At 55.3% G+C, this 113,522-nt stretch carries 109 protein-coding genes, 2 pseudogenes and 1 riboswitch (2 of these 112 cut by a window edge); of the genes and pseudogenes, 62 read left to right on the top strand and 49 right to left on the bottom strand.

Annotated features, from left to right (window positions below; genetic code table 11):
* Together AC6I8N_RS22810 and AC6I8N_RS22805 are read left to right on the top strand one after the other, a co-directional pair.
* Positions 1-21: the final stretch of an NAD(P)/FAD-dependent oxidoreductase gene (locus AC6I8N_RS22810; RefSeq protein ID WP_497830868.1), read on the top strand. The gene continues 1,158 nt to the left of window position 1, outside the view; only the last 21 of its 1,179 coding nucleotides appear in the window; its start codon lies beyond the left edge, outside the window; it ends in the stop codon at positions 19-21.
* Positions 22-124: 103 nt separating this feature from the next.
* On the top strand, positions 125-1,147 hold the full coding sequence (locus AC6I8N_RS22805; RefSeq protein ID WP_208726165.1) for a Gfo/Idh/MocA family protein: 1,023 nt from the start codon (positions 125-127) through the stop codon (positions 1,145-1,147).
* A 32-nt stretch (positions 1,148-1,179) separates the two neighbouring features.
* On the opposite strand, the gene AC6I8N_RS22800 is transcribed toward AC6I8N_RS22805, so the two are convergent.
* The 7 genes from AC6I8N_RS22800 to AC6I8N_RS22770 are packed head-to-tail and all read right to left on the bottom strand — an operon-like array spanning position 1,180 to position 8,073.
* Entirely contained in the window at positions 1,180-2,115 is a 936-nt protein-coding gene (locus tag AC6I8N_RS22800) for an ABC transporter ATP-binding protein (protein WP_497830867.1), read from the bottom strand.
* Positions 2,108-3,088: an ABC transporter ATP-binding protein gene (locus AC6I8N_RS22795; RefSeq protein WP_497830866.1), complete on the bottom strand. Its 981-nt coding sequence runs from the start codon at positions 3,086-3,088 to the stop codon at positions 2,108-2,110. The genes AC6I8N_RS22800 and AC6I8N_RS22795 overlap by 8 nt, the downstream gene beginning before the upstream one ends.
* Positions 3,088-3,981 carry a D,D-dipeptide ABC transporter permease gene (ddpC, locus tag AC6I8N_RS22790; protein WP_208726171.1) on the bottom strand — a complete coding sequence of 298 codons (894 nt, stop codon included), beginning with the start codon at positions 3,979-3,981 and terminating at the stop codon, positions 3,088-3,090. The genes AC6I8N_RS22795 and ddpC overlap by 1 nt, the downstream gene beginning before the upstream one ends.
* Positions 3,978-5,000 carry an ABC transporter permease gene (locus AC6I8N_RS22785; protein WP_208726173.1) on the bottom strand — a complete coding sequence of 341 codons (1,023 nt, stop codon included), beginning with the start codon at positions 4,998-5,000 and terminating at the stop codon, positions 3,978-3,980. Before AC6I8N_RS22785 ends, ddpC begins: the two co-directional genes overlap by 4 nt.
* 46 nt (positions 5,001-5,046) lie before the next feature.
* Positions 5,047-6,609 carry an ABC transporter substrate-binding protein gene (locus AC6I8N_RS22780; protein ID WP_497830865.1) on the bottom strand — a complete coding sequence of 521 codons (1,563 nt, stop codon included), beginning with the start codon at positions 6,607-6,609 and terminating at the stop codon, positions 5,047-5,049.
* Positions 6,610-6,622: 13 nt separating this feature from the next.
* Positions 6,623-7,198: a D-alanyl-D-alanine dipeptidase gene (gene ddpX / locus AC6I8N_RS22775; protein ID WP_497830864.1), complete on the bottom strand. Its 576-nt coding sequence runs from the start codon at positions 7,196-7,198 to the stop codon at positions 6,623-6,625.
* A gap of 8 nt (positions 7,199-7,206) precedes the next feature.
* Positions 7,207-8,073, bottom strand: coding sequence for a MurR/RpiR family transcriptional regulator (locus AC6I8N_RS22770; RefSeq protein ID WP_497830863.1), 867 nt, complete (start codon positions 8,071-8,073; stop codon positions 7,207-7,209).
* 341 nt (positions 8,074-8,414) lie between these two features.
* On the opposite strand from AC6I8N_RS22770, the gene AC6I8N_RS22765 reads away from it, so the two are divergent.
* Together AC6I8N_RS22765 and AC6I8N_RS22760 are read left to right on the top strand one after the other, a co-directional pair.
* The gene (locus AC6I8N_RS22765) at positions 8,415-8,633 is read left to right on the top strand and encodes a hypothetical protein (protein ID WP_497830862.1); all 219 of its coding nucleotides are present in this window, start codon (positions 8,415-8,417) and stop codon (positions 8,631-8,633) included.
* Positions 8,634-8,877: 244 nt separating this feature from the next.
* Positions 8,878-10,048 (top strand): annotated as a pseudogene (locus tag AC6I8N_RS22760) (MFS transporter).
* A 35-nt stretch (positions 10,049-10,083) separates the two neighbouring features.
* Here the strand turns inward: AC6I8N_RS22760 and AC6I8N_RS22755 are convergent.
* Complete coding sequence (locus tag AC6I8N_RS22755; protein ID WP_497830861.1) at positions 10,084-10,941, bottom strand: helix-turn-helix transcriptional regulator; 858 nt, start codon at positions 10,939-10,941, stop codon at positions 10,084-10,086.
* 116 nt (positions 10,942-11,057) lie between these two features.
* Here AC6I8N_RS22755 and AC6I8N_RS22750 point away from each other — a divergent pair, with 116 nt between their 5' ends.
* Positions 11,058-12,467, top strand: coding sequence for an MFS transporter (locus AC6I8N_RS22750; protein ID WP_497830860.1), 1,410 nt, complete (start codon positions 11,058-11,060; stop codon positions 12,465-12,467).
* 231 nt (positions 12,468-12,698) lie between these two features.
* Entirely contained in the window at positions 12,699-15,137 is a 2,439-nt protein-coding gene (bamA, locus tag AC6I8N_RS22745) for an outer membrane protein assembly factor BamA (protein ID WP_208726199.1), read from the top strand.
* Positions 15,138-15,378: 241 nt separating this feature from the next.
* On the opposite strand, the gene AC6I8N_RS22740 is transcribed toward bamA, so the two are convergent.
* The 5 genes from AC6I8N_RS22740 to AC6I8N_RS22720 are packed head-to-tail and all read right to left on the bottom strand — an operon-like array spanning position 15,379 to position 20,408.
* Complete coding sequence (locus tag AC6I8N_RS22740) at positions 15,379-16,467, bottom strand: ABC transporter ATP-binding protein (protein WP_497830859.1); 1,089 nt, start codon at positions 16,465-16,467, stop codon at positions 15,379-15,381.
* A gap of 2 nt (positions 16,468-16,469) precedes the next feature.
* Entirely contained in the window at positions 16,470-17,417 is a 948-nt protein-coding gene (locus AC6I8N_RS22735; protein WP_497830858.1) for a carbohydrate kinase family protein, read from the bottom strand.
* A complete protein-coding gene (locus AC6I8N_RS22730; protein ID WP_415175596.1) occupies positions 17,414-18,253 on the bottom strand; it encodes a carbohydrate ABC transporter permease in 840 nt (279 codons plus the stop codon). Before AC6I8N_RS22730 ends, AC6I8N_RS22735 begins: the two co-directional genes overlap by 4 nt.
* Positions 18,243-19,151 carry a carbohydrate ABC transporter permease gene (locus AC6I8N_RS22725; RefSeq protein ID WP_497830857.1) on the bottom strand — a complete coding sequence of 303 codons (909 nt, stop codon included), beginning with the start codon at positions 19,149-19,151 and terminating at the stop codon, positions 18,243-18,245. Before AC6I8N_RS22725 ends, AC6I8N_RS22730 begins: the two co-directional genes overlap by 11 nt.
* A gap of 9 nt (positions 19,152-19,160) precedes the next feature.
* On the bottom strand, positions 19,161-20,408 hold the full coding sequence (locus AC6I8N_RS22720; protein WP_415175594.1) for an extracellular solute-binding protein: 1,248 nt from the start codon (positions 20,406-20,408) through the stop codon (positions 19,161-19,163).
* A 253-nt stretch (positions 20,409-20,661) separates the two neighbouring features.
* Here AC6I8N_RS22720 and AC6I8N_RS22715 point away from each other — a divergent pair, with 253 nt between their 5' ends.
* Positions 20,662-21,831, top strand: a complete 1,170-nt coding sequence (locus AC6I8N_RS22715) for an ROK family protein (RefSeq protein ID WP_208726216.1) — start codon at positions 20,662-20,664, stop codon at positions 21,829-21,831.
* Between the two features lie 3 nt (positions 21,832-21,834).
* On the opposite strand, the gene AC6I8N_RS22710 is transcribed toward AC6I8N_RS22715, so the two are convergent.
* The gene (locus AC6I8N_RS22710; protein WP_497830856.1) at positions 21,835-22,554 is read right to left on the bottom strand and encodes a dienelactone hydrolase family protein; all 720 of its coding nucleotides are present in this window, start codon (positions 22,552-22,554) and stop codon (positions 21,835-21,837) included.
* 215 nt (positions 22,555-22,769) lie between these two features.
* Here AC6I8N_RS22710 and AC6I8N_RS22705 point away from each other — a divergent pair, with 215 nt between their 5' ends.
* The 6 genes from AC6I8N_RS22705 to AC6I8N_RS22680 all read left to right on the top strand — a co-directional run bounded on the left by AC6I8N_RS22705 (position 22,770) and on the right by AC6I8N_RS22680 (position 27,275).
* Complete coding sequence (locus AC6I8N_RS22705; protein WP_497830855.1) at positions 22,770-23,183, top strand: VOC family protein; 414 nt, start codon at positions 22,770-22,772, stop codon at positions 23,181-23,183.
* A 163-nt stretch (positions 23,184-23,346) separates the two neighbouring features.
* Positions 23,347-23,775, top strand: coding sequence for a TOBE domain-containing protein (locus AC6I8N_RS22700; protein ID WP_497830854.1), 429 nt, complete (start codon positions 23,347-23,349; stop codon positions 23,773-23,775).
* A gap of 351 nt (positions 23,776-24,126) precedes the next feature.
* Positions 24,127-25,347 carry an oligosaccharide flippase family protein gene (locus AC6I8N_RS22695; protein ID WP_497830853.1) on the top strand — a complete coding sequence of 407 codons (1,221 nt, stop codon included), beginning with the start codon at positions 24,127-24,129 and terminating at the stop codon, positions 25,345-25,347.
* Positions 25,344-26,213, top strand: a complete 870-nt coding sequence (locus AC6I8N_RS22690) for an ATP-grasp fold amidoligase family protein (RefSeq protein WP_497830852.1) — start codon at positions 25,344-25,346, stop codon at positions 26,211-26,213. Before AC6I8N_RS22695 ends, AC6I8N_RS22690 begins: the two co-directional genes overlap by 4 nt.
* A gap of 222 nt (positions 26,214-26,435) precedes the next feature.
* A complete protein-coding gene (locus tag AC6I8N_RS22685; RefSeq protein WP_208726229.1) occupies positions 26,436-26,681 on the top strand; it encodes a YmjA family protein in 246 nt (81 codons plus the stop codon).
* 54 nt (positions 26,682-26,735) lie between these two features.
* On the top strand, positions 26,736-27,275 hold the full coding sequence (locus AC6I8N_RS22680) for a DUF2058 domain-containing protein (RefSeq protein WP_208726231.1): 540 nt from the start codon (positions 26,736-26,738) through the stop codon (positions 27,273-27,275).
* A 16-nt stretch (positions 27,276-27,291) separates the two neighbouring features.
* Here the strand turns inward: AC6I8N_RS22680 and AC6I8N_RS22675 are convergent, their stop codons facing one another.
* Positions 27,292-27,990 carry an RluA family pseudouridine synthase gene (locus AC6I8N_RS22675; RefSeq protein WP_497830851.1) on the bottom strand — a complete coding sequence of 233 codons (699 nt, stop codon included), beginning with the start codon at positions 27,988-27,990 and terminating at the stop codon, positions 27,292-27,294.
* 63 nt (positions 27,991-28,053) lie between these two features.
* Positions 28,054-28,650 (bottom strand): carbapenem self-resistance protein CarG family protein, encoded by a 597-nt coding sequence (locus tag AC6I8N_RS22670; RefSeq protein ID WP_497830850.1) that lies wholly within the window; start codon positions 28,648-28,650, stop codon positions 28,054-28,056.
* Between the two features lie 113 nt (positions 28,651-28,763).
* Between AC6I8N_RS22670 and AC6I8N_RS22665 the strand changes: the two genes are divergently transcribed.
* Positions 28,764-29,231 carry a DUF1203 domain-containing protein gene (locus tag AC6I8N_RS22665; RefSeq protein WP_497830849.1) on the top strand — a complete coding sequence of 156 codons (468 nt, stop codon included), beginning with the start codon at positions 28,764-28,766 and terminating at the stop codon, positions 29,229-29,231.
* 42 nt (positions 29,232-29,273) lie between these two features.
* Here AC6I8N_RS22665 and mqo read toward each other — a convergent pair whose 3' ends face one another.
* The 3 genes from mqo to AC6I8N_RS22650 all read right to left on the bottom strand — a co-directional run bounded on the left by mqo (position 29,274) and on the right by AC6I8N_RS22650 (position 32,806).
* The gene (gene mqo, locus AC6I8N_RS22660) at positions 29,274-30,926 is read right to left on the bottom strand and encodes a malate dehydrogenase (quinone) (protein ID WP_497830848.1); all 1,653 of its coding nucleotides are present in this window, start codon (positions 30,924-30,926) and stop codon (positions 29,274-29,276) included.
* A gap of 227 nt (positions 30,927-31,153) precedes the next feature.
* Positions 31,154-31,858: a GNAT family N-acetyltransferase gene (locus AC6I8N_RS22655; RefSeq protein ID WP_497830847.1), complete on the bottom strand. Its 705-nt coding sequence runs from the start codon at positions 31,856-31,858 to the stop codon at positions 31,154-31,156.
* 66 nt (positions 31,859-31,924) lie between these two features.
* Positions 31,925-32,806, bottom strand: coding sequence for a LysR substrate-binding domain-containing protein (locus AC6I8N_RS22650; protein ID WP_497830846.1), 882 nt, complete (start codon positions 32,804-32,806; stop codon positions 31,925-31,927).
* Between the two features lie 100 nt (positions 32,807-32,906).
* Here AC6I8N_RS22650 and AC6I8N_RS22645 point away from each other — a divergent pair, with 100 nt between their 5' ends.
* Complete coding sequence (locus AC6I8N_RS22645; RefSeq protein WP_497830845.1) at positions 32,907-33,215, top strand: carboxymuconolactone decarboxylase family protein; 309 nt, start codon at positions 32,907-32,909, stop codon at positions 33,213-33,215.
* On the top strand, positions 33,215-33,607 hold the full coding sequence (locus AC6I8N_RS22640; protein ID WP_497830844.1) for a tautomerase family protein: 393 nt from the start codon (positions 33,215-33,217) through the stop codon (positions 33,605-33,607). Before AC6I8N_RS22645 ends, AC6I8N_RS22640 begins: the two co-directional genes overlap by 1 nt.
* Before the next feature lie 9 nt (positions 33,608-33,616).
* Here the strand turns inward: AC6I8N_RS22640 and AC6I8N_RS22635 are convergent, their stop codons facing one another.
* Genes AC6I8N_RS22635 through AC6I8N_RS22625 form a run of 3 tightly spaced genes read right to left on the bottom strand, consistent with a single transcriptional unit; the run spans position 33,617 to position 37,979 of the window.
* A complete protein-coding gene (locus tag AC6I8N_RS22635) occupies positions 33,617-35,389 on the bottom strand; it encodes an ABC transporter ATP-binding protein (RefSeq protein WP_497830843.1) in 1,773 nt (590 codons plus the stop codon).
* Positions 35,386-36,834, bottom strand: a complete 1,449-nt coding sequence (locus AC6I8N_RS22630; RefSeq protein ID WP_497830842.1) for a M81 family metallopeptidase — start codon at positions 36,832-36,834, stop codon at positions 35,386-35,388. Before AC6I8N_RS22630 ends, AC6I8N_RS22635 begins: the two co-directional genes overlap by 4 nt.
* Positions 36,835-36,845: 11 nt before the next feature.
* Positions 36,846-37,979, bottom strand: coding sequence for an ROK family protein (locus tag AC6I8N_RS22625; protein ID WP_497830841.1), 1,134 nt, complete (start codon positions 37,977-37,979; stop codon positions 36,846-36,848).
* Between the two features lie 191 nt (positions 37,980-38,170).
* Between AC6I8N_RS22625 and AC6I8N_RS22620 the strand changes: the two genes are divergently transcribed.
* The 4 genes from AC6I8N_RS22620 (at position 38,171) to AC6I8N_RS22605 (ending at position 42,505) form a co-directional block, all read left to right on the top strand.
* Positions 38,171-39,706 carry an ABC transporter substrate-binding protein gene (locus AC6I8N_RS22620; RefSeq protein WP_497830840.1) on the top strand — a complete coding sequence of 512 codons (1,536 nt, stop codon included), beginning with the start codon at positions 38,171-38,173 and terminating at the stop codon, positions 39,704-39,706.
* Between the two features lie 92 nt (positions 39,707-39,798).
* Positions 39,799-40,719, top strand: a complete 921-nt coding sequence (locus tag AC6I8N_RS22615; RefSeq protein ID WP_497830839.1) for an ABC transporter permease — start codon at positions 39,799-39,801, stop codon at positions 40,717-40,719.
* Complete coding sequence (locus AC6I8N_RS22610; RefSeq protein ID WP_208726256.1) at positions 40,719-41,585, top strand: ABC transporter permease; 867 nt, start codon at positions 40,719-40,721, stop codon at positions 41,583-41,585. The genes AC6I8N_RS22615 and AC6I8N_RS22610 overlap by 1 nt, the downstream gene beginning before the upstream one ends.
* Positions 41,582-42,505 carry an ROK family protein gene (locus tag AC6I8N_RS22605; protein WP_497830838.1) on the top strand — a complete coding sequence of 308 codons (924 nt, stop codon included), beginning with the start codon at positions 41,582-41,584 and terminating at the stop codon, positions 42,503-42,505. The genes AC6I8N_RS22610 and AC6I8N_RS22605 overlap by 4 nt, the downstream gene beginning before the upstream one ends.
* Positions 42,506-42,601: 96 nt before the next feature.
* On the opposite strand, the gene AC6I8N_RS22600 is transcribed toward AC6I8N_RS22605, so the two are convergent.
* Positions 42,602-43,477, bottom strand: a complete 876-nt coding sequence (locus tag AC6I8N_RS22600) for a LysR family transcriptional regulator (RefSeq protein WP_208726260.1) — start codon at positions 43,475-43,477, stop codon at positions 42,602-42,604.
* A 123-nt stretch (positions 43,478-43,600) separates the two neighbouring features.
* Between AC6I8N_RS22600 and AC6I8N_RS22595 the strand changes: the two genes are divergently transcribed.
* The gene (locus AC6I8N_RS22595; protein WP_415174366.1) at positions 43,601-44,326 is read left to right on the top strand and encodes a pirin family protein; all 726 of its coding nucleotides are present in this window, start codon (positions 43,601-43,603) and stop codon (positions 44,324-44,326) included.
* An 84-nt stretch (positions 44,327-44,410) separates the two neighbouring features.
* Here the strand turns inward: AC6I8N_RS22595 and iolG are convergent, their stop codons facing one another.
* Positions 44,411-45,409, bottom strand: coding sequence for an inositol 2-dehydrogenase (gene iolG, locus AC6I8N_RS22590; protein ID WP_497830837.1), 999 nt, complete (start codon positions 45,407-45,409; stop codon positions 44,411-44,413).
* Between the two features lie 236 nt (positions 45,410-45,645).
* Between iolG and AC6I8N_RS22585 the strand changes: the two genes are divergently transcribed.
* From AC6I8N_RS22585 to AC6I8N_RS22545, 9 genes are all read left to right on the top strand, one after another.
* Positions 45,646-46,671, top strand: a complete 1,026-nt coding sequence (locus tag AC6I8N_RS22585; RefSeq protein WP_497830836.1) for a LacI family DNA-binding transcriptional regulator — start codon at positions 45,646-45,648, stop codon at positions 46,669-46,671.
* A gap of 231 nt (positions 46,672-46,902) precedes the next feature.
* Positions 46,903-47,022, top strand: a riboswitch (TPP riboswitch).
* A 128-nt stretch (positions 47,023-47,150) separates the two neighbouring features.
* Entirely contained in the window at positions 47,151-48,095 is a 945-nt protein-coding gene (locus AC6I8N_RS22580) for an FAD-dependent oxidoreductase (RefSeq protein WP_497830835.1), read from the top strand.
* Complete coding sequence (thiS, locus tag AC6I8N_RS22575; RefSeq protein ID WP_208726275.1) at positions 48,079-48,276, top strand: sulfur carrier protein ThiS; 198 nt, start codon at positions 48,079-48,081, stop codon at positions 48,274-48,276. Before AC6I8N_RS22580 ends, thiS begins: the two co-directional genes overlap by 17 nt.
* A 2-nt stretch (positions 48,277-48,278) precedes the next feature.
* Entirely contained in the window at positions 48,279-49,046 is a 768-nt protein-coding gene (locus AC6I8N_RS22570; protein WP_497831171.1) for a thiazole synthase, read from the top strand.
* 2 nt (positions 49,047-49,048) lie between these two features.
* Positions 49,049-50,017, top strand: coding sequence for a ThiF family adenylyltransferase (locus AC6I8N_RS22565; protein WP_497830834.1), 969 nt, complete (start codon positions 49,049-49,051; stop codon positions 50,015-50,017).
* Positions 50,014-50,733 (top strand): ABC transporter ATP-binding protein, encoded by a 720-nt coding sequence (locus AC6I8N_RS22560; protein ID WP_497830833.1) that lies wholly within the window; start codon positions 50,014-50,016, stop codon positions 50,731-50,733. Before AC6I8N_RS22565 ends, AC6I8N_RS22560 begins: the two co-directional genes overlap by 4 nt.
* Positions 50,714-51,451, top strand: a complete 738-nt coding sequence (locus AC6I8N_RS22555; protein ID WP_497830832.1) for an ABC transporter permease — start codon at positions 50,714-50,716, stop codon at positions 51,449-51,451. Before AC6I8N_RS22560 ends, AC6I8N_RS22555 begins: the two co-directional genes overlap by 20 nt.
* 9 nt (positions 51,452-51,460) lie before the next feature.
* A complete protein-coding gene (locus AC6I8N_RS22550) occupies positions 51,461-52,396 on the top strand; it encodes an ABC transporter substrate-binding protein (RefSeq protein ID WP_497830831.1) in 936 nt (311 codons plus the stop codon).
* A gap of 189 nt (positions 52,397-52,585) precedes the next feature.
* Positions 52,586-53,032 (top strand): hypothetical protein, encoded by a 447-nt coding sequence (locus AC6I8N_RS22545; protein ID WP_208726290.1) that lies wholly within the window; start codon positions 52,586-52,588, stop codon positions 53,030-53,032.
* A gap of 85 nt (positions 53,033-53,117) precedes the next feature.
* Here the strand turns inward: AC6I8N_RS22545 and AC6I8N_RS22540 are convergent, their stop codons facing one another.
* On the bottom strand, positions 53,118-53,750 hold the full coding sequence (locus tag AC6I8N_RS22540) for a LysE family translocator (RefSeq protein WP_497830830.1): 633 nt from the start codon (positions 53,748-53,750) through the stop codon (positions 53,118-53,120).
* A 141-nt stretch (positions 53,751-53,891) separates the two neighbouring features.
* Here AC6I8N_RS22540 and AC6I8N_RS22535 point away from each other — a divergent pair, with 141 nt between their 5' ends.
* Positions 53,892-55,742, top strand: a complete 1,851-nt coding sequence (locus tag AC6I8N_RS22535; RefSeq protein WP_497830829.1) for a sigma-54-dependent Fis family transcriptional regulator — start codon at positions 53,892-53,894, stop codon at positions 55,740-55,742.
* A gap of 31 nt (positions 55,743-55,773) precedes the next feature.
* Here AC6I8N_RS22535 and AC6I8N_RS22530 read toward each other — a convergent pair whose 3' ends face one another.
* Positions 55,774-56,829, bottom strand: coding sequence for a 2,3-butanediol dehydrogenase (locus AC6I8N_RS22530; protein ID WP_415174357.1), 1,056 nt, complete (start codon positions 56,827-56,829; stop codon positions 55,774-55,776).
* Between the two features lie 279 nt (positions 56,830-57,108).
* Positions 57,109-58,020 (bottom strand): LysR family transcriptional regulator, encoded by a 912-nt coding sequence (locus AC6I8N_RS22525; RefSeq protein WP_208726296.1) that lies wholly within the window; start codon positions 58,018-58,020, stop codon positions 57,109-57,111.
* Positions 58,021-58,155: 135 nt separating this feature from the next.
* Between AC6I8N_RS22525 and AC6I8N_RS22520 the strand changes: the two genes are divergently transcribed.
* The 4 genes from AC6I8N_RS22520 (at position 58,156) to AC6I8N_RS22505 (ending at position 62,004) form a co-directional block, all read left to right on the top strand.
* A complete protein-coding gene (locus tag AC6I8N_RS22520; protein ID WP_415174352.1) occupies positions 58,156-59,157 on the top strand; it encodes a zinc-binding alcohol dehydrogenase family protein in 1,002 nt (333 codons plus the stop codon).
* An 86-nt stretch (positions 59,158-59,243) separates the two neighbouring features.
* The gene (nfsB, locus tag AC6I8N_RS22515) at positions 59,244-59,897 is read left to right on the top strand and encodes an oxygen-insensitive NAD(P)H nitroreductase (RefSeq protein WP_415174351.1); all 654 of its coding nucleotides are present in this window, start codon (positions 59,244-59,246) and stop codon (positions 59,895-59,897) included.
* A 187-nt stretch (positions 59,898-60,084) separates the two neighbouring features.
* Complete coding sequence (locus AC6I8N_RS22510; RefSeq protein WP_497830828.1) at positions 60,085-60,855, top strand: ABC transporter substrate-binding protein; 771 nt, start codon at positions 60,085-60,087, stop codon at positions 60,853-60,855.
* A 72-nt stretch (positions 60,856-60,927) separates the two neighbouring features.
* A complete protein-coding gene (locus tag AC6I8N_RS22505) occupies positions 60,928-62,004 on the top strand; it encodes a DUF2817 domain-containing protein (RefSeq protein WP_497830827.1) in 1,077 nt (358 codons plus the stop codon).
* A 97-nt stretch (positions 62,005-62,101) separates the two neighbouring features.
* Here AC6I8N_RS22505 and AC6I8N_RS22500 read toward each other — a convergent pair whose 3' ends face one another.
* Positions 62,102-62,875, bottom strand: coding sequence for a HalD/BesD family halogenase (locus tag AC6I8N_RS22500; protein WP_415174347.1), 774 nt, complete (start codon positions 62,873-62,875; stop codon positions 62,102-62,104).
* Positions 62,876-62,974: 99 nt separating this feature from the next.
* Here AC6I8N_RS22500 and AC6I8N_RS22495 point away from each other — a divergent pair, with 99 nt between their 5' ends.
* On the top strand, positions 62,975-63,886 hold the full coding sequence (locus AC6I8N_RS22495) for a LysR substrate-binding domain-containing protein (protein WP_497830826.1): 912 nt from the start codon (positions 62,975-62,977) through the stop codon (positions 63,884-63,886).
* 22 nt (positions 63,887-63,908) lie between these two features.
* On the opposite strand, the pseudogene AC6I8N_RS22490 reads toward AC6I8N_RS22495, so the two are convergent.
* The 6 genes and pseudogenes from AC6I8N_RS22490 to AC6I8N_RS22465 all read right to left on the bottom strand — a co-directional run.
* Positions 63,909-63,977: pseudogene (locus AC6I8N_RS22490) on the bottom strand (hypothetical protein); the annotation flags it as partial.
* 11 nt (positions 63,978-63,988) lie between these two features.
* Positions 63,989-64,876 (bottom strand): arginase family protein, encoded by an 888-nt coding sequence (locus AC6I8N_RS22485; protein ID WP_497830825.1) that lies wholly within the window; start codon positions 64,874-64,876, stop codon positions 63,989-63,991.
* Between the two features lie 17 nt (positions 64,877-64,893).
* The gene (locus tag AC6I8N_RS22480; RefSeq protein ID WP_497830824.1) at positions 64,894-65,586 is read right to left on the bottom strand and encodes an ABC transporter permease; all 693 of its coding nucleotides are present in this window, start codon (positions 65,584-65,586) and stop codon (positions 64,894-64,896) included.
* A complete protein-coding gene (locus AC6I8N_RS22475; protein ID WP_497830823.1) occupies positions 65,583-66,272 on the bottom strand; it encodes an ABC transporter permease in 690 nt (229 codons plus the stop codon). Before AC6I8N_RS22475 ends, AC6I8N_RS22480 begins: the two co-directional genes overlap by 4 nt.
* Positions 66,273-66,277: 5 nt before the next feature.
* The gene (locus tag AC6I8N_RS22470; RefSeq protein WP_497830822.1) at positions 66,278-67,045 is read right to left on the bottom strand and encodes a transporter substrate-binding domain-containing protein; all 768 of its coding nucleotides are present in this window, start codon (positions 67,043-67,045) and stop codon (positions 66,278-66,280) included.
* A 58-nt stretch (positions 67,046-67,103) separates the two neighbouring features.
* On the bottom strand, positions 67,104-67,703 hold the full coding sequence (locus AC6I8N_RS22465; RefSeq protein ID WP_208726318.1) for a helix-turn-helix domain-containing protein: 600 nt from the start codon (positions 67,701-67,703) through the stop codon (positions 67,104-67,106).
* 314 nt (positions 67,704-68,017) lie between these two features.
* Between AC6I8N_RS22465 and AC6I8N_RS22460 the strand changes: the two genes are divergently transcribed.
* Together AC6I8N_RS22460 and AC6I8N_RS22455 are read left to right on the top strand one after the other, a co-directional pair.
* A complete protein-coding gene (locus AC6I8N_RS22460; protein ID WP_497830821.1) occupies positions 68,018-68,887 on the top strand; it encodes a helix-turn-helix domain-containing protein in 870 nt (289 codons plus the stop codon).
* Between the two features lie 39 nt (positions 68,888-68,926).
* A complete protein-coding gene (locus AC6I8N_RS22455) occupies positions 68,927-69,334 on the top strand; it encodes a DUF2000 domain-containing protein (RefSeq protein WP_208726322.1) in 408 nt (135 codons plus the stop codon).
* Positions 69,335-69,433: 99 nt separating this feature from the next.
* On the opposite strand, the gene AC6I8N_RS22450 is transcribed toward AC6I8N_RS22455, so the two are convergent.
* A complete protein-coding gene (locus AC6I8N_RS22450; protein ID WP_497830820.1) occupies positions 69,434-70,789 on the bottom strand; it encodes an amidase in 1,356 nt (451 codons plus the stop codon).
* Positions 70,776-71,627: an MBL fold metallo-hydrolase gene (locus tag AC6I8N_RS22445; protein ID WP_497830819.1), complete on the bottom strand. Its 852-nt coding sequence runs from the start codon at positions 71,625-71,627 to the stop codon at positions 70,776-70,778. Before AC6I8N_RS22445 ends, AC6I8N_RS22450 begins: the two co-directional genes overlap by 14 nt.
* Positions 71,628-71,697: 70 nt before the next feature.
* Here AC6I8N_RS22445 and AC6I8N_RS22440 point away from each other — a divergent pair, with 70 nt between their 5' ends.
* Complete coding sequence (locus AC6I8N_RS22440; protein WP_497830818.1) at positions 71,698-72,627, top strand: LysR family transcriptional regulator; 930 nt, start codon at positions 71,698-71,700, stop codon at positions 72,625-72,627.
* A 5-nt stretch (positions 72,628-72,632) separates the two neighbouring features.
* On the opposite strand, the gene AC6I8N_RS22435 is transcribed toward AC6I8N_RS22440, so the two are convergent.
* Positions 72,633-73,334, bottom strand: coding sequence for an SDR family NAD(P)-dependent oxidoreductase (locus tag AC6I8N_RS22435; RefSeq protein ID WP_497830817.1), 702 nt, complete (start codon positions 73,332-73,334; stop codon positions 72,633-72,635).
* 134 nt (positions 73,335-73,468) lie between these two features.
* Between AC6I8N_RS22435 and AC6I8N_RS22430 the strand changes: the two genes are divergently transcribed.
* Positions 73,469-74,383 (top strand): LysR family transcriptional regulator, encoded by a 915-nt coding sequence (locus AC6I8N_RS22430; RefSeq protein WP_497830816.1) that lies wholly within the window; start codon positions 73,469-73,471, stop codon positions 74,381-74,383.
* Positions 74,384-74,460: 77 nt separating this feature from the next.
* Here the strand turns inward: AC6I8N_RS22430 and AC6I8N_RS22425 are convergent, their stop codons facing one another.
* The 4 genes from AC6I8N_RS22425 to AC6I8N_RS22410 form a co-directional block, all read right to left on the bottom strand.
* Positions 74,461-75,498 (bottom strand): ABC transporter ATP-binding protein, encoded by a 1,038-nt coding sequence (locus AC6I8N_RS22425; protein ID WP_497830815.1) that lies wholly within the window; start codon positions 75,496-75,498, stop codon positions 74,461-74,463.
* A 10-nt stretch (positions 75,499-75,508) separates the two neighbouring features.
* Positions 75,509-77,272: an ABC transporter permease subunit gene (locus AC6I8N_RS22420; RefSeq protein ID WP_208726342.1), complete on the bottom strand. Its 1,764-nt coding sequence runs from the start codon at positions 77,270-77,272 to the stop codon at positions 75,509-75,511.
* Positions 77,273-77,316: 44 nt separating this feature from the next.
* Positions 77,317-78,402 carry an ABC transporter substrate-binding protein gene (locus AC6I8N_RS22415; protein ID WP_497831170.1) on the bottom strand — a complete coding sequence of 362 codons (1,086 nt, stop codon included), beginning with the start codon at positions 78,400-78,402 and terminating at the stop codon, positions 77,317-77,319.
* Between the two features lie 82 nt (positions 78,403-78,484).
* The gene (locus AC6I8N_RS22410; protein WP_497830814.1) at positions 78,485-80,854 is read right to left on the bottom strand and encodes a glycoside hydrolase family 3 C-terminal domain-containing protein; all 2,370 of its coding nucleotides are present in this window, start codon (positions 80,852-80,854) and stop codon (positions 78,485-78,487) included.
* A 421-nt stretch (positions 80,855-81,275) separates the two neighbouring features.
* Between AC6I8N_RS22410 and AC6I8N_RS22405 the strand changes: the two genes are divergently transcribed.
* Complete coding sequence (locus AC6I8N_RS22405; RefSeq protein ID WP_208726348.1) at positions 81,276-82,196, top strand: LysR substrate-binding domain-containing protein; 921 nt, start codon at positions 81,276-81,278, stop codon at positions 82,194-82,196.
* Between the two features lie 49 nt (positions 82,197-82,245).
* Here the strand turns inward: AC6I8N_RS22405 and AC6I8N_RS22400 are convergent, their stop codons facing one another.
* Genes AC6I8N_RS22400 through AC6I8N_RS22390 form a run of 3 tightly spaced genes read right to left on the bottom strand, consistent with a single transcriptional unit; the run spans position 82,246 to position 86,786 of the window.
* The gene (locus AC6I8N_RS22400) at positions 82,246-83,736 is read right to left on the bottom strand and encodes an aldehyde dehydrogenase (protein WP_497830813.1); all 1,491 of its coding nucleotides are present in this window, start codon (positions 83,734-83,736) and stop codon (positions 82,246-82,248) included.
* Entirely contained in the window at positions 83,729-85,375 is a 1,647-nt protein-coding gene (locus AC6I8N_RS22395; protein WP_497830812.1) for a GMC family oxidoreductase, read from the bottom strand. The genes AC6I8N_RS22400 and AC6I8N_RS22395 overlap by 8 nt, the downstream gene beginning before the upstream one ends.
* A gap of 7 nt (positions 85,376-85,382) precedes the next feature.
* Positions 85,383-86,786 (bottom strand): purine-cytosine permease family protein, encoded by a 1,404-nt coding sequence (locus AC6I8N_RS22390; RefSeq protein WP_208726354.1) that lies wholly within the window; start codon positions 86,784-86,786, stop codon positions 85,383-85,385.
* Positions 86,787-87,276: 490 nt separating this feature from the next.
* Here AC6I8N_RS22390 and AC6I8N_RS22385 point away from each other — a divergent pair, with 490 nt between their 5' ends.
* Genes AC6I8N_RS22385 through argE form a run of 4 tightly spaced genes read left to right on the top strand, consistent with a single transcriptional unit; the run spans position 87,277 to position 90,797 of the window.
* Positions 87,277-88,545, top strand: a complete 1,269-nt coding sequence (locus AC6I8N_RS22385) for a flavin-containing monooxygenase (RefSeq protein ID WP_208726356.1) — start codon at positions 87,277-87,279, stop codon at positions 88,543-88,545.
* Positions 88,546-88,562: 17 nt separating this feature from the next.
* Positions 88,563-88,988: a RidA family protein gene (locus tag AC6I8N_RS22380; RefSeq protein WP_013511436.1), complete on the top strand. Its 426-nt coding sequence runs from the start codon at positions 88,563-88,565 to the stop codon at positions 88,986-88,988.
* Positions 88,985-89,659 carry a DUF1028 domain-containing protein gene (locus AC6I8N_RS22375; protein WP_208726357.1) on the top strand — a complete coding sequence of 225 codons (675 nt, stop codon included), beginning with the start codon at positions 88,985-88,987 and terminating at the stop codon, positions 89,657-89,659. The genes AC6I8N_RS22380 and AC6I8N_RS22375 overlap by 4 nt, the downstream gene beginning before the upstream one ends.
* A complete protein-coding gene (gene argE / locus AC6I8N_RS22370; protein ID WP_208726359.1) occupies positions 89,652-90,797 on the top strand; it encodes an acetylornithine deacetylase in 1,146 nt (381 codons plus the stop codon). The genes AC6I8N_RS22375 and argE overlap by 8 nt, the downstream gene beginning before the upstream one ends.
* Positions 90,798-90,906: 109 nt before the next feature.
* Here argE and AC6I8N_RS22365 read toward each other — a convergent pair whose 3' ends face one another.
* Complete coding sequence (locus tag AC6I8N_RS22365) at positions 90,907-91,929, bottom strand: LacI family DNA-binding transcriptional regulator (RefSeq protein ID WP_208726361.1); 1,023 nt, start codon at positions 91,927-91,929, stop codon at positions 90,907-90,909.
* Between the two features lie 219 nt (positions 91,930-92,148).
* Between AC6I8N_RS22365 and AC6I8N_RS22360 the strand changes: the two genes are divergently transcribed.
* From AC6I8N_RS22360 to AC6I8N_RS22335, 6 genes are all read left to right on the top strand, one after another.
* Positions 92,149-93,177 (top strand): ABC transporter substrate-binding protein, encoded by a 1,029-nt coding sequence (locus AC6I8N_RS22360; protein WP_415174329.1) that lies wholly within the window; start codon positions 92,149-92,151, stop codon positions 93,175-93,177.
* A 71-nt stretch (positions 93,178-93,248) separates the two neighbouring features.
* The gene (locus AC6I8N_RS22355; protein ID WP_497830811.1) at positions 93,249-95,480 is read left to right on the top strand and encodes an ABC transporter permease; all 2,232 of its coding nucleotides are present in this window, start codon (positions 93,249-93,251) and stop codon (positions 95,478-95,480) included.
* Entirely contained in the window at positions 95,477-96,529 is a 1,053-nt protein-coding gene (locus tag AC6I8N_RS22350) for an ABC transporter ATP-binding protein (protein ID WP_497830810.1), read from the top strand. Before AC6I8N_RS22355 ends, AC6I8N_RS22350 begins: the two co-directional genes overlap by 4 nt.
* A 12-nt stretch (positions 96,530-96,541) precedes the next feature.
* Positions 96,542-97,342: an inositol monophosphatase family protein gene (locus AC6I8N_RS22345; protein ID WP_497830809.1), complete on the top strand. Its 801-nt coding sequence runs from the start codon at positions 96,542-96,544 to the stop codon at positions 97,340-97,342.
* A 160-nt stretch (positions 97,343-97,502) separates the two neighbouring features.
* Positions 97,503-97,730, top strand: coding sequence for a hypothetical protein (locus AC6I8N_RS22340; protein ID WP_497830808.1), 228 nt, complete (start codon positions 97,503-97,505; stop codon positions 97,728-97,730).
* Positions 97,731-98,389: 659 nt separating this feature from the next.
* Positions 98,390-99,166, top strand: coding sequence for a helix-turn-helix transcriptional regulator (locus AC6I8N_RS22335; RefSeq protein ID WP_497831169.1), 777 nt, complete (start codon positions 98,390-98,392; stop codon positions 99,164-99,166).
* On the opposite strand, the gene AC6I8N_RS22330 is transcribed toward AC6I8N_RS22335, so the two are convergent.
* The gene (locus AC6I8N_RS22330; protein ID WP_415174325.1) at positions 99,142-99,780 is read right to left on the bottom strand and encodes a LysE family translocator; all 639 of its coding nucleotides are present in this window, start codon (positions 99,778-99,780) and stop codon (positions 99,142-99,144) included. The two genes, AC6I8N_RS22335 and AC6I8N_RS22330, sit on opposite strands and share 25 nt — an antisense overlap.
* A gap of 361 nt (positions 99,781-100,141) precedes the next feature.
* Between AC6I8N_RS22330 and AC6I8N_RS22325 the strand changes: the two genes are divergently transcribed.
* From AC6I8N_RS22325 to AC6I8N_RS22300, 6 genes are all read left to right on the top strand, one after another.
* Positions 100,142-101,383, top strand: coding sequence for an urea ABC transporter substrate-binding protein (locus tag AC6I8N_RS22325; RefSeq protein ID WP_208726383.1), 1,242 nt, complete (start codon positions 100,142-100,144; stop codon positions 101,381-101,383).
* 11 nt (positions 101,384-101,394) lie between these two features.
* On the top strand, positions 101,395-102,264 hold the full coding sequence (locus AC6I8N_RS22320) for a branched-chain amino acid ABC transporter permease (protein WP_497830807.1): 870 nt from the start codon (positions 101,395-101,397) through the stop codon (positions 102,262-102,264).
* Entirely contained in the window at positions 102,264-103,295 is a 1,032-nt protein-coding gene (locus tag AC6I8N_RS22315; RefSeq protein WP_208726386.1) for a branched-chain amino acid ABC transporter permease, read from the top strand. Before AC6I8N_RS22320 ends, AC6I8N_RS22315 begins: the two co-directional genes overlap by 1 nt.
* Positions 103,292-104,023, top strand: a complete 732-nt coding sequence (locus tag AC6I8N_RS22310) for an ATP-binding cassette domain-containing protein (RefSeq protein WP_208726388.1) — start codon at positions 103,292-103,294, stop codon at positions 104,021-104,023. Before AC6I8N_RS22315 ends, AC6I8N_RS22310 begins: the two co-directional genes overlap by 4 nt.
* Positions 104,016-104,720, top strand: coding sequence for an ABC transporter ATP-binding protein (locus AC6I8N_RS22305; RefSeq protein WP_497830806.1), 705 nt, complete (start codon positions 104,016-104,018; stop codon positions 104,718-104,720). Before AC6I8N_RS22310 ends, AC6I8N_RS22305 begins: the two co-directional genes overlap by 8 nt.
* 176 nt (positions 104,721-104,896) lie before the next feature.
* Positions 104,897-105,460 (top strand): ANTAR domain-containing response regulator, encoded by a 564-nt coding sequence (locus AC6I8N_RS22300; RefSeq protein WP_497830805.1) that lies wholly within the window; start codon positions 104,897-104,899, stop codon positions 105,458-105,460.
* Here AC6I8N_RS22300 and AC6I8N_RS22295 read toward each other — a convergent pair whose 3' ends face one another.
* From AC6I8N_RS22295 to AC6I8N_RS22285, 3 genes are all read right to left on the bottom strand, one after another.
* Entirely contained in the window at positions 105,461-106,396 is a 936-nt protein-coding gene (locus tag AC6I8N_RS22295; protein ID WP_497830804.1) for a helix-turn-helix domain-containing protein, read from the bottom strand.
* 104 nt (positions 106,397-106,500) lie between these two features.
* On the bottom strand, positions 106,501-107,895 hold the full coding sequence (locus tag AC6I8N_RS22290; protein WP_497830803.1) for an amidase: 1,395 nt from the start codon (positions 107,893-107,895) through the stop codon (positions 106,501-106,503).
* A 106-nt stretch (positions 107,896-108,001) separates the two neighbouring features.
* The gene (locus AC6I8N_RS22285; RefSeq protein WP_415174318.1) at positions 108,002-108,403 is read right to left on the bottom strand and encodes a tautomerase family protein; all 402 of its coding nucleotides are present in this window, start codon (positions 108,401-108,403) and stop codon (positions 108,002-108,004) included.
* 104 nt (positions 108,404-108,507) lie between these two features.
* Here AC6I8N_RS22285 and AC6I8N_RS22280 point away from each other — a divergent pair, with 104 nt between their 5' ends.
* From AC6I8N_RS22280 to AC6I8N_RS22260, 5 genes are all read left to right on the top strand, one after another.
* Entirely contained in the window at positions 108,508-109,380 is an 873-nt protein-coding gene (locus AC6I8N_RS22280; protein ID WP_497830802.1) for a LysR family transcriptional regulator, read from the top strand.
* A gap of 262 nt (positions 109,381-109,642) precedes the next feature.
* On the top strand, positions 109,643-110,851 hold the full coding sequence (locus AC6I8N_RS22275) for an SfnB family sulfur acquisition oxidoreductase (RefSeq protein ID WP_497830801.1): 1,209 nt from the start codon (positions 109,643-109,645) through the stop codon (positions 110,849-110,851).
* Positions 110,852-110,860: 9 nt separating this feature from the next.
* Complete coding sequence (locus AC6I8N_RS22270; protein WP_497830800.1) at positions 110,861-112,051, top strand: SfnB family sulfur acquisition oxidoreductase; 1,191 nt, start codon at positions 110,861-110,863, stop codon at positions 112,049-112,051.
* Positions 112,048-113,409: an LLM class flavin-dependent oxidoreductase gene (locus AC6I8N_RS22265; RefSeq protein WP_497830799.1), complete on the top strand. Its 1,362-nt coding sequence runs from the start codon at positions 112,048-112,050 to the stop codon at positions 113,407-113,409. The genes AC6I8N_RS22270 and AC6I8N_RS22265 overlap by 4 nt, the downstream gene beginning before the upstream one ends.
* A gap of 23 nt (positions 113,410-113,432) precedes the next feature.
* A protein-coding gene (locus AC6I8N_RS22260) for a MetQ/NlpA family ABC transporter substrate-binding protein (RefSeq protein WP_208726408.1) crosses the window boundary here: on the top strand, positions 113,433-113,522 show its start. 708 nt of this gene lie beyond the right edge of the window; 90 of the gene's 798 nt are visible here — the first part of the coding sequence; it begins with the start codon at positions 113,433-113,435; the stop codon falls past the right edge of the window.

Here is a 113,522-nt window from a genome sequence, read left to right as displayed (position 1 = left end):
TATTTTCCGGCGGTGCAGTAAAAATATTCCGAAATCACACTTTGTGAAATTTCCGTGTTGTTTGCCAGTGGATTTTTGCTATCGTTGGCAAAGGGTACATCACCCGTCATCACACGGAGGGAGTATGAAAGTCGGATTAGTGGGTTATGGCACTGGCGGGCAGAATTTTCACGCCCCATTTATTACCGCCGCGGAGGGACTGGAGCTGGCAGGGATTGTGGCGCGCGCCCCCGCCACCATAGCAAAGGCGCAGGCTGATTTTCCCGATGTGCCGATTTATGCCAGTCTGACCGAGTTGCTGGCGGCGGGGGTGGATATGGTCACCATCACCACCCCGCCACAAACGCGACGTGAGCTGGTGCTGGAGGCGATTGCGGCCGGTGTTGCCGTGGTGGCGGATAAACCCTTCGCGCCAGACGCCAAAACCGGACGCGAGCTGGCCGCAGCGGCACAGGCGAAAGGGGTGGTGCTGGGCGTGTACCATAACCGACGTTTTGATTCCGACATGCAGACCCTGCATCAGTTGATTGAACAACAGCGCCTTGGCAAGCTGTGGCGCTTGCATAACCGTATGGATCTTGACGAACCTCATACCCTTGAAGGGGGCGCAACCGGCGGTTTATTGCGTGATATGGGTAGCCATCTGGTGGATCAGGCGCTGTGGCTGATGGGGCCGGTCACCTCGGTGCTGGCGCATCTGGATATTGTCGATCGTCCAGAAGGGGCGACCGATGCCAGTTTTGTCCTGACGCTGACCCACAGCAGTGGCGCGCACTCGTACATCTCCTCCAGTAAGATCAATTATCTTTCTTGCCGTGAACTGCGTCTGTATGGCGAGGCCGGTAGCTACGTTGCGCAAGGCTCGGACGTCCAGGCGCGCGATATCTTTGCCGGTAAACGTCCGGCTAACGATCGGGCGGGCTGGGGCTTTGAACCGCCAGAACACTGGGGCACGCTGCATACCGCTGCAGGTTATGAACGTATCCCGGCAGCGCAGGGCGCATACCATGATTACTACCAGGCCTTTGCTGCCGCGGTGAAAAATGGCAGCGCACCTCCGGTCACAACCGAACAGGCGATTCGCGTGCTGGAAGTGCTGGATGCCGCGTTTATCAGTGCGCGTGAAGGGCGGATTGTCGCTCTCTGATTCCCTCCGTAACGGCGCGATAAATCGCGCCGTTACGGGCTATTTACCTGCCAGCAACGCACCGCACGGTCCCCTTCCACCCCCCGTAATTGCTGCGGTGTACCACAGGCCTCCTCAGCCAGCGGGCAGCGATCGCGAAAATAGCAGCCGCCGGGTAACACGCGATTGCCCGGCAAATCGGTTTTACGTAACGCGATATGTTCTGCCAGCGGTTGATGGATGTCCGGCACTGAGGCCAGCAGCAGTTGCGTATAAGGATGCTGCGGCTGCGTCAGAACGTCGGCGGCCTTGCCCAGCTCAACTATCTGCCCGAGATACATCACCGCCACACGATCGCTCATATGTCGTACCACCGAGACGTTGTGCGAAATCAGCACATAGGTCAGATTGCGCTGCTGCTGGAGCGTGACCAGCAGGTTGAGGATCTGTGCCTGTACCGATATATCCAGTGCCGAGGTGGGCTCATCCAGCACGATGATCTGCGGGTTGGAGGAGAGGGCGCGGGCAATGGCGATACGCTGGCGCTGACCACCGGAGAAGGCATGCGGCAGGCGATCAAGGTATTCAGGGCGAATGCCCACCAACTGAGCCAGTTCAACGGCGAGCTGGCGACGCGCCGCCTCCTTCATGCGCTGCTGAATCCACACCGGTTCCGTGATGATGCGCCACACCGGTAACCGGGGATCGAGAGACGACAAGGGGTCCTGGAATACCATCTGCATGGTGCCCGAGGCGGGTGCAGCGCGCTGGCACTGGCCCTGCTGCGGTTGCAACATCCCCATCAACAGTTGGGCGAGGGTACTTTTGCCACAACCCGATTCGCCCACAATGCCCAGGGTTTCGCCGCGGTTAAGCTGTAAATCAAGACCATTCAGCGCATGGGCCTGTTCGGTGATGCGGCCCAGCCAGTTGCGACGCAGCGGAAAATTCACATGCACATCGCGCAGTTCCAACAGCGTCTCAGACATAAGCGTTCTCCCGTTGCGGATACCAGCAGGCGGCACACTGGCTACCACAAGGTTGCAGCGTTGGCGTTTCGCTACAGCGCGGCCCGGCGGCAAAGCAGCGTTCACGGAAAGCGCACCCGGTGGGGAGATGCGCCAGATTTGGCACGGTGCCAGGGATTGCGGGTAGCGTTGAACGGGGTTCACGTTGTTCCGGCGCGCACTGCAACAACCCCTGGGTATAGGGATGCACCGGGTGGCGAATCAAATCCTGTGTGGCCCCCTGTTCAATCACGCTACCGGCGTACATCACGTATAAACGATCACACAGCTGCGATACCACGGCCATGTCGTGGCTGATAAATAACACCGAAGTACCGCTGGTGCGGGCTTTCTGTTTCAGCAGGCGTAGCACCTGGAGTTGAACCGTGACGTCCAGCGCGGTGGTGGGTTCATCGGCGATAATCAGCGTGGGATCGCAGGAAAAGGCCAGTGCGATCATCACGCGCTGGCGCATGCCGCCTGACAGTTCAAACGGATAACGTTTCATCACTTGGGCGGCATCGGGAATTTGCATCTCCTCCAGCAGGCCGATGGCTTTTTGCTGTGCCGCTTTGCGCGTCAGCGCCTGGTGATGGCGGATCACCTCCACGATTTGCCGCCCGATGCGGCGTGTCGGATTGAGCGCCGTCATCGGCTCCTGAAAGATCATCGCCACGCGCGAACCACGCCACTGTCGCAATTGTTTCTCACTGGCGCGCAGCACATCTTCTCCGAGCAACGTGACTTCACCCTGCGGCACGCGGTAACGTCCCTCTGGCAGCAGGCGCATTGCCAGCATGGCAGTGACCGATTTACCGGAGCCGGATTCACCCACCACGCCAACAATCTCGCCGCGCCCGACCTCCAGTGACACATGATTGAGCGCATGGACTTCACCCTGGTAGATCGGGAAGTTCAACTGCACATCGCGCATGGAGAGTACCTGAGTCACCATCAGTGTTGTCCTCCGGTTTTCGGGTCGAGCAGATCACGCAGACCATCGCCAAACAGGTTAAAACCAACCGCAGTGATCAGAATGGCTCCACCCGGGAATGTGCAGTACCACCACTGATCCAGCACATAATTACGCCCTACCGCCACCATCGCGCCCCATTCGGCCGTGGGTTGCTGCGCGCCAAGGCCGATGAATCCCAGCGTTGCCGCCATCAGAATCGCGCTGCCAATATCCAGTGACGCCTGCACAATCAGCGGTGGCAAAGCGTTACGCAGGATATGCCAGCTGATGAGATGCCAGCGTGAAGCGCCAAAGGTACGGGCGGCCTGAACATAGGTGAACTGGCGCACAATCAGCGTCTGGCCGCGTGCCAGCCGCACATAAAACGGAATACGCACGATGGCAATGGCCAGCATGGCGTTGACCAGGCTTGGTCCGAGTGCCGCCGCCAACGCCATCGTCAGCACCAGCGAGGGAATCGACAGCATGATATCCATCAGCCGCATGATCAATGCATCACCGCGCCCACCGATCACCCCGGAGAAGCAGCCGAGCAGTGAGCCGATGCCGCCCGCAATCACCACCACCATCAAACCCGCCACCATCGATTGCTGGCTACCGACCAGCACGCGACTAAACAGATCACGGCCCACTTCATCGGTGCCAAACCAGTGCAGTGCGGAAGGGGCTTGCAGACGTGCGGTGAGGTCCAGCGCGTTGGGATCATAGGGGGCCAGCCACGGCGACAGGATCAGCAGCAGCAACATCAGCAGCATGATCACGCCGCCCACAAGGGTGAGCGGGCTTTGCCGCAACAGCCAGAAGGTGCGTTTCAGGCTGGACTGCCAGCGGCGGTGGTTGCGTGTACGCGGTTCGACTTCCGTCATCATCATGCGTCACCTCCGCGACCGATGCGCGGGTCGATCCACAGGTAGATCAGGTCCACCGCCAGATTGACCAGCACATAAACAAAGGACACCACCACGGCAAACCCCATCACTGCCGGGAAATCAAGCGCCTGGATCGAAGCCACCACCCACGCCCCCATCCCCGGCCAGGCAAAAACCGTTTCGGTCAGAACCGCGCCGTACAACAGATCCCCCAACGCCAGGCCCAGCACGGTGACGGACGGGATCAGCGCATTCGGCAGCGCATAGCGCAGGATAATTACCCGATTTGGCAAGCCGCTGGCGCGGGCGGTACGAATGTAATCTTCGCTGAGTTGCTCCAGCATCGCGCCGCGTATCTGGCGTGCCACAATGCCGAGATGGACAAACGCCAGCGTCAGCGACGGCAATATCAGATGCTGTAAGGCGTTGAAAAACACCTCGCTGTCACCCGCCAGCAGCGCATCGATGGTGTAAAACCCGGTGATACGCGCCGGGGGATCAAGCCAGTCATCCAGCCGTCCACCACCGGGCAACAGTTGCAGATGACCGTAAAACAGCACAATCACCCCCAGCCCGAGCCAGAAGGCCGGGGTGGAGATGCCGGTGATCGCCAGCAAACGTACCAGATGGTCGAGCCAGCGATTGCGATACACGGCCGACAACACGCCGAGCGGGATACCGATCAACAACGCCAACAGCAGGGCGCAGCAGGCCAGCTCCAGCGTCGCGGGGAAAAAGGTACGCATCTCCTCCAGCACCGGTCGCCCGGTGCGGATTGAGGTTCCCAGATCGCCATGCAACAACGCCATCACATAGCGTCCAAACTGCACCCATAGCGGCTGGTCCAGCCCGAGTTGCTGGCGAATATGTTGCACAATCGCCTCGCTGGCGCGATCCCCGGCCAGCATCCGCGCCGGATCGCCCGGTATCAGATGCGAGATAATAAAGGTGATCACGCAGACCCCAGCCACCACGAGGAGAAGTCCCCAGCAGCGCTGGCGTAAAATTTGCCAGAGTGTCATCGGCGCTCCCTGACGGCGTCGTTGTCGACGCCTTACGTTGAGTTGCTTACTTACTCATGTTGGCGATGTTGAACACCTGTTCCAGCATCGGATTAAACACAAAGCCTTTGACCTGTTTGTTCATCGCCAGCTGATAGTTTTTCTGGAAGAGATAAACGTAGGCTGCCTCGTCGATGACGATTTTTTCTGCCTGTTGATAATCTTTGGTGCGCGCCTGTTGATCGGTGGTTGCCAGCGCGTTTTTCAGCAGCTTGTCGACGTCGGCGTTTTCATAGAAGGAACGGTTGCCCGGCAGCCCTTTCTTGTCCGACTCAAACCAGTAATTCATAAACATGTAGGGATCGGCAAAGTCCGGGCTCCAGTTGCCGATCGCGATGTCGTAATCGCCTTTACCGACGCGTTCACGCATGGTGGCGTTGGCAAGTTTTTCCAGCTTCACATTGATACCGATTTTGCCGAGGCTGGCCTGAGTGGAAAGGGCGATAGGCTCCCAGTTGGGATCGTTATCTGAGTAGAGGAACGTCAGGCTGGCCGGTTTTTGTGGCACTTTGTCCAGCGCGGCTTTGGCTTTGGCCTCATCCATGTTGTATTGCATTGCGGAGGCATCATAACCCCACATGCCTTCGGGAATCGGCCCGCGCATCTGCTTGCCGTAGCCGCTCAGAATGCCTTTCACCATACCCTGATAATCGGTGGCCCAGGAGACGGCACGACGCAGATCCACCTGGTTCATCGGTGCCTTGCTGTTGTTGAGATAAAGATAAGTAACGCGCAGCGACGGGTATTCCGCCACCTCGACTTTACCTTCCTGTTTCAGCGCGGTGAGTTGGTCAATCGGTAGCGAATCAGCGATATCGATATCACCGCGCGACAGTTGCAGACGGCGTGAGGCGCTTTCCCCGATAATCTTCACCGACACGCGTTTAAACGCCGGCTTATCCCCGGCGTAATGCGGATTAGGCACCAGCACCAGCTGCTGACCTTTCTGCCAACTTTTCAGCATAAAGGGGCCGGAACCGGCGGTGTGTTCTGCCAGATAACCGCGTGCATCGTCAGCGGCATGTGCCTTCAACACCGCCGGATTAATGATCGATGCGCCATCGTTCGCCAGGGTGTAGAGAAAGGGAGCAAAAGGCTGGCTGAGGGTGAATTTCACCGTATGTGGGTCAACCACATCGATTTTCAAATCGGCCGGATAGGCTTCTGCCGGACCTTGTTTGATTTTCAGCAAACGTTCGAATGAGGCTTTTACCGCATCGGCAGTCACGGCGCTGCCGTCGTCAAATTTTTCATTATCTTTCAGTTTGAAGGTCCAGGTTTTCTGATCTTCCGAAGCCTGCCAGCTGGCGGCCAGATCCCCTTCCACTTCGGTAGAACCTTTGCCATCGACCGTTTTATAGCGCACCAGACGTTGATAAGCCGGGTAAGTGACGGTCCAGTCGTTATTATCAATGGTGACCGCCGGGTCAAGGGTTTGCGGATCGGCGGCTTTGCCGATCACCAGCATATCTTTCGGCACCGCCGCCTGTACGCCAGGGACAGCGAGCGCCAGCGCGCTGGTCAAAAGGGCCGGACGTAACAGCGAACGTAACAGGTGTGTCGTCTTCATCGCAAAGCTCCAGTTAACAGGAAAATAAGGTGTCGTCGTAACAGGAAAAACGATCGTCAAGCAGCGGATAGCGCAGCGCATCGGGCAACTCGAAGTGCCACCATTCGCTGCTCATGCCAACAAAGCCGCCGCCAAACATAATCGCGTTGAGCAACAGGCGATTACGCTGTGAGGCGACCGGCACGGAAGGGTGATATTGATGGGAACGTTCATGCATCTCATCGAAGCCGGCGCCCATATCAAGGATGTGTCCGTCCTGGTCCATCAGGGTCACATCAATGGCGACGCCCCGGCTGTGATTGGAACCCAGGGTAAGATCGGCGACATATTGCGGGTCGGGGCAGGCTTGCCACAGCAACGCCTGCGCCTGGCGGGGGCGATACGCGTCGTAAACGCGCAACTGAAAACCAGCCAGTGCCGCAATAGCGAGACTTTTTTCCAGCGCAGGTACGGCATCAGGATGCAGCAGGCAGCGCGCTTCGCGATAAATCGGACGGCCGGTCAGGTTATCCGCCGTGGCGTATTTCAGATCGATAGTTAATTGCGGGAAACGCGCAGTGAGATCGACCAGTTCACAATTGTCAGACATAGCAACCCTTAACGTTCAAATTGACCAAATTCCTGCTGTAACTGACGATTCGCCGCCAAACGGGTGGCAAGGTTGTCACCCAGTTGATCGACGACGCCTGACAACAGCAGGTTAAACAGGCAGGTGATGGGTGCCAGCGAATCCCAGAAATGGCCGGTATCGGTTTTCACCTGTAATAAATCCAGCGGGTAGTCACGCGCCCACGGACACCAGATATCGGTGATTAACGCCAGCTGCACCTGTTGTTCGCACGCTACGCGGCAATACTGGCGGGCAATGGCGGAGTAGGCGCGGGTATCGGTGATCACCACATAGGGACGTTCAAAGCCAGAATTCAGGGATTCCACCCAACTGCCCGAAAGCCCCTCGGCATAGCTGACGCGCGGTCGCAGGTATTCGAGATGGCTAAAAAAGGCATTAGCGATACCTCGGGTGGATTGGATGCCGAGCACAAATACCGCATCGGCGTGCGTCAGTTGCTGCACCACGCGCTGAAACACCTCGCTTTGCGCCAGTTGATAGACATGCTGGATGGCGTCCAGCTCCAGTTCCAGCGACTGCTGCGAGCGGCGCGGCAGCCGATTCTGTTGCTGCCAGGCATCAAGACGTTCATTCATTCCCCAGGCCTGATAAGGGCTGGCGGGTATATCCCGCAGGCTTTGCTTGACGTCGTCCAGGTTGCGATAACCGAGCTTACGTAGATAGCGACCGACGGTAATTCCGGTAGTACCCGTGGCCTGCGCGATGCTGTCTGCCGTTTCAAACGGGATCTGCGCACTGTGCGTCAGCAACCAACTGGCGATGCGCTTCGCACTCGGCGTTTGCTGGTTGAAACTGGCTTCAATGCGAGCAATCAATTCGGGTTTAGCAGTCATCGCGGCCTCAATGTTAGCAAGCTGTCATTGGTTGGCATTTTGTTAGCCGAGTAACAATGCAGAACGCGTGCCAACGCGGCAGAGCGCGTCACACCTGCGGAAACGGTGGCGAGTGAATTAACAACAGATCAACATTTGTGCAGCGTAGTTCACTTTTGGTGCAACACGGCAGGGGATTAGGACGATTCTGTGCTGCGGCTCGGATATTTTTGATTTCACTGAAGTGGAAGCGTGAGTTGGTTATTTTTTGTTCCGAATTAAATTCTAAACTGACCAAAATCAATAAAACTTACTACTGGCGTCTCAAGATGGAGATCGAAACACAGGAGATATAGGAGGCTATGATGCGCACTTCAGTTATGACATTACCGGAAATGGCGCGCTATCTGGGCGTCCCCCCTGCGACCCTGGCTCGAGCAATCTGTAATCGGGGTACGCTGGAAAAATTACCGCTGCCGGAAGCGGTTGATGAGGATGTTCCCCTGTCACGTCGCTGTTGGTACCCGCACGACGTTAGTCAGTTCCGTCATGCGCTACAGCGGGTAAGGCATGGTGGCTAGCCCTCATTCTTACCCTCTCCCGCTTGCGGGAGAGGGTATCAAATGTAAGGAGCGAGGCAGCTCTTAACTCCCCTGATTCACCATGATGAATATCTGATTTTTCTAAACGTCAAAGGAGATCGATAATCATGGAACAGATGAGATCAGACCTTGCCATGAAGATTCAGCACGACAGCATTTCGCCCATCTTTTACCCACACAAGTTAAGGTCAATGGCTCCCATTCCGCAGAAAGAGGGTAAATGATGCGCTGCTTATCTATGTCTTACCTTCTGTTGGGCACGCTGCTCACTGCCGGGGGATACGGAAGTACTTTCCTGATTTCGGCCTGGTTCCGTTTACATGGGGGGAGTGACATTGAAACCGGCCATGCTCTCAGCATGGCTTTAGTGGGGACGCTGATCGGGGTACCTTTAGTGGGCTGGGGGGGCGGGTAAGATGGATGCCGCTCGTCTTGCGGCGATTGCTGCTCTGGTCATTGCTTGTGGCTACACTGTGCTGGGTAATTTGCATGGGCTGGAGCCGGGATATCTCCCCCGTCTCGCAGTTTTACTGTGGGGGATGTTTTACCTTGGTGCACCATTAGCGTTGTCGGAGCGTCTGAATGATGCTGAACGCGGCAGTGGTTTCACGTTGTTCAGCGCTTTTCAAATGACCGGAATTTGTGGCATTCCGGTGATGCAGAGCATTTTGATTGCTCAGGCCAACTTATCACTGCAAATCACCTTTCTCGTTGTCGCAGCGATGTTGGCCGTCGCCTCATTCCTGTTGCTACTTTTTGGCCGCAGAGAACCACGTCCTGTGTACGAACGCGTTTTTCGCGCTTGGGTACGTAAACTACCGATATTGTTGGCTGGGCCAGCACGACGCCCGGTGATAATGGTTGGCCTGGGTGGGGCGGTATTTTCAGGCATGATGGCGTTCCAGGTCTCTCTGACGGAAGGTACGGATGCCAGTGCCGGGGTCTTTTTCTTCGTGCATGCCGCCACCGCTGTCACCACCCGCCTGATGCTGTTCCGGTACCTTGCCAGTTGGCCGCGCCAGCCGCTTATTATTGGGCTGCTTGGGTGCCTGATCATTGGTCTGGTCTGTCTGTCCGGGGTGGCGCTACACCCGGCATTCCATATTGTAGCGGCTATGTTGACCGGCGCGGGATATGGCCTGTTATATCCGGTCATTCAGACCTGGGCGGTGAACGATTCACAGCCCCAGCATCGGCATGCCGTTTTGACCTGGTTTGTGGTGTCCTACTTTGTGGGGATATTTGGTTTTCTCGCACTGGGTGGCTGGCTGTTGGTGGTTGCAGGAAAAACTTGGCTTATTGGCTCACTGGTCATCCTGGCGATGATTGAACTGGGAGTGGGGGTTATCAGGCGCCCACGGACAGCAAAAGTTGTAGCCTCAACCTTGGAATGAGTTAATCCGGGTCACCACTTTTCAGCGGATTGCAGTTATGCGCGGGTAATCAACTGCTGCAATGCCGCTGTGCTGGCCGCATCGTCTGGCACATACACCAATAAACGATCGCCATTACGTGATGCTGACCACCAGTTATTCTGCCGCAGTGTCATTTCACTCACCCCAGGACGCCGGAAACGTTTCACACGGTTTTCCACCTTGCCCAGCTCGTAGCGCTGCCAGGTGCGGCCAAATTCATCGGAACTGGCGAGCAGCCGCGCGAGATAACTTTCCCAATGTGGGTCGCCAAGGTGTTCCCCCATCTGACCCCGAAACATCGCCACCATCTGAGGCATCACTTCATCCCAGTCGGCCATCGCGGCACGCCAGCCGGGATGATTGAACGCCAGCCAGATGCAGTTACGATCTTCAGGCGGAATTTCTGCCAGATCCACCCCCATCAGCGCACACCATGCCGCGTTATAGCCAAGAATATCGAAACGCGGGGTTTCAATGATGGCGGGTAGCTGAATTGCATCCAGCATCTTTTGATTATGTTCGGCAATTTTGCAGCAAGCCGCCGCCACCCGCACCGAAGGCAGGTTATGCCCGGCAAGGGAAAACAGATGCTGTGTCTCGACATCATTGCATTGCAACGCCGTCGCAATCGCCGTCAGGGTTTTTGGCGAGGCTTTAATATCGCGCCCCTGCTCCAGCCAGGTGTACCAGGTCACGCCAACATCTGCCAGCTGTGCCACTTCCTCACGTCGCAGACCCGGCGTACGGCGATGGCGCATACGCGGCAGGCCGAGGCGATTTGGATCGAGACTTTCGCGTCGCGTGCGCAGAAAAGTCCCGAGCAATTTGCGGTTGTGATTGGCGGTGTTAGTGATGGGCTGCGTGCTGAGCATTGAAGGCACTCCTGATAAGACGGGTAGAATTTATACCATGATAAACAAGAACTGGTACCCGTTTAATGGTTAGGTGATGCTATGCCTCACAGAAGACAAAAACAAGGGTAAAACCGATGCAATCATCGCAACTTCAACGGGCAGGATTGGTGGTCCTGCTGTCCGGGCAACTGCTGCCCATGATCGATTTTTCAATTGTTAACGTCGCACTCGACGCGATGGCGCATAGCCTGCACGCCACGCCAATTGAGCTGGCGTTGATCGTGGCAGTTTACGGCATTGCCTTCGCCATCTGTCTGGCGATGGGGGGCCGACTCGGGGATAACTATGGTCGCCGCCGGGTATTTCTGGCGGGCGTCTGGACATTTGGTTTTGCCTCACTGTTGTGCGGCATCGCCAGCCATGTCGGAGTATTGATGTTTGCCCGCGCATTGCAGGGGGTTGGGGCTGCATTTATCGTGCCACAGATTCTCGCCACATTGCATGTGTCCCTCAAGGGCAGAGCGCATGCGCGCGCCATTGGTCTGTATGGCGGTATCGGTGGGCTGGCATTTATTGTGGGGCAGGTGCTGGGCGGCTTCCTGATTAAAGCCGACATCGGTGGTTATGGCTGGCGCAGTGTGTTTCTGATCAACCTGCCAATCTGCCTGTTTGTTCTGTTAACTGCACGCCGCTTTGTGCCAGAAACCCATAACAGCCAGCGCGTGGCGATTGATGTTAGCGGTACGCTGCTGCTGGCCGGGGCGGTGGGTTGTCTGATGCTGGCACTGGCATTGGGTCCGGTGTTGCACTGGTCGTGGCCGTGCATCTTATTGTTGGCGCTGTTCCCGCTGTTTTTGCATCGCCTGCGTCATAGCGCATTACGCCTGGAGGCCGCACAAGGCGCACCTTTGCTGCCGCCTTCGCTGTTGCGCCTGCCCGGGGTACGGTTTGGTTTAACTATGGCGGTGCTGTTCTTCTCCTGCTGGAGCGGCTTTATGTTTGCCGTGGCGCTGACGTTGCAATCAGGACTGGGGTTGAGCGCCTTTGAGTCGGGTAATGCGTTTATTGCGCTTGGCGTGGCCTATTTTATCGGGTCGATGCAGAGCACGCGCATGGTGGAACGCTTTGGCAAACGTGTCACGTTGCTGACCGGTTGTGTTATCCAGATGCTCGGTTTGCTGTTGTTGATTGCCACGCTGCATTACGCCTGGCCGAACGTGGGTATCGTCACGCTGATCCCCTCTACGGTCCTGATTGGTTTTGGGCAGTCGTTTATCGTCAGCACCTTCTACCGTATTGGTATGACTGGCGTGCCGCATCATCAGGCGGGAGCGGGCAGCGCGATGCTTTCAACCGTACAACAATCGGCACTGGGTTTAGGTCCGATGTTACTTGGCGGTGTCTTCACACAGATCTGGTTACAGAGTACGCATCTGATGGCGATCACCGGGACGTTGATGGTCGAATGGATGTTAATGGCGGTGCTGGTGGTGTTAACCAGCCTGAGCCGTCGCTCCTTTCAGCCGGTCGTGACCGAAGGCTAATTGTTTCTGGGGCGTAATTCTTGTGGGGTAATTTCAGCAGTGGATTTTCAGCTTATTGTAAAATAACCGAAAATACGCCTGCTTCACTGAATTTACCTTTGGCTAAGCGGTCTTTTTTCCGGAACATAACGCCACTATCAATGGGCTGAACCCTGTGTTCAGCCCGTTTTTTGTGGTGCGGGAATTAAGGCAATCGCCACAGGCACAGGAATAGCGGCAGGCTCATAGCAGATGAAAAAGATGTTAACCGGGTTACTCTTTATGGTGACCACCACTGCCTTCGGTGCAGATGATTTCACCCTCAGGGATATTCATTTTGATGGACTACAGCGTGTCGCACCGGGTGCGGCGATGCTGAGTATGCCAGTGCGTGTCGGCGATCGTGTTAACGATGACGATATCAAAAATACCATTCGTGCCCTGTTTGCCACCGGCAACTTTGAAGATGTGCAGGTATTGCGTGATGGCGATACGCTGCTGATTAAAGTGAAAGAACGTCCGTCGATTGCCAGCATCTCGTTCTCCGGCAATAAAGCGATTAAAGAAGATCAACTGAAACAAAACCTGGAAGCGTCTGGCGTCAGCGTCGGGAATGCGCTGGACCGCACCACACTCTCCTCGATTGAAAAGGGGCTGGAAGACTTTTACTACAGCGTGGGTAAATACACCGCCAGCGTCAAAGCGGTAGTTACCCCCTTGCCACGTAACCGTGTTGATCTGAAATTTATCTTTACCGAAGGTGTATCGGCAAAAATTCAGCAGATCAATATTGTCGGCAACCACGCTTTTTCTGATGATGAACTGATTACGCAATTTCAATTGCGTGACAGCGTGCCCTGGTGGAATTTTATCGCCGATCAAAAATACCAGAAACAAAAACTGGCTGGCGACCTGGAGACGCTGCGTAGTTATTATCTCGACCGTGGCTACGCCCGTTTTAATATTGATTCCACACAGGTCAGTCTGACACCGGACCGTAAAGGTATTTACATCACCGTGAATATTCACGAAGGCGATGTTTATCATGTTAGTGGCGTGGTGGTGAACGGTAATCTGGCGGGTCACTCTGCTGAAATCGAGAAACTGGCACAGATCCCAAAAGGGGGTCTGTATAGCGGTGCGAAGATCACCCAGAATGAAAATGCGATCAAAGATCTGTTAGGTCGCTATGGTTATGCCTTTCCGCAGGTCAGCACTCAGCCGGAAATTAACGATACCGATAAGACGGTGAAACTGCATGTCAATGTGGATGCTGGCAACCGTTTCTACGTCCGTAAGGTGCGTTTTGAGGGCAACGACACCTCAAAAGATTCCGTACTGCGTCGCGAAATGCGTCAGATGGAAGGGGCCTGGCTGGCGAACAACCTGGTTGATCAGGGTAAAGAGCGTCTGAACCGTACGGGCTACTTCGAAAGTGTGGACGTCGATACCCAGCGTGTGCCGGGCAGCCCGGACCAGGTTGATGTGGTCTACAAAGTCAAAGAGCGCAACACCGGTTCGTTCAATATCGGTGTTGGTTACGGTACCGACAGTGGCGTCAGTTTCCAGCTTGGCGTCAGCCAGGATAACTGGATGGGCACCGGTAATACCGTTGGCTTTAGCGGCACCAAAAACGATTATCAAACGTATGTTGAAGTCTCCGCCACCAACCCGTATTTCACGGTGGATGGCGTTAGCCTCGGTGGCAAGTTGTTCTACAACGACTATAAAGCCGATGATGACGATCTGTCTGAATATACGCTGAAGAGTTTAGGGGCGGGCACCACATTAAGTTTCCCGATCAGCGAAAATAACAGCATCAACACCGGGTTTGATTACGTCTACAACCGTGTCAGCAATATGGCACCGCAGGTGGCGATGTGGCGTTATCTGGGTTCTGTGGGCATACATCCGCGAGTGATCGAAACCGATGACGACGACGATGATGATTACGCCACCAGTTCCAATACCTTTAGTGCCAATGACGTGTTCTGGAATGTTGGCTGGGGATATAACTCACTGGACCGTGGCTTCTTCCCGACATCGGGTGTAACGGCGGGTTTTAACACCAAAGTCACTGTACCGGGTTCGACCAACAGCTATTACAAAAGCACACTCAGCGCCAACGCCTATCTGCCACTCAGTAGCGATCACCGTTGGGTGTTAATGGGACGAACCAAAGCCGGTTACGCCGATGGTCTGGGCGGTAAAGACGTACCGTTCTACGACAACTTCTATGCCGGTGGTTCCAGCTCGGTGCGTGGCTTCTCCTCCAACACCATTGGTCCGAAAGCGGCGTATTATAGCTGTAGCGGCAGTGAAAGCAGCTACAGTGATTGTGCGGTGAAAAAATCTGATGATGCGGTGGGCGGTAACGCGATGGCAGTCGCCAGCGCCGAGCTGATTGTGCCGACGCCGTTTGTCAGCGAGCGCTATGAAAGTTCTCTGCGTACGTCGGTGTTTGTTGATGCCGGTACGGTATGGGATACCAAGTGGGAAAATACCGCCGCAACCCGCGCTGCCGGTATTCCGGATTACGGTGATCCGAACAATATCCGTGTTTCCAGCGGCCTTGCGCTGCAATGGCAGTCGCCACTGGGACCTCTGGTGTTCTCTTATGCCGTGCCGATTAAGAAATATGAAGGCGATAAGTCTGAGCAGTTCCAGTTTAATATCGGTAAGACCTGGTAACGGCGTGATTTAACACGTTGACATCCGTAACAGCGCGATAAATCGCGCCGTTACGGGACATTATGAAAAGGGTTTTACAGTTTCTTTAAACGACCAAGACAGACGAAAACATCTGTACTGGTAAAATAGTAAATCGTGCAATGCTTAGGGAAAGAGGGTTCGCGAAAACATCGTTGTTATGCGTTTTTAATTAACTGAATTTTATTTCGCCACCCTCATATTGAGGGTGGCTTTTTTATTTTCAGTGGCCGGATTCGGTTAAGCGATAACCCGTCTCAGCATCAAACAGATGTATTTTCTCGCTATTAAAACCGAGGATCAATTCATCGCCACTGTTGGCGGCGTGGCGTCCGGCGATCTGCATATGTAACGCGTGACCGTGCCAGTCGAGATGTAACAGGGTCGATTCCCCGGTGATTTCCACCACATTCACCCGCGCTGCGGCTCCGTTATCCACTTCGCGCAGATCGTGTGGACGTAAACCAATGGTAACCGGTTTACCGTCATGCTCGCGCGCCACCGTATGCCAGCGTGCCGGCAACGGTTGCCACAGATCCTGACACTGCACGCCTGGCACACCCTCATGGCTCACCAGTTGCGCAGGCAGCAGATTCATCGGCGGTGAGCCGATAAAGCGCGCCACAAAGGTGTTGGCGGGACGATCGTAAATCTCCAGCGGCGCGCCTTGCTGCACGATGTAACCAGCCTGCATCACCACAATCTGATCTGCCAGCGTCATTGCCTCGACCTGATCATGGGTGACATACACCATGGTGGTTTTAAAGCGCTGATGTAGCGATTTAATCTCCGCGCGCAACTCCATACGTAATTGCGCATCAAGGTTGGAGAGCGGTTCATCAAACAGGAACACCTGCGGGTTGCGCACCATCGCGCGCCCCATCGCCACACGCTGCCGTTGTCCCCCGGACAAGGCGCGCGGATAGCGCTGCAATAGCTGATCAATGCCGAGAATGGCAGCGATACGCTGAATTTTGCTTTGCTGCTCTTCGCGTTTGACCTTTTTCACCTGCATATGAAACGCCAGGTTTTCCGCTACCGTCAGATGCGGGTACAGCGCATAGCTTTGAAACACCATCGCGATATCACGGTCAGCCGGATCGCGATCGTTAATCTGCACCTGGTCCATCAAAATGGCGCCTTCGGTCAGGCTCTCCAGTCCGGCCAGCAAACGTAACAGCGTGGATTTGCCGCAGCCGGACGGCCCGACCAGCACGGTAAAACTGCCATCGGGAATGGTCAGATCGAGCGGATGCAGCACCGACTGTTTGCCGTAGCGTTTGGCGACTTTGATCAGTTCAACACTGGCCATGATTATTGTTCCTTTGCCGAAAATTGGAGTTGTTGCCAGTTGGGGTAGCGACGTGGTGCGGTGCTGATCGCCAGCGCGGCTACCGCAATCCCCCATTGCAGAGCCGCGGTAACGTCCTGCTGATGGAGCAGGGCGGTGAGAAACCCGGCGTTAAAGCTATCGCCCGCGCCAATGGTATCCACCACCGTAACCGGACGGGCGGGTTGGCTGAGCTGTTGATCGCGCAACCAGCAGCGCGCGCCCTGTTCTCCACACTTCACCACGCAACCGCCGCGACCACTTAACTGCCGGGCCAGTAGCGTTGCGCTGGTGGAGAGCTGCGCCTGTGCCGCCAGCCCGAGGGTTTCCACTTCGTTCAGCAGCAACCAGTCGCACAGCGGCAGCCAACGGGCGATATCCTGTCGCACTTCCTCCGTCCAACCCTGCGGTGGCCAGCCGGTATCGACAGCAATCAGATAGCCACGCTGGCGCAGCTCAGTGAGTAACGCGGGATAGTCGCCATACAGATGCAGGCAGAGAAAAGTGCCGCACAGCAACACGATATCGCCCTCAGTCGCCCGCTGCGGCAGTTGATCCAGCACCTGCTGCGCGGTGAGCTGCACAATATGACCGTAGTTGCTGATAAAGGAACGCTCGTGGTCGGAGTGGGTGACGCCTACCGTCAGCGAGGTTTCGCACTGGCTACGCGGCCAGTGTGCGGCGCTGTGGGGAAAATGGCTTGCCAGCCACTGGCTGAGGCCATCGTCACCCTGATTGGCGATAGCGCGATGACGCACCTGCATTGCCTCCAGCGCCAGCGCGCAGTTACCGGCTGAGCCGCCGGGGCGCAACTCACTGTGTTTGACCATGACTTCAGTGCCACGCTGTGGCCACTGATCCAGCGTGCCCATAATTAAATCGACATTGATATTGCCCACCACATAAAGGGTGGCGGTGGTTGTGTTGATCATCCCTTACTCCCCCCGCTGGCAAGACCGCTTACCAGGGTTTTTTGTAGCCAGATAGCAATAAACAGGGGCGGTACTGAGGCCAGAATCCCGACCGCCGCAATTAAACCGTCATCGGTGGCACGTCCGGCGGTGAAACCGGCAATGGTCACCGGCAGGGTCTGCGCAGCGATGTTGCTGGTGAACAGCAGGGCATAGAAAAATTCGTCCCATGCCAGCAGCCAGCCAAACAGCGCCGCAGCGCCCAGGACCGGTTTTGCCAGCGGCAAGGTGATGCGCAGCAATACCTGCCACACGCGCAGACCATCAAGACGAGCGGCCTGCTCGATATCCTGGGGCAGGGTGTCGAACTGGTTTTTCAGCATCCAGGTCAGAAACGGCAAAATCAGCGAACAATAAACGATGATCAAACCGGGTCGGGTGTTGAGCAAATCAAAGTGCTGCAACAGGAAGTAAAGCGGCAGGACAAAGGCGACCGGCGGCACCATATAGATGGCGAGGGAGGCAAACAGCCAGCCATCGCGTCCACGATAGCGTGAGAAGCTGAAGGCGGCCGGAATCGCCAGCAACAGGCAAATCACGGTCGCGCCGGTGGCGACGATCAGACTGTTGCCCAGCGCATGCAGAAACAGCGTGCCGGGCTGATCCGGTGCCAGCGACAATAGCCTGCCATAGCGGGTGAAATCCCACTGGCGCGGCAACCACTCCAGTGGGATGCGCGTCAGATCGCTGGTCGCGCTAACGCTCATCAGAAACAGCCAACTCATGGGTGCCAGTACCGATACGGCGACCAGCAGCGCGGCGAGGTATTTCGCCACCGTGCGTATTTTAGCCTTCATCGGCACTCCCGCGGCGGCGCTGCCGCCACAATAACAACATGTAAATAGTGATCAGCACAGCACACAGTAGCGTCATCAGCATGGCGTAGGCGGCACCGCTGCCGGCACGCAGATAGCTGAATGACTCCTGATAGACGTAAAAGCTGAGAGTTTTGGTGCTATCGACCGGGCCACCGCGCGTCATGACGTAAATAATGTCGAAGATCTTGAACGCATCGATGATACGCAGTACCAGGGCAACGCTGAGTGGACCCACAATCGCCGGAAAGGTAATGGCGCGAAAACGTCGCCATGCTGATGCGCCATCCAGCCGTGCCGCTTCATAAAGGTCGTCAGGAATGGATTGCAGCGCTGCCAGCACCAACAACGTCACCAGCGGGTAGTTTTTCCAGATATCCGCCAGCATCACTGCGTTAAGCGCGGAATCGGGTGATCCCAGCCAACTGCGGTAGCCATCAATAATCCCCAACTGGGTCAACAGGGCATTGATACTGCCGTAGTCCGGGTTGAAATTGAGTCGCCACATCATGGCGTTGACGATGGTCGGTAGCGCCCACGGCAGAATCACCAGCACGCGCAGCATGTTGCGGCCGACAAATTTCTGGTTTAGCAGCAGCGCGACCAGCACGCCAATCACCCCTTCAATCGCCACCGACACTACGGTGAAGTACAGGGTGCGCCACAACGAGCTCTGAAAATCAGCATCGGTTATGGCATACAGGTAGTTTTCCAGTCCAACCCAGCCGGGGGCTTCACCGCTGCCAATCAGGGCGGCATCGGTGAAACTCAGCCAGATGGTGCGTAGCAGAGGCCAGGCGGTGAGCAGCAGCATCACCAGTAACATGGGTGCCAGCAGCACCCATGCCTGCCGCTGTTCGCGTTGACGCAAACTCAGCATACTGACCCCTTAATGCAGACGTGCCGCGCTTTTATCCACCGTCTGCATCGCCGCTTCCGGCGTCACACTGCCCAGCAGCACCTGTTGCAGTTGCTGTTGCAGGGTATTGGAGAGACGGGAATAGTCGGCGGTTTCCGGGCGTGACAGCATCACGTTGAGTGATTTATCCGCCGCAGCGATCAGGCTTTCCTGATTTTTCAGCACCGCCGGATCCTGATAGGAGCTTTTCCAGATCGGCAGGCTTAGCGTGGCGTATTTATTCTGCACCGGCTGCGAGGTCATATAGCTGATGTATTCCCATGCCTGTTCCGGGTGGCTGCTGCCTTTGGCAATGCCTAAGCCCATTGATCCGTTAACCGCGCCGACTTTACCCGGCGCATCGCCTGGCGCAGGCATGATACCGACCTGACCAGCGACTTTGCTCTGTTTCGGATCGTTCGCCATGTTGTACATATAGGTCCAGTTCAGAGCGAAGGCGGCGTCACCGTTGGAGAAGGATTTACGCACATCTTCTTCGAGGTATTCACGCGAAGCCGGATTGCTCAAACCTTCATCCAGCGAGCTTTTCATCAACTTCACCGCCTGCAATGACGCCGGGCTGGAGAAATCCAGTTTGCCGTTCTGGTAGAACTTGCCACCAAAGCCAGAGACCAGGGTGGTGTAATCGCACACCAGCGCTTCTGCTTGCGACCAGCTCCAGACCAGCGGATATTTCACGATGTTTTTCTGTTTGATGGTGCGCGCATCATCCATCACCTGTTGCCAGGTTTCAGGCAGGGTGGTGATCCCTGCTTTTTCCAGCATCGCTTTGTTGTAGTAAAGGTATTTGGTATCGAGGATCCACGGCATCCCGAGGGTCTTCCCTTTGAACACCACGGTATTCATCGCTCCGGGGAAGATCTGTGATTTTTCTTCCGGGGTGATACGGCTGCTCACGTCCTGCAACAGGTCAAAACGGGTGAATTCAGCCGGCCAGATGGCATCGAACAACACCACGTCATAGCCGTTGCCACCGGCGCCGCGTGCGGCGACGATTTTATCGTGCAGCGCTTCGTAAGGCACAAACTCCAGATTGACCTGCACGTCCGGGTGCGCTTTTTCAAACTCCTGTGTCATGGCGCGAATATCATTTTCGCTATACGCGGCCTGGGTCATGAATAACGCATTAAGCGTGGTGGCCGCTGAGGCGCTTCCCGCGCTCGCTAACAGCAGGGCTGCAAAACATCCTTTCAGCGTGGGGGTGAATCGGGTTTTCATGGTTTTCTCCGCCTAAATGCAAAAAGAGGGTGTTTAATTAAATCAATTTGATTGATTTAATAACGCGCACAGGTTGTCAGATTGCTGCGGCTGACATCGATTAGCTTAAGCAAGTGACGTGCCAGGGCATACATCTCGCTTGCCACTGCGCTTAACTCTGCACAGATTTTTGCGTCTGTCAGGTGAACAACATGGAAAATGTGTAGCCGATCATAGATATTGATGCGATTGCGTCAGGAGCTTAGGAAGGACGATGAAAACCTCGGGAACCAATCTGGAACACGCGCGTGCGCACAACCGGCGCGTCATCATCGAAGCCATTCGCCTGCATGGTGAACTGACGCGCGCTGAGCTGGCGCGACTTACCGCCTTAACCCCGCAAACCGTCTCCAACATCGTAGCGGAACTGGAAGAAGCGGAGCTGCTCGCCAGTCGCCAGCCGCGTAAGCAGGGGCGGGGACAACCGGCGATCCCGGTGACATTGAATCCAGCCAGTGCCTGGTCGATCGGTATCCATCTTGATCATCAAACGCTACTGATCGTGCTGGTGGATTTAACCGGCGAAATTCATTTCCGTCGCCTTATTCTGGTGCAGAAGCCCCAACCTGATGCCACTTTAGCGCGCATCGCTGAGGTACTGGCGGAGATCAAAACGCAACTGGGCGCGCGCTGGGGGAAAGTATTGGGGATAGGGGTGGTGATGCCCGGACCTTTTGGTGTTGAAGGGATCTCGTCGGTCGGTCCCACCACGCTGAACGGTTGGGAAAACGTCAATATCGAGACAGAACTGGCGGCAATGAGCGGTTTACCAGTGACGCTGGAAAACGATGCCACGGTCGCGGCGATAGGTGAACGTTTCCACGGCGTGGCACGTCAGCTCAACTCCTTTATTTATCTCTATATCGGTACCGGACTGGGAGCCGGTATCTTCACCGACGGCCATATTTATACCGGCCATGCGCACAACGCCGGTGAGGTGGGGCATATCGTGATTGATCCGCACGGGCGTGAGTGCTACTGCGGCAACAAAGGGTGTCTGGAGCGGTATGTTTCGTTGCAGGCCGCCTATGAATTTTGTGGTCTGGACCCGATGAGCGCCCTGCCCGACGATTTACTCGAAGTGGACCCGGCATTATTTGATCGCTGGATCGACAGCGTGTTAGCTCCGCTACGCCAGGCGATCAATATGCTTGAGTGCGTTTTTGATGCCGAAAGTGTGATTATTGGCGGCATGATGCCCGCAACCCTGCTGGATAAAATCGTCCAGCGTTTGCCGCCGTTATATCAGTCGGTGCGCGGACGTTATCTCACGGGATCGCGCCTGAAGACCGGGATGACCGGTAGCGATACCGCAGCACTGGGTGCTGCGGCATTGCCGATCTTTGATGAATTTAATCCACAGTTTCAGGTGCTGATGAAATGAGGGTTAAAAGATCTCGGCAAATAACGCGAACATGCGTGTAAAAGCGCGCTCGGCCACCTGCGGATGGTACTGGGCCACGCCAGGATTATTGGCCTGTGGATCGGTAAAGGAGTGGGCTGCGCCAGCGTAGCTGACCAGTTGCCAGTCGATCTGACGGGCTGTCATCTCGTGGACAAATTCATTCAACTGCTCGCGGGGCACCAGCGGATCGGCTGCGCCGTCCAGCACCAGTACGCTACCTTTGATTGAATCCATCGCGTAGTCACCTTTGGTGTCCAGCGAGCCGTGGAACGACACGGCGGCTTTGATATCGGCACCGCTGCGCGCCAGTTCCAGTGCGCAGTGACCCCCAAAACAGAAACCGACGGCGGCCAGTTTATCGTGTGCTACCGGAGCCTGCTGCTGTTCCAGCAATGCCGTCAGCGCCGCCTGCATACGCGCCACTTCTGCGGGCGTATCTTTCACTGCCATCATCATGCTGCCCGCTTCTTCACCTGAAGTCGGGCGTTTGCCTTCACCGTAAAGGTCCGCCACCAACACCACAAATCCCTGCGCGGCAATTTTCCCGGCAAGGTCTTCAGCCATACGGGTGACACCCATCCAGTTGGGTGCCAGCACGATGCCGGGACGTGCGCGGCTGGTGTCGTTCTGGTAAACGAGGGAACCGGTGAAGGTGCTGCCGTTTGCCTGATAAGTGACGGGAGATGTGGTTAAGCTGGCCATAAATAAATCCCTGATAAATAAGTAAGTTAAGATGGAGTACGTTGCAGGCAATTGGCAGGTAATGCAATGGTTTTAGTGCGTGACAGCAAGAAATGTTAACGGGAGGAATTCGCTGCGGTTCTGGTGGTTGCGGCGCGATTTATCGCGCTAACAGACAAATGGCTGGATCAGTTTGATGTAATTTAGGGGGAAGAAAAGTCAGTGGAGATTGCCAGATGTTTGCACATATGCGTATTGCTAAACCGGTCACCAACCTCGAACGTGCTTTCCTGATGTACAGCCAGGGATTGGGGATGAAAAAGATTGCTGATTTCACCGATCATGATGGTTTTAGCGGCATCATGTTAGGTCGGGAAGGGTTAGCGTGGCACATGGAGTTTACTGTTTGCCATCATCATCCCGTTCAGCCATTGCAGACGGCAGAAGACTTATTGATTCTTTATTATCCGGACAACGACGAATGGCGAGATGTCTGTGCCAGGATGATCACCGCAGGTTTTACCGTGACAGAATCATTTAATCCTTATTGGGAAGTTAACGGGCGCACGTTTGTCGATGCCGATGGTTATCGTGTGGTGATCCAGAACCGGGCATGGGATGTTGCCATGATTAAGGACACGATCTGTTAATTAGCCAAATTATCGGCGTAATTCTATTCAGTTAAGACATATTATGTAGCGGCGCGATTTATTGCGCGATTAGCTATCCAGCGCGATAAATCGCGCCGCTACGAATTAATGCACAAACATAAGTATCAGGCACTGCTATCAATCAGCGAGATAAGGAGTTTTTATGCAGGTATCAGCACGTAATCAACTGGTTGGCACGGTCAGCGCCGTCACCACCGGTGCCGTTAATGACGAAGTCGAATTGACGCTGGCTGGGGGCGTCAAACTGGTGGCGATCGTCACCCACAGCAGTAAAGAAGCATTAGGTCTGGTTGCCGGTAAAGAAGCCATTGCCTTCATCAAAGCGCCGTGGGTGACCCTTGCCACTGAAGAGTGTGGCCTGAAGTTCTCTGCACGTAACCAATTTGCCGGTAGCGTCACCCGCGTAACCGAAGGCGCGGTTAACGCGACCGTGCACATTGCAACTGACGCCGGGTTTGAAATTGTCGCCGTCGTCACCAACGAAAGCCAGGAAGAGATGAAGCTGACGCAGGGCAGCCGTGTGCTTGCGCTGATCAAAGCCTCCGCGATTCTGATTGCGACCCGTGCCTGACGCGTAGTTTTATTCATTTCAGGTAAAACTACGTGCTATGAAGTAACTCGCGTTCACTGTCACCTGGTAACGCGAGTTGCTGATAGTTAATCCCCTTCTGTATTACCATAAAACTCTATTAATAATTGGCATTGTTAATGGAAAAATAATGCAACTAATCTGATTAATTTAAAAAAACCTTCACTGTTTTTATTTAAGCAGTCACACTACCAACCAAAAATGAATGGAGTGGGATGGTTTTTTTAGGTAAGTAAAATCCCATCAGGTGTAGAGATATCTTTCATTCATAAGGATATAACCACAAACCATGCCTATGTGAGATGTGAAATGTACACTAACGCATTATGGATCATGCTGGAGAAGTCAGTTAATATTATCGGCCTGATATATATTAATTCACTCATGGCAAAATATATTGGCCCTGACAATTTCGGAAAAATAAACATTTCAACCTCGCTTTTTATATTTGTACAAACATTGTCATGGTTTGGCGGTCAGAGCATTTTGTTTAAACGCATGAGCGAAAATACAAAATCCGGCATCGCAATGGCGATGAACACGCAAAATCAACGGCGTCTTTTCTTTCTCCTGTCATCAAGTGCGATTTTAATTTATCTTTATTTATTTACTGATTTCGTCGTATTTTTATTTGGTGTGGCGAATTGCATTGCTACTTACTATATTGTGATGGACTTCTTTTCCATTTACAACAACACTCAGCTTAAGTCAAAAATAAACACGATAACAAATGTGATTGGGCTATCTTTAGCACTATTGATCAGATTCTATATTTCGCACTTCGAGTTGCCAGTTTACTACTTCACCATTCCAATTATCATAATCCCGCTCATACCCTACATCATGCGGCTGATTTATTTTAAAAATACGATAGAGCTAAAAGACAATGGTAAAGGTTTTGGGCTGTATAATCGGCATATGCTGTATGCCGGAGGGGCGTTGATTTTATCAAGCCTGTCAGTTGATATATACACCCAGATCTCCAACATTTTTTTGGCTAAAATAATTTCTTACTCAGATCTCGGGGTTTATAGCGTAGCATTAACCATAGGAGGTGCCTGGTCATTTATTGTTTTGGCGTTAATAACAAGCTTTTTTTCAAAAATATATAGCGAAAAAAACCCAATAGCTATTGAGAGACTGCTGATTAAAATTAATCGAATTGTAATTCTGCTTTCCCTTATTGCTTTAGGTGGGTTCTATCTTTTTGGTGACTTCTTTATTCGTAAACTGTATGGCGATAAATATATGGATTCAGTGAATATCATCCCCGTGATAATTATTGCCACCATGTTCTCTGCATTGGGAACGATTTGCTACAGGTATATGATAAAGGAATCCGGATATAACTATCTGGCTAAAAAGATGTTTTTATGCTGTGTATTAACAATACCATTGTCCTGGATAATGATTAGTGCGTTCGGGATTAATGGCGCTGCATATTGTTTTTTGATTGTTGAGGTTTTGTCTTGCACTTTTCTTAATTACTTTTTCAAAGACAAAACAATCATCAAAATGCACCTTAATATTTTTAAATTGGGGTTGTTAAAATGAACGTGATAAAACAAACAGTAAAATCAGCTCTAAAGGTTGGCGCTAATGTTTTTCCTGAATTTTATGCTAAAACTCACTATCTGATCCGATTCAAGAAAAAATTAAATTTAAGAAACCCTGCCAGTTTTAATGAAAAGATACAGTGGCTAAAGTTTAATGAACTTAATGATGATATTTACACGCTGTGCGCGGATAAATATAAGGTCAGGGAGTATGTTTCAGCTAAAGGCTGTGGGGATATCCTTAATGTCCTGTATGGGGTGTACGATAATCCTCAGGATATAGACTATAGCGTATTGCCAGAGAAGTTTGCGCTGAAGTGTAATCATGGTGCAGGATATAACATCATCTGTGATGATAAATCAGCACTGGACATTGAAAAAACGAACAAAAAACTTAATGAATGGTTAAGGCAAGATTACTCAGCAAATTTTGTTGAGCCGCAGTATAAAAAAATAGAAAGAAAAATTTTATGTGAGAAGTACATCGAAAATGAGCGCGGTGGTTTTCCTGATGACTATAAATTTTACTGTTTTAACGGGAAGCCCTACGCGGTAATGGTTTGCGTAGGAAGAGAGAAGGGAACACCCAAGTTCTATTACTTCGACATGAACTGGAAGCCTCTTCCTTTCGAAGATACCATTGAGTTAATCAAAGAAAACCATTTTCCAGAAATGCCCGAAGGATTTAATAAAATGAAAGCCTGCGCGATTAAGCTGGCTTCTGATTTTAAATTTGTTCGGGCTGATTTCTATCTTCTTAATGGTCAGGTGATTTTTGGTGAGCTGACATTTACGCCTTCGGCAGGATTGGATGTCACCTTACAGGAAGCCGATGTCTTTTTAGGAAGCCAACTGAAGTTATAGTTTGCACGATGTTAGAAAAACTCATCAATGGCACACGAAAAATTTAAAGGTTGAACCCGCTATAAAATGGCGCAGTCGTGACATTCTCATCTCACAACTGCGCCATTTTTTTTGGCTATTTCTCTGATAAATCATAACAGAAAAAACCCACTGAAAATGGTATCATCCCGGCCGAATGCTGCCCCGTAGTGGGCATAAACTGAAATCCCTGGGGGACACCTGATGAACAACGACGTACCGCTTAAATTTTATGACATCGTGGATGAGTACGAAGTAGACGCTGCCAAACCGGTCACAGAGTCAGAGCGAGACGCTCTGGCGCGTTATTTTCAGCTATTGATCACCCGTTTGATGAATAACGAAGAGATCAGTGAGCAAGCGCAGCAGGAGATGGCCAATGAAGCCGGTATCGATGCGCTGCGTATTGATGAGATTGCGACTTTTCTCAATCAATGGGGCAATGAGTAGCTTTGTGTGTCGGGTTATAATCCCACAAATTATTCAACAGGTTTAGAAACGCAAATGACAAAACTTACCTTACAAGAGCAGATGCTAAAAGCTGGACTAGTCACCAGCAAGAAAATGGCCAAAGTCCAGAGAACGGCGAAAAAATCACGCGTTCAGGCTCGTGAGGCAAGAGAAGCAGTGGAAGAGAACAAAAAAGCGCAGCTTGAACGAGATAAGCAACTCAGCGAGCAACAAAAGCAAGCGACGTTATCCAAAGAGTATAAAGCGCAGGTGAAGCAACTGATTGAGATGAATCGAATCGTCATTGCCAAAGGCGATATCGAATTTAACTTTACCGATAATAATTTAATTAAAAAAATTGTTGTAGATAAGTTGACTCAAGCGCAGTTGGTGAATGGCCGTCTTGCCATTGCCCGGTTGGTGGTTGATAACAGTGGCAAAAGTGAATACGCGATAATCCCTGCCGTCGTTGCCGATAAAATTGCGCAGCGAGATGCGAGCAGTATCGTATTAAATAGTGCGCTCAGCCAGGAACAGCAGGATGAAGATGATCCTTATGCTGATTTTAAAGTACCAGATGATTTGATGTGGTAATCAGGCATTTTCGCATTCAGAACGGGCTACTATGACGAGCGTTGATCGTCTCTTCACTGATGGGATGCACAAAATGCAGCTCACTGGCGTGCAGCATCAGCCGTGGGGTCTGTTCGGTGCCCGGCAACAAGCGACCACCATACAGATCGCAGCCTAAAATAGGGTGGCCCAAATGCTGGCAGTGAATGCGCAGTTGATGGGTGCGCCCGGTCTCCGGGGTTAGCTGCACCCGCGTCAATGGCAGTCGAGTCCCATCCACCCACTCATGATAAAAGCGGTCAACCACCTGGTAACGGGAACGAGCAGGCTTGCCGTGAGTGGCACAAATCGACATCAGCGGAAAGCGTGCCGGGTCTTTGGCAATCGGCGCGTCTATCACCCCTTCATTATCAGCCAGATGCCCACAAAGCAGTGCGCTGTACACTTTGGTCACGGTGCGCAGACTGAACTGCTGGCATAACGCGGCGTTGATCGCCTTATTGCGGGCAATCACCATCAGACCGGAAGTCCCAAAATCAAGGCGATGCACCAGGGTGCAGCCGGGGAATATCTTTACCAGCCGATGATGTACCGAATCGAGATTCTGCGGATTTTTACCCGACAGACTGAGCAATCCGGTGGGTTTATTGATCAGCACCAGGTGGTCGTCTTGATAGAGTGTCTCTATCTGGTCATGGCACGGTGGAGCGATAAAGGTATCGTGAATCACAGACATCAGGCCGTCCGGCAGTAAGAGTGGCAGCGGATAATAACGAATTTTCAGTTGAGTGACGAATCGTTAGTTTTCAAATACCCTTTCTTCGATTTCCTGATATGCCTCAGTTGCAGATAAATACGATTTCTTTGTCACCCGTGTTTTATGTAAGACCCAATCATAAAGAGGCACACCGGGGTCATCGCGAGATTCTGCGAATTTATAAACCTTCAATGTTATTTTGCTCGTATCAAACAGGTTATCACCGCTCTTTAGGGCTGAAACAAGATAAAAGCGATTGTGAAGTTGGTAAAGCCGGATGTCCTGTACAAGGAATTCAGCATCTGCTGACAACCGGTAATCGAACCAGGTAAACAGATTGCTATTGGCTACGGGCATTATGCAATAACCACTCCCAGGGCAACTGACAAAAAACGTAAGGCCACGATTCGGGTGCGACGTATTGTTATCAAACTGCGACATGACCACCATATCGTTGACCCGATCCTGGTTGAGATCGAGATAGTTTGAACCAGGTTTCAATGCTATCGGGGTTAGCGCCGCAACCGTGCTGCTTGTCCAAAGGATGATGGCTGGCACCAGGTAATAATTCATATTTCCTCCGTGAAAATATTGTCCAGATCCTTCATGTCGTTTCGCTTCAGAGGCTGGTTTCGGCATCTTAGCACATGCCAGCATTAATGCTGGATGGCAAAACTCCATGACCGTTTACAGCGAGCACGTAACGGGAATCAGGCGCTTAATACCCATCCGGTTAACGCTTTGGAGAGGTTATGGCTTATACCATTCGCGGTTTAAATAGCAGCGCATTTACCCATTTGTTTGGTCAGGATGAGAACTATCTGGCGCGACATTTGGCGAGACGGATGCGGGCAGATAAAAACTCGGGTTTTCCGGATCGCATTGCCTTGCGTGATGTGCCGGAGGGGGAGTATGCGATTCTGATCAATCATGCTTACCAACCTGCGGAAACCCCTTACTTTGGCAGACACGCCATCTTTATCCATGAAGGTTGCACCAGGCAAGGTGTCTATCAGGATGAAGTTCCGCCTTATCTGACTACCCGGCTACTCTCGATGCGGGCGTTTAATGCAGCACATATGATTATTGCGGCGGAGGTTACTCAAGGCAGTGAAGCGGAGTCGTTAATTTTTCAGATGTTGCGTCAGCCTGAAACCGCCTACATCCATGTGCATAGTGCCCGATTCGGCTGTTATCTGTGTGTCATTGAACGTAGTTGAAGCAAATCAAAACCCCGCACCGGCAGGTGCGGGGTTTACGGATTACAGCGCCATATCGTGTTGCGGTGACGGTGCTGCTTTAGCCGGTGCGGCGGCCTGCGGCTGAGTGTCAGCGGCTGGCATATTGATTACCGGAGGTTTGGTCAGTTGCAGTGTCGCTGCGGTGTCATCCCAAACCTGCTGTGCCAGTGCTGGATTGTCGTTCAGCTTCTGGCCGTAGGCCGGGACGATCTGATGAATCTTCTGCTGCCATTCCGGGCTGGCGAACTCAGTCGGGAACAGTTGTTTGATCACGTTGATGGCGATTGGCGCAGCCGTTGACGCACCCGGTGACGCACCCAACAGCGCGGCCACGGTTTTCTGCTGATCGGTCACGATTTCCGTACCCAGCTTCAGCACGCCACCTTTCTCGGCATCTTTCTTGATGATCTGTACACGCTGACCAGCCTGAATCAGTTTCCAGTCTTCTTTCTTCGCGTCCGGGAAGTACTCTTTCAGCGCGGAAAAACGGTCATCATCATTCAGCATCACCTGACCGATCAGGTATTTCACCAGGTCGAAGTTATCAATGCCCACATGGGTCATCGGCATAAAGTTGCTGGTGGTAGTGGTGCCTAACAGATCAAACAGTGAACCGTTTTTCAGGAACTTGGTTGAGAAGGTCGCGAACGGTCCAAACAGCACCACACGCTTGCCATCGAGGAAACGCGCATCGAGGTGCGGTACGGACATCGGCGGCGCACCTACCGAAGCCTGGCCGTAAACTTTTTCCAGGTGACGGCTGGTGATGGCCGGGTTTTCGGTCACGAGGAACGACCCCCCCACCGGGAAGCCAGCGTAGTTTTCACCCTCAGGAATACCGGTTTTCTGCAACAGCTTCAGTGCGCCGCCACCGGCACCGATAAATACGTAACGTGCATCGATGGTGCGGTTCTCACCACTTTTCACATCTTTGATGGTGACATGCCAGCTGTTGTCGCTGTTACGTTTGAAATCGGTGACTTCAGATGAGGTTTCCAGCGAGAAATTTTCGTTCTTTTTCAGGCTACCGATCAACTGACGAGTGATTTCACCGTAGTTAACGTCCGTACCCACTGGAGTCCAGGTGGCAGCGACTTTCTGCTGCGGATCGCGGCCTTCCATAATCAGTGGTGCCCACTGCTGAATTTGCGCGTGATCGGTAGAGAATTTCATGCCCTGAAACAGCACGGTTTTCTGTAATGCTTCATAACGCTTGGTCAGATACTCAACGTTTTTATCACCCCAGACAAAGCTCATATGCGGCGTGGAGTTAATAAAGTTGTGCGGAGTATTTAATACGCCACGTTTTACCTGAGCGGTCCAGAATTGACGCGAAATCATAAAGGCTTCGTTAATTTCCAGCGCTTTACTGACATCAATGCTACCGTCCGAACGTTCTGGCGTATAGTTCAGCTCCATATTTGCGGAGTGACCGGTACCGGCGTTATTCCAGCCGTTGGACGATTCCAGCGCGACGCCGTCCAGTTTTTCGACCATAACCTGTTTCCAGCTGGGTTGTAATTCTTCCAGCCAGGTCCCCAGAGAAGCACTCATGATGCCCCCGCCAATCAGCAGCACGTCAGTCTTTTCCGGCGTGTCGGCGGCATGAACGGCAGAGCTGACAAGTAATGCGGTGAGCGAAAGCGAGGTGATTAATTTAGTTGATTTTTTCATTGCGATAACAACGTTTCTTGGCGATGAGTAAAAAGTTCGCAACAAATTTAAAACATTGTTATTGAAATTTTAAAATTTATTTAGTTTAAAAACTATTGAATTAACAAGGCGGATTTATTTGGTTACAAATGTATTGCACTATTTCCTCGCGAAATAAGCGGTTATTTTGTGTTGGCGTCCACTATTTATAACCGCTATTTCGGCAGGGTCAATGGCGCAGGAGAAAATTAATTTCGCTTAAGGAAGTGGTGAAGCGGATGTATTTGTTGTCCACGACTGTCCATATTTCCTTCGCCAAACCAGCGTGTTATTGCCTGCTGAATGACGGGCCATTCCGTATCAATTACCGACAACCAGTCAGTGTCGCGATTACGTTGCTTTCGTGTCATTGCCTGACGAAAACGGCCCTCGAACGTGAAGCCGAGACGTTCCGCTGCGCGACGCGAGGCGTGGTTGGTTGAATCACAGCGCCACGCCACCCGGCGATAACCCAGCGTAAAAGCCTGGTTCAGCAACAGATAGATCGCTTCGCTGCCCAGCACGCTGCGTTGCATCAGCGGTGACCAGGTGACATGACCAATTTCCAGGGCACCATTTTGTTGGTCGATATTGGCGAAGCACACCAAACCGACCGCCTGCTGATGGGCATGGCTGAAGACCGCATAACAAACCAGCCCGATATCAGCCATTTTTTCGCCGACCCAGCGGGCCATTGCTGTCAGCGACCGGGGCTGATCCGCGCCGAGCCATGTCCAGTCGCGATCGTCCCCGGCCAGAGAAAAGGCTGCCAGCAAGGGTGCGCAATGGGCGTCTTGCAAAGGTTGCAGGGTACAGAAGCGGCCCGTTAAGGCGATCGCAGCGGGACGTGCGACAGGCTGCCAATCTGGCAGGGCAAATCCAATGGGTTGACCGTATTGATTGAACTGAGACACACAACATTCCTCAGGTAATAGGGGGTTAATTTCGCAGCGGCGCGATAAATCGCGCCGCTGCGGAGGTTATGACAGCAGATAACCGCTGACCGCCTCGGCCATCAGTTGGCCCAGCAGTTGTTGTGCGGGATCTGCGCTATTTTTCTGCAACAACGCAACACCCAGCGTTCCTGGCGTCGGCAGTTGTCCGTTGATCACCCGCAATCCGGCGGGTAAGCCAATCTGGCTGCGCAGCGTGACGCCCAGTCCGGCCCGGACCGCCGCCCAGACGCCGCTCAGGCTATGGCTGGTAAACACCACGCGCCACGCCACTCCGGCCTGCTCCAGCGCGGCAATGGCGCGCGTGCGCATCAGGCATGGCGCTTCGAACATCACCAACGGCAACGGTTCACCACGAGCCAGCAGCGCAGCCATATCCCATTCGGCAGCCGCAATCCACGCCAGGGGGCACTGGCCCAGGCGTTCGCTGCTGGCGGGCAAATTATCCCCCTGCCACAACAATGCCATATCCAGGCTGTCTGTGGCGATCGCCTGCAACAACGGTTGGTTGCGATCCACGCGCGCGCTAATGCGCACGCCAGCATGTTGACGACTGAATGGACCAAGAATTCCCGGCATCAGCGATTCACCAAAATCCTCCTGCATGCCGATGCGCACGTCACCCTGCAACAACTCGCCGCGTACTGCGCGCCAGGCTTCATCGTTCAGCGTCAGCAGACGACGCGCATAGCTCATCAGGATCTCGCCACCGGGTGTCAACACCAGATGGCGGCCACGTTTCTCAACCAACGGCGTGCCGCACTGTTGCTCCAGTTTTTTTAACTGGGCGCTAACTGCCGAGGTCGAGCGACATAACTGCTGCGCCGCCAGCGCAAAGCTACCTGTCTCAATACCCAGCACAAAGCTGCGCAACGCGTCGCTGTCGAGTGAGATCGGAACCTTTTCCATAACTATCCTTAAAATCAGGATTATAAGTCCTGAATAATGCGATTTTCAGGATTGTAGTAGCGCGCGAGACTGAGTGTCTGTTAAATCAAGGAGAAAAGAGATGGCAAAATCCCTCGATCGTGACTCGCTGCAACGGGTCGCTCCCAAGCTGGCACAGCTAACGCAAGACGTATTGTTTGGTGATATCTGGCAGCGATCGGATTTGACGGCCCGCGATCGCAGCTTAATCACCCTGGCGACGTTGGCGGCGCTGGGACGGGTGCAGCAGCTGCCCTGGCACCTGCAATTTGCGGCTGAAAATGGCCTGACGCGCGACGAACTGGCAGAACTCTTCACCCATCTGGCGTTTTACGCGGGTTGGCCCGCCGCCGTGGCGGCCTTAACCTGTCTTGATGAGGAGAACAGCTGATGCCCATAACCCGAATTATGGTACGCGAAGGCTGGTGTGACGCAGATTTGCAAACCTTGTCCGAGACATTGCATGAGGTGCTGGTGGCGGAATTCAGCGTACCGCCAACCGACCGCTTTCAAATCATCGAAACCCTGCCAGCAACACGATTTATTTATGACCGCCACTATCTGAGCGGCGGACGCAGCGATCGCTACGTGTTATTTAGCCTGGTAGCCGGTAAATCGCGAACGACTGCGCAAAAACGCGCCTTTTACCGGGTGTTAAGTCAACGTCTACAACAGCGGCTGAACCTCGATCCTGATGACGTCATGGTGGTCATCCAACAAACCAGCGCCGAGGAGTGGAGCTTTAGCCGCGGAGAGATGTTTGATTTATCGATGATAAAATAACTTAAACCCTCACTCCATCACCCAATGTCCGGCGCTAACTTCGCGATAGCGCCGCGTTTCCGGGACATAATCCAACGGTCGGATCGGGCTTTTCAGCTCGCTGACCTCAATCTGTCGTTTTAACTGGCGTCTGGCGGGATCGGGTACCGGCACCGATGCCAGCAGCTTGCGAGTGTAATCATGCTGCGGGTTGTCGAAAATCGCTGCGCGTGGGCCAATCTCGACAATCTCGCCCAATAACATCACCGCTACCCGGTGGCTGATACGCTCCACCACTGCCATGTCGTGAGAAATAAACAGATACGACAATCCCAGGCTTTGCTGCAAATCCAGCAGCAGGTTGATGATTTGCGCTTTCACCGTCACATCAAGTGCCGAGACTGACTCGTCTGCAATGATCATCTTAGGATCGAGCATCAACGCACGGGCTATGCAGATACGCTGACGCTGACCGCCGGAAAACTCATGCGGATAGCGTTTCATCATCGCCGCTGACAGCCCGACACGCACCATCAATGCGGCGGCTTTCTGTATCGCCTGCGCTTTGCTGCCCAGTTGATGCTGCAAATACGGTTCGGTCAGCGCTTCCTGCACCGACATGCGTGGGTTCAGACTGGCAAACGGATCCTGGAAAATCATCTGCATCGCACAACGCAGTTTGCGTAATTCGCTGGCGGAAAGGTTCAGCACATCGTAGCCGTCAAACTCAATCTGGCCGGATGTCGCGGCGGTCAGACGGGTGAGGGAACGCCCGGTGGTGGATTTACCACAGCCGGATTCTCCCACCAATGACAACGTCTCACCCGGCTGCAACGCAAAAGAGATATTTTCGACGGCGTGTACTGCACCGGTTTTACGGCTTAACAAACCTTCGCGGATGTCAAAGCGGGTGCTGAGATTTTTGACTGAAAGCAGAGGGGGAACGGAGGCGGAGGGCAGGGTGTAAGTGGTTGTCGCGTCGTCAGCAAACTTACGTGGCCCGTCAATCCCGCGCATGGCGCCGAGCTGTGGCACGGTGGCGATCAGTGTGCGGGTATACGCCTGTGCCGGGGCGGAGAAGATCTCGGCGGTGGTGCCGCTTTCCACTTTCTCCCCCTGATACATCACCAGTGTACGATCCGCCACCTCGGCCACCACCCCCATGTCGTGGGTGATAAACAGGACGGCGGTGCCTTCCTCTTCCTGCAAGGTTTTAATCAGATCGAGAATTTGCCCCTGGATGGTGACGTCCAGTGCGGTGGTGGGTTCATCGGCAATTAACAGTCGGGGACGCAGCGCCAGCGCCATAGCAATCATGACCCGCTGACGCATACCGCCAGAAAAATGGTGGGGATAGTCATCAAAACGTTTGTCCGCATTAGGGATGCGCACCTTTTCCAGCAGGCGGATGGTTTCTTCTCGCGCAGCACGTTTAGTGATTTTGCGATGGGTTATCAACGCTTCCGCAATCTGGTGGCCGATGGTAAAAGAGGGATTCAGGCTGGTCATCGGCTCCTGGAAAATCATCGCCACCGCATTGCCACGGATATCGCGCATTGCCGCTTCGCTTAAACCCAGTAAATCCACCCCGTTCAGCAGCACTTTGCCGCTAATCCGCGCATGGCGGGCATTGAGCAGCCGCATGATCGCCATTGAGGTGACACTTTTACCTGAACCGGACTCGCCGACAATGGCCAGCGTTTCACCGGCGTGAATATCAAATGAGACGCCTTTGACCACGTCACGCCAGCCCTCATCATGGCGGAATGACACCGTCAGGTTTTCAATGCGCAGCACGCTCATTGGTGTGTCTCAGGCACAAAACGGGCGGATAAGGTGCTGACCGGCAGAAAGTCAAAATCGGTGTCGAACGGGTAAGCCGGTTGGGTCTTGCGCTTACGCTCCAGCCGCTCGACGTATTGATCAACCACCCCTTCCGACAGCGCCATCAGGTTAGGATTCGCCAGGGGTGCCAGTTCCGGCGACAGATAGCCGGATTTCACCACCACAATTTTTGCGCTTGCCGGGTCGAGGCCGAGCAGGCTGAAGTCCGCCAGGTTGTGGTAAGGGCGGCGTCGGTCGGCCACCACCAGGGTGATACCGCCGGTTTGCAGCACCGCTTGTTTCGCGATGGAACGCGCATCATCCACCAGATTTTTTACGACAAACTCGGCGCTGGCTGTACCGCCAGCAGGATCGAGTGTGGCACCGACGGTAAGTAACAACGTGGCACCCGGACCGGCGGCAAAGGCCGCGTCGGTGGCTGGTTTATCGGTAATTCCCGCGACGATCACCCCCTGTGCCTGCTGGCGGAGCAGTTCGGCCAGCATATCGGCGCGATCGCCGACGCCACCGCCGGTTGGATTGTCACCGGAGTCGGCGAGGATCACCGGATGGGTGGGGCTGGCAATCGCCATGCGCACGCACTCCTCGGTGCTGCCGGTGACACAGCCAAACACGAATTCGTCCCGTGCCTGCCAGTAAGCCAGCGCGAGTTTTGCTGCCTGTTCCGCCAGCACATCGGCATCGGTGCCGGTCATGATCGCCGCTGCGGTGGCGCGCGGTTCGTCAGCCCAGACGTAGCCCACCATCAGGGAGGCATCCCACACCGTGTCGATGGCGTTAATCCCGGGCAGGCGCGCATACAGGCTTTTCGCCGGTTCATCTTCGGTACTGGTGCGCTCACCAGGCAGCACCACCGGGATTGGTGCCCAAACCACGCCGGGTTTAACGCCGCTGTGCAGGCTTTTCACCAACATCGACACCGAACGACGCATGGTTTCTTCCACGTCGATATGCGGCGCGGTGCGGTAGGTGGAGAACATATCGATGGCATCGATAATGCGCTGAGTAACATTACCGTGCAGGTCATAACTGACGGTGATCGGGCAATCGTCGCCGACCAACTCGCGGGTGGCGGTAATCCAGTCACCTTCAGCATCTTCCATCCCTGCAACGTAGACCGCGCCGTGCATCGCCAGATAGACACCATCCACCGGCAGCAGCGCGGCGAGGCGGCTGAGAAAATCCTGTTTAAAATCGTCGTATGTCACACGCGCTACCGGACCACCGGCAATGGCGCGGGCGTGGAAGGTAGGCAGAAAAGTGGCATCGTAATCGGCCAGAAAGGCAAAGTACGGACTGGCCGTTAATTCATCACCGCGCAGAATGCGGAAGTCATCAGCATAATTCAGCACCGGGTTATAAGTACTGCACTCCGTATGAATACCACCAAAAGCAATGCGCATAGCAGCCTCCGCTACTCGGGTAAATGAATGAGGAATCGATAGGCCGCCACGCTGGCAGCGGCTCTGGCCCAGCTTTCATCGTCCAGTACGATGGTCGAAATCGGTGTTTTGCCCATAATGGAAGGCAGGACATTGGCATCAATTGCCTGCATCACCACGGTCTTCAGCAGCCCATCAAACGCGCCGGGATGATGGGCAATGACGATCAGTTCCGGGTCGTTCATCTGCACGATATTGGCGATGGCCAGGCCGAGAGCGTTCCCCGCCTGGTGCAGAATGGCAATGGCCGCGCTGCTGCCTTTCGCCGCCTGGATTTCCAGCTCTGGCAACGTCTGGGCCGCGATCGCCTTATCACGCATGTTCTCGCGGATGGCGGTTAACGAAGCCAGCGTATCGAGGCAACCGCGCTTGCCACAACGGCAGGGGCGGCCACCCGGTTCAATGGTGCAGTGGGCAATTTCACCGGCTGCGCCATGCGCGCCACGGTGCAGTTGCCCCTGAAAAAAATGCGCAGAACCGATGCCGTCGCTGTGTGAAATCAGGGTGAAGTTGCGTACTTTTTTTGCCAGACCGAAGATTTTCTCGCTGACCGCCAGAGCCTTGGCATCGTTCTCCAGCGATACCTCCAGCCCGGTGCGTGCTTTCAACATTTCCGCCAGCGGCACGTCTTTCCAGCCCAGCAGCGCAGACTGGACGCACACGGCCTGGTGTTCATCGACAAAGCCAGAAAGGGTGACGCCAAGACCGATCAATTGGTCAGTGGAAATCCCCTGTGCTGCCACCAGTGAGGGGATCGCGTCGGCAATCGCGTGGGTTAATTGCTCAGGATCGAGATTCAGTGGCAATACGCGGTTTGCCAGGGCCCGTCCATGCATATCAATCAACACCAGGGTAATGGCCTCGCCGAGTAACGAGGCCCCGAGAAAATAGGCGCTGTCGGCACGCATTTTTAACAACACCGACGGACGGCCCTGGCCTGACGCTTCGGGAATACTCTCTTCCACTAAACCGGCATGCAGCATCTCTTTAATCAGGGTGCTAATCGCCGCCTTACTCAGTTTCATGTTCTGCGCGATAGCGGTGCGGCTCATGCCATGTGACGCGATAAGCAGACGGATAATTTGTTGCTGATGGGCATTGAGCATGCAGGACCTCAAAACAAGGCAGTGATGAACTGACAATAATAAGCCATGAAAACAAAGACAAGTTTATTTAGTTAATTTTCTGAACCTGGATCGAGATATAAGTAAAATATATGAACTAACGTATTGGCTTTTGTTTATGAAGTATGCCTTATATAACGCGGTTAATTCACCGATCGTATCTGAGGGCCTTCATGGAAAGCACACTTAAGCGTTTCAGAGTCATTACTCTCGCGGGCTGCATGATGTCGTTATTTGCCAGCGCTTCCGCCTTTGCCAGCCAACTGGTTATTATGCAGAACGAACCTCCGCGCAGCATGGATCCGGGCAACCAAACCGCCACCTTTACCGGTACCGTGTTGGATCCGATGTACGAAGGCCTGACGCGTCTCGGTGATGACGGAAAGATTGTCCCGGCACTGGCGTTATCCTGGAGCACGGATACCAGCGGCCTGAACTGGACATTCAAACTGCGCCCGAACGTGAAATTCCATGATGGCACGCCGTTTAATGCCGATGCGGTGGTGGAAAACTTCCAGCGCCATCTCGATACCAAACGTGGTCTGGCGGCCAGCGGTAAAATTCGCACCTTTGTTCAGGATGTGAAGAAAATCGACGATCTGACGGTGGCTTTTCAGCTGAAGAAAATAAACCCGGCATTTTTAACCATTCTGGCTTCGGGGCCGGGCTTAATGGTGAGTCCACAGGCGGATAAAGCGGGCAGTATTAATAATAAGGCCGATGGCACCGGGCCGTATAAATTGGTGCAATACAAATCGGGTGAATTTGTGCTGGAGAAAAAGAACCCGGACTACTGGGGTAAATCATCCGGCCCGGACGAAATTAAATGGACATGGAGCAGCGAGCCTTCGGTAATGAATATGGCGCTGCAATCCGGGCAGGTCGATATTATTAACCCGGTGCCGCCTCAATTTGCGGGCATGTTAAAAAACAATCCCAACGTTAACCTGAAACAATCAGCGGGTGCCGCTGTGTTCTGGGTTGATCTGAACACTCAAAGTAAAGCGTTAAGCGATGTCCGGGTGCGTCAGGCGTTGAACTTCGCCACCGATCAGCAGGCGTTAAGTAAGGCAGTGATGTTTGGCTACGCGCAACCCGCCAACTCGGCACTGGCCCCGGTCGATGCCAACTACGATAAAGACCTGCATGATTACCCGTATGATGTGCAAAAAGCCAAAGATCTGCTGAAAGCGGCGGGTTATTCCGACGGTTTTGCCATGTCGATTGCCGTACAGGCACCCGATGCGCGTACCGCGCAGGTGTTACAAGGCATGTGGGCTAAGGTGGGGGTGAAACTCAACGTGCGCCAGATGGAAAGCGGCGTCTGGACCAAAGCGGCTTTTGCCGATGGTAAAGAGAAAGCGGCGCAGGGCACCGATGCGGTACTGGCGTCCTGGTCCTCCGGTCTCTATGGCTCCGACCTGCAATTGCGCCCGCTCTACCACAGCAACAGCTTTGCGCCTGGCGGTGCCAACTTAGGCTTCTTCACCGATAAGCAAACCGATGATCTGATCGACACTGCGGCGTCGACGATGGATGACGCCAAACGCAAGGCGTTGTACTTCGAGGCGCAAAAGCGCATCAGCGGCCTCGCCCCGCAAGTGTTGCTGTTTTATCAGGATGATCTTTATGCCGCGCGAAAAAATATCAGTGGAGTCACCATGCAGCCCGGCGGTCAGCTGGTGGTGCGCGACGCGGTAAAAAATTAATCCAGGAGCAGCCACATCTCGTAGCGGCGCGATTTATCGCGCTATTTTAAAACCCGCGCGATAAGTCGCGTCGCTACCCAGGGCAATCCGTTATGAAAGCCTATGTCGCGAAAAAGGTGCTGTCACTGCCGCTGATTATCTTTGGCGTGTCAATCATCGTGTTTATCGCCATCCGCGCGTTGCCGGGCGATCCGGCACGCCTGATGGCCGGGCCGGAAGCGCCGCAGGAAGCGGTGGATAATATGCGCATCCGGCTGGGTCTGGATCAGCCGCTGCCGCTGCAATATGCCAAATTTGCCCTGGAAGCGTTGCACGGCAATCTTGGCATGTCGTTGCAGTCGCAGCGTCCGGTGATGACTGAAATCAGTGAACGCTTGCCCTATACCTTGTCGCTGGCGGCGCTGGGCTATCTGCTGGCCATCGCCATCGGTGTCCCCGCCGGAATGACCGGGGCAATCTATCGTCAGCGTATCCCGGATCAGGTGGTGATGGTGCTGACCATTGCCGGAGCCTCGATTGCCAACTTCTGGCTGGCATTGCTGGCGATGAACTATTTCGCGGTGCAACTTGGCTGGCTGCCATTGCTGGGGGCGGATTCGTGGCGCAACTACATTATGCCGACGGTGACGCTGGCGATTTTGCCAATGGCGATGATCGCCCGTATGACACGCTCCAGCATGCTTGATGTATTGAGTCAGGATTATATCCGCACCGCCAAAGCCAAAGGGTTATCGGCACGCAGCATTCACTGGAAGCATGCCCTGCGTAACGCATTGATCCCCATCGTTACCATTGTGGCATTAAACTTCGGTAGCCTGATTGGCGGGGCGGTCGTAACGGAGTCGGTGTTCAACTGGCCAGGCATTGGCCGTTTGCTGGTGGATTCAGTGCGCTATCGTGATTACCCGGTAATTCAGGGGGTGACGCTGGTGGCGGTGACCGGTGTGGTACTGATGAACCTGGTGGGTGAGATCCTCATCGGGTTGCTGAATCCGAAAATAAGGTTCGACTGATGAACAGCTTCGAAACGACCGTGCTGCCGCGTCGCTCGCGCAGCAGAAAGTTGCTGCACTTTCTGGCGATGTATCCGTCAATTGCGATCGGGGGCGGGCTGGTGTTGCTGGTGGTGCTGGCTGCGTTGCTTGCTCCCTGGATCACCCACTGGGACCCGATTGAACAGGATCTGCTCAACACCTTACAGGCTCCCTCCGCCGCCCACTGGTTTGGCACGGATGATTATGGTCGGGATATTTTCTCGCGCGTGATTTTTGGCGCGCGTATCTCGTTGTTTGAGGTGTGCCTGAGCGTGGCGATTTCGATGGTGATCGGTATTCCGCTTGGCATTATTTCGGGTCTGGCGGGGCGTAAACTGGATGCGGCAATCATGTGGCTGATGGACATCATCTTCGCCTTTCCCGGTATCGTACTGGCGATTCTGATTGTCAGCGTGTTGGGCGAAGGCTTAACCAATATGCTGATCGCCATCTCGTTGTTCTCCATCCCGGTGTATGCCCGCCTGAGCCGCAACCTGACGCTGGGGCTGAAAAATATGGAGTATATCGAGGCGGCGCATATGCTGGGAGTGCGCTATCCGCGCATTATCACCCACTATATTTTGCGTAACTCGATTGGCCCGCTGATTGTGCAATCCACCCTGACGGCGGGGGCGGTGGTACTCTCTGCCGCCAGCCTGTCGTTTCTGGGATTGGGGGTGCAGCCTCCCATGCCGGAATGGGGCACCATGATGAGCGATGGTCGCAATTTTCTCGGTCTGAATATCTACGTGTCACTTTTCCCTGGTCTGGCGATTTTGATTACCGTACTCGGCTTTAACGTGCTGGGTGACGGCTTACGCGATGTGATGGATAAGCGTTTATGAATACAGTGATTTGTTTCGATTTAGGTGGTTCGTTTATCAAACTGGGGAAAGTGCAGGGAGACGGTGAACTGACCTTGCTCGGTCAGGAGAAGATGCCGACCAGCGCCTGGCCTGAATTTATCCGGCTGATGCGCAGCATGATCGAGCAGCATCACGCGCATTTTAGCGCCAGCAGCCCGGTGGCGATCTCCACTGCCGGTATTGTCACACCGGATAGCGGTGAAATCTTCGCCAGCAATATTCCGGCCTTTCATCAACGTAAACTGGCGCAGGAGTTGAGCGTTGAATTGCAACGTCAGGTAGTGGTGCATAACGATGCGGATTGCTTCACCCTGGCGGAAGCCTTAGCCGGGGCGGGTAAGGGGCATAAGGTGGTGTTTGGTGCCATCCTGGGTTCTGGCGTGGGGGGTGGTCTGGTGGCTGATGGCCGCATCATCATCGGGCAAAAGGGTTTAACCGGTGAATGGGGACATGGCCCAATCGCCCTGACCGAGGTAGAAATTGCCGGTGAGTGGCATCGCCTGCCCCGTTTGTCCTGTCCCTGTGGACAAAAAGGGTGTCTGGATAGCTGGGGCGGTGCTCGCGGCATGGAGAATCTGCACCGGGTGTTGCATGGCGCAATGGCGACCAGTATCGAGATTATCGCGCGCTGGCAACAACAGGAGGCGCTGGCGGAGAAAACCATCACCGCCTGGCTGCAACTGGTGGGGCAACCGCTGGCGTACTGTATCAACATGACCGGCGCATCGGTGGTGGTAGTCGGCGGCGGGCTGGCATCTGTGACGCCATTGATTGCTGCGCTGGATGACGTGGTGCAAGGGTATGTGTTACGCCGTAGCACCCAGCCGCTGGTGGTGCCGGGACGCTTTGCCCATGATGGCGGGATGCGGGGCGCGGCGCTGCTGGCAAAGCAAACGTGATGATATTCGTAGCGGCGCGATTTATCGCGCATTCAGTCCGCGTACATGATGTCAAAGGCGCGCGATAAATCGCGCCGCTACGGAATATAGCTACGTTTAAGCCAGCTTCTGCTGCAAAAACGCCATAAAAACCCGGTTCACCTCACTACGCTGACGATGCTGCGGATACAACGCATTCAGGCTCAACGAAGAAGGGTGCCAGTCATCCAGCACCGTCACTAAATCGCCACTGGCGAGGGCAGGGGCGACGATAAATTCAGGTAACAGAATCAGTCCCAGCCCGGCCATCGCTGCATCGCGCAGCATCTCCCCGTTGTTGCTGACCATCGGTCCCTGCACGTTAATCACCTCACGCTGTTCACCCCGGAACAGTTCCCAGCCGGTCTGGCTCTCGCGACCATAGCGCAGACAGGCGTGATCGAGCAGATCGTCAGGTTTACGTGGTGCATCGGCTCCTTGCAAGTAGCGCGGGCTGGCACAAATCACCCGACGAAACTCACCCAACTTTTTGGCAATCAGGGTGGAATCGGGCAGGGTCCCGATGCGAATCGCCATATCAAAACCTTCGCCAATCATATCGACATAGCGGTCTGCCAGCTCCACCTGGAATTGCAACGCCGGATGCAGGCTGAGGAATTCAGCGATATAGGGCGAAAGATGGCTGATACCAAATGACATCGGCACGCTCAGACGGAAACTGCCCTGGAGCACCTGACGGCGTCCGGATACCGCCAACTCCGCTTCCTGCACATCATCCAGAATGCGCTGCGCATGGCGGGCAAACAGCTGGCCGTTATCTGTCACCGACAACTTGCGCGTGTTGCGATTGAGCAGGCGCGCCCCGAGTGACTCCTCCAGCGCGGCTATGCGGCGGCTGACATATTGTTTGGAAAGCATCAACTGCTCGGCAGCCGCAGTGAAGTTACCGGCTTTAATTACGGCGACATAAATGCGCAGGTCATCTATCTGCATATTGTCCACTTATTAGTGACAGTCATTGTCAATGCAACGCATTGTTGGGCGTTTCAGTTTACGTATACTGAGTCCCATCAGGAAGCGAAATCGTCTTCCACCAACAAATTTGAGGAGCAGACCATGATTGAACAACGATTGTCAGCCCAGCGCGGCCTTGGTGACCACGGCTGGTTGCATTCACGCCATACCTTCTCGTTCGCTAACTACTGGGACCCGAAACAAACCGGTTTCTCAGATTTGCTGGTGATTAACGATGACCAGGTGGCACCGGGTCGCGGTTTTGGTGCGCATCCGCACAGCAACATGGAGATTATCTCTTATGTGCTGGAAGGCGCGCTGGAGCATAAAGACTCTATGGGCACCGGTTCGGTGATTGTCCCCGGTGACGTGCAGTTGATGAGCGCCGGTAGCGGTGTGACGCACAGCGAGTTTAACCACTCAAAAGCGGAAAACGTGCATTTCCTGCAAATCTGGATCGTACCGGCAGAACGCGGCACCCAGCCTGGCTACCAGCAGATTTCGGTGGCTGAAGGTGACAAACGTGGTCAGCTGCGTCTGATTGTCTCGCCCGAGGGTGATGCCGGTTCGCTGAGTATCCGCCAGGATATCCGTATCTATGCCGGATTGTTTGATGGTGCCGAGCAGCAGACCCTGGCGCTGGATGCCGACCGCTATGCTTACATCCATGTGGCGCGCGGCAGCATCGAAGTGAACGGTGTGGTGTTTAACGCCGGAGACGGTGCGCGCGTACGTAACGAAACCGCGCTGCAATTCGCTAACGGCAAAGATGCGGAAGTATTGGTGTTTGATCTGCGTCCGCTGGAAGTGAATCATCCTCAGCGTTAAGTTATAAAGGGGAGGCCTGATGGCCTCCTCTGTTCTCATTTGCGCGATAAATCGTGCCGCTACATAGGTGCAAAATTTTGTCGCTTATAACAACGATGCCGGTGCTACCGGTTTACCGGTTTTCAACGATGCCAGCGCTGCATCAGCCAGCAGCAGGGCCTGCAAGCCATCATTCCCACTCGGGTATTCTCCTTCCCCTTTTGCCAGTGCCTCAATAAAGGTCGCTAACTCGTTGCGATAGGCTTCGGCGTAGCGTTGCAGGAAAAAGTGCTGCGGTTTTTGCGCCACGACCCCCATCGCCACCGATTTCACCAACTGACTTTCCAGTTGATTGGTCACTGCTAACATCCCCTCGCTACCGTGGACCTCAATGCGTTGATCGTAACCATAGCTGGCGCGACGGCTGTTGGTGATCACCGCCATTTTGCCGCTGGCACAGGTCAGGGTGACCACGGCGGTATCGACATCGCCTGCCGCTTTGATTTGGGGATCAACCAACGCTGAAGCGGAGGCATATACCGAGACCGGTTCCTCATCCAGTAACCAGCGTGCCATATCAAAATCGTGAATCGTCATATCGCGGAACAAGCCACCGGAGACTTTCACGTATTCCGGCGGTGGTGCACCCGGATCGCGCGAGCTGATGGTCACCAGCTCGGTGCTGCCAATCTCCCCGGCGCGCAGGCTGGATTGCAGGTGTGCCATGCTGGGATCAAATCGGCGGTTAAAACCAATCATCAACGGCACACCTGCTTCCCGCACCGTGGCAAGGCAGCTTTGCACGCGCGCCAGGCTGAGATCGACCGGTTTTTCACAGAAGATGGCTTTGTTCGCTCTGGCGGCGGCTTCAATCAAATCGGCATGGGTGTTGGTGGCGCTGCAAATCGCCACCAGATCGATGCTGCTGTCTGCCAGGATGGTGGCGAGGTCGGCAACTGTCGCGCCATACTTCTCGGCCAACGCTGTCGCTGCCGGAGCATAGACATCCATAACATACGCCAGCCGACACTGCGGATGGGCGGCGATATTTCCTGCGTGGATCTGGCCGATACGACCGGCACCCAATAAAGCGATATTCAGCATTGGTTATTCCTCGGGGGTAGAAAGGTTGTGGCGTTATTAATCGATGCGGGCGCAGATCAAGTCAAAACAAAGCCCCGGCGGCGTGATGAATTGATGAGGTAGATCACAGGCTTTTTTGATGTAACTAACATCAAATGTGAATAATTCTTTTTATTTCATGTGGTTGATTGATTTTGCTTTTTGCCAGGATGTACGGATACTGATTGCCTGTGAGGTAGATGACATCAGGACATGCCATGAAGCAACATCACTGGAAATCGCCGTCGATCAAACAAATCGCGCAGGAAGCTGCCGTCAGTCCCGCCACCGTTGACCGGGTGCTGAATGGTCGCGAAGGCGTAAGGGAAGTGACGCGCAAAAAAGTGGCAGACGCGATGCAGCGGCTGGGATTGAACGCAGATACCGGCAACCCGAGTGTTAACAGAACGCGCATTGCGATTATTTGCGAATCCGGTTCCAGTTTTCTCCATCAGGTGGAGCAACAGGTACGCGCTGCTATCAGTGATTATCCCCAGCTCCATTTCAGCCTCGATAGCGTGCCGAACGTGCAATTCAATGTCGAACGCTTCAGCCAACTGATTACCCGGCGAGCCGCCACCAGTAGCGGCATCATCCTGGTGTGTCGCGATGAGGTAAAAATAAATCGTGCGGTTAAAGCGGCGATTGATGATGGAGTCCCGGTCATTTGTCTGACCAGCGATCTGCCCAATTCGCGGCGCAGCGCCTATGTGGGTATTGATCAGGTCGCTGCCGGAGCCACTGCGGGCTGGTTTATGGGCCGTATGCTGCCCGCACAGCAATCGGGCAATATTCTGCTGATTTGTAGTTCGACCTATCGTACCCAGGAGGAGCGTGAGATTGGCTTTCGCCGCGTGTTGCGCGAGGCATTCCCCTGGTTAACCATTCGTGATCGCGTCAACATTAACGACGAAGCGGAAACCGCGTATCTCAGCGTAAAAAAATGGCTGGAGCGGGGGAACCCGTTGGCAGGGATCTACAACACCGCAGGCGGTAACGAAGGGGTGGCGCGCGCGTTAACCGATTTTGGCGTACAGGATCAGGTGATATTTATCGGCCATGAATTGAGTGAAGCGAGCCGACTGCTGCTGGAGAACGGCACCCTGGATTTGGTGCTCGGCCATGATATTCGTCAGGAGATCGATCTGTGCCTCGCCCTGTTGCAACAGCCGGGCAGCGGTCAGTCGTTCAGTGACAGCAAAATTCCGCTGCTCACCTGGCATCGCTACTCTTATTTTGCCTGACGGCTCAGGGGCAGAACACCACCCACAGAATAATCACGCCGAATACACACACCAGAATGGCTGAAATGATTGAATCAGCACACATAATTTACCTGCCGGATTTCAGGATGAGGGGACGAGAATACGCGCAAATCATGGAGAAAAATGGATGAACCTGAAACAGGGAATTTTTAAAGGTTAGGCTTTGTTGCCGGGCTTACACTTGACGTAGCCTGGCGGCTGCAATACAAATAGACGCGTCGGGGGAGTCTCGCTCAAGAGACTGAGAGGCTAAAAGCGCACTGCGCGGCTTAGCGACCCTTTGAACCTGACCCAGTTGATACTGGCGTAGGAAGACTGACAGCCTGTCATCTCGGCTGTCTGACATCGGGACGTTTTTCCGTTGCGCGTGTCATTTCCCTCCTCCTGTATCCCGGGTCTCAGTGCGAAAACTGAGAGGCCGATGTGAATTCTCCCCTTTGTATTACGGAATACCCGCTATGAGCCGCTGGTCTGTACTCGGTGGCGGTGTTGCGGGTCTGTGTGTGGCGACCTTACTTGCCGAACGCGGTGAACAGCTTGAAGTGATTAGCGATGACACGCGTCAGCCCGCCTCCTGGTTTGCCGGGGGTATGCTCGCACCCTGGTGTGAAGCAGAAAGCGCACCACGGGCCGTCATCGAGCTGGGGCAGCACTCCGCAACCTGGTGGCAGCAACGCGTCAGTTGCGTTGAACATCAGGGCACGCTGGTGGTGGCACCACCACGCGACAGCCAGGAACTGAACCGCTTTGCCCGCATGACCGAACAACATCAATGGATTGATCCGGCAGACGTGGAGCCAGCCCTCGCCGGGCGCTTTGCCCGTGGTCTGTTTTTTGCGCAGGAGGGGCATCTCGATCCTCGCCTGGCACTGAATGAAATGCGTGAAAAGTTGCAGCAACGTGGGGTGGCTTTTCACCACGGGAAGCCGTCGGGGCAGGTGATTGACTGCCGGGGCATCCATGCGGCAACAGCGTTGCCAGGCCTGCGGGCGGTGCGGGGCGAGATGTTGATTTTACACAGCGATGAGGTGCGCTTCTCACGCCCGATTCGTCTGCTGCATCCGCGCTTTCCCTGCTATCTGGTGCCGCGTCGCGGCGGCCATTTTATGCTCGGTGCAACTATGGTCGAAAGCCATGATGCCAGCCCGATCAGCGCCCGCGCCATGATGGAGTTGCTGAGCGCGGCCTGGGCCATCCACCCGGCGTTGGCCGAAGCGCGTATTGTCGAAAGCGCCAGCGGTTTGCGTCCGGCGTATCCGGCAAATCTGCCGGAAATCCACTATCAAAACGGGACATTTTACCTTAACGGGATGTACCGCCACGGCTTCCTGCTGGCTCCGCTGATGGCGGAACAACTGATGCAGCGTTTAACCTCGGAACAACTTCATGAATATTCAGCTTAACGGTCGCCCGGTGCTGACGGCCGCCCGTACCCTGACCGAACTGCTGCGTGAGCAGCAGATTGATGTGGCCTGCGTGGCAACCGCCTACAACGGTACTTTTGTCCCCAAATCCCGCTACGACAGTCAGCAACTGGAAGAGGGTTGTCAGCTCGAAGTGTTATCACCAATGCAGGGGGGCTAATGATGTTTTATGGCTTTGAACCACAATCCCGCTTTCTGCTTGGTACCGCAGGTTATCCCTCACCGGCAATTTTGCAGCAGGCGATTGCGGCTGGCGGCAGCCAAATCATTACCGTCAGTCTGCGGCGTGAAGGGGCCGCTGGGGCCGCCTTCCGTGAACTACTTGCGCAACTGGATGTACGCGTGCTGCCGAACACCGCCGGGTGCCACACGGTGCAGGAAGCCGTGACCACAGCGCAGATGGCGCGTGAATTGTTTAACACCCCGTGGATCAAGCTGGAGGTGATCGGCCATGCCGACACGCTACAACCTGATCCCTTCGCGCTGGTGGAAGCGGCACGCATCCTTTGCGCCGATGGCTTTCAGGTATTCCCCTACACCACTGAAGATTTGATTGTCGGTGAAAAATTGCTTGAAGCCGGCTGCGAAGTGCTGATGCCGTGGGGCGCACCCATCGGTTCCGGTCAGGGGCTACGTAACATTGATGGCCTGCGCGCGATGCGGGCCTGGTTCCGTGATGTTCCGTTGATTATCGATGCGGGCATCGGTGCCCCCTCGCAGGCAGCACAGGCAATGGAGCTGGGTTTCGATGCCGTTTTGCTCAATACCGCAGTGGCTAAAGCGGGTGACCCGGTGCGGATGGCAGGAGCCTTTCGCCAGGCGATCGAGGCAGGAAAAGCTGCCCATGACGGTGGCCTGATGGAGAAACGCGATATGGCTGCCGCCTCCACGCCGATCTTTGGCCTGGCGACCTTCGGCGGAGGGGGGTAATCATGGATCGCTACCAACGTCAGATGATGTTGCCAGAGATTGGCGAGCAGGGGCAGCAGCGGCTGAGTCAGGCTCGGGTGCTGGTGGTGGGCGCGGGTGGGCTGGGTTCCACGCTCCTGCCGTTGTTGGTGGGAGCGGGTGTCGGTTATATCCGCCTGTACGATGACGATGAGGTGGCGCTGCACAATCTGCACCGTCAGACGCTGTTTGATATGCAGGATGTGGCGCAACCTAAAGTCACCAGCGCGCAGCGCGCCTTGCTGCGGCGTAACCCACTGGTGCGGGTGGAACCGTTGCCGTTGTCCTTAACCGCCAGCAATGTGCAGCAGGCGCTACATAATATCGATCTGGTGATCGACGCAGCGGATAACTTCGCCGTGACCTATCAACTGTCGGATGCCTGCCATCCAGTGGGTATCCCGCTGATCAGCGCGTCGGTACTGGGGCGACAGGGTTATGTCGGCGGATTTTGCGGCTCAGCCCCGAGTTACCGCGCGCTATTTCCATGTTTACCCACCAGCGCAGCCAACTGCAACACCGCAGGCGTGATGGGACCGGCCGTCGCCGCGCTCGGGGCGTTACAGGCGCAGATGGCACTCAGCGTGTTGCTGGGGTTTGCACCTTCGCCGCTGGGCTGCCTGGTCAACTGCGATTTTGTGCACTGGCATTTTCGCCAGTTCCGTTTTGATGGCGCAGGCGAGCCGGATCAACCCGGCGTACCCTTTATTGATACCCGACTTCTCAGCGCTGAAGATTGCATTGTCGAGTTGCGGAGTCGCGAGGAAGCCCCGGTTAGCGTGGCGGCCTGGGCGCAACGCATTCTGCCACAACAACTTGACGCCTGGCAGCCACCTGCTGATCGGCGCATTGTGCTGGTGTGCGCCAGCGGTATTCGTGCTGCCCAGGCGGCAAGCGCGCTGGCGCAGCGTGGCTGCACCCGACTGGCGATTCTGGCGGCCAATCGACCATGAACCCCGATATTTCGCTGCACGATCTCAGTTTTAGCTGGGGAGGGCACCCGCTATGTCAGCACCTCGATTTGCGGCTGCGTGGCGGTAAAACCACGGTGTTGCTGGGGCGCAGCGGCATTGGCAAAAGTACCTTGCTGCGTCTGGTGGCCGGTTTGCTGCAACCGCAACAGGGCAGCATACGTGGCATCAGCGACAGCGTGGCCTGGATGGGGCAGCAGGATTTGCTCTATCCGTGGTTGTCGGTGCAGGACAACGTGATGTTGGTGGCACGGCTGAATGGCGAAAAGCCAGACCGCGCACGGGCCTTGCATCTGCTGGAGCAGGTCAAACTGGCCGATATTGCTCATGCCCGGCCCGAGACGCTTTCTGGCGGTATGCGGCAACGCGTGGCGCTGGCGCGCACCCTGTACGCCGAACGCGATGTGGTACTGATGGATGAACCTTTTGCCACTCTGGATGTGATGACCAAACTCAGCCTGCAAACGCTGACCGCAACGTTGTTGCAGGGGAAAACCGTGCTGCTGGTGACGCATGACCCGCTGGAAGCCTGCCGCATGGCGGATGACATTCTGCTGCTGAGTGGCCAGCCGTTGCGGATCGAAGCCTGGCCGGTGCCAGACGGCGCGGCTCCCCGCACGATCGATGATCCCGGCCTGTTGCAGGCGCAGGGCCAATTGTTTACCCGATTGAATCAAGATGAAGAAAAATCTGTTTAGCGCCATTTACTTATTGGCGGTGTTGTTATGCGCCTGGCTGCTGGCGCGCCACAGTGGCGTGCCAAATTTTCTGTTGCCCGCGCCGCAGGCGGTGCTGGAGGCGTTGTGGCTGCATCGCGCGCTGCTGTGGCATCACTTGTTATATACCCTGGCGGAAATGGTGCTGGCGCTGTTGTTGGGCGTCGGTGCGGGGATAGTTTTTGCCGTGCTGATGGCGGGAAGTCCAACGATACGTCGCTTGCTGTTTCCGCTGGTCACCGCCAGCCAGGCGATTCCGGTGTTTGCGCTGGCCCCGCTGCTGGTGCTGTGGCTGGGGTTTGGCATCGCGTCCAAAGTGGTGGTGGCGGCGTTGATCCTGTTCTTTCCTCTGTGTATCTCCTTGTTTGATGGCCTGTGCCGCACACCGCCGGGCTGGCTGGAGCTGGCGCAAACCCTCAATGCTTCACGCTTTCGCCTGTTCTGGCAGGTGCGCTGGCCTGCCGCGCTGCCGCAATTTTTCTCCGGTTTACAGATGGCGGTGGTGCTGGCGCCGATTGGCGTGGTGATTGGCGAATGGGTAGGGGCCAGCGAAGGACTGGGCTACCTGATGATGCAGTCCAACGCCCGGCTGGAAACCGCCACCAGCTTCGCCGCGCTGTTGTTGTTACTGATTCTGGCGTTGCTGTTGTCTGGCGGCGTCGCCCTGCTACGTAAGAAAACCCTCTGGCACTCAACATAAGGATGCATTTTGAAAAACCTCGGTACGGTGATAACCGCGTTATTACTGCTGGTAACCTCCAGCGTTGCTCAGGCGAACGAAAAAGTTCGGTTGCTGCTCGACTGGTTCGTTAACCCGAATCATGCGGCCATTTTTGCCGCGCAATACAGCGGCGCGTTTAAAAAAGAGGGGCTGGATGTGGAGATGATCGCCCCGGCTGACTCCGCTTCAGTGCCCTTGCTACTGGCGGCCGGTAAGGCCGATCTGGCGATCAGCTATCAACCGCAGCTCTACACGCTGGTGGATAAAGACGTCCCGGTCATTCGCGTGGGTACGCTGATCAATCAGCCGTTAAACACCCTGACCACCGTTTCCGCTGATATCCATTCACTCAAGGATTTTGCCGGGAAATCGCTCGGTTATGCCATCCCTGGCTTTGAGGATGTCGCTATTCACAACATGCTGAAATCGCAGGGGGTTGACCCGGATTCGGTGAAACTGATCAACCTTAATATGGATGCGGTGTCGGCGCTGCTGACGCACAAAATTGACGGGGCCATGACGGTGTACCGCAACTATGAGTTGCTGGACCTGCAAGACAAAGGCGCGAAGCCGGTAGTCTTTAAGCCGGAAGATTTTGGCGTTCCGGCTTATGACGAATTGATCATTCTGGCGAATCAGAAAACGGCGGCGCAGGATAAACGTATCCCGGCGTTTCTGCGCGGGTTGGATGCCGGTGTCGCCTGGTTACGCGCACACCCTGAGCAGGCATGGCAGGCGTTTATTAAGCAATATCCTGAACTGAATACGCCACTGAATCGTCAGGGCTGGCAGGCGACGTTGCCGTATTTTGCCAGCCATAGCGCAACGCTGGATACGCAGCGTTATCAGGCTTTCGCGCAATATATGAAGGCGAATGGGCTGATTCAGCAGGTGGCACCGATGACGCGTTACGCGTTGCAGTAGCGGCGTGATGTATCACGCAATCATCTCGTGTCAGCAGGTGGCGGGAAAACCGCCGCCTTTTGGCATTGCGTGCGATGCACTGTTCGGATTGCGTCTGAATTCGGAAAATACTGGATTTGTGTGACTGTCATCACTTCTCGTCACACGCTAAAATAAATGCTTCTTATTCAGAATAGGTTTTTCGTCACGATGTTTTCGCGTCTTACACTTGCCAGCCTGATGGCTGCGACATTACTGACTGGTTGCGCGCGCCACGCCACCAGCAACACTGCGTCGACTACGACTCCGGCCCCTATCTCCACGAATGATATCGCGTCGCCGTTCGAGCAAGGCCCGACCATCATCAACGTTACCCATGAAGTGACACGTACCGATGATGGTTCTGCGATTTATGTGACGGTAGATGGTCAGGACGCCGGTCTGTTGACGAAAGGCGAAGATAAATTGATCCACGTTTCAGCCGGTAAACACAAAATCGGTGGCTACGTGCAAACGCTGTTTGGTTTTGGCCGTGTGACAATTCAGTCTGTGGACGTGACAACCGATCCGAAAGGTCCGAAAAACGTCGTTTATTCTGTGTCCAAACAGAAACCGGCGTTCAGTGAAGTGGCCGACAGCAAGCCGGGCAATTCCTGATTTAAACAAAATTCGTCGCGGCGCGATTTATCGTGTGGGTGAAAACAGCGTGATAAATCGCGCCGCGACGCAATGACGCCAGTGACTAAGTGCGGCTGAACACCAGTTTCAGCCCGGCAACCGCAAAGCAGCAGGCCAGCAATGCGTCGAGACCGCGACGGATTTTACGATAGAATGTCGCCATCGGTGCCGTGGAAAACAGCAGCGCATATCCGCAGAACACCAGCACACAAATCCCCGCACATCCCGCGATAATTATCGGCAAGGTGGAAGCTGCCGCTTCCGGTTTCAATGCCACCGACATGATCGCCACCCAGGTGAGAATGGCTTTGGGATTACCGACATGCATCAACAGCCCCTGGCGAAACATCCGGCCATAGTGCGCACGTTCACCGCTGCGCTGCGCAAATTCCAGGGCATCTGGTTTACGTAACGCAGAACGCCCGGCTTTGCTTGCCAGCCACAGCAGATACAACCCGCCGCCGATCTTCAGCGCCAGCAGCAACTGCGCAAAGGTTGCCAGTACGGTGAGCACGCCACAGGCCGCCAGCAGCGCCCACAGCATTGAGCCACTAATGACACCGCCCGCCAGTGACAGGGCCGCACCACGCCCCTGTTTCATCGCTGTGCCCATAATCGCCATGTTGCTCGGACCCGGGCTGGCAGTAGCCACAAAATAGGTGGTGTAGATCAACATCAGTTCGTGTGAAAGCGCCATAATTTCCTCTGTGGCGGATTAAGTCCCGATTTAGGGTTATATCGTGCCAGGTGACATTTTTCTACGCCAGATCTGTTAATTAGGTGTTGATTCGCTATGCTGTGGCTCCACTTATCCGGGGTGTAACGCAGGAGAAAGGCTGTGAATCTGAGCCAGCGCGAACATATCGCCAACGTGGTTGCCAGCGTCGAGCAGGCGACGTCGGCACAGGTGTTGAATCCGCAAGGCAGTGATGCCGTTCAGGCATCCTGGTTACGCTGTGTCAATCACCACGGCCTCGATCCCAGCCGTTTGCAGGAAGCGCGTATTCTCCCTGCGGGGCAGTTGCGTGAGCATCGTCAACAGCTGGAAGAACTGCGGTTTGTCGCGCAGCCGGGCCTGGATAAGCTTTATCAACAGATTGCCCCGGCCGGTTACATTTTGCTGCTGGCCGATGCCCAGGGCGTTGCTGTTGATTATCTTGGCGACGTTAACGCAGAAATCAGCCTGCGGCGCGCGGGGTTGTTTCTTGGCGCGCAGTGGTCAGAAGCGCTATCCGGCACCTGTGCCGTGGGTACGGCGCTTGCCACGCGGCAGGCCATCACCATCCATCAAACCGACCATTTTGATGCGACTCATATTCCGTTGACGTGCAGCGCCGTGCCGTTGTTCGATTCCCAGGGTGATCTCCAGGCGGTACTGGATATTTCTGCGCTGACCTCACCACAGCCGCGTACCAGCCAGCATCTGGTGATGCAACTGGTACAGCAGCAGGCACAGAAAATTGAAAATGCCTGGTTGCTGCACCGCCATCGTCACGACTGGGTGCTGAAGCTGAGCCGCAATCCTGCCTGGCATGATATCGAACCGGAGTTTTTGCTGGCGTTTGATGCGCATGGTCGTCTGACAGGACTGAATCCGGCGGCGAGGCATTGGCTGAAAGCGCACCCACAACCGCTAGGGTTACCGCTCTCCGCGCTGTTTCCCGGCCCGATGGAACAGTTACTTTATACCCCGCAGTTGGAAGATATCAGCGGACAGCAGCGTTTTTATGCGCAGACAATACACCCGGTGCGGCCAACGCCCGCAACAGGCGTGACGTTGTCACCAAAGCTCGCCGCGTTAAGCGGTGGCGACCCGCAACTTGATCAACAGCTGCGCCGTGCCACGCGTTTGCTCGACTCATCGCTGCATGTGCTGGTGCAGGGTGAAACCGGTAGCGGTAAAGAGTATTTTGCCCGCGCTTTTCATCAGGCCAGCCCACGATGCAAAGGCCCATTCGTTGCAGTTAACTGTGCGGCAATTCCCGCCAGCCTGCTGGAAAGCGAATTGTTTGGCCATCTGCCCGGCAGCTTTTCCGGAGCGGGGAGTAAAGCGCGACGCGGCCTGATCCAGGCAGCCGAGGGCGGTACGTTGTTTCTGGATGAAATCGGCGATATGCCGCTGGAGATGCAGACACGTCTGCTGCGCGTGCTGTCCGAGCAGGAAGTGACGCCCATTGGGGCGCGCCAGCCGCAAAAGGTGGATATCCGCGTGCTGTCGGCTTCGCACCATCCACTGGCGCAACGGGTCGCTGACGGGTTATTCCGCGAAGATTTGCTTTACCGCCTGCAAGGCGCCTGCGTTCACCTGCCACCACTGCGGGAACGGAAAGATATCAACTGGCTGATTGAGCAGATGCTGGCAGGTCGGGCGCAACTCAGCGATCGGGCACGTCAGGCACTGGTCAATTATCGCTGGCCGGGGAACCTGCGTGAGCTTAATCATGCGTTGCAGTACGCGCTGGCGATGTGTGAAAGCGGGGTCATTGAGTGGGACGACTTACCTGATACGCTGTGCTTTGTCGCGCCATTCCAGCCGCCTGCGAGCGATGACCAGCACGAAGCGTTGTTGCGTCAACTGCGCACGGTGCACTGGAATATCAGCGCTGCGGCACGCCAGCTCGGTATCAGCCGCATGACACTGTATCGTCGTCTGCAACGGTTAGGTATTCAGTTGCCAGAGCGGCAATAGAGACGGGCCAGCCTGGCTGGCCCGAGGGTTATCACTGCGGTGGGCGCACCAGAATTTTGACCTGCTGTTTCTCTTTCACCAGCGCTTCAAATCCCTGTTCGACCAGGTCGGCCAGTTCAATACGTTTCGTCACCAGTTTGTCGGCCTGGAAGTAGCCCTGGGCCATCAGTTCCATCACCGCCGGGAAAATGTGGCGATAGGCAATGATACCTTTGACGCTACGTTCGCTCAGTACCACTTTGTTGGGATGGAAGGAGGCTTCGCCTTCCCAGATCGAGACGATGATGGTTTCGCCTTCGTAGGTGGTGCTGTCGATACATTGTTTCAGCACCACTGGAACGCCGGTCACTTCATAAGCCACATCCACGCCGCCGTTGCTCAACTCGCGGATCTTCGCCACGGCATCTTCTTTGCTGGGATCGATCACCACTTTGGCACCCAGTTCACGCGCTTTCTCTGCGCGCTGGGGGGACAGTTCCACCACGTAGATCTCGGCAGCGCCTGCGGCACGCAGAGCTTCAATCACCAGCAGGCCAATCGGACCAGCACCAAACACGGCGGCTTTGTCGCCCGCTTTCAGTTTGCTCATGCGCACGGCATGCAACGCCACGGCCGCCGGTTCCACCAACGCGCCTTGCTCGTAAGAGAGGGCATCTGGCATACGGTGCACCATATGCTCCGCCACGGTGGTGAAGCTGGCAAAACCGCCGCCACCGCCGGACAGACCGTGGAAGCCGAGGTCGCCGCACAGGTTGTATTTGCCTTCGCGACAGGCCGGGCATTCGCCACAGGAGAGGATCGGCTCGACCACTACGCGGTCGCCGGGTTTCACTTTGGTGACACCTGCACCGACCTCAACAACCTGGCCGGAAAACTCATGGCCGAGGACGATAGGAGCGATGTCATGGCTGATTTTGTGGGGTTTTTCCACTGGGACGAAAATCGGACCCGCGATGTATTCATGCAAATCGCTACCGCAAATGCCGGTCCATGCGACTTTGATTTTAACTTTACCGGCAGTGACCTGGGGTTCTTCAATATCATCGACGCGAATATCGCGTGCTTTATACCAACGTGCCGCTTTCATGTTGTTCTCCTTGAGGCTGGCATTATTTCTGTCCATTGCCACGCGGGTGGCCGGTGCAGAAGCTCAGCGTGGCTATAGCGAGAACTGTGCCAGGGTGAGTGATGAGGAATTATATTTTAAATCAATAAATTAAGTTGGCGATTCTGCGCGGGGGCTGTCTCGCTGTGACAGGGTGTAACAGGTGCAACTGTCACAGTGAGACAGGTCAAAACGCGTGATAAATCACGCCGCTACGATGTCGTGCGGGTTGTAGCGGCGCGATTTTTCGCGCAGAAGCCATCAGGCAGCCAATTGCGCGGTCAGCGCGCGCAGATGGGTGCGTAACACCTGATACAAGGCGCGAATCGCCGGGGAGAACTGTTTGCGATGAGGGCAGATCAGATGCAGTGGGGTGCTTTCACCAGGCTGGTGCGGAAGCACCACTTCCAGCCGACCGGCCTGTACATCACCACAAACATCCAGCCAGGATTTATAGGCGATCCCCATTCCTGCCACCGCCCAACGGCGCGCCACGTCAGCGTCATCACATAATAAGCGGCTTTTTACCGTAATCTGACGACGCATGCCTTCCTGAGGAAAGGTCCATTTGTCATACACATGGCCGTTCATGACAAAGAGCAGGCAATGATGGTGGGCAAGATCCTCCAGTTTTTCCGGGCGGCCATGTTGATCGAGCCAGGCGGGGGCGGCCACCAGTACACGACGATTATCCTCCGCCAGCGGCAGCGCGACGTAGCTGCTATCGTCAAGTTTGCCGTAACGGATAGCGATATCGACCGGATCACGGAATACATCACTGATCTGGTCGGAAAGGGACAATCGCACCGACAGGGACGGGTGTTCGCGGCAAAACTGGGTTATCAGCGGCAGCACGATATTGCGGCCGATATCGGACGGTAGCGCGATCTTGAGTTCACCGGACAACGCATCATCCTGGCTTTGCAAACTGTCAGCACCGGCCTGCATCAGTGCCAGCATCTCCTGCGCATAAGGCAGGTATTTCTCTCCTTCCGCCGTCAATCGCAGGCTTCGGGTGGAGCGAGCAAACAGCCGTTTATCCAACTCGCGTTCCAGGCGTTGAATCGCGGCGCTTACCTGGCCAGGCAACAGGTCGGCCTCACGCGCGGCACGGGAAAAACTACCGAGCGCGGCGGAGCGTACAAATAAGGTCACATCTTCCAGTCGAATCATTGCATCATCCCAGCGACAGTGGATTTTCACTCTAAAAGTGAAAGTGTTGCTCTGCAAGTGGCGTTTTTAACCCTGCAAAGGCGGCGTAGGCTACGCGTTATTCGCTAAAACCCTTGAAGAATAAGGAACCTCAGCATGAAAGCCATTGTTTACAGCCAAAACGGTTTACCGATTTCTGATGAAAATGCCCTCTACGATCTCGATGTGGCGAAACCGCAGCCGGGTGCGCGTGACCTGCTGGTGAAAATTAACGCCATTGCCGTTAATCCGGTGGACACCAAGGTGCGTGCCGGTGCGCCAACCGATCAACCCCGCATTCTCGGTTGGGATGCTGTGGGCGTGGTGGAAGCGGTGGGCGAAGCCGTAACCCTGTTCAAACCCGGTGATGAAGTCTTTTATGCCGGTGATATCACTCGGCCCGGCAGTTACGCTGAATATGGCCTGGTGGATGAGCGTATCGCCGGACATAAACCGCAATCGCTGAGCGCCGCTGATGCCGCCGCACTGCCGCTTACCGCCTTGACCGCCTGGGAGTTGTTATTTGATCGCCTGGAAGTGCAGCCGGAAGAACATGCGGCGTTGCTGATTATTGGCGCGGGTGGCGGCGTAGGGTCGATGCTGACGCAACTCGCGGCGAAGCTGACCGGGTTAACGGTGATTGGCACAGCGTCGCGTCCGGAAACGGCAGACTGGGTACGTTCACTCGGCGCACACCATGTTATTGACCACCACAAACCGTTAGCTGAGCAGTTGGCCGCATCAGGCATTGCTGACGTACGCTATGTCGCCAGCCTGACCCATACCGACAGCTACTATCCACAGTTAATTGATGTGCTGGCTCCGCAGGGCAAACTGGCGTTGATTGACGATCCTGAGTCGCTGGACGTGGTGCCGTTGAAGCGTAAAGCCATCTCACTGCACTGGGAATTGATGTTTACCCGCTCGTTGTTCCATACCGCCGATATGCAGCGTCAGCATGATATTTTGCAGCAAGTCAGCGCGTTGATTGACGCAGGAACATTGCAAACCACCGCAGGTGCTCATCATGGCACCATCAATGCTGCCAATCTGCGTAAGGCTCATGCCTTAATCGAAAGCGGCCGAGCACGCGGCAAAATTGTGCTGAGTGGTTTTTAACGTATTGAAACACAATTCGTTAACCGTGGGGTTAGCGAAGCGGATAGGGTAGTGCCATCTCAACTGTGACTGTTCTGGAGAAGACTATGACGCTGAATGATGCCGTGGCGCGTCGCCATACGGTGAAAGCCTTTGCTGCGGGTAAAAACCTGCCGGACGCTGAGATCGAAACCCTGTTGAACGTGCTGCGCAACAGCCCGTCATCAGTCAATTCTCAGCCCTGGCACTTTGTGGTGGCTGCCACGGCGCAAGGGCGCGAGCAGATTGCTCAGTCGACCCAGGGGGCGTTCGTCTATAACGGCCCCAAAGTGCTGAATGCTTCGCACGTCATCGCGCTGTGCATGCGCACCGACCTTGATGACGCGCATCTGCAAAATGTGCTGGCACAGGAAGAGAAGGATGGTCGCTTTCTGAAACCGGAGGCGAAGGCCGGGCAGGATAAAAGCCGTCGTGGCTATGTAGATATCCATCGCTATGAACAACGTGATATCCCGCAATGGATGGAAAAACAGGTTTACCTGGCACTGGGCGGCCTGCTGCTGGGTGCGGCGATGCTAGGTATTGATGCCACGCCAATGGAGGGTTTTGACCAGCGTGCGCTTGATCAGGCGCTGGGACTGCGTGAAAAAGGGCTGACCAGCGTGGTGCTGGTGTCACTGGGCTATCGCAGTGATGAAGACTTCAACGCGGCGTTACCGAAATCCCGCCTGCCGCGTGACGAGATTTTTACCTTTATTTGATGATGGCAGCCATCCGTTTTATACGCCGGTTAAGCAAAACTTAACGGCGTATAAAATCGGGCTAACTATCTAACAAATATAAGATTTTGCTCTGAGTAAATCGCCGTAATTCGCTGGTGGCAACAGGAACGTCATGTTATTAAATTTGCATGTCGTGCTGAAAACCACCTGCATTTCGGAGCTTACAATGAAAAAGAGCCTGTCCATTGCTTTACTGCTTTCGCTCACCGCTTTTACCCACTTTGCTGAGGCGCAGCAAACGTTACGACTGGGTGTTGATCCCACATTCCCGCCATTTGAATCGAAAGCCGCCGATGGCTCATTACAGGGGTTTGATATTGACCTCGGAAACGCCATTTGTGCTCAGGCAAAGGTGAAATGCCAGTGGGTAGAAATGGGTTTTGACAGCAGCATCCCGGCGCTCCAGGCAAAAAAATTCGATGCGATCCTGTCCGCGATGGCGATGACGGATAAGCGCCGTCAGCAGGTTGCATTTACCGATATGCTTTACACCACACCGAGCGCGTTGCTGGCACCTGCCGCCAGCAAACTGACTACCGATGTTGCCAGTTTGCGTGGCAAAACCATCGGCGTGGCGCAGGGGACTATTCAGGAAACTTGGGCTAAAACCAAATGGGCACCGGAGGGAGTTAACGTGGTCTCTTATCCTAACCAAATGGAGGTCTACCCGGATCTGATCGCCGGTCGACTGGATGGTACCCTGAGTGATGCGGTTTCTGTCGAGCAGGGTTTTCTCACTAAACCGGAAGGCAAGGATTACGTCATTAAGGGCACCCTGACCGACAAGAAGATTTTTGGTGATGGCGTTGGCATTGCATTACGCAAAGGGGATGAGGCCAATCTGAAGATGATTAACGCGGCATTGGCGGAAATACATAAAAACGGCACCTTCGACCAACTCACGAAGAAGTACTTCAAATTTAAAGTCTATCCCTGATTATCCATGTGACAGATGATCGTGGCGATGCGATTTATCGCGCCGCTACGATCCGCAGGAACCCATAAAACCATGTTACTACCGCAATATTTACCCCAGCGTACCCGCTTCCTGGCCGCCGCCGAACGCACAGGAACGATTATCTCATCCTACGCCCATCCACTGCCAGGCCCACAAGGTGAAAACCTCTATACCGATGTGGCGCTAATCGGTCCGGCATCGGCTTCGCGACTGATGCTGGTGGTTTCCGGCACTCATGGCGTGGAAGGTTATTACGGCTCGGATTGCCAAATTGCCTGGCTGGAGGCGTTGGACGCCAATGCATTACCGGCAGACAGCGCCGTGCTGATGGTCCATCTGCTCAACCCGTGGGGGGCCGCGCATCTGCGCCGGGTCAATGAAGACAATATCGATCTCAACCGTAACTTTGTTGACTTCAACCAACCGCTACCGGCCAATCCGGGCTACGCGCAGTGGCACGATATCTACCACGGCGACCGCACCCGCGCCGACCAGCAACTGACGACGGCGCTGGCGCATGACGGCTGGCAGGGGGTGAAACGCGTGGTGGAAGCGGGGCAATACGTTGCCGATGACGGTTTCTTTTTTGGCGGCTATCAGCCGAGCTGGTCTTATCGCACCATGCAGACGATCATCGCGCAGCATTTGTCACGGGCCACCACCATCCTCAGTTTTGATTTGCATACGGGGGCAGGGACGTGGGGACATCCGATGCTGCTGTCGATCGCCGAACAACATTATCCGGCCCACGACTGGGGCAAAGATATCTACGGTGAGTGGCTGACGTTGTTGTTTACCGGTGCCGGGCGAGAGAGCGCAACCGGTGTGACCGCAACGGCTACCGGGTATCTGTCGCAATTTCTGCTGACCTCATTGCCGGATACCACCATTCTACCGCTGGTGGTGGAGTGCGGTACCTATGCCGGAGAAGAGATGCATCAGCGGGTGCGGGAGGATCACTGGCTGCATCTGTATGGTGATCCTGCCAGCGCTGCGGGCCAGGTGATTAAGCAGGCGCTGGTGGAAGGCTTCTGGCCAGCGGATGCAGACTGGCGCGCGCTGGTGGCGTTTCGTACTCAGCAGATTTTTCTGCGAGGCTGGCGTGCGCTGAATACATCATTATCATGATGATTTCCCCGTAGCGGCGCGATTTATCGCGCAATTCTGCGCACGATGCAGGAAAAAGCCGCGCGATATATCGCGCCGCTACGCAAGGGTTATCGGTTTATAACCGTCCGTAAAACGTCATACGCGCGGTTTCCGACAAGGCAATCCCTGGGGCGGTGTTATAAGCCAGCACCGCCAACATACGCGTCACTTCACCTTCGGTTGGCGTGACACGATGCAGTGAATTGCGACCACGGAACAGCACCAGATCGCCAGCGTCAATCGCCAGCGCATCCACCGGTTGACGTTGATCCAGCACGGCGGCAACGCCGTCATAGTTCATCTCACCGGCATCGGCATCGCGCAGATCTTTCACGTACTGGAACACGCCGCCCGCCAGCGGTTTCTGCACCAGCAGCGTGATGGCAAACGACGAATTATCGAAGTGCCAGCCTAACTCCTGGCCGTGTGGTGCGTAGTGCAGGTTGATGGATGACAGCGGATCGGCATAAGGATAGAGCGCCGCTTCGCCCAATACATCGCATAAAAACGACTGGAACAGCGCATCATTGTAAAGCAGACGCAGGGGGGAATCTGCCTTAATGGCATCATCGGTGATACAGCCTTTGGTACTGATGACATCACGATTGCGGGGATGATCGGCACTCAATGCCTCATCAGGCTTCATCAGATAGACGTTATGTTTGCTGACGGTATGGTAAGCCAGATGGCGCTGGGCGTTACCTTCCTCAATGATCGCCTGTAGAGCGGCGGGCTGTAAAAATTGACGTAACACCAGCGCACCTTGCTGGTTGAGCTGCGTGCGACAGCGTTCACGCCAGTTGTGATCGGCCAGCGGATGCAGGTCCAGACGTACCAGAGACTCAGACATAGTAACAATTCTCATCATTAGCAGGTGTAATGCTACTCTAGCTGCGGCCTGCATAGCTGTGTAACGATAAATACTTAATACCCTGATAAGGAAGCCTTAATGCCTGCACAATCGCCGCGTTTGCCGAAAATCAGCGTCATCCAGTCATTTAAAGTGGCGGCCGAATTAGGCAGCCTGGCAAAAGCGGCTGCGCAGTTGGCGTTAACCCCGGCGGCGGTCAGCCAGCAGATTCGCCAACTGGAAGAACAGTTGGGCAGTGCGCTGTTTCTGCGTACACAAAGTGGGGTGATGCTGACCGACACCGGCAAAGAGTATTTGCGCTATGTCACGGAAGCTTTTGATATCTTGCATCTCGGTCAGCAAAACATTCGCCATGCTGCTGTTGCCCCCAGACTGACGGTTTATGCGTTGCCAGCCCTGGCATCGAAATGGTTATTACCGCACCTGGCTGACTGGCGCGCCCACTGCCCGGATATCGATCTCTCGCTCCACGGCACCCACGCGCAAGTGGATTTCACCGCCATACCTGCCGATTTTGTCATTTGTTTTGGTGAAGACCGTTATCCGCAATTGGATAAGCAATGGCTGTTTCATGACGAGGTACTGCCCGTCGCCAGCCCGGCGCTCTTGCAGCATTATGCCACGGCTGACATCTTCAGCCACGCGCCGTTGATCCATCTCGACTGGGGCAATGAGGGGCGTTTTCTGCCGGACTGGCGTAGCTGGTTTCAGGCAAAAGGCAGGATAGAACCGACACCACAACCGGCGTTTAGCTTTAACCTGACCTCGCTGGCGATTGATGCCGCAGTGGCTGGTGCCGGATTGCTACTGGGACAGCGTCGCCTGATCGCCGCTGAACTGGCTCGCGGCGAACTGGTGGTGATTGACGAACTGAGTCTGCCTCTCAGTAAACCGTACTTCCTCGCCTGGCCGCAGCGCACCCTGAGCCAACCCGGGAGCGAAGCCATGATTGGCTGGTTGCGTGAGTTGGGGGCGACGGCCAGTCAGTGATCTTTGGCGCGAAAATTTCCGCCAGCATACAACGCGCACCCCCGCCACCGTGTTGCTCAATCACCGCAATCGGGGCGCGTACGATGTGCGCGCAGGGCGCTGCTAAGGGTTCTGGCTGCCGTACACCGCGAAGGTAAAGGCCAGATACGCGGCCAGCGTGGAGGTCATATCACCGACATCTTTGGTTGGATTGACTTCCGTAATCGCCATCGCCGCACAATGGGGAGCTAACATACTCACCATCTGCAATGCCTGATCCGAGGTAATACCGCCCGGTTCGTGCGCACCTGCGCCTGGCGCATAAGCCGGATCGACCGAATCAATATCGAAGGAAAGGAAAATATGATCGGCGTTTTTCACCCGTTCCAACGCACGTCGTACCGTCTCTTCCGGGCCGATTTTCAGCACTTCGCGGGCGCTGAGGTGGATCAGGTCGTTGTCGTGTTTAAATTTGCCGGAAGCCGGGAAGTTGAAATGCCGTTCACACAGTTGAATACAATCGGTGGGGGCGATGCGTTCCAGCTCCAGTGAACGGCGCATACCGCTCGACTGGCTGTGGCGACCTTGCATGTCGCTCTCGTCCATCAGATCGAGATGCGCATCAAAATGGATAATGCCGATACGGCCCGGCAGCGCATCATGCACACCCTGCGCCACCGGGAACAGCAGGCTATCGTCGCCGCCGATCATAATGGGAACCCGGCCAGCCGCAATGGACGCCATTACGGACGCGCGTGTCGCGGCAAAGGTTTTCAGGGTATCGCTGGGCACCACCGCCACATCCCCGCGATCCACCAGCAATTGCTCGCCCACCGTCATTTCACTGTCCGTTTCCAGACAATACACTTTTCCCTGCTGAATACGCATATTGATCCAGCGTGCGCACTCGCGCACTTTGGCCGGTGCATAACGTGATCCCGGCCAGCCTAATGTGGCTTCTCCGTCAAAAGGGATACCCCACAAATCAAATTGTCGTGTGTTTGTTGTCATATTTTCCTCGATCCAGATTAACTACGCTTACCGTTGAGATAACCTGCGTAGCGTTTTTCAAAATAGCGGAATGCCATTACCAGAATCAGTGTCAGCACCAGATAAATTGCTCCAGCGGTGACATAGGGTTCAAACTGAATGTAATAATTCAGGCTGATATTACGCGCCACTCCAGTCACCTCCATTAATGTCACCGTGCTCGCCAGCGAGGTGGCGTGCAACATCATGATGGTTTCATTGCCATATAAGGAAAGTGAACGGCTTAACATCGCCGGAAATAATATTCTTCGCGCCAGTGTCGGGTAACTCATGCCGAACGCTTTAGCTGCTTCAATTTCCCCCGCCGGCAAGTGACGCAAACCGCCTGCGAATATTTCCGTAGTATAGGCGGCAGTATTAAGGACAAACGCCAGTAATACACAAACCAGTGGGCTGGAGAGCCACGGCCAGAGAAAACTGGCACGTAATAAATCAAACTGCGCCAGACCGTAATAAATCAAAAACAACTGGATTAATAACGGTGTCCCGCGAAAAGCGGTGGTGTAGAGAAAAATCAGCCAGCGCACAGGACGTGGTGCGCTGTCACGCGCCAGTGCCAGCAGCACCGAAAGGACAAAGGCAATGACCAGCGATACCCCGGTAAGCAGCAGGGTTAGCGCGGTACCGTGCAGGTACATCGCAAGGTTATCGGCAATAATATCCCAGCTCATGGATTACCTCCACGGACCACCAGCGCGTAACGCTGGCTGATACGGTGCAACGCCGCCACTGACAGCAGGGTAACGGCGAGATAAAACCCGGCCGCCAGCAGATAGAAGGTAAAAGGTTTACCGGTGGACTCCGCCGCCCCTTTGGCGCTAAACATGATGTCCTGTAACCCGAGTAACGATGCCAGCGCAGTCGCCTTAACCAGCACCAACCAGTTATTGGTAAAGCCGGGTAAGGCAAGGCGAATTAATTGCGGCAAAATAATCCGCAAGAAAATGGCGCGGTGGGTAAAACCAAATGCCTGAGCGGCTTCAATTTCACCGTGGGGAATATTGGTTAACGCGTAGCGAAATGTTTCCGTCATATAAGCGCCAAAAATAAACCCCAGGGTAATCAGGCAGGCAATAAAAGGGCTGAACTCGATGGAGTAATTCAGCCCGACGCTTTCCAGTCCACTATTTAACAGGGCGGGTACGCTGTAAAAAACCAACAGCATCAGCACTAAATCTGGAATGCCGCGAGCCAGCAGGGTATAAGGCGTGACAATCGCCTTCACCCAGCGAATGCCGGATTGTTTTCCCAGTGCGCCCAGCAGTCCGAGAATGACAGATAATAACAGCGAGGCAAACGCCAGTTGCAGCGAAACCCATCCCGCATTCAGGACCATTAAATAGTAATTACCCGACATTGCCTTTACTCAGCTGAAAAATACTTCTTATTGAGTGCGTCCAGATCGCCATCGGCGCGAACTTTCGCCAGACCCTGATTAATCTTTTCGACCAGCGCGGTGTTTTTCTTATTCATGGCAATCCCGACCCCTTCGCCAAATTCCGGTGCATCTTTACCTGTCAGGCGAGGGCCAACCAGTTGGTAATCTTTACCGTCATCTTTTTTCAGGAAACTATAAATAATCTGCGCTTCGTAACTCATAAAAATATCCGCCCGACCGGCGGTTAAATCGAGGTAGGGTGCGCTGCCGCCGTCATAACGTTTGATGGTGCTGCCTGGATAATGTTTGGTGACGTAAGTATCCATCGGCGTGCCAGTCTGGACGGCGATGACTTTGCCTTTCAATGCTTCCGGGCTGGTGTCGGTGACGGCGCCTTTTTTCGCGACAAAGCGGAACACCGGATGATCGTAAATATCGCTGAAGGCCATCACCCGCCGGCGAGCATCGGTAACGGTCAACTGCGAGATCAGCGCGTCGTATTTGTTGTTCATCAGGCCGGGGATCATGCCGTCCCACGGGGCGCTGATGACATTGCAATCCAGCGCCGCCGCTTTGCAGATGGCGTGCATCAGGTCGACGTCATAACCCACCAGTTTGCCGCTGGCATCGATCGATTCAAACGGCGGGAAGGTGGCATCGGTGGCGATGGTAATCTTGCCGGGCGCGGCATATAACGACCCGGCCAGGCCCGCAGCAGCGAGGGCCAGCATCAATTTTGCTATTTTCATCATTATTCCTCTGGTGTGGTGGAAACGCGGATTAAAAAACAATGACAGACACAGGCACGCCTTAATTTCCCGACGGTGGCGGCACGATGACCCAAATGGCGGTGCACATTTGGTCAGGGGAAATGTTGTGCCAGGTATGGGGCAGTGACGGTTTAAAGGTGAGGGTGTCGCCTTTTGCCAGCAGGTAGCGCTGCTCCTCCACCACAATCTCCAGTTCGCCGCTCAGCACATGCACCATATCGGCGGCAGCGTTGAGGGTGTAAGGCTCCTCCCCGGAACCCCCTTGTGGATCGATCTCGGAGTACAGCACCATCATGTCGTCGTTGACGCCGCCGCTGATCAGATATTCGCGCATCTTTTCGCCCCCGAGGCTGATGGGCGTGCCTTTCCCGGCGGGCACGAAGCTGGTTGCGGGAGGATCGAACAGTTTGGCTGGGGTAATTCCGACCACTTCGCACACTTTAAGCAGGGTGGCGATGGATGCCTGGGTGACGTTGCGTTCCAGGCGGCTGATGAAGGACTTACTGACCCCGACTTTTTCTGCCACTTCCTCAATGCGCATTCCGCGCGCTTTACGCACCGCGCGCAGGCGTATCCCGACATTGAAGTCTGCGCTATTATTTGCTTCCTGACCGTGATTATCCGCTTCGTCGTGTGACATATCCTGAACCTGAGTTGCGTATTTGGTAACTTTTTACCTTAAGCAAGGCGCATGCCAGAGGCGGGTTATTCAATGAATCCTGTGGTGATTAATCAGTAGTCAATTGATCTTGCGAACTAATATTCTTTTTTCTGCTTTTCTCGCGCCGCGAACGTTTCACCGCAAAAAGTTACCTGACAGGTAACAAGATCTTTTTTGTGCACCTTCTGCACTAAAAGATGGCACAGCCCCAGCCACCGGACTGTTAGGGTTTTGGCTGCTTACGCCCCCCTGATATAGTGTCATCCTCATCGCCACACCTTTCAGGAGTCGTTATGCCAGCCAGAAATATCAACGCCAGCAACCGCGACTGGGTTGATTTTCGCCGTGATGACGAAACCGGTATCGAAAGTGTGAATGCGCATTTCTGCGGGCACGCTTACGATCCGCACGATCATGACGAGTTGCTGGTTGGCGTGACACAACAGGGGCTGCAACGCTTCAATTGCCACCGCGCGCTTCACACCAGCACGCCAGGCCGCTCGATCCTGATTGAGCCGGGTGCGGTGCATGATGGTCATGCGCCGGATACCGCAGGCTTCACCTATGTGATGCTTTATCTACCCCAGACATGGGTGGCGGAGATGATGCAGCAACGTGGTCTTGGCAATATCGCCAACATCGAAGCTGCATTCCGCTCAACCCTTAATGATGATGCGCTCCTCGCCAGTGCCATTCAGCAGGCGTGGTATACCGTACATCACGCGGAAGGGCGGTTGGCGCGCGACCAGGCGCTGGATCATCTGCTGACGATGTTGTCCCGTCATCTTGATCCGCGCCCTGGTCAGCCGCGTTCGGCTGCGCTGGCGTCCATGCAGTTACTCCGCGACTATCTGCACGATTTTATGGCCGAGGATATTGGGTTAGCGGACCTGTCTCGCTTGTCAGGCATTGATCGATTCCGTCTGACACGCCAGTTCAAACAGGCTTTCGGGCAGTCTCCCCATGCGTATCTGGTGCGCCTGCGTCTGCGCAGCGCCCGTAATTTGTTGGCGCAGGGCATAGAGCCCGCCACGGTGGCGTTGCAGGTAGGTTTTTCTGACCAGAGCCATCTTGGTCGCTGGTTCCAGCGAGCCTATCGCATGACACCTGCCTCTTATCAGCGTCAGTGCACAAACGTTCTAGATCGCCTGCCGCAAACTTGACGATGATAGGGCTTTGACCCTAACGGAGAGTTGTTGCAGATGTTTGATACTAAAATCGCCCTGATCGTGCGTGATGATTTGGCAACCTGGCAGCGGTTAAATGTGGTGGCGTTTCTGGCGACCGGCATTGCCTCTGCGGCACCTGAGATGATGGGTGAGCCGTATGTGGATGCGCACGGGCGACCCTACGGCAACATGGCCGGGCAGCCGATGCTAATATTTGCCGGGGACTTGCCGGGTTTACAGCGCGCCCATCGTCAGGGGCTGGAGCGTGAATTAACGATTATCCCCTATGTCCACGCCATGTTTTCCACCGGCCATGATGCGGCAAACCGCGAAGTGTTTTTGGCGCAGGACGCGGATAATCTGGACCTGGTGGGCATTGCCTTACGCGGGCCAAAAAAAGCCGTCGATAAAGCGATAAAGGGCTTATCGTTGCATAAATAATTGGGCCACACGATTTACTTAACAGGAAAATAACCCATACGCCTTTGAGCTATGGGTCTTATTGCTTGTTATTAAAGGTCATATCTTGTCGATGTTAAGCTATCGACCGATGGCCGCCATCTGCTCAGCCGCCTGCAACAACAGATCCTCGCGACCGCGTAATGCCAGCAACTCCATACCAATCGGCAATCCCTGGGCGGTGAAACCGACCGGGATGCTGATGGCAGGCGCACCGGTGACCGCCGCGACCAGTGCGTTGCTGCCCGGCTGTAATTCGCCATGTCTGACCGGCGGATGCTTCACTACCGGGTAAGCCAACAGATTGATTTTAAGCTGGTTAAATAGCTGAACAAGGGTTTGATATAAGGTGCGCTGGCGCAGTTGCTGGATGGCGTAGCTGTCACTGGCTTTACCGGGATGGTTAGCGCGTGCGGTGAACACCGCTTCCAGTTGTGGATGATGACGGCCAGATGCCACCACCTCGGCCAGTGTGCGGCTCTCGGCCTGCGGTTTGTCGGCCAGCCACTCCGCCAGTGCTTCGGCAAATTCCCACGGGATGATGCTGGCTTCAGCAGCCAGGGTTTCAAGCTGTGGAAAGGCGATCGTCTGCTGATTACCCGTTTCCCCAACCAACGCCGTCACGGCAGTGTACACCGCCTGATTAATCGCTGCTTCCTCCGGGGCAAAACCCTCCTGCCACACACCGATGCGCAATGGCTCCTCAGGAGGCGGGAGCGTCTGTCCACTGAGGATCTCACTGACAAGGCGCAAGTCGGCAGGATGGCGCACCAACGCGCCAGGGATATCCTGGCTGGGCGACAGCGGCACAATACCGTCAATGCTGATCGCACCGTGGGTCATGCGCAGACCATAAAGATGATTGAAAGCTGCGGGAATGCGCACGGAACCCGCGGTGTCGGTGCCAATCGCCAGTGGAACATAACCTGCCGCCACGGCCACCGCGGAACCGCTACTGGATCCTCCCGGTGAATGTCCCGCCAGCCAGGCGTTATCGGTAAAACCACTGAGTGATGATGCGCCGGTAATGCCCGCCGCCAACTCGTGCATCGCCGTTTTGCCGAGTAGAACCGCGCCCTCTGCGCGCAGCGCCGTGACTAACGGCGCATCCTGTTCAGCTATAACGTGGCGCAGCAGCACCGACCCGGCGCTGGTGGGCCAACCCTGCACCGCAATGTTGTCCTTGATGAGCAGCGGGATGCCTTCCAGTCTGCGTGGGGCTTCCCCGCGACGGCGGCGTGCGTCACTTTCAGTCGCCGCTGCCAGCGCCTGGTCGGCAAACAGCCAGGTGATGGCGTTGTAGCGCGGGCCATTTTGGTCGGCTTCGGCAATGCGCCGCAACGCGAATTCCGTAAGCTCACGGGCCGTCGTGGCCCCCTGTTGTAATGCATCGGTCAAGTCGCTTAGCGACGCACGAAGATACTCAGCGTATTGCATCCGGTTCAGCCTCCAGCGGCATCCAGTGGGGCAGCTCAGGGGCAGCAGAAATCACCCTGCCGCATGAGCTGGCGGAAAAATGCGAACTGAACCAGATTGCCTGATGTTGCAGGCACCAGTCTATCGCCAGTTGCCTTGAACGCACGGCGAGCGCTTTATTCTCGCAAAACACCGAGTTCCACCGGGGAAACTGGAATTGCAGAGGATGGTGCATCACATCACCGGAAAAAAATGCCTGTTGGCCGCGGCTGGAGAGCAGCAGCGAAGCATGATCAATGCTGTGTCCGGGGGTTGGCAGATATCGCAGCACGCCAGCAAATAACGGCGAACCATCCACCGCCACTGTCTCAAGCTGGCCGCTGTTGATCAGCGGTAAAATGCTGTCGAGATACAACGCCTGCATGGCGGGATTTTCTTCACATCGCGCCAGTTCAGCAGCGGAGCAGATATAACGCGCGTTGGGAAACATCGGCTGCCAGCGGCCATCCCGCCAATGGGTATTCCAGCCGACATGGTCGGTATGAATATGCGTCATCAGCACCAGGGTCACGGCATGCGGATCAACCCCCGCCCGTGCCAGACGTTGGGCATAGTCGGTTTGCAGCTGATGAAACAGCGGCTTATGGTCGCGATCGCGCTGATTACCGGTCGCGGTATCAATAATGATGATGTCCTTGCCGGTCCTCACCACCCAACTGTGGATCGACAACGTCGCCAACTGCGTCGCCAGGCCAACGGGCATCTGCGCAAGATGATCCGGGTACAGCACGGCGAACGGCAGCGTAGCGGTTTGTTCAGTGACTTTTTCTATCAGGCAATCGCCCACTTGAATCTTCATTTATGCCTCCCGGCTAACCTGTATTGCCACTATACTCAGGCGAATATCATTATTTAAATCGATTATAATCATGGAAATCATCAACGAAAATGATTTAAGTCGCGTCGATCTTAACCTGTTGGTGGTGCTGCTGGTGATGTATGAAGCGCGCAGCGTGACAGGGGCGGCGCAGCGTTTATATCTCGGGCAGCCCGCGCTGAGTGCGGCATTGAAAAGGTTGCGTGCGATGTTTGGCGATCCGTTGTTTGTCCGTTCCTCACAGGGGATGATACCGACCCCGCGCGCCGAACAGCTGGTACAACAATTTGCGCCCTTGTTGCAGGGGATGCATCGTGCGATTTTCAGCAAGCCCGCCTTCAACCCGCGTCATGATCGCTACAGTTTTCGTCTGGCTATGAGCGACTGGATTGAGCAGTGGTTGATGCCGGATTTACTGGCTGAATTGCTGGTGGATGCGCCGCAGGTGGATATCACCGTTCTGACTGCCGATCCCTGGCAGGTCACGCCCTTGATGGAGAAGCAACAGGCCGATGTGGCGGTGACGGTCGGCAACCCGGTCAGCCGCGATATGACGCGCGCAGAGATTGGCAGCGCCGGATTCAGCACCCTGTGGGATAGCCAGCAAATTGCCCTGACTGCTGCGCTGACGCTGGCAGAGTTTGTCCGGTACGAGCATGTGCTGGTGTCATATCGCGGCGCAAATGAAAGCGCGCTGGATGAGCAGCTCCAGCAGCAGGGTGTTGCCCGCCGTGTGCGTTACGTCACGCCGCATTTTTCCGCATTGCCGCTGATGCTGAAGCGTTTACCGTTGTTTGCTACCGTGCCGCAGGGGCTGGTGAGCAACTGGTGCGAGCGTTTTGGCCTGCGTGCGGCCCCGGTACCGGTTGCAATGCCCGATTATCAATTGTCCCTGTTATGGCATAACGCGCGCCACGACGATGACGCGAATCGCTGGATGCGAGACAAGCTGCATCAGCTATTGCTGCGCAAACTGTTATAGCGTGGTTACCACGGCACCACGCGACCCAGATAGTCGAGATAATGCAACCCGGTGCGACCTTGCCAGGCTTCCATCGTGTTCAGCAGGTTAGGGATACTTTCGTCAATACTCAGCCGGGCTTCCGGGCCGCCCATATCGGTACGTACCCAGCCGGGAGCCATCAGCAATAAGGTGCGTCCATCGTCCTGATGACGTGCGGCAAAACTGCGCATCAGCATATTCAGGGCGGCTTTGCTGCCACGATACACTTCATAGTTGCCATTAGTGTTATTGGTCAGGCTGCCCTGGCCGGATGACATCACCGCGATGGTACCGGAGGGGGTGACGTTATCTTTAAAGGCTTCGATCACCCGTAACGGGCTGAGCGCATTGGTCACCATCACGCGAATAAATTCGTCGGTGCTGACATCAGCAATGGTTTCGCCATCGTTGTTTTTCACCCCGGCGTTCACAAACAGCATGTCGAACTCACACCCCAGCAGACGTTGATGCAGTGCCGAAACCTGTTCCGGTTCGGTGATATCGACGCGTTCCACACGCAACGTTGTCGGATAGCGCGTGGCCAACGCCTCCAGCCGCGCCGTTGAATGTTGACGTCCGGTTGCCACCACCTGATAGCCGCGCTGCAACATGGTTTCGGCAAGGGCATAACCCAGCCCGCGCGATGCGCCAATCAGCAATACGCTTGGGGTTGATGATGTGGTCATAGAAATCTCCTGTGATGAGGTGTGCGTCAGTCAGTGTAGCGCTGCGGCATAGCAGGCGGAACACGCAGGTTATGCATTAATTACCTGCATCAAACGCCTTGTTTCATGACCGGCAATCAGCGAGGATGGAGGGCATGAATGAACCCGATCTGAATCTCCTGCTCGCGCTCGATGCGCTGCTGGCGGAAGGCAGCGTTATCGGTGCTGCCCGCCGTCTTGGCTTAAGTGAATCTGCCATGAGTCGCACGCTGGGCCGTCTGCGTATCACCACCGGTGATGCGCTACTGGTACGCGCCGGGCGTCAGATGGTTTTGACCCCTTACGCAGAGGCGATCCGGCAGCGTACGCAGCAGAGTCTGGCTGAGGCGCGAGCCTTGCTGCAACCGGCGGAAACCGTGCTGGATCTCGCCAGGCTGGAGCGACAGTTTGTGTTGCGCACCAACGAAGGGTTTGTCGAAGCGTTTGGTGGCATCCTGATTGGGGCGGTCGCGCAGCTTGCGCCTGGGGTTCGGCTGGATTTCGTCGCCAAACCAGAGAAAAGTTCCCGCGATCTGCGCGAAGGCCGCATTGATCTGGAAATTGGCGTGCTGGGGAATATGGGGCCGGAAATTCGTATGCAGGCGCTGTTTCGCGACCGTTTTATCGGCGTGGTACGGCAAGGACATCCGCTGACCCAGCAGGTGACACTAAGCCAGCTGGCCGCCTTCGGACATATTGTTGCCTCACGACGCGGCGAACTGGGCGGGCCGGTACATGACGCGTTAGTGGCAGCGGGTTACACGCGCCAAATTGCCGCCGTGGTGCCCGCGTTTTCCTCGGCAGTGGCCATCGCCCAACACTCAGATTTGGTGGCGCTGGTGCCGCATTCGTTGTTTCTCCATCATCCGTTGATTAAAAACAATCCGATGCTGGCAAGTTTTGCATTGCCGTTCAGTACCCCGGAAATGACGGTGGCGCAGTTCTGGCATCCACGGCTGGACAATGACGCGGCTCACCGCTGGTTAAGAGGGCGCGTACACGACCTGATCTCAACATGTTGCAACACGTAGCGGCGCGATTTATCGCGCTATCCTGTGCGCGGCACAAGAAAAATACGCGCGATAAATCGCACCGCTACCGGGGGAATTTACGCTGATAACACCCGGCTGTTCGCCACATCCCAGTTCAGCGATACGCTGTCACCAATGGCCCCGGCAGACACGCCGCTGCTGCGCACAATAAAACGTGCACCGTTTGCAAGTGTCACCACCACACGGGTTTCTGAACCGGCATAGATACGCTCGCTGATTTTGCCATGCAACAACGCCTGGTCGGCGGAGCAGAGCTGAATATGCTCCGGACGGATTACCAGTGCAGCATTGCCACTGGCCGCCATCCCAGGCAGCGCAAAGGCTCCCTGCGGTGTTACCAGGCTGCCATTTTGCACTTCTCCCTGCAAAATATTCGACAGACCAATAAATTCGGCGACAAAGGTCGAATTCGGCTGTTGATAAATGGCTTCCGGTGTATCTATCTGGGCGATTTTCCCTTCGTTCATCAGGCAGATGCGATCCGATAACGCCAGCGCCTCTTCCTGATCGTGGGTGACGAAAATAATGGTCGCGCCGGATTCACGGTGAATGCGCTTAATTTCCATCTGCATGGTTTCACGCAGTTTACGGTCCAGCGCACCGAGCGGCTCATCCATCAGGATCACGCTCGGTTGATACACCAGACAACGGGCCAAAGCGACACGCTGCTGCTGCCCACCGGACAGCGCACGCGGAAAGCGTTTGGCGGCATGACCGAGTTCGACCATCTCCAGTGCCGCTTTAACTTTGCGCGCAATCTCTGCCGCAGGCATCCGCCGCATGCGCAGAGGAAAGCCGACGTTCTCTTCCAGCGTCAGATGCGGAAACAACGCGTAGTTCTGAAACACCACGCCAATATCACGCTGGTGGACGGGTGTCCATGTCTCGTCGCGACCATCGATTAACAACCGCCCGGCGGTAGGCTCCGTCAGACCGCTGATGATTTGCAGCAGGGTGGTTTTACCGGAACCGGATGGCCCAAGCAGGGTCAGCAATTCCCCGCTGTGTACCGCAAGATCAAGGTTTTGTAACACCGTGGTCTGGCCATAGGCTTTGCCGATCTGTTCAGCCTGTACTTTGGTGGTTGTGGACATATTTTTCTCCTTACAAGGCTTCGGCTTTACGGCGCGAGCGTTCAGCAACAATAAACAACAACGTCACCACGGTGAGAATCAACACCGATGCGGCAGCCAGCGTGGGGGTGACCGACAGCAACACGTCATCCCACATCTGTTTCGGCAGCGTTTGTTTCACGCCACCCCCGACGAACAGCGCCACCGTCAACTCTTCAAACGAGTTAAGGAAGCCAAAGATAAACGCCGCCACCATGCTGCTTTTGATCAGCGGTAGGGTGATGCTCCAGATTACCCGCAGCCGGTTGGCCCCGAGCGTGCCCGCGGCCTGATCAAGTCGCCAGTCGTAATGTTTGAAGGTGGTGAGGATGATGATAAACACCACCGGAATCGCCATCACGGTATGGCCGAGAATGATGCCCAGATCCGACCCCACCAGCCCGAGCGTGGCAAATAAGTAAAACAGCGCCACGGCAGTCACGATATTCGGCACAATCATCGGCAACAGGAAGGTCATCACGACCAGGCTGCCGCTCTTGCCCTGATGACGCGCCAGACCAAAGGCGGCGGTGGTGGCAATCATCACCGCCAGCACACCGGTCACCAGCGCGATGCCAAAGGAGCGTGCGGTTGCGCCCATCCAGATCGGGGATGACAGATAGGTTTCCATCCAGCGAAGCGAAAAGCCGGGTGGGGGGAATTGCAGGAAACTGGAGCTGCTGAACGCCATCGGTAAAAACGACACCACCGGCAACACCAGTACGGCAATCACCAGCGCGCTAAATAACGTCAGCAGCCAGCCGAAGCGAGGTTTGCCCGGTAGCCGGTGCAGCAAGGTCGCGACGCCATCAAACAGTCGTGCCACTACCGCAACCAACGCAAAGCCCAGGGCACGGATCCGCGGGCTACTGGCGTGGCCTTCGCCACCGGCGATCGACGACATACCAAACAACTTGTCGTAGCAAAAACACACCAGCAACGTCACCACCAGCAGCATCATGGCGATAGCACCCGCCAGCCGCCAGTTAAGCAACTGCTGAACCTGAGTAATTAACAGTTGTCCGATCACCGAATCCTGCGGGCTACCCAGCAGCGCTGGAGTAATAAAGAAGCCGAGTGAACCAATAAAAATCAGCAGACAAGCCGCGACTAACCCCGGCATCGACAGGGGAAAGAAGATGCGCCAGAACGCATTCACGCGTGATGCCCCCAGCGTATGCGCGGCAGGCAGCAGACGACTGTCAACGTTGGTCATGGTCGGGAGCATGGTTATGATCGCCAGTGGCAGCATGCTATGCACCATCGCGAACACCACCACGCCGCGCGTATACAACACGTTGAGCGGTTGGTCGGCACCCAGACCCATCAGGATCTCGGACAAAATGCCACGGCGCGACAGCAGCACCATCCAGGCGAAGTTTTTAAGCAACGCGCTGGTCCAGAACGGCAGCAGGATCAGCCACATCAGACGGCGGCGGGTATTTTCACTGCGTTGCGCCAGCCAGTAAGCCACCGGATAGCCAATCAGAAGGCAAGCCAGGGTGGTCTGCAAGGCAATGACGAAGGTGTTCAACGTCACTTTGACGTAAATACCTGCGCCAAACATCTGGCTCCAGACATCCAGTGAGAACTGACCATCGCTATTCTGAAAACTCAGCAACATCAATTTGAGCGTTGGCCAGGCGAGAAAGATGGCCAGAAACAGCAGGCCAGGCGCGGTGAGCCACAATGGATGCAACCTTGGGCGCTGGCGACGGGCGTTATTTTTCGCCGCAGGTGTAGCAAATTCAGTCAAGAATAATTCCTCCAGGGTAAGAGGGCGCAAGGCCCTCTACCGGATCAACTCATTACCCATTTCTCGAAGCGTTCAGTCAGCGCGACCTGATGTTCACCCCAATAATCAGCACCAATCAGTTGCAGCTGTTTGATGTGATCTGGCGCGGTCGGTAACAGCGCAGCTTTCTTTTTATCAATAAACTCATAGGCTTTGATGTTGGTCGGGCCGCAAGCCAGGTCGTTGGTGTAGAGTGACTGGCGTTTGGCGTCCATGCAGAACTGAATAAACTGGCGTGCAGCGTCCAGTTTCGGGCTTCCGTGTGGGATGGTAAAGCCGTCGATATTGTACAGTCCCTGATCCCAGGCAATGGCGGCGGGGGCGCCACCGTCGATGGCGGTTTGTGCGCGAGTGCTCCAGATGCTTAGCATATCCAGCTCGCCGCTCTGCAACAGTTGGGTTGCCTGCGCACCGCCGGTCCACCAGATATCGATGCTCTTGCGGATTTTATCGAGGCTGCGGAAGGCACGATCAACATCCAGCGGATAAAGCTGTTTCGGATCGACACCGTCTGCCATCAGCGCCACTTCCAGCGTACAGATCGGGCTGCGCCACAGGCCGCGACGACCTTTGAATTTTTCGGCGTTCCAGAAATCAACCCAGTTCTGCGGGCCATTGTTGCTGGCAAAGGTATCCGTGCGGTAGCCGAGCGCCAGCGCGAAGATGCTGACGCCGCCAAATTGTTTGGTGATGGAACCCGGCACATAGTCCTGCGGATTGCTCACCGTCACATTGATATCTTCCAGATAAGGTTTTGGCTCTTTATTGAGACGCACCAGATGTTCCGGATTAAGCAGTGCCACATCAAACAGATAATTTTTGGTATCGACCATCATCTGGAACTGCGGCACCGGATCGGGGCCGAGCACGGTATTGATGATTTTGATACCGGTGGCTTCCTCGAACGGTTGGTAAAATGCCTTGCTGAAGCCGGTGCCGTAAGCACCGCCCACGTCGGCCACCGTCAGGGTTTTCACCTCAGCAGCTCGCGCCGGACGGGTGATGATCATCGGTGCCAGCGATGCGACGGCCGCGGCCCCCAGACCCAGTTTCAGCGCGTCACGCCGGGTGTACTGACCTTTCTCTGTCATCTTTTTCATTAGTACCCTCTGCATAGCTTGTTGTTATGTTTATTGCCCGCGCCAGGCGGGCCTTTTTCCTGGTGCTGACCGGTTATTCCTGTTCTGCCTGAAGCATTGCCTCGTTCACTTGTGCGACCAGCGCATCCATCGCTGCTGCATCAAAACGCTGACGGAAGCGGCGATCAAAGGTGGTGAACAGACCAAAGAAAGAGTTGGCGCAATGCTCCAGCATCCTCTCGGCATCCGGCTCAGAGATGCTGAGTTGCTGTTGTAAAAAGCGATTGAAGTAGCTTCGCGCCAACGGGTTTTCCAGTATGAATACGGGCTGGGTATCGCGGGCAATCAGACGGTAGCGTGCCACCTTGTTCAGTGCGGTGACATTGGCCTGCAACGGCAGGTCGCGCGAATGTGGACCGACGCACAACTGCATCGCACCTTCTTCCAGAATCCACTGCTGACGGGCGGTGTCGTAGTAGCGCAAATCATCCACCGGGACGGTAAGGCTGATGCGGCGCGACTCACCGGGTTGCAGCTCCACTTTGCTGAAGGCTCGCAGCTCCTGCAACGGACGTTTCTGACGTGAGTGCAGGTAACGGCTGTAAAGCTGGCACACTTCTTTGCCGCTGCGTTCGCCGGTGTTGGTTAAGGTAAAACTTACCGTGACGTTGTCACCGGTTTTGAGGTTGTCGCGATCAACCACGATATCGCTGTAAGCGAAGCAGGTGTAGCTCAGACCGAAACCGAACGGGAACAACGGCACAATACGGCGTACGTCATACCAGCGATAGCCAACAAAAACCCCTTCGCTATACAGATGACGACCATTCTCTCCCGGATAGCTGTGCCAGCCAGGAATGTCTTCAATCTGCTGCGGGAAAGTTACGGTCAGTTTGCCGCTGGGATTGACCACGCCAAACAGCACATCAGCCAACCCGCCGCCCATCGCCTGACCGGCGTAGAAGGTTTCCACCACGGCGGCAACCTCGTTTAGCCACGGCATCACCACCGCGTCCGGGTTCGCCAGCACCACAATCACCTTGTTATTAACCGCCGCGAGAGCGCTGATTAAGGCATCCTGGCCGGCCTGTAAGTTAAGGGTGCGCCGATCGGATCCTTCACCGTCATAACCATCTTCGCTGTTGGCAAACACGATAACGCGATCGGCCTCGCGTGCTGCCGAACAGGCTTCATCACGCAGTGCAACGGCCTGTTGTTGATCCAGTGAATCGCCCTGGCACCAGCTCAATGTCACGCCACCCGCAGCAAGCTTTTCCATTTCATCCCACGGGATATCAACCCGAGTAGGTAGCGTGGTGGCACAGCCCGACCCCTGAATCACCGGGGTTTTGGCACCGCTGCCGACCACCAGCAGACGCTCACCGCTGCGGCCATCGAGCGGCAACGCCTGGTTGTCGTTTTTCAGCAGCACGATGGATTCTGCCACCATGCGACGCGCAAGCAGATGGTGCTCCGCGTGATCAACCTGGGTTGCACGTTGTTCGCTGTGCAGCGCGCGGTGCACCATCTCCAGCACGCGCACGGCTGAGGTTTCGGCCTCGGCACGCGGTACGCGCTGTTCTTCAATGGCGGCCACCAGGGCGGCTTTACGCGTTTCGCTCTCTGGCATATCGAGGTCGTTCCCCGCCAGCAGGGATTGGGGGCGATCTTTCACGCCGTGCCAGTCAGCCACTACCACACCCTTAAAGCCCCACTCATGACGCAATACATCGGTCAGCAACCAGCGATGTTCGGCGGTCTGGATACCATTCAGGCGGTTATACGAACTCATCACCGTCCAGGGTTGCGCTTGTTTAATCGCACGTTCAAAACCCCGCAGGTAGATTTCGCGCAGCGCACGTTCATCGACCACCGAGTCCATGCTGGTGCGTTCAATTTCGGAGTTGTTACAGGCGAAGTGTTTCAGCGAAGCACCGACACCGCGCTGTTGCAGGCCATTGATCACGCCGCTGGCGATTTCACCGGAGATCAGCGGATCTTCCGAATAGTATTCATAGCTACGGCCACCCAGCGGAGTACGACGGATGTTAATACCAGGACCCAGTAACAGGTGGACGCCCATCTGCTGGCACTCTTTACCCAAGGCATCACCCAGTGTCTGGGCCAGTGCGCTATCCCAGCTACAGGCGAAGCTGGAACCATTGGGAAAGCAGGTAGCGGGTTTCATGGTGCCCCACGCCACTTCAACATCTTTGGCGCGCTGGTTGACGACGTTGAGAAAACCGGCGAAGTCCTGGCCGCCTTTCTCGTCCTGATCAATCTGTTGGATCGAATAGCGCACGCCGTAGGTACCATCCGTCATCACCATGCGTGGGATGCCCAGTCGTTCATTGGCTTCTGTTTTCCACATCCCGTGTCCACTGAGAATATCGCCCAACTCTGCCGGGGTCATGGCGTGGACCAGAGAGATAAAGTCTCCATTTTCGAACCGTTCTGAACGCATAGTGTTATTCCAAAGTTAGAGGAGGGTGACTGCCTGTTATCAAATTGTCAGACACTATGGCGGCAGGCTAAGGCATGAGGCAATTATTAAATTTGTGGCCTTTAAATTGAAAAAAACTATTTAGTCGCTGGCGGGAAGTGAAGCCGATGAAATAGCGGAAAAGCATAACTGGTCTGCACTATCCAGGAGCGTTAAGCGCTTTAATCTGGCGCAGGATGCTAAATAATGGTGCGGTCGGCTGCATTAATTTTCCCCCAGGCTCGTTACTGAACAAATTATCCCTGACCTCCCAGGTTGTTAAGCTAACCAATGATTGCTGCGCAGATCGCATTTTTATGGCATGGAGTTTGCTTTATATACCCTGGATAGTTTAAATCTATTCAGCACCTGCATCAGTAAATATTATTTAAATGGTTTTGATATGACGCATTTCACGCTTAAGCAACTCAAATACTTTGTCACCGTGGTGGAAACCGAAAGTATCGCCGAGGCCTCACGGCAGTTACATATCGCCCAGCCTTCGATTTCGGTTGCGATTAAAAATCTCGAAGATGCCTTTGAACAACAGCTATTTATTCGCCACCATGCCCAGGGGGTTTCCCTCACTTCCAGTGGCCGACGTTTTTACGATAAGGCGAAGGAGTTGTTGCGGTTATCCTATGAATTTGAACAAAGTTCGCGCGCAGAAAATGAATTAGTGAGCGGAACCATCGCCGTTGGCTGTTTTGAGTCCGCCGCACCGTTATACATGCCGAAATTGATCGCCGGTTTCAAAAAACTCTACCCTGAGATCAATATTCAGCTCTATGACGGTGAACAACATGAGTTGATGCATGGTCTGCATCGCGGTCGCTTTGACATGGCCTTTCTGTATGATCTGGATCTGGATAATGTGATTAAAAAAGAACCCCTTAACGCCCCGCATAAGCCCTATGCGTTGCTGCCTGCGGCACATCCGCTGGCGCAGAAAAGTGCGGTAACGTTACAGGAACTGGCGCGTGAACCCATGATTTTGCTGGATGCCGTCCCCAGTAAAAATTACTTCATTAATATTTTTAAAGAGAATGGCTATCATCCTGAAGTCGCCTACAGTTCGCCTTCCATCGAAATGGTACGCTGCATGGTGGGGCAAGGATTGGGTTTTTCAGTACTGGTAACACGTCCCTGTTCTGATATTACTTACGACGGGGAACGGTTGGTACAACTGGATATTATTGATGAAATGGCCGATTCAACGCTGATTATGGCGTATCTGCAAAATAATGAACCGACACGACCCACGCGTTTATTTATGGACTATTGCCGGAGTGTGGAGTTAACTCCAGTAAGCCATGCGCATTAATAACGTGTTTATACCCGGCTGGCTGATCGGGTATAAACAACGCTGAAGATTAGCGTAATTCGATCCAGGTGGTTTTTAGTTGCGTGAATTTATCAAAAGCATGCAAAGATAAATCGCGACCAAAACCTGACTGTCGATTGCCACCAAAAGGAACGGTCACATCCAGCGCATCGACGGTATTTATCGATACGGTGCCGGCATGCAGTTTTCGGGCAACCCGATGCGCCTGGTTGAGATCATCGGTCCACACCGAGGCAGCAAGGGCATAAATATGATTATTTGCCAACGCGATAGCCTCTGACTCGTCATCAAACACCTTCACCGCCAGAACCGGACCAAATACTTCATCGCGCCACAGCGAAATATTTTCTCCTGCCACTTCAATCACTGTCGGCTGAATGTAATTAGCCACCTGTTCAATAGTGAGCGATGCTCCGCCAGCGCGTAATATGCCACCATCATCAAGTGCGGCCTGAATAAAACGCTGCACTTTCTCTTTATGTGCTGCTGAAACCATTGCGCCCATTTTGGCGTCTGGATTCAGTGGGTGATCCGGTTGCCAGTCAGAGAGTTTATCGAGCAACTTTGCCATAAACTGGGGATAGATGGCACGTTCAACCAATAAGCGGGAGTTGGCAGAACAGACTTCGCCCTGATTAAAACAGATGCCAAAAGCCGCTTTTTCCGCCGCTAAGTCGAGATCTTTGCAATCGGCAAAGATGATATTGGCGCTCTTGCCCCCGCACTCCAGCCAGACCTGCTTCAGATTCGATTCCCCGGCGTAGGACATAAACGCTTTCCCGACCGTGGTTGAACCGGTAAAGGTGATGACATCGACATCCCTATGTTTTCCCAGTGCCGCGCCAGCGTCTACGCCCAAACCGGTGACCACATTCAACACCCCCGCAGGCAGACCCGCTTCCAGCGCCAGCTCAGCTAAGCGGATAGCGGTAAAAGGGGCATTCTCGGACGGCTTAAGAATCACGCTGTTACCCGCCGCCAATGCCGGGCCAATTTTCCACGCGGCGATATCCAGCGGGAAGTTCCACGGCACAATTGCGGCGACAACCCCGATCGGTTCACGGGTGATGGTTGCCAGCGTGCCCGGTCGGGTAGGGGCGACCTCATCATAGATTTTATCGATGCTTTCAGCGTACCAGGCGATGACATGCGCCGCGCCAGGAATATCGATGTTGTAGGCATCCAGTACCGGTTTGCCCATGCTGGCGCTCTCCAGCAGGGCCAGTTCTTCACGATGTTCCAGTATCAAGGCGGATAACTTCAGCAACACCGCCTTGCGTTCCTGCAAAGGACGTTCTGACCAGATGCCAGAGCTGAAGGCCTGACGGGCCGACTGCACGGCAATGTCGATGTCCTCGGTCTGACAGGCAGTCACCTCGGCAAGGGCGGTGTCGGTGGCGGGATTTATCACGCCATAGGTGTTTGCGCTGCGTGCAACATAGCGTTTGCCATCAATAATCGCGTAGTCACAAAAAGCCTGCCGTTGCAGCAGCGTTTCCCAATATTGTCGGTTATGCATACGCACGTTCCTTGTTTGACGTTGTACTGGCGAGCGTGCCACCGCGCAGGATCATCTCTGCGGCACGTTCACCGATCATAATGGAAGGGGCATTGGTGTTGCCGCTAATCAAGGTCGGCATGATTGAGGCATCGGCAACGCGCAAATTATCAATACCATGCACCTTCAGCGTATCCGGGGCGACCACGCTCATCGCATCCCGCCCCATTTTGCAGGTGCCGACCGGATGGAACACCGTGGCGCAATACTCCTTCACGTATTGGTGCAACTGTTCGTCGCTCTGCACCTGTTTACCCGGCAGCATCTCCTCACCGCGAAGTGCTGCGAATTCAGGCTGGGCCAAAATTTTTCTGGCCGTTTTTATCCCTTCGACCAGCACCCTGGCGTCATACGGGTCAGCAAGAAAATTGAAATCAATCTCCAGTTGTTTTCCTGCTCCGAGGCGCAGACTGCCAATCGATTTGGGACGCAACACGCAGGTATGGATGGCATAACCGTGCCCCCATTCGAACAGGCGTCCACGGTGGCTGCGATAACCTGGCACGAAGTGGAACTGGATATCCGGCTCCCCGGTCGCGAGTGGGGTTGAGGCAAAACCACCGGCTTCGACATAGTTGGTGGTTAACCATCCTTTGCGTGTGAACAGATACCTGAAGGGTGCCGTCAGAATCGGTTTCCAGGCCGCCAGAGAGAACCCCAGCGTCAGCGCAGATTTGCTGCGCACCGTCACCAGTCCATCCAGGTGATCCTGAAGGTTTTGTCCGACGCCAGGCAGGTCATGCACCACGGCAACGTCTGCCGCGGCCAGTGCTGCGCGGGGACCAACCCCGGATTTCATCAGGATATGCGGCGAGCCAATCGACCCGGCAGCCAGAATCACTTCTTTACGGCATCGCAGGGCGGTCGCGTGGGTTTCTCCAGCTGCGATCACCCGCACCCCTTGCACCGTTTTCCCGTCCATGATTAAGGTTTCCACCTGGCAATCGGTCATGACGGTCAGGTTGCTTCTGCCAAGATGAGGGTGCAGAAAAGCGCGGTAACTCGACAGGCGCTGACCCTCCTTCTGCGTCACGTTGTAGATCCCCACGCCGGAGAGCGCAGGACCATTGAAATCGTGGTTTTCAGGCAGACCAGCCCGGACGCCTGCGGCGACAAACAGGGCGGATACCGGATTAGGATCGCGCGGTTTATCGACCAACAGCTCACCCTCAACGCCATGATAAGCCGCATCCTGTTGCAGAAGATTTTTCTCCGAGCGTTTGAACCAGGGCAAGACATCTTGCCATCCCCAGCCTTCGCAACCTGCCTGCTCCCAGCGATCATAATCCGAAGGTAAGCCACGGATATAAATCATGCTGTTCATTGAAGAGGAGCCGCCCAGCGCTTTGCCGCGCGGAACATGTATGTGTCGATTGCCCAGCCGTGGTTGCGGGGTGGAGTAATAATTCCAGCTAAACTTCTGACTTTTATACAGCGTGATGGTCCCGGCGGGTGTCTGAATGCGGGGTGTCTCGTCACTACTGCCAGCCTCAATCAGACAAACCTGGATATTTTCCTGTTCAGACAGGCGCGCGGCCAGCACGGAACCCGCCGATCCCCCGCCAATAACGATGTAGTCGAATTCGTTGGTGTTGTTCATGGTTGTCTCACTTAACCATTGAGGTTTGGGCAACCGGCTGGCTACGACTCAGCAGATAATAAACCGGCGAGACGATGGCTAAACCAACAATCCAGGAGATGTCGGCTCCGCCTAACATATTCGCCGCCGGACCGGTATAAATGGCGGTCGACATAAACGGAATCTCCACCACAATTCCCAGCAGATAACAGAAAATGGCTTTGGTATTGAAGTAACCATAAATACCGCCGTCACGACGGAAAAATGACGCTACATCATAATTACCGTGCGCAACCAGGTAATAATCCACCAGGTTGATGGCAGTCCAGGGAACTAATACATACAACAGCATCAGAATGAAGTTGGTGTAATTCACCAGGAAGTTTTCCTGACCGTACACGGCAATCGCCACTTCGATAAGGATGGTGATAATCGAGACAACAATACGCGCACCGGAAAGGGGTGACCATTTCGGCAGGAATGTTTGCCCCAGCGTCAGGGTACAGAGCACGCCACAATAAAGATTCATGGCATTGGTCGCCGCGATACCGATGGCAAAAACAATAATGACGGTTGAGGAGAGCCCGCCGGTCATATTCACAATCCCGGCAATTAAATCGCCATCCACAATACAAACCGACACCAGAATGCCGAGAATCATCGGAAACAGTGAACCAAGCACGCAACCGAGATAACTGCACCAGAAAACACTTTTTTCGCTGATATCTTTCGGCATGTAGCGCGAATAATCGGACACATAAGGGGCATAGGCCAATTGCCATAAAGCCGCAATTGAGATGGCACCGAGGAAGCCACTCAGGTTAAAGCCATTACGGGCGAGAAAATCGCCGGGCAGGCCATGCACAAAAACAATCCAGACAAAGGCGGCGATCAGCACAATCCCCGATACCCAGGACATGATTTTGGTATAGGCATGAATCAGGTTGTAACCAAAGGCACAGGCAATCAGGCTGAGAATGGCCGAAACCAGAATCCCGGTATTGGTTGAAACCGGGGCGTAAATCGCATGCAGCGATTGGCCGCCCAGTACCAGGTTTGAGGCGAGAAAGCCGATATACATAATGACCACCAGCGCGACAACCAGTACGGAACCATAAGAACCGAACTGACCTCGCGTCTGTACCATTTGCGGCACACCGAGTTGCGGCCCTTGTGCTGAATGCAGTGCCATAAACAAGCCACCGGCGAGGTTACCGATCAATACGGCGAGGGTGGCCCACATAAATGACAGGTGGAAAATGCTGACCGCCAGCGCCCCGGTGATCACCGTGAGTAACATGATGTTGGAACCAAACCAGATAGTAAAAAGATCCCGTGGTTTGCCGTGACGCTCATTTAGGGGAATGGGCTGAATGGTGCTCAACTCAATGGATGCTGCATTCGCATTATCTTTAGGATTGTTTGTCATCATCGTTATCTCAACAATTTTATCCGCAGGTTTTGGCTCCACCCGAAAATCCGGGTTGAAGTAACAGTAATTTTGACTTGATGTTGCAACAGGAGGCTATTGAGAGAAATGACGAAAAACCGAGGCAAACCCTATAAAAAAAAGAGGCAACGTTGTCCGGCGATGTATTGCACCATAAAACGTCAAATGGGGCTGGCTGAATAAAAACGATTTTAGCGAAATAAATTCATGATTGTTATCAGATAATTTACCAGAGGGTATTGGCGTGCACCAACAGGGTGTGATGGATGCCTGTCAATGGTGCATTGAGGCGATTAAAAATATTTGCAAATTAATCCACCGATAAGTTTTTTCCTGCCTGTTATCGACTGGTTAAATATTTTCTATTCAGACACTCACTTTATAATATTTTACCGTCATCATCCGCTCCCCTAGTCTTGGGTCCTTCTTAAGTAGTTAATTCCCGTCACCATGCGGGACGAAGGACATCAAAATGACGCCATTAAAAACTGAGATAGACACGCTTATTATTGGTGCGGGTCAGGCCGGGGTTGCCATGAGCGAGCACCTGACGCGCCTCGATATTCCACATCTGGTACTGGAGAAAAATCGTATTGCTGAATCCTGGCGCAGTCGCCGCTGGGATTCGCTGGTAGCCAATGGTCCGGCATGGCATGACCGCTTTCCGGGCATGGAGTTTCCCGGTTGCTCGCCAGACAGTTTTGTGGCGAAAGAACAGGTCGCCGATTATTTTGTCAGCTATGCCGCTATGAATCAGTCACCGATTCGCACCGGTGTTGAAGTGCTGAGCGTAGAACGTAATCAGGGGCAGGCCGGTTTCACCGTGACCACTTCTGAAGGCGTGATTAATGCACAACGTGTGGTGGCTGCCACCGGCCCGTTCCAGCGCCCGGTGATCCCGGCGATTGCGCCGCAGCTCAGTCGGGTGCAGCAGCTGCATTCAGCCGATTACAAAAATCCGCAGCAACTACCGGAAGGTGGGGTGTTGGTCATTGGTGCCGGATCGTCCGGGGTGCAGATCGCGGATGAACTGCAACGTGCCGGAAAACCGGTGTGGCTGTCGGTTGGGCCGCACGATCGTCCACCGCGTGCCTATCGTGGCCGCGATTTCTGCTGGTGGCTGGGGGTGTTGGGATTGTGGGACGCCGCAGCCAGCCAGCCGGGTAAAGAGCACGTCACCATCGCAGTCAGCGGGGCGCGTGGTGGTCATACCGTGGATTTCCGCCGTCTGGCGGCGCAGGGTGTTAACCTGGTTGGTCTGACAGAAAGTTTTGACGATGAGACGGTACGTTTCCAGAACGATCTTGCTGTGAACATCCAACGCGGTGATGAAAACTATCTGGCGCTGCTTGACGCCGCTGATGCGTACATCGCCCGTAACGGCCTGGATTTACCGCCAGAACCGGCAGCGCGTGAGTTCCTCGCAGATCCCGCCTGCGTCACGCATCCTCAGTTATCGCTGAATCTTACTGACGCCGGGATCACCAGCATTATCTGGGCCACGGGCTACGTTACCGATTACAGCTGGCTGAAGGTTAATGCCTTCAACGAACAGGGTAAACCGCAGCATCAGCGCGGCGTTTCCAGTGAGCCGGGCGTCTACTTCCTTGGCTTACCCTGGTTGTCGCGCCGGGGATCCACCTTTATCTGGGGCGTCTGGCACGATGCCAAATTTATCGCCGACCAGATTGCTATTCAGCGCCAGTATCAACAATACCGCGCACCTTCAGACTCGCTTTGATATCGACAGGAACCGTTATGCCAACTCATCAACGTATTCGTATGTTTAACACCAAAGAAACCTATCCCAATCAGACGCTGGACAACGACCTGTGTCAGGCGGTACGCGCGGGTAACACCGTTTACGTGCGCGGTCAGGTTGGCACCGATTTTGAAGGCAACCTGGTGGGGCTGGGCGATCCGCGTGCGCAAACCGAGCAGGCAATGAAAAACCTCAAGCAACTGCTGGAGGAGGCGGGCAGCGATCTCAGCCATATCGTTAAAACCACCACCTACATCATCGACCCGCGTTATCGTGAGCCGGTTTACCAGGAAGTGGGTAAATGGTTGAAAGGGGTATTCCCGATCTCCACCGGGCTGGTGGTTTCGGCACTGGCACAGCCGCAGTGGCTGATGGAAATTGACGTGATCGCGGTGATCCCGGACGACTGGGAGGCAAAATGACCTTATCGATTGCCGCCCGTTGCACCGAGTCTGGTCAGTTGGGTATCGCCATCAGTTCGTCCAGCATCGCTGTGGGCGCACGCTGCCCGTGGCTGGTAGCTGGCATTGGTGCCGTCTCCAGTCAAAACATCACGCTGCCCGCGCTCGGGCAGCAGATCCTCGCGCATCTGGAAGCGGGCCAGGCACCGGAACAGGCGCTGAAAAGCGCGCTGGCGGAAGACCGCTTTAGCGAATATCGCCAGGTGACGGTGATTGACGCCAGCGGCAAGATCGCGGCTTTCAGCGGCGATAAAACCCTTGGCATTTATAACGTGGCGCAGGGTGATAATTGCGTGGCTGCGGGGAATATGCTGGCGGATAAGGCGGTGATTAACGCCATGATAACCGCATTTGAAGCGGCGACCGGCGAACTCACCAGCCGACTGATTGCGGCGTTGCAGGCCGGGATCAACGCCGGGGGCGAAGCCGGGCCGGTGCATTCAGCGGCGGTGAAGGTGGTGGATGATTACACCTGGCCGTTGGTGGATCTGCGCGTTGACTGGGCGGAACAGGACCCGCTGGCGCAACTGAATGCGTTGTGGCTGGCCTATGAGCCGCAGATGCAGGCCTATGTGACGCGCGCGCTCGATCCGCGTGATGCCCCGAGTTATGGCGTACCCGGCGATGAGTAATGCCGTTCGCGAGATCCTGACGGCGTTGCTGGCGTTTGATACCACCAGCCGCGAATCTAACCTGGCCTTAATTAGCTGGATTGAGGACTTTCTCGCCCGGCGCGGTATCGCGTCTCAGCGCATCATGGATGACAGCGGGCGCAAAGCTAATCTGTATGCACGGCTCGGACCGGCGGGTGCGGGCGGGGTGATGCTCTCCGGTCATACCGATGTGGTGCCGGTCGACGGGCAGAACTGGTCCGTGCCACCCTTTGCCCTGACTGAACAACACGAACGTTATTACGGGCGCGGCAGTGCCGATATGAAGGGATTCCTCGCCTGCGTGCTGGCATCGCTGGATGGGTTTCTGGCGCAACCCTTGCGCATGCCGTTGCACCTGGCCTTCTCCTATGACGAGGAGGTCGGATGCCTTGGGGTGCGCAGCATGGTGGATTACCTGCGCGCTTCGGCAGAGAAACCCTTGATGTGTATCATCGGCGAACCGACGGAAATGCGCCCGGTGTATGGACACAAAGGCAAGATTGGGCTGCGTTGTCAGGTGCAGGGCCACGCCTGTCACTCCGCCTATGCGCCATCCGGGGTTAATGCCATCGAGTATGCAGCAAAGCTGATTAATCGTCTGGGTGAAGCGGCGCAGCAGCTCAAACAGCGCCAGGATACGCGTTTTGACCCACCTTTCAGTACCTTGCAAACCGGGGTGATTAAGGGGGGCAGTGCGTTAAATATCGTGCCGCAGGATTGTCAGTTTGATTTTGAGATCCGTTATCTGCCGGATGACGATGTGCAGGGGGTGATTGCCGAGGTTGAACAGTTTGCCCGGCAGGAATTGTTACCGCAGATGCAGGCGGTGGCGTTGGCAAGCGCAATCCGTTTTCTGCCAATCAGCCAGTATCCGGGGTTGCTGACCGATCCCCGGTCGCAATTCGCACAATGGCTGGCGCAGTGGAGCGGCAGCGATGAATTCTCCACGGTGGCGTTTGGCACCGAAGGGGGATTGTTTGATGAAGCAGGTATCGCCACGCTGATCTGTGGGCCAGGCAGTATGGATCAGGGCCACAAGCCGGATGAGTTTATCGCGGTTGAACAGATTGAGCGTTGTATGGCGATGCTGGCTAATTTGTGTCAATGGATGCAATAAGATAAAAAATGCGCGATAAATCGCGCTGCTACATAACAGTGCGCGCCTTTGTAGCGGCGTGATTTATCACGCGAGACAACAAGTCATGAAGATCTCCCTGACTTAGTGTTTACCCCCCGCGCACCGACCCACGCCACACGACATCCGGCTGATACAGGCGGGTGTCGTGCTGTTGTACCTCCAGCGACTCCTCCCGTTCGGCCTGCATCAGCCAGTCCACCGCATCGCGGGCAAATTGTTCCACCGGCTGGGCAAAGGTGGTGAGGTGGTACGAAGACCAGCCCGCCTGCGCAATATTATCGAAGCCAATCAGGCACAAATCCTGTGGTACACGTAAGCCAAAACGATGGCGGGCTTCGTCCATCAATCCACAGGCGACCAGGTCAGTGACACAGAATATGGCGTCCGGGCGCTGAGGGCGCGTCAGCAGGCGATGCGCCAGAATCTGACCGCTTTCATAGGAAGTGGTACCAAAGCGCTCAACCATCACCGGTAACCCGGCAGCCTGCGCTGCGGTAAGAAAATCACTCTCGCGTTTCATCAGACTGGGTGTCCCGGCCAGTGAGTTAGCAAACGCCAGGCGGCGACACCCGGCGCGGGCAAATGCCATCACCGCCGTTGCAGCAGCGGCCGCCGAATCGAGATTGATGCAGAGGGAGCCGGGCACTGCCTCATCCCGGTTAATCAATATAATGCGCTGACCGTGTTTGTAGCATTGCCGGGTAATGGCGCTGTCGGGCATGCCGGACAAGATGATTGACGCATCGGCGCGGAAATTAATCGCCTGTTGCAGTGCGCCGGAGACGCTGTTGTCGGAACGATCGGTGTTGATCAGCATCGCCACTTTGCCCGCTTCCTGCAAAAACTGCGTTAACCAGCGCACCAGGCTGGCGCGGTAGGGTGTGGCAAGTTCTGAGACGACCAGGCAGACAATACCGCTGCGATTACGTACCAGGCCGCGAGCCAGATGATTGACGTGATAACCCAGCTCCTCAGCGGCTTTCATCACCCGAGCGCGGGTGGTGGCTGAAACGCTGGCGCCTGGCGTAAAAGCGCGGGATACCGCAGAGCGGGAGACACCGGCGCGATCCGCCACATCCTGGGCGCTGATCACTGTTTTCTCGTTTTGCATCGCTCACCTCCCGCCCTTAACTGGTTGCAAAGCAGTCTGCCCGATTTTGCAAAGGTGTGCAAAATGATTCACGCCATAATTGTTTCAATTTTGTGACATTGTCTGTCAATTGCTCAGCAAGGCGATTGACAGGTTATTTTATGTTCTCTACAAATTTGCACACATGTGCAAATAACAAGGTGCCAGTGAAGCACCACCCTGCAAACCAAGGAGAACATCATGCGCTACACCCCTCTGTACGTCGCACTATCCGTCTGTTGCACTGCACTGCCGTTCACCGCCGCTGCGGCGGGTAATCTCAATATGATCTGTTCTGCGGATGTGGTGGTGTGTGAACACATGACGCGCATCTTCAGCCAGTCGCACCCGGATATTCAGGTCAATATGGTGCGGCTCTCGGCGGGTGAAGCCTATGCCCGCATCCGCAGCGAAGCACGTAATCCGCGCACCGATATCTGGTGGGCGGGAACGGGTGATCCCCATATGCAGGCCGCCGATGAGGGATTGACGCAGGTCTACAAATCACCGCTGCTGGACCAGCAACAGCCCTGGGCGCAGAAGCAGGCGGAGAACTCCGGTTACCGCACTGTGGGTATTTATGCGGGCGCACTCGGCTGGGGTTACAACACCAAATTGCTGGCGGATAAAAAATTGCCCGCTCCGGCCTGCTGGAAAGATTTGCTCAACCCGGCCTTTAAAGGGGAGATCCAGATTGCCAACCCAAACTCCTCCGGCACGGCCTACAATACGCTGGCAACGCTGGTGCAAATCATGGGTGAGGATCAGGCATTCGACTACCTGAAAAAACTCAACGCCAATATCTCGCAATACACCAAATCGGGTTCTGCGCCGGTTAAAGCGGCTGCGCGTGGTGAAACCACGGTCGGCATTGTGTTTATGCACGATGCGGTGGCGATGCAGGTGGATGGCTTCCCAATTAAAACCGTTGCGCCGTGCGAGGGCACCGGCTACGAAATCGGTTCGATGTCGATTGTTAAAGGCGCGCGCAATCTGGCGAACGCCAAAGTCTGGTACGACTGGGCGTTAAGCGCCGAGGCGCAATCGCATATGAAAGAAGCCAAATCCTTCCAGCTGCCGTCCAATCGCAACGCAGAAATCTCTGAATACGCGCCACGTTTTGAAAATATCAAACTGATCGATTACGACTTCAAAACCTACGGCGACTCCGCCAAACGCAAAGCACTGCTCAGCCGCTGGGACAAAGAGATCGGCGCCAGCGCACAGTAACATCCATGCTGAGATGCGGTGGCTCCGGCCTGCTGTCCGCTTCAGCCTGAATTTTCAGGTCGAGGTGATTTATGAATGCGAACAATCGTCGTTTAGTCGGCGCGTTGCTTGCCGGTGCGCTAGCCCTGACGCTGCTCCCCTGGTACAGCCTCGAAAGCGGTTTCTTTTCCGGCGGCTGGATTCTCTCGCTGTGGAGCGATGCGGCTAATGCCCCGGCACTCTGGCAGATGGTGGCTTTTCAGCATCCGTGGCTGGCGGTGACAGTGGCGCTTTATCTGCTGTGCGCCGCCTGTGGCTTATTGGCACCCGGTGGCATTCGTAGCCATTTGTTGCTGTTGTTCAGCGCGCTCGGCGTACTGTTTCTGATTGTTGAAGGGCACGCCATTGGCTATAGCGGCTGGAGTTGGCTGTGGCTGGAAAACCAGTTTGGTGCGCTACAGCAGGGGCAACCGGCGATGGGTGCCGGTGCGTTGCTGATGCTGACGACCTTTCTACTGTTGTTCTCTTTCGCGCTGGCCGAGCGCGGGGTATTGAAAGGCGACGCGTTTGTGGTTGCTTCGCTGGTGCTGCTGACGGCGCTGGTCAGCGTGTTTGTGCTTTATCCGGTACTGAGTATGTTTGTGGTGTCGGTGCAGGACGTTGACGGCAGCTTCAATCCCAATGGTTTGATCAGCAATATCCAGGACCCCTCCATCTGGAGTTTCGGCTGCCTGACCGGCGGCACCTGTGGCACCGCGTGGCGCACGCTGTGGCTGGCGCTGATGACCGCCAGCGGTGCGACGCTGCTCGGACTGGCATTTGCACTGGCCGCGACACGCACGCCGTTGCCGATGAAAAAAGCGCTGCGGATGCTGACCATCCTGCCGATCATTACGCCACCGTTTGTTATTGGTCTGGCGCTGATTCTGCTGTTTGGTCGCTCCGGCGTGGTCACGGAACATCTGGCGGCGTTATTTGGCATCGAACCGGGACGCTGGCTGTACGGCCTTACCGGCATCTGGATCGCCCAGGTGCTGTCGTTCACCCCCATCGCTTTCCTGGTGTTGATTGGGGTGGTGGAGGGCGTCAGCCCCTCGCTGGAAGAGGCATCGCAGACGCTGCGTGCTAACCGCTGGCGTACCTTCACCCATATCTCGCTCCCGTTGATGGCACCAGGCCTGGCAAACGCGTTTCTCATCAGTTTTATCGAAAGCATGGCCGACTTCGGCAATCCGATGGTACTGGGCGGTAGCCACGGTGTGTTGTCGACGGAGATCTTCTTCTCGGTGGTCGGGGCGCAGAACGATCCCAGCCGCGCCGCGGTGTTGGCAATGATTTTGCTGTGCTTCACGCTGGCAGCTTTTATCCTGCAACGCCTGTGGCTGGGCGGGAAAAACTTCGCCACCGTCACCGGTAAAGGCGATGGCGGCAACCACGGTCAGTTACCGCGTGCGCTGCGCTATGGCGTTTACGGCATGGTGCTGCCGTGGGGCCTGTTCACGCTGGTGATCTATGGCATGATCCTGGTGGGAGGCTTTGTGCAGTCGTGGGGGCTGAACGATACGCTGACGCTGGAACATTACATCCGCGCATTCCGTATCACCTTCACTGACGGCCATCTGTTGTGGAGCGGGGTGGCATGGAACTCCTTCTGGACCACGCTGGAAATCGCGCTGATTGCTGCACCGTTGACCGCCATTGTTGGCCTGCTGACCGCGTGGCTGATTGTGCGGCAGAAGTTTGCCGGTCGGCAGACCTTCGAGTTTCTGTTGATGCTCAGTTTCGCCATTCCCGGCACGGTGATCGGCGTCAGCTACGTGATGGCCTACAACCTGCCACCGCTGGAGATCACCGGCACCGCAATGATCCTGATTGCCTGCTTTGTGTTTCGTAATATGCCGGTTGGGGTGCGCGGCGGTATCGCCGCCATGAGCCAACTGGATAAAAGCCTCGATGAAGCCTCGTTGACGTTGGGAGCCAACAGCTTCCGCACGCTGCGCAAAGTGGTGCTGCCGTTGCTGAAACCGGCGATCAGCGCGGCACTGGTATATGCCTTCGTACGTGCCATCACCTCCATCAGCGCGGTGATCTTTCTGGTCTCCGCCCAGTACAACATGGCGACCTCCTACATCGTCGGGTTGGTCGAAAACGGTGAATACGGTGTGGCGATCGCCTATTCAACGGTATTGATCGTGGTGATGTTGCTGGTCATCGGCGTGTTTCAGTGGCTGGTGGGTGAACGTCGTCTGCGCCGTGTGGCGCGCCCTGTGGAGGCGGCCACGCCGCCTGCTGCTCCCTCATTAACTCAGGAAGGTGTCGTATGAACACAGGTTCCGTGGTGTTTGAACACGTCTCGAAACGCTTTGCCGGATTTACCGCGCTGCCGGATCTGTCGCTAACCGTGGAACCCGGCACCCTGGTGACGCTGCTCGGTCCCTCCGGTTGCGGTAAAACCACCACCCTGCGCCTGCTGGCGGGGTTGGAACATCCCACTTCCGGGCGGATTCTGATTGGCGGCAAAGATGTCACTCATCTGCCCGCCAACGAACGCGATGTGGCGATGGTTTTTCAATCCTATGCGTTGTTTCCGCATATGAGCGCGCTCGACAACATTATGTATGGCCTGCTGTCGTCGGGCATCAGCAAGCGCGAGGCGCAGGACCGTGCGCGTAACGGGTTGAAGCTGGTCGGGCTGGAACATCAGGGGGCGCGACTGCCGTCGGAGCTGTCGGGTGGTCAGCAGCAGCGTATTGCGGTGGCGCGGGCATTGGTACTGGAACCGCAGGTTCTGCTGCTGGATGAACCGTTGTCGAACCTCGATGAACGCCTGCGTCGTCGGGTACGGACCGATATTCGTGATTTGCAACAGCGCCTGGGTTTTACGGCGGTGTATGTCACCCATGACCAGGAAGAGGCGCTGGCGGTATCCGATAAAATTATTGTCATGAAAGAAGGGGATATTGCACAGCAGGGCGCGCCGGAAAGCCTCTACCTGACGCCCAACTCGGTGTTTATCGCCGACTTTATGGGAGAGGCGAATATCTTGCCGTGCGAAGTGGAGCAGGTGGAGGGTAGCGAGGCGCTGGTGCGTCTCGGTAGCCAGCGCTACCGCGTGCGCCATACCGCCGCTAAAACCGGTAGCGCACAGCTTTCGGTACGGCCGCAATTTATTACGCTGGGCCAGCAAAACGGTGGCGCGCTGCGTGGTGAAATCACCCACAGCACCTGGTTGGGCGACCATATCGAATACGAAGTGGCGACCGAATTAGGTTCGTTGTTTATCGTCGATGCACAGATGGAACAACAGCACCCGCTGGCGACCCCGGTCGCGATTGATTTTAAACCCCAGGGGCTTGCCCTGATTGCCGGATAACAAGGAGCAACAATGAGTAACGTGGAAAATAACGCCCTGCTGACGCGGCTGGCGCTGGCAGAAGAGGTGGCGCGCGCAGGCGGTGCAGCAGCGCTACGCTGGTTTGAACAGCGTGACAGCCTGGTGGTGGAAACCAAGCACGATTTACAGGATGTGGTGTCGCGCGCGGACCGCGAGGTGGAACAGATGATCGGGCAGCGTATTCGCGAACACTTCCCTAAAGACGGCTTTCTCGGTGAGGAGTATGGCTTGCAGGCGGGCACGTCCGGCTATACCTGGGTGGTGGACCCGATTGATGGCACCAGCCCGTTCCTTAACGGTATGCCGAACTGGTGTGTCTCGGTGGCGGTGCTGCACGAGGGCGTGCCAGTGATTGGTGTGATTTTTGCCCCGACCTATCAGGAATGCTATGTCGCGGCGCTGGGCCACGGGGCAACACTTAACGGCAAGCGTTTGCAGGTTGACCCGTCACGTACGTTACAAAACCATGTCACCGGTTTTGGTGCCAACAGCTATGTCAGCCCGGAAAAGGTCGGTGAGATCCTTGCCGCGTTGCTGGCTGCCGGCGGTAACTTTATCCGCATTGGATCGGGGGCATTAATGCTGGCGTGGGTAGCGGCAGGTCGGGTGGTGGGTTACTACGAACCCTATATGCATGCCTGGGACTGCCTCGCCGGATATTGCCTGGTGAAGGAAGCGGGCGGCTGGTATCACCCATTTGACACTACAGGCGAACGGTTATTGAAAGGGGCACAGGTGCTGGCGGTGGCCCCCGGCGCGGAAGCAGATTTAAAACGTATTGCCGGATTGTAATCTTTATGTCGCGGCGCGATTTATCGCGCTGCATTTTTTCTGCTATCAGTAAATTGTGAAAGTATCCTGATTTATCTCTTAGTTTTCCCAATCCCCCTGTCCCACAGACAGTATTTAATCAGATAATGTTAAATTAAGATTAAATTCGCAAAGGGAGAGTATGATGACGGATATGTCGGTGTCCGGCGCTTCAGGGTTAATATTCACGTCAGGGAATGACGATATAACATCACCCCCAAATATTATCGTTCGTAATGTTGGTGATATAACGCTGCGTTCTACTGATTCTTCCTCGGATGTCATTTATAAGCGGGTATCAGCAAAGGATTTCAAAGAGTTCTTCGAGGATTATATGGGGGTGGGGCAGCAAACTGAAAAAACTTCATAAATATTGAGGTTTCCTCTGTGGAGACTCAATATTTTGTCCTGAGTTAAAATGATGAGTTTAATTTTAACGAACATGTTTTTACGAATCAGAAAGATGCCATTACCTGGCATCCTGATATGTTCCAAAAGATTGAAAGTTTAAGATGCTCGGTGTGTCCTGAGAAAGGGGTGTTTTTTATCTTTATGATGAGGAGCATGAAAGAAAAAACAGCCATATTGTGGTGGATGCTGTCAATCAAATGGTACGGCATATCAAGCAATCAACACCGGCGTTAACGGCCTGCCTGCGGGATAAATCGATACGGCGTGCAGTAATTGCATTAATAAAGCTATTCGTTGAACTGTCAACTCAGCAATATCTAGGGCCAGGCATAGAACTGGCACAATGGTTGGTAGAGCCGATAAAGAAAATGTTTACGTATGCTTGCGAGAACTTCTCTGTATTGTTCAGTAAAAATGAAAGGGAGTAGTGGGGGAAAAGCGTTAATCACGAAGGGGTTAGCGACGGAATACGATGCGCAAACATTCTTGTCAACAATAAAGCACTATAAATTTCCATTTTTGGCAGAACAGGAAAGCCAAACATACTCAATGAGTTATCTCCCCTGGTTGCATTTGGCGGCGACTGATGCTGTTATACCACGCGTTATCCGCAACCGGATGGTTATTGTGCCGTTATCCGCTTCTGAATGGTTTGCCCGCAACGGGATAGAGTGTTCGCGTGTCACCGCCAGCGACAGCGCTTTTCCACGCCATTTGCACGACGAATATGTGGTTTGCGCCAATCTGAGTGGTCGTGAGGGGATCTGGCTGGATGGTAAGTCATACGAGGCGCAGGCCGGGCAGGTGACGGTGTACAATCCGGCCTCTGTTCAGGCGTCACAGTTCAGCGTGGAACCGGTAAGCTTTATCAGCGTGCATTTGCCTCAGTCGGTGCTGGCCGGGGCGCCAGCGCTGCGCGAAGGGGCGTTCCATCACGCGCCGTTGTTCGCGGCCATCTGCGATTATGCTGCCGCAACGCGTCAGTACGATGAAGGGTTACAGGAACAACAACTGATGTGGTTGTGTGGCGAATTGCTGGATGATTCAGCCAGCCGCCAGCAGGGGGATGCTCAGCTGATAGTACAGGTAAAAGAGTATCTGCGTGCCAACCTGAGCAGCAAACCGCAACTGGCAACGCTGGCAGAGCAGGTGGGGCTGAGCAAATACCATCTGGTCCGGCGTTTCACCCAACTGACCGGCATGCCGCCGCTGCAATATCATATGCAGCTGCGGTTGCATCATGCGCGCGAGCTGTTACGGCGGGGTGTGCATGCACAGGATGCCGCGCTGCAACTCGGCTTCTATGACCAAAGCCATTTTATCAATGCCTTCCGCAAAGTGATGGGCACCACGCCGCACCATTACGCGCATCAGCTAAGAATAAATTCGCGATAGCCCGAACCGATGACGTAAATTGCGAAGTAACAAAAGATCAGCGCTGAGGCGAGATAAGAATATTTGAGCAGGCGCTGGCCCAGCAGTTTCCCGCCCATGCTGCCCACCAGGCACAACACACATGTCCAGAACACCCCGGCGATAAAGAAGCCGCTCAGGAACCACGATGTCGATCCAGCATTGCCATGCCCCATGCGGGAAATCAGCGCGCCGCCGACGCTGGCAAACCACAAAATGGCGGTGGGCGATGACATCGCCAGCATGACTCCACGGCTGAACTCACGCAGCAGCGAACGTTGCGGCTGTTGTTCTGACATATTGATGGCGGTGACGGAACGATACGCGGCCAGCAGCATTTTCACCGCAAACCAAATCAACAACGCGCCGCCGCCAATCCATAACACCCAGCGCACGGCGGCAAATTGCAGCACCACCGCCATCCCTGCCAACGCCAGCAGCGCGTAGATTAAATCACCAATGCAGGTGCCAATTCCCAGCCAGAAACCGTGGAAATAACCGCGCTGCATCGCCAGGGTGATCATGGCGATATTCGCCAGCCCGATGTCGAGGCACAACGATAAACTCAACAGAAAACCATTTGAAAACTGCAACATAAGTTAACACGCATCCCGCGTTGGTAAGAGTGGCGCTATTAAACCATGTTGCGGCGGGCGGGTATTGGAAAGAATTGCGCGATAAATCGCGCCGCTACGAATGAGTGCAATCTTGTGGTGCTGAATGCTGCGAAAAAGTGCACCGCAGGTCTGACTGGTTGTGTTAAAGCGCGAATATTCTGAGCCGGGCTGGAAAATTAAATCTGGCCCGCTTATTGCTTGCTTAATCTTATTGCCCCAGCGTTGTGGCAATCACTTCTTTTTATGCAGACAGCGTTGTCTGCCAGCTGCTGGTTTCACCCTGTCCGGATCTCACCGGAAATCCATTCTTTCTAACTCATCACTTATTTAAGAGGGTGCTATGGCTATTAGTCGTCGTTCATTTCTTCAGGGATCTGCATTATCGGCATTAGGTCTGGCTGCGGGTGTTGCGCCGAAAATGAGTTTTGCGGCAGACAATAAAGACGCGATTAAAGTGGCGACCATTCTTGACCTGTCGGGTGGCCTGGATATTTACGGTAAACCGATGTCGAACGCCATCAATCTGGCAGCGGATGATATCAATGCCGCAGGCGGCTTGCTGGGCCGCCCGCTTCAGATGATCAATTACGATGCGCAATCCAATATGCAGCTTTACGCGCAGTATGCGCAGCAGGCGGCGTTGAAAGATAAGGTTGCGGTGGTGCAGGGCGGCATTACCTCCGCCTCGCGTGAGGTGATCCGTCCGGTGCTGGACCGTTTCCGTTCACTCTACTTTTATCCGGCACAGTACGAAGGCGGCGTGTGTGACCGCAACTACTTCTCCTCTGGCTCCACGCCGGCGCAGACCGTGGAAAAGCTGGTGCCTTACGCCATGAAAAAGTGGGGCAAGAAAATCTACGTCGTGGCGGCGGATTACAACTACGGTCAAATCGTCTCCGCGTGGGTGAAAAAGTCGGTACATGACAACGGCGGCGAAGTGGTAACGGTGGAGTTCTTCCCACTTGATGTGACCGATTTTGGTGCCGCTATCTCGAAAATCCAGAGCGCGAAACCCGATATCGTCTGGTCGGCGCTGGTGGGCGGCGCGCATATCTCCTTCTATCGCCAGTGGCACGCGGCGGGCATGAGCGGCAAGATTCCGATTGCCTCGACGGTGTTTGGTGGTGGTAACGAACATATCATCCTCTCGCCGGAGGAAAGCAACGGCATTCTGGTGGCCGCAAACTATATGCAGGAAATCCCGACGCCAGAAAACCAGGCCTTTGTGCAGAAATTCCACGCCAAATATGGCACCAGCACGCCGTATATCAGCGATCTGGCGATGGGTGCCTATCAGGGTATGTTGATTTGGGCGGAAGGGGTGCGCAAAGCCGGTTCGGTGGACCGCATGAAGGTGATTGAAGCGCTGGAATCCGGCATCACCGTGGCGTCGCCGAGCGGCAAAGTCACGGTCGATCCCGCCACCCATCACTGCACGCTGGATGTGCATATCGCCGAAGTGGAAAACCATCAGATGAAGATTCTGGAAACCTTCACCGATCAGGCACCGAGTGATACCGCGATGGTGTGCGATCTGAAGAAAAATCCACGCGACACCAAACAGTATCAAATCGAGCTGTAACAGGAGCCACTATGGATCTGTTGATTATCTATGGCATTGAGGTGCTCAATGCCATCGCGGTGCTGATTATCATGAGCCTCGGCCTGGCGGTGGTGTTTGGCATGATGAAGATCGTCAATATGGCGCATGGCGAATTTATGATGCTCGGCGGCTACAGCGCGATTCTCGCCACCAACCATCTCGGTGTCCCCATCTGGATCGCCATGCTGGTAATTGCTCCGCTGGTGGTGGGGGTGTTTGGCATCGTGATTGAACGCGTGATTATCCGCCATCTTTATGGCCGGATGATTGACACCATGCTGGCGACCTGGGGACTGAGTCTGGCGCTGATCGGGGCGGCAACTATGGTGTTTGGCAACACCACGCTGGGTATCAGTTCGCCGCTGCCGAGCGTCACGGTTGGCATCTACAGTACCAGTGGCTATTCGCTGTTTACCATCCTGTTTGCGCTGTGTCTGGTGGGGGCGTTGTGGTTGCTGTTGCGCTACACCACCCTCGGTTTGTGCGCGCGAGCTACCATGCAGAATGCGCGCATGGCGGCGGCACTCGGCACCAATCCTGGCAAAATCTATAGCCTGACGTTCGGACTGGGGGCGGCGCTTTCGGGCCTCGGCGGGGCATTGCTGGCCCCCATTACCGGGGTCATCCCGACCATTGGCATCAGTTTTATCGCCAAGGCATTTATTACGGTGATTGGCGGCGGTAGCGCGATCATCGCCGGAACCCTCTCTTCTTCCACCCTGTTTGGCACCATCTCGCAACTGGCGACCTACGCCTGGACGCCGGTATTTGGCGCGGTGGCGTTGCTGTTAAGCGCCATTGTGTTGTTGCGACTGTTGCCGCAGGGCATCACCGGACGCTTTTTCAGGAGGTCGCTGTGATGAAACTGTTTTCCGAACGCGTACAAATCATTGTGGTGGCGCTGGTGGTGATGCTGGGGGCGTTGTGGCTCTCCGGCACGCTGGAGTTGTATACGCTGCTGTCGGTCACGGTGTTTCTGGTGATGGGGTTGCTGTCGCTGAGTCTGGCGTTTATCTGGGGTTACGGCGGCATTTTGTGTTTTGGCCAGGCGGCGTTTTTCGGCCTCGGAGCCTATACCTACGCCATCTGCGCCATCAACTGGGGTGATTCCACCTGGGCGGTGGTGTTGGCGGTGCTGCTGCCGACCTTGTTCTCGCTGCTGCTCGGTTATGTGATCTTTTACGGCGGTGTCAGCGATGTCTATCTCGGTGCCATCACCCTGGCGGTGAGCCTGGTGCTGTTTAACTGGGTCAACTCGACGGCGGGCAGTGAATACCATATCGGCCAGGCGCTGTTGGGCGGCTTCAACGGTATTCCGTCGGTGCCAACGCTGAATATGCCGTTCCAGCCCGATGCGATCTTATCGCCAGAGGCGATCTTTATGGTGACGGCAGGGTGTCTGGCGCTGTGCTACGTGCTGCTGAAATTCACCTTACTCAGCCGTTTTGGCAAAACCGTGGTCGCGATTCGTGAAAATGAACAGCGTGCCGGTTTGCTGGGCTATAACGTCCCGGCGCACAAGCTGGCGACCTTCGCCATCGGCGCGGCGATTGCCGGACTGGCGGGTTGTTTGTACGTCAACTGGGGCGCGTTTGTTAGCCCTGGCGTGTTCAGCATCAGCCAGTCGGCGCAGATCATTATCTGGGTGATCGTTGGCGGGCGCGGCACGCTGATTGGCCCGGTGATCAGCTGCATTTTGTTGCAATGGATGGTCACCCGCCTCGGCGCGCAGCAGACGGTGGACGTCAATCTGGTGTTGGGGGTGATTCTGGCGGTCTTCGTGTTGTTAATCCCCGGCGGTATCCTGCCAACGCTGCAACGTTTGTGGCGGCGTAAACGTCAGCCGACGGTGCAGGCAGCCACGCCACAGGTGAGCGAGGTGAAACAATGAGCGCGGCAGTCCTGTTACAAACCAAAAAAATGGGGGTCAGCTTTGGCGGCGTTCATGCGGTGAAAGAGGTCGATTTCACCCTGCACGAGGGCGAGTTGCGCTGCCTGATCGGTCCGAACGGTGCGGGAAAAAGTACCTTCTTTAAGATGTTGAGTGGTCAGGTGACGCCCAGTCGTGGCGAATGCCGCTATCGTGACCGGGTGATTTCCGGGCTGCGGCCGTGGGAGATTGCCCGTCTTGGTATCGGTATCAAGACTCAGGTTCCCAGCGTGTTTGAAGGTTTAAGCGTGCGCGAAAATCTGTGGCAGGCGGCAGCGAATAAAATGGCGAAATCCGCCGTGCCCGCCGCCATTGCACAGGTGTTGCAGGATATTGGCCTGCTGCATCTTGCTGACGCCACTTTGTCCGAGCTGGCGCACGGTCAGCGGCAGTGGGTGGAGCTGGGAATGATCCTGATTTCGCGCCCACAACTGGTGCTGCTGGATGAGCCTGCCGCCGGGATGACACATCACGAAGTCCGCAAAACCGCTGAACTGATCAAAGCCATCAACCAGCAAAGCACCGTGGTGGTGGTGGAACACGATATGGAGTTCATCAGCATGATTGCGCAGCAGGTGACGGTGTTTAATCAGGGGGCGGTACTGGCGGAGGGCAGCTTTCGCGACGTGACCAGCAACCCACTGGTCAAAGAGGCCTATCTCGGCAATGTGGAGATTAAACATGCTTGAAATCAAAGAGATGGTTTCTGGGTATAACAAAATTCCAGTGTTACATCTGTCCGAACTCTTTGTCGGGGCCAAATCCTTTACCGGCGTGCTGGGACGTAACGGCATGGGTAAAACCACGCTGCTGCGTACCATTATGGGTGAACTGCCCGCCTGGCAGGGCCGCATTGCGCTTAACGGCATCGATATCACCGCGTATCAGGCACATCAGCGGGCAGCGGCAGGCATCGGTTTTGTGCCACAGGGGCGGCAAATCTTCCCGTTGCTGACGGTAGAGGAAAATCTGCGCATGGGCTGCGTGAAGCACTTTTCCCGGGCCGGGCAGATTATCGAACAGATGCTGGAGATCTTCCCGCGTCTGAAACGCCTGCTGGCGCAGCCGGGGGGATCTTTGTCCGGTGGTGAACAGCAATTGCTGGCGCTGGCCCGCTGTTTATGTGGTCAGCCGCAACTGGTGCTGCTGGATGAACCCACTGAGGGGATCCAGCCGAATATCTGTGAGGAGATTATTGAGACGTTGCAACGACTCAGGCATGAGATGGATATCTCCATCATCCTGGTGGAACAGGATATTGAGTTTCTCTATGCGCTGTCGGACCAGATCCATGTGATTGAAAAGGGGGGAATTATTCACCATATCGATCCGCTAACCACCTCCAGTGCCAGCATTGCCGAACAGTTTTTGGGTTTTCATGCCTGATGGTCGTCCTTTAACGTAGCGGCGCGATTTATCGCGCAATGTTGTGCACGATAAATCGCGCCGCTACGGATCGTGCTGTTGTCTCAACTGACACATTTCCCGACCGCCACAACACAGCAGGCGCTTCCACACTTGCTTAGTGTAAAGCTTCACACTCCATTAACCCAGGGTGAAGCATGACTGAGCAATCCTTACTGGCTACACTGGCGGGCGTCCGGCTGCATCTCTTCCATCCCGATGCGCAGAGCGTGCGCGCCTTCTGTGCGTCGTTGACGCAGCTCGGCTGTCAGGCGCAGCACAGCTGGCCATTACCGACACAGGCTCCCACTGACGTCCATCTGGTCATTGTGGCGGTTGAACCTCACTATCAGCAGACCTTGCTACCGTTATTACGCGCCTGGCGTCAGGCCAATATTCCGGTGATCGCGCTGGCCGATTGTCAAAATGCGCGCCTGTTTCCCCTGTTAATTGAACTGCAACCGACTGCCATCGCCGAACGCACCTTGAATCCCTTTGCATTGATTGTGCAGGTTATCGGCACCCTCCAGGCGACACGCCAGCACGCCCGGCGACGGGTTAAAGTTAAAAGCGAGCGTCTGGCGCAGGCCAAAGGCATGCTGATGCGCGAATATGGACTGGATGAATCCGGGGCGTACCGCTTTATGCGCAGTGAAGCGATGAACACCCGCAGCAGCATGGAATATACCGCTGAACGGGTGATCAACAGCCTGCAAAAATAATCAGTTTTGCGGCTGGCGGATCAGGCTGCTGGGGGTGTAACCAAAGGCCTTGCGGAACGCGAGGCTGAAGTGCGACATATCGCTAAACCCGTGATCCATCGCTACCTGGGTGATATTGCTCGCTTTACCTTCGGCCAGCACTTTGTGGCTTGCCAGCAGGCGCTCCTGCCAGACAAAATTCATCGGCGTGGTGCCATGAGCGGCAAACACCCGGCTGACGGTACGCGGGGAGACATGATGTGCGTTGGCAATTTGCGCCACTGACAATTCATGCTGATGCAGGTTTTGCCGCAGATAACTCACCACACGCGAAAACAGGTCTGGCTTCAGCGCGGCATCGCTTTTCTGCAAATTCAGGCTGACCGAAATGATATTCAGCAGCGTGTTGGCAAACTGCTCCGTCAGAAACGCATTTTCGCGTTCGGCATTAAAGGTAAACGCCTCGGTCAGCATGTGTTTCAGCGAAGTCATACCCGGACGGCTAAGGTCCAGCGCTTTTCCTGCCAGCCGGGCGATAGCCGGTGCCTCTTTCTCAATCATCTGACGCGGCAGATGGACGATATTGATGGCGACATTCTCCATGGCAAAATCAAACGGAGTGGCGGCATCATAAATCACCACATCACCGGCATGGACGCGTGAATGGTTGTCATTCTGGCTTAAGGTGCCGGAACCGGCGCAAATATAGCCCAGATAGAAATCATGATTGGGATGGCGGCGAATGCACTCAGCCGTGCGTTGCCACACCAGCGCGGTACGCGAGATATGATTGGCGATATCCACATGCCCCAGCATCGAATAGCCGAAACTACCAGAGAACTCCCCGGCGTGGGTTTGGCGTGCCTCGGCTTTGATCAAACGCGAGCAGACCGCGTCACGCCAGGCGTCAAAGCGATGACGATTTTCCAGGTTATCGGTGGTGAAATTTTCTTTCATGACAACGTCCCCTAAACATGGCGAAAAGGGCGGAAGTGGAAAAAATAAAGCAATTATTGGGCCATGAAAGCGACAAAAGGCCGCCGCAGCGGCCAGTGAGGAGGTTACAGCGTCGGGTGTTGTTTATGCCAGTCGGTAACGTGCTGGTAGGCCCAGGCACCCTGAATCATGGTGGCTTCGGCAAAGTGCGCCGCCACCAGCTGGAAGCCAATCGGCGCACCAGCAGCGGTCATGCCACAGGGCAGAGTGATAGTGGGATGGCCGCTGGCATCGAATGCACTGGTATAGCGCAGCACGCCGTTAAACAGTGCCTGATCAGTACCAAAACAGGTCATGGTGTCCCAGGTTAAACCGGCAAAAGCGGTGGCCGGGGCCAGCAGCAAATCGACTTTGCTGAACAGGGCGGAGATGTCACCACGCAGCGCCGCCCGACTGAGCAGCAGGCGTTGATACTCCAGCGCCGTGACGCGATGGCCGAGATCGAGTAAACCCGCCAGCCCCGGACCGTATTGATCTTTTTGAGCCGGGTAGGTTGCTTCGTGCGCCAGCGCGGTTTCGACGGCACACAACGCGCTCCACTCCTCGGCGGCTTTTTCGGTGTCCGGCATGGTGATATCCACAAAGGTGGCACCCAACTCGCTCAGGGTCGCAATCGTAGCTTGCAATGCGGCGCGAGTCTCATCATCCACTTTGTCTAACGCCCAGCTTTTATCGAGTCCGATGCGCAGGTGGCTGACGCCGCGCGTCATCAGCGCCAGATAGTCCGGCACTGGCTCGCTGCTGGAGGTGGGATCTTTCTCGTCGCGCCCGGCAATGGCCTGCAACATGGCGGCAGCATCGGCGGCAGAACGTGCCATCGGGCCAATATGATCGAGCGAAGCTGCCAGTTCACAGGCACCGTGCCGGGTGACGCGGCTCCAGGTGGGTTTGATGCCCGTCAAACCGTTAGCGTTAGACGGAAAACGGATCGAGCCGCCGGTATCGGTACCGATGGCCCCGAAACACAGGCCCGCCGCCGTGGCGACGCCGGAGCCGCTGGAGGAGACGCCGGTCCACAGCGCGCTGCCCCACGGGTTGGTCGGGCGGGTAATCTCTGGGTGGTGATCGGCGAAGGCGCTTTCGGTTTGCGCCAGTTTGCCGAGAATGACCGCCCCTGCCGCGCGGAAGCGCTCCACCACCGTCGAATCCTCCGCCGGATAATGATCCTTATGAATGATCATGCCGTGAGTGGTGGGGGCGTCTTTGGTCCAGATCAGGTCTTTCAGCGCAATCGGCACCCCATGCAGCGGGCCACGAAGGATCCCACTGGCGATCTCCTGGTCGGCTTGGGCCGCCTGTTGCAGCGCGCTGTCGCGCATCACATAAAAATAGCTATGCAGTTGCTTATCCAGCGTATCAATTCGCGCCAGCAGGGCGTTGGTGACCTCTACCGAGGTGATGTCACGCGACTGAATCAGGCGGCCAATTTCCAGCAAACTTTTGTAATGCAGGTTGTTCATCGTGCGCTTACCTCACAGAGAAAGTGTTAAAGAACAACCTAAAGCAGACGTGATGGACGGGCTTTGTTAAGCCGGACAATCGTTGTGTCGGGAGTGACAAGGCAAATCAAGCCACCCCGGCCTGCTGGTGTCGCCACTCCTGAGTCCGTCCACCGTAGCCATAGGCGGCCGCGCGGGCGTCGATCAGGTGGATATAGCTGACCTCATGCAGATCCGGACGTAGCACCGCCAGTGCCTGATACAGCTCACGCACAAAACGCGCTTTCTCTGCCTTGGTGTTAGTTTCATCGGTGATGCTGATATCCAGATGAAAAGCGCTGCGTGCCAGGGTTTTCAGCGTTTCACCACCGATAAACCACTGGTCATCTGCAATAAACTGTACGGTGGTGGCCATTACCGGGCGATCTTTTCCCAGAACGGTTGCGGTCAGATCCTGAATGACCTGGACGGCTTGATGCATCAGCGGGGCGTTGTGCTCGCCTGATAACTGTAAAACGATATGCGGCATGTTTTCTTCCTCGTCATGTGAACTGAGAGGGAGTATTCCGCTTTCCTTTTCACCATAAAAGCAGGAAGATTGGTTATCATCCATTAATAAAACCGTTGGATAAGATGAACACCTTCGATATGGAACAGTTGCGCAGCTTTGTGGCTGCGGTAGACGCCGGTAGTCTGACAGCCGCTGCACCGCAGCGTTGTCTGTCACAATCAGCACTGAGCGAGCAGTTGCGTAAACTGGAGCAACGGGCCAATCAAACTTTGCTGGTGCGCAGTAAAAGCGGCGTGACGCCAACCGCAGCCGGAGAGAAACTGTTGCATCATGCCCGCCATCTGCTGGCGCTGGCAGATTTGGCGTGGCGCGATTTGCAGGGAGTAACACTCAGCGGGGAGATTCGTCTGGGGATCACCGATTATTGCCGACCAGATGCTATCGTCGCGCTACTGGCACGTTATGCGCGTGACTATCCTCAACTTCGCTTGCGCACCACGATGGGCAAAAGTGCCGAAATCGATGCTGCATGGCAGCGTGGCGAGCTCGATCTGGCGGTGGTGATGCGGGTGCCTGGCTTTAGCCGGGCAGGGGATGCCAGACAGGAAAAGCGACTTTTTCGTGAACCGCTGCTATGGGTGGGTGCCGCAGGATTGTCGTTGGCGCAGCCGCTGCCGCTGGTGTTGCTGCCGGAAGGGTGCATGCTGCACCGTGCAGCCTGTCAGGTGTTAAGTCGCGAGCATCAGGCCTGGTTTATCCGTCACATCTCCTCGGGCGTGCGTGGATTACAGGATGCGGTGGCGGCGGGGCTGGGTGTCGCGTGTCTGAATCGTTCGGCAATGCCGCGCGAAGGCGTAGTGGTGCTGCAACAACCTGTGTTACCGAGCCTGCCTGAAGCGGAATTTGTGCTGCTGAGTCGACCCGCAGAACACCGTGAGCAGGGGCAAATCTGCGTTGCCTTTGGTGAGATTTTGCAACAAACGCTGGCTTACTGATTAATCTGCCTCGAGGAGTAAAAATAATGATTGCGCGATTTCCCCTGGTCCTTATTAATAAAATAACATTGGATTGCGATATTTCTTCTTAGGAAAATGAGCACGCTGAAATACCTGCTTTCAGCGTGCTTTCTTTATCCGTATCTATTTATCTGAATAACAAAAAACCTTGTGCAGATATAGCATAACCTCACTATTTACTTGCTTCAGACCGCCTGATTATTATCCCTGCCAATCTGTTATTTCTGTTGTGAAATAAACCATGACGCAAACCTTAAGCAAAGATAACCCTGCTGCGGCGGTGTTAACCCATGATGCTGACGCGATCAATGCTGCCCGCCATCTGGCGGAGCAGGCCAAAGTCGGGGCAGTCGAGCGCGATCAGCAACGTATTTATCCGCGTGAACTCCTTAATCAATTTACGCAACTGGGCCTGGGCAGTATTAGCGTGCCGCGCCAGTTTGGTGGGGGAGGATTGTCATTCCAGACGGTGGCTGAAGTTTTTCGCCTTATTTCCGCCAGCGATCCTTCGCTGGGACAAATTCCGCAAAATCATTTTGGTTTGATTCAGTTCATCCTTGGCGAAGGAACGTCGCACCAGCAGCAGCAATTATTGCGCGCGGTGGTCAACGGGCAACGCCTGGGTAACGGTGGCCCGGAGAAAAATACCCGGCATACCCGTGATGTGCAGGCGCAACTGGTGACAACGTCACAGGGGCTGCGCCTCACCGGCGAAAAATTCTACTCAACCGGTGCGTTGTTCGCCGACATTCTGGTGACCACGGCGTTTCAGGATCAACAACAGCCGGTGATGGCGTTTATCCCACTGCCGGCGGCGGGGGTGGAGATTGTTGATGACTGGTCCGGTATCGGTCAGCGCACCACCGCCAGCGGCACCGTACGTTTGCAGCAGGTGGCAGTGGATGCGCAATGGGTCATCCCGCTGCCCGCGTCAGACAAACCCACGTTGCGCGGTGCGGTGTCGCAGTTGATTCAGGCCGCAATTGATGCCGGTATCGCCCAGGGGGCGCTGGATGATGCGCTGGAGTTTGTGCGCAGTAGCTCGCGTCCGTGGGTGGATGCGGGCGTCAGCCGTAATGCGGATGACCCCTACATTCTGGCCGATATTGGTCGTATCAGCACCGAACTGACGGCGGCCAATGCGCTGCTGGCCCACGCGGCGCGCGTGCTGGACGCTATCGATCAACCGTCACTGAACGCGGAAAACGGTGCACGGGCGTCGATTGCGGTGGCGGAAGCCAAGGTGCTGACCACGGAGGTGGCGCTGCGTGCCAGCGAGAAGCTGCTCGAATGGGGCGGCAGTCGCGCCACCTTGCTGCGGCATGGTCTGGATCGTCACTGGCGTAATGCGCGCACCCATACCCTGCACGATCCGGTGCGCTGGAAAACCCATGCCATCGGCAATTACTACCTCAATGATGCGCTGCCCGCGCGCCATGCCTGGATTTAAGGAGCGAACATGACGCAGGTTCAGCCTAAACTGCCCGCCACGCGGATTAACGATGCGCAGCAGGCGCTGGCGGTGGCACAGCAGCTGGCGGAGCAATTCCGACGTGATGCTGCGCTGCGCGATCGCGAACGTCAACTGCCGCATCATGAGCTGGCACAGTTTTTCGCCTCGGGTCTGGGGGCGATTACTGTGCCACGGGCATTCGGTGGGATAGCCATCCCCTCGGCACAGTTGGCGGCGATTGTGGCCATCCTCAGTGAAGCGGATGCTGCTATCGGTCAGGTGCCACAAAACCATTTCTACGCGCTGGAAGTATTACGGGTTAACGGCAGCCCGGCGCAGCAGCAGCGGCTGTATGACGAAGTGCTGGCTGGGGTACATCTGGGCAATGCGTTGGCAGAGTTCAACTCGCCATCGGCGCACCAGCGCAGCACCCGTGTGACAGCGGGACGCCTTACCGGTAGCAAGTTTTACGCTACCGGCGCGTTGTTTGCTGACCGCATCCCCACCGCCGCGCGCGGTGATGACGACAAAGAGCAGCTGGTCTTTGTCCCGCGCCATCAGGCGGGTGTCAGCGTGATAGATGACTGGAGCGGCTTTGGTCAGCGCACCACCGGCAGCGGCAGCGTGCAGTTTGTCGATGTCATCGTTAGCGATGAAGATGTGGTGCCATTTCAGACCGCGTTTGAACGGCCCACTGCCGTTGGTCCTTTTGCACAGATTCTGCATGCGGCAATCGATCAGGGTATCGCCCGTGCGGCCTTCAATGACATGCTCGATTTTCTGCGTAACCGCGCCCGTCCGTGGCCGGACAGCGGGGTTGAGCGCGCCAGCGACGATCCCTTGACGCTGGATCGTATCGGTCGTCTGGCCGCACGGTTATCCGCCGGAGATACCCTGCTGGCGCTGGCGGGTGATGCGGTGGATCGGGCCCAGCAACACGCCACGGCAGAAAACGTGGCGGCGGCCTCAGTCACCGTGGCGCAAGCGCGTGCCTGGACCACCGAAGTCTCGCTGGAGGCGGGCAACCTGTTGTTTGAGTTGGGTGGATCGCGCGCCAGCCTGCGCGAACATAACTTCGACCGCCACTGGCGCAATGCACGCACCCATACCTTGCACGATCCGGTGCGCTGGAAATACCCGGCGATTGGTAACTACCTGTTGAACGGCGTGTTACCGCCGCGCCGGGGGACGCTATGAGTCAGCAGCATATCCTGCTTAACGCCTTCAATATGAATTGCGTCGGTCATATCCATCACGGCATGTGGACGCATCCGCAGGACAAATCGGTGGATTTCAACTCACTGGCCTACTGGACCGAGCTGGCACAACTGCTGGAGCGCGGCCTGTTCGATGGCCTGTTTATCGCCGATATTCTGGGCGTGTATGACGTCTATCAGCAGGGCATCAACCTGACAGCCAGTGAGTCGATTCAGCTTCCGGTCAACGATCCGCTGATGCTGGTTTCGGCGATGGCGGGCGTCACGCAGCATCTGGGCTTCGGCGTCACCGCGAATCTGAGCTACGAAGCGCCGTATCCCTTTGCGCGTCGTCTGTCCACTCTCGACCATCTGACTGAGGGACGTATCGGCTGGAATATCGTGACCGGCTACCTCGACAGCGCGGCGCGTGCCGTGGGGCAGCGCGAACTGCTGGCACACGATCGTCGTTACGATCAGGCTGATGAGTTTCTGGATGTCAGCTATCAATTGTGGGAGGGCAGTTGGCAGGATGACGCGCTGGTGGTGGACCGCCAGCGGCGCTTATATGCCGATGCGCAGAAAATTCATCACATCAATCATCAGGGCGAATTTTACCAGGTGCAGGGTTATCACCTCAGCAGCCCGTCACCGCAACGCACGCCACTGCTGTTTCAGGCGGGTAGCTCGCCACGCGGTATCCAATTTGCGGCGCGTCATGCCGAATGCAGCTTTGTCAACGCCAGCTCTCCGGCACTGATGCGCCAGCAGACCCAGCGTCTGCGCCAGGCCGCAGTCGATGCCGGGCGGCGCGCCGACGATTTGCGCATCTTTATGGGTGTCAGCGTGATTGTTGCTCCCAGCGAACGCGAGGCGCAGGAGAAGCATCGCAGCTACCTCGAATACGCCAGCCCGGAAGCGGGCATCGCTCATTTCTCCAGCTCAATTGGGCTGGATTTGGCGGCTTTCGGCCTCGATGAACCCATTACCAGCGGTGACACGCGGGCGATTGAATCGGTAAGCAAAGCCTATAGCGGTTGGACGCGGCGGCGCTTGTTGGAACAGCACGCGATGGGTAGTCGCTACCCCCTGATTGTGGGGAACCCGTCGCAGGTGGCGGATCAACTGATCCACTGGATCGATGAGGGCGATATTGATGGATTTAACCTGACGCGCATTCTCAACCCGCAAAGTTACCGTGACTTTATCGATTTGGTCGTGCCGGAACTGCAACAACGTGGACGCTTTAAGACCGCCTACCAGCCCGGCTCACTGCGTAAAAAGATTTTTCAGCAACAGGATCGTCTGCCTGACCGCCATCCGGCGGCGCAGTGGCGACCTGCCGCCAACCGTCGTTAATCCATTTATCTCAGGGAATTATCATGAAAATTTCATTAAAACTGGCAGCCGCGTTGCTGGCCGTAAGCGCACTGGCGCATGCCGCCAATTACAGCGGGCCGCTGAAAGTCGGC

Source organism: Pantoea sp. X-Soil-TKNS-1279, from assembly GCF_059730565.1.
The sequence above is the reverse complement of the archived record's forward strand: the minus strand, read 5'-3'. Positions and strand labels throughout refer to the sequence as shown.

Excerpts from the sequence above, each read along its gene's own strand:
- AC6I8N_RS22710 (WP_497830856.1), bottom strand. The coding sequence starts at position 22,554 with ATGGCCAGCTTAACCACATCTCCCGTCACTTATCAGGCAAACGGCAGC.
- AC6I8N_RS22485 (WP_497830825.1), bottom strand. The coding sequence starts at position 64,876 with ATGACAACAAACACACGACAATTTGATTTGTGGGGTATCCCTTTTGAC.
- AC6I8N_RS22735 (WP_497830858.1), bottom strand. The coding sequence starts at position 17,417 with ATGATCAACACAACCACCGCCACCCTTTATGTGGTGGGCAATATCAAT.
- AC6I8N_RS22385 (WP_208726356.1), top strand. The coding sequence starts at position 87,277 with ATGACGCCATTAAAAACTGAGATAGACACGCTTATTATTGGTGCGGGT.
- AC6I8N_RS22305 (WP_497830806.1), top strand. The coding sequence starts at position 104,016 with ATGCTTGAAATCAAAGAGATGGTTTCTGGGTATAACAAAATTCCAGTG.
- AC6I8N_RS22520 (WP_415174352.1), top strand. The coding sequence starts at position 58,156 with ATGAAAGCCATTGTTTACAGCCAAAACGGTTTACCGATTTCTGATGAA.
- AC6I8N_RS22505 (WP_497830827.1), top strand. The coding sequence starts at position 60,928 with ATGTTACTACCGCAATATTTACCCCAGCGTACCCGCTTCCTGGCCGCC.
- AC6I8N_RS22545 (WP_208726290.1), top strand. The coding sequence starts at position 52,586 with ATGTTTTCGCGTCTTACACTTGCCAGCCTGATGGCTGCGACATTACTG.
- AC6I8N_RS22475 (WP_497830823.1), bottom strand. The coding sequence starts at position 66,272 with ATGTCGGGTAATTACTATTTAATGGTCCTGAATGCGGGATGGGTTTCG.
- AC6I8N_RS22715 (WP_208726216.1), top strand. The coding sequence starts at position 20,662 with ATGAAAACCTCGGGAACCAATCTGGAACACGCGCGTGCGCACAACCGG.
- AC6I8N_RS22650 (WP_497830846.1), bottom strand. The coding sequence starts at position 32,806 with ATGGAAAAGGTTCCGATCTCACTCGACAGCGACGCGTTGCGCAGCTTT.
- AC6I8N_RS22665 (WP_497830849.1), top strand. The coding sequence starts at position 28,764 with ATGGCTTATACCATTCGCGGTTTAAATAGCAGCGCATTTACCCATTTG.
- AC6I8N_RS22410 (WP_497830814.1), bottom strand. The coding sequence starts at position 80,854 with ATGCGTTCAGAACGGTTCGAAAATGGAGACTTTATCTCTCTGGTCCAC.
- AC6I8N_RS22705 (WP_497830855.1), top strand. The coding sequence starts at position 22,770 with ATGTTTGCACATATGCGTATTGCTAAACCGGTCACCAACCTCGAACGT.
- AC6I8N_RS22530 (WP_415174357.1), bottom strand. The coding sequence starts at position 56,829 with ATGAAAGCGGCACGTTGGTATAAAGCACGCGATATTCGCGTCGATGAT.
- AC6I8N_RS22500 (WP_415174347.1), bottom strand. The coding sequence starts at position 62,875 with ATGTCTGAGTCTCTGGTACGTCTGGACCTGCATCCGCTGGCCGATCAC.
- AC6I8N_RS22290 (WP_497830803.1), bottom strand. The coding sequence starts at position 107,895 with ATGAACAACCTGCATTACAAAAGTTTGCTGGAAATTGGCCGCCTGATT.
- AC6I8N_RS22375 (WP_208726357.1), top strand. The coding sequence starts at position 88,985 with ATGACCTTATCGATTGCCGCCCGTTGCACCGAGTCTGGTCAGTTGGGT.
- AC6I8N_RS22430 (WP_497830816.1), top strand. The coding sequence starts at position 73,469 with ATGAATGAACCCGATCTGAATCTCCTGCTCGCGCTCGATGCGCTGCTG.
- AC6I8N_RS22740 (WP_497830859.1), bottom strand. The coding sequence starts at position 16,467 with ATGGCCAGTGTTGAACTGATCAAAGTCGCCAAACGCTACGGCAAACAG.
- AC6I8N_RS22555 (WP_497830832.1), top strand. The coding sequence starts at position 50,714 with ATGAAGAAAAATCTGTTTAGCGCCATTTACTTATTGGCGGTGTTGTTA.
- nfsB (WP_415174351.1), top strand. The coding sequence starts at position 59,244 with ATGACGCTGAATGATGCCGTGGCGCGTCGCCATACGGTGAAAGCCTTT.
- AC6I8N_RS22340 (WP_497830808.1), top strand. The coding sequence starts at position 97,503 with ATGATGACGGATATGTCGGTGTCCGGCGCTTCAGGGTTAATATTCACG.
- AC6I8N_RS22680 (WP_208726231.1), top strand. The coding sequence starts at position 26,736 with ATGACAAAACTTACCTTACAAGAGCAGATGCTAAAAGCTGGACTAGTC.
- AC6I8N_RS22610 (WP_208726256.1), top strand. The coding sequence starts at position 40,719 with ATGAACAGCTTCGAAACGACCGTGCTGCCGCGTCGCTCGCGCAGCAGA.
- AC6I8N_RS22365 (WP_208726361.1), bottom strand. The coding sequence starts at position 91,929 with ATGCAAAACGAGAAAACAGTGATCAGCGCCCAGGATGTGGCGGATCGC.
- AC6I8N_RS22570 (WP_497831171.1), top strand. The coding sequence starts at position 48,279 with ATGTTTTATGGCTTTGAACCACAATCCCGCTTTCTGCTTGGTACCGCA.
- AC6I8N_RS22695 (WP_497830853.1), top strand. The coding sequence starts at position 24,127 with ATGCTGGAGAAGTCAGTTAATATTATCGGCCTGATATATATTAATTCA.
- AC6I8N_RS22300 (WP_497830805.1), top strand. The coding sequence starts at position 104,897 with ATGACTGAGCAATCCTTACTGGCTACACTGGCGGGCGTCCGGCTGCAT.
- AC6I8N_RS22495 (WP_497830826.1), top strand. The coding sequence starts at position 62,975 with ATGCCTGCACAATCGCCGCGTTTGCCGAAAATCAGCGTCATCCAGTCA.
- AC6I8N_RS22700 (WP_497830854.1), top strand. The coding sequence starts at position 23,347 with ATGCAGGTATCAGCACGTAATCAACTGGTTGGCACGGTCAGCGCCGTC.
- AC6I8N_RS22425 (WP_497830815.1), bottom strand. The coding sequence starts at position 75,498 with ATGTCCACAACCACCAAAGTACAGGCTGAACAGATCGGCAAAGCCTAT.
- AC6I8N_RS22275 (WP_497830801.1), top strand. The coding sequence starts at position 109,643 with ATGACGCAAACCTTAAGCAAAGATAACCCTGCTGCGGCGGTGTTAACC.
- ddpC (WP_208726171.1), bottom strand. The coding sequence starts at position 3,981 with ATGATGATGACGGAAGTCGAACCGCGTACACGCAACCACCGCCGCTGG.
- AC6I8N_RS22405 (WP_208726348.1), top strand. The coding sequence starts at position 81,276 with ATGACGCATTTCACGCTTAAGCAACTCAAATACTTTGTCACCGTGGTG.
- argE (WP_208726359.1), top strand. The coding sequence starts at position 89,652 with ATGAGTAATGCCGTTCGCGAGATCCTGACGGCGTTGCTGGCGTTTGAT.
- AC6I8N_RS22415 (WP_497831170.1), bottom strand. The coding sequence starts at position 78,402 with ATGACAGAGAAAGGTCAGTACACCCGGCGTGACGCGCTGAAACTGGGT.
- AC6I8N_RS22330 (WP_415174325.1), bottom strand. The coding sequence starts at position 99,780 with ATGTTGCAGTTTTCAAATGGTTTTCTGTTGAGTTTATCGTTGTGCCTC.
- AC6I8N_RS22310 (WP_208726388.1), top strand. The coding sequence starts at position 103,292 with ATGAGCGCGGCAGTCCTGTTACAAACCAAAAAAATGGGGGTCAGCTTT.
- AC6I8N_RS22615 (WP_497830839.1), top strand. The coding sequence starts at position 39,799 with ATGAAAGCCTATGTCGCGAAAAAGGTGCTGTCACTGCCGCTGATTATC.
- AC6I8N_RS22685 (WP_208726229.1), top strand. The coding sequence starts at position 26,436 with ATGAACAACGACGTACCGCTTAAATTTTATGACATCGTGGATGAGTAC.
- AC6I8N_RS22315 (WP_208726386.1), top strand. The coding sequence starts at position 102,264 with ATGAAACTGTTTTCCGAACGCGTACAAATCATTGTGGTGGCGCTGGTG.
- AC6I8N_RS22585 (WP_497830836.1), top strand. The coding sequence starts at position 45,646 with ATGAAGCAACATCACTGGAAATCGCCGTCGATCAAACAAATCGCGCAG.
- AC6I8N_RS22360 (WP_415174329.1), top strand. The coding sequence starts at position 92,149 with ATGCGCTACACCCCTCTGTACGTCGCACTATCCGTCTGTTGCACTGCA.
- AC6I8N_RS22565 (WP_497830834.1), top strand. The coding sequence starts at position 49,049 with ATGGATCGCTACCAACGTCAGATGATGTTGCCAGAGATTGGCGAGCAG.
- AC6I8N_RS22285 (WP_415174318.1), bottom strand. The coding sequence starts at position 108,403 with ATGCCGCATATCGTTTTACAGTTATCAGGCGAGCACAACGCCCCGCTG.
- AC6I8N_RS22605 (WP_497830838.1), top strand. The coding sequence starts at position 41,582 with ATGAATACAGTGATTTGTTTCGATTTAGGTGGTTCGTTTATCAAACTG.
- AC6I8N_RS22465 (WP_208726318.1), bottom strand. The coding sequence starts at position 67,703 with ATGTCACACGACGAAGCGGATAATCACGGTCAGGAAGCAAATAATAGC.
- AC6I8N_RS22510 (WP_497830828.1), top strand. The coding sequence starts at position 60,085 with ATGAAAAAGAGCCTGTCCATTGCTTTACTGCTTTCGCTCACCGCTTTT.
- AC6I8N_RS22725 (WP_497830857.1), bottom strand. The coding sequence starts at position 19,151 with ATGCTGAGTTTGCGTCAACGCGAACAGCGGCAGGCATGGGTGCTGCTG.
- AC6I8N_RS22770 (WP_497830863.1), bottom strand. The coding sequence starts at position 8,073 with ATGACTGCTAAACCCGAATTGATTGCTCGCATTGAAGCCAGTTTCAAC.
- AC6I8N_RS22455 (WP_208726322.1), top strand. The coding sequence starts at position 68,927 with ATGTTTGATACTAAAATCGCCCTGATCGTGCGTGATGATTTGGCAACC.
- AC6I8N_RS22335 (WP_497831169.1), top strand. The coding sequence starts at position 98,390 with ATGGTTATTGTGCCGTTATCCGCTTCTGAATGGTTTGCCCGCAACGGG.
- AC6I8N_RS22765 (WP_497830862.1), top strand. The coding sequence starts at position 8,415 with ATGATGCGCACTTCAGTTATGACATTACCGGAAATGGCGCGCTATCTG.
- iolG (WP_497830837.1), bottom strand. The coding sequence starts at position 45,409 with ATGCTGAATATCGCTTTATTGGGTGCCGGTCGTATCGGCCAGATCCAC.
- AC6I8N_RS22625 (WP_497830841.1), bottom strand. The coding sequence starts at position 37,979 with ATGCTCAATGCCCATCAGCAACAAATTATCCGTCTGCTTATCGCGTCA.
- AC6I8N_RS22600 (WP_208726260.1), bottom strand. The coding sequence starts at position 43,477 with ATGCAGATAGATGACCTGCGCATTTATGTCGCCGTAATTAAAGCCGGT.
- thiS (WP_208726275.1), top strand. The coding sequence starts at position 48,079 with ATGAATATTCAGCTTAACGGTCGCCCGGTGCTGACGGCCGCCCGTACC.
- AC6I8N_RS22690 (WP_497830852.1), top strand. The coding sequence starts at position 25,344 with ATGAACGTGATAAAACAAACAGTAAAATCAGCTCTAAAGGTTGGCGCT.
- AC6I8N_RS22755 (WP_497830861.1), bottom strand. The coding sequence starts at position 10,941 with ATGCTCAGCACGCAGCCCATCACTAACACCGCCAATCACAACCGCAAA.
- mqo (WP_497830848.1), bottom strand. The coding sequence starts at position 30,926 with ATGAAAAAATCAACTAAATTAATCACCTCGCTTTCGCTCACCGCATTA.
- AC6I8N_RS22640 (WP_497830844.1), top strand. The coding sequence starts at position 33,215 with ATGCCCATAACCCGAATTATGGTACGCGAAGGCTGGTGTGACGCAGAT.
- AC6I8N_RS22645 (WP_497830845.1), top strand. The coding sequence starts at position 32,907 with ATGGCAAAATCCCTCGATCGTGACTCGCTGCAACGGGTCGCTCCCAAG.
- AC6I8N_RS22440 (WP_497830818.1), top strand. The coding sequence starts at position 71,698 with ATGGAAATCATCAACGAAAATGATTTAAGTCGCGTCGATCTTAACCTG.
- bamA (WP_208726199.1), top strand. The coding sequence starts at position 12,699 with ATGAAAAAGATGTTAACCGGGTTACTCTTTATGGTGACCACCACTGCC.
- AC6I8N_RS22435 (WP_497830817.1), bottom strand. The coding sequence starts at position 73,334 with ATGACCACATCATCAACCCCAAGCGTATTGCTGATTGGCGCATCGCGC.
- AC6I8N_RS22395 (WP_497830812.1), bottom strand. The coding sequence starts at position 85,375 with ATGAACAACACCAACGAATTCGACTACATCGTTATTGGCGGGGGATCG.
- AC6I8N_RS22345 (WP_497830809.1), top strand. The coding sequence starts at position 96,542 with ATGAGTAACGTGGAAAATAACGCCCTGCTGACGCGGCTGGCGCTGGCA.
- AC6I8N_RS22720 (WP_415175594.1), bottom strand. The coding sequence starts at position 20,408 with ATGAAAACCCGATTCACCCCCACGCTGAAAGGATGTTTTGCAGCCCTG.
- AC6I8N_RS22800 (WP_497830867.1), bottom strand. The coding sequence starts at position 2,115 with ATGTCTGAGACGCTGTTGGAACTGCGCGATGTGCATGTGAATTTTCCG.
- AC6I8N_RS22480 (WP_497830824.1), bottom strand. The coding sequence starts at position 65,586 with ATGAGCTGGGATATTATTGCCGATAACCTTGCGATGTACCTGCACGGT.
- AC6I8N_RS22270 (WP_497830800.1), top strand. The coding sequence starts at position 110,861 with ATGACGCAGGTTCAGCCTAAACTGCCCGCCACGCGGATTAACGATGCG.
- AC6I8N_RS22445 (WP_497830819.1), bottom strand. The coding sequence starts at position 71,627 with ATGAAGATTCAAGTGGGCGATTGCCTGATAGAAAAAGTCACTGAACAA.
- AC6I8N_RS22670 (WP_497830850.1), bottom strand. The coding sequence starts at position 28,650 with ATGCCGAAACCAGCCTCTGAAGCGAAACGACATGAAGGATCTGGACAA.
- AC6I8N_RS22730 (WP_415175596.1), bottom strand. The coding sequence starts at position 18,253 with ATGAAGGCTAAAATACGCACGGTGGCGAAATACCTCGCCGCGCTGCTG.
- AC6I8N_RS22675 (WP_497830851.1), bottom strand. The coding sequence starts at position 27,990 with ATGTCTGTGATTCACGATACCTTTATCGCTCCACCGTGCCATGACCAG.
- AC6I8N_RS22470 (WP_497830822.1), bottom strand. The coding sequence starts at position 67,045 with ATGATGAAAATAGCAAAATTGATGCTGGCCCTCGCTGCTGCGGGCCTG.
- ddpX (WP_497830864.1), bottom strand. The coding sequence starts at position 7,198 with ATGTCTGACAATTGTGAACTGGTCGATCTCACTGCGCGTTTCCCGCAA.
- AC6I8N_RS22780 (WP_497830865.1), bottom strand. The coding sequence starts at position 6,609 with ATGAAGACGACACACCTGTTACGTTCGCTGTTACGTCCGGCCCTTTTG.
- AC6I8N_RS22620 (WP_497830840.1), top strand. The coding sequence starts at position 38,171 with ATGGAAAGCACACTTAAGCGTTTCAGAGTCATTACTCTCGCGGGCTGC.
- AC6I8N_RS22580 (WP_497830835.1), top strand. The coding sequence starts at position 47,151 with ATGAGCCGCTGGTCTGTACTCGGTGGCGGTGTTGCGGGTCTGTGTGTG.
- AC6I8N_RS22805 (WP_208726165.1), top strand. The coding sequence starts at position 125 with ATGAAAGTCGGATTAGTGGGTTATGGCACTGGCGGGCAGAATTTTCAC.
- AC6I8N_RS22450 (WP_497830820.1), bottom strand. The coding sequence starts at position 70,789 with ATGCAATACGCTGAGTATCTTCGTGCGTCGCTAAGCGACTTGACCGAT.
- AC6I8N_RS22320 (WP_497830807.1), top strand. The coding sequence starts at position 101,395 with ATGGATCTGTTGATTATCTATGGCATTGAGGTGCTCAATGCCATCGCG.
- AC6I8N_RS22630 (WP_497830842.1), bottom strand. The coding sequence starts at position 36,834 with ATGCGCATTGCTTTTGGTGGTATTCATACGGAGTGCAGTACTTATAAC.
- AC6I8N_RS22265 (WP_497830799.1), top strand. The coding sequence starts at position 112,048 with ATGAGTCAGCAGCATATCCTGCTTAACGCCTTCAATATGAATTGCGTC.
- AC6I8N_RS22280 (WP_497830802.1), top strand. The coding sequence starts at position 108,508 with ATGAACACCTTCGATATGGAACAGTTGCGCAGCTTTGTGGCTGCGGTA.
- AC6I8N_RS22635 (WP_497830843.1), bottom strand. The coding sequence starts at position 35,389 with ATGAGCGTGCTGCGCATTGAAAACCTGACGGTGTCATTCCGCCATGAT.
- AC6I8N_RS22460 (WP_497830821.1), top strand. The coding sequence starts at position 68,018 with ATGCCAGCCAGAAATATCAACGCCAGCAACCGCGACTGGGTTGATTTT.
- AC6I8N_RS22750 (WP_497830860.1), top strand. The coding sequence starts at position 11,058 with ATGCAATCATCGCAACTTCAACGGGCAGGATTGGTGGTCCTGCTGTCC.
- AC6I8N_RS22390 (WP_208726354.1), bottom strand. The coding sequence starts at position 86,786 with ATGATGACAAACAATCCTAAAGATAATGCGAATGCAGCATCCATTGAG.
- AC6I8N_RS22525 (WP_208726296.1), bottom strand. The coding sequence starts at position 58,020 with ATGATTCGACTGGAAGATGTGACCTTATTTGTACGCTCCGCCGCGCTC.
- AC6I8N_RS22785 (WP_208726173.1), bottom strand. The coding sequence starts at position 5,000 with ATGACACTCTGGCAAATTTTACGCCAGCGCTGCTGGGGACTTCTCCTC.
- AC6I8N_RS22295 (WP_497830804.1), bottom strand. The coding sequence starts at position 106,396 with ATGAAAGAAAATTTCACCACCGATAACCTGGAAAATCGTCATCGCTTT.
- AC6I8N_RS22355 (WP_497830811.1), top strand. The coding sequence starts at position 93,249 with ATGAATGCGAACAATCGTCGTTTAGTCGGCGCGTTGCTTGCCGGTGCG.
- AC6I8N_RS22325 (WP_208726383.1), top strand. The coding sequence starts at position 100,142 with ATGGCTATTAGTCGTCGTTCATTTCTTCAGGGATCTGCATTATCGGCA.
- AC6I8N_RS22540 (WP_497830830.1), bottom strand. The coding sequence starts at position 53,750 with ATGGCGCTTTCACACGAACTGATGTTGATCTACACCACCTATTTTGTG.
- AC6I8N_RS22595 (WP_415174366.1), top strand. The coding sequence starts at position 43,601 with ATGATTGAACAACGATTGTCAGCCCAGCGCGGCCTTGGTGACCACGGC.
- AC6I8N_RS22380 (WP_013511436.1), top strand. The coding sequence starts at position 88,563 with ATGCCAACTCATCAACGTATTCGTATGTTTAACACCAAAGAAACCTAT.
- AC6I8N_RS22350 (WP_497830810.1), top strand. The coding sequence starts at position 95,477 with ATGAACACAGGTTCCGTGGTGTTTGAACACGTCTCGAAACGCTTTGCC.
- AC6I8N_RS22560 (WP_497830833.1), top strand. The coding sequence starts at position 50,014 with ATGAACCCCGATATTTCGCTGCACGATCTCAGTTTTAGCTGGGGAGGG.
- AC6I8N_RS22795 (WP_497830866.1), bottom strand. The coding sequence starts at position 3,088 with ATGGTGACTCAGGTACTCTCCATGCGCGATGTGCAGTTGAACTTCCCG.
- AC6I8N_RS22400 (WP_497830813.1), bottom strand. The coding sequence starts at position 83,736 with ATGCATAACCGACAATATTGGGAAACGCTGCTGCAACGGCAGGCTTTT.